The organism is Rhodoglobus sp. G.S.4 (assembly GCF_056619605.1).
The window spans coordinates 1840524-1951010 of sequence record NZ_CM152748.1 but is presented as its reverse complement, the minus strand read 5'-3'; the positions used below and the strand labels follow the sequence as shown (position 1 = coordinate 1951010).

The 110487-nt window shown below is 58.8% G+C and carries 130 protein-coding genes and 1 tRNA gene (2 of these 131 running past the window's edge); 101 read left to right on the top strand and 30 right to left on the bottom strand.

Annotation, left to right across the window (positions count from 1 at the left end; translation table 11 throughout):
• Positions 1–709 carry the 5' portion of a PLP-dependent cysteine synthase family protein gene (locus AC061P_RS09580; RefSeq protein WP_480391070.1) on the bottom strand. The gene continues 245 nt to the left of window position 1, outside the view, so only the first 709 of its 954 coding nucleotides appear in the window; it begins with the start codon at positions 707–709; its stop codon lies off the left edge, out of view.
• 210 nt (positions 710–919) lie between these two features.
• Here AC061P_RS09580 and smc point away from each other — a divergent pair, with 210 nt between their 5' ends.
• The gene (gene smc / locus AC061P_RS09575; RefSeq protein WP_480391069.1) at positions 920–4528 is read left to right on the top strand and encodes a chromosome segregation protein SMC; all 3609 of its coding nucleotides are present in this window, start codon (positions 920–922) and stop codon (positions 4526–4528) included.
• Between the two features lie 29 nt (positions 4529–4557).
• Here smc and AC061P_RS09570 read toward each other — a convergent pair whose 3' ends face one another.
• Positions 4558–5121 carry a histidine phosphatase family protein gene (locus tag AC061P_RS09570; protein WP_449647090.1) on the bottom strand — a complete coding sequence of 188 codons (564 nt, stop codon included), beginning with the start codon at positions 5119–5121 and terminating at the stop codon, positions 4558–4560.
• Between the two features lie 55 nt (positions 5122–5176).
• On the opposite strand from AC061P_RS09570, the gene ftsY reads away from it, so the two are divergent.
• The gene (gene ftsY / locus AC061P_RS09565) at positions 5177–6046 is read left to right on the top strand and encodes a signal recognition particle-docking protein FtsY (RefSeq protein ID WP_449647089.1); all 870 of its coding nucleotides are present in this window, start codon (positions 5177–5179) and stop codon (positions 6044–6046) included.
• Here ftsY and AC061P_RS09560 read toward each other — a convergent pair.
• Entirely contained in the window at positions 6043–6564 is a 522-nt protein-coding gene (locus AC061P_RS09560; protein WP_480391068.1) for a gamma carbonic anhydrase family protein, read from the bottom strand. The genes ftsY and AC061P_RS09560 overlap by 4 nt on opposite strands.
• A 30-nt stretch (positions 6565–6594) precedes the next feature.
• Positions 6595–7476, bottom strand: coding sequence for an LLM class flavin-dependent oxidoreductase (locus tag AC061P_RS09555; RefSeq protein ID WP_480391067.1), 882 nt, complete (start codon positions 7474–7476; stop codon positions 6595–6597).
• Positions 7477–7553: 77 nt separating this feature from the next.
• Between AC061P_RS09555 and ffh the strand changes: the two genes are divergently transcribed.
• The 6 genes from ffh (at position 7554) to trmD (ending at position 12174) form a co-directional block, all read left to right on the top strand.
• Entirely contained in the window at positions 7554–9122 is a 1569-nt protein-coding gene (gene ffh / locus AC061P_RS09550; protein ID WP_449647086.1) for a signal recognition particle protein, read from the top strand.
• A 90-nt stretch (positions 9123–9212) separates the two neighbouring features.
• On the top strand, positions 9213–9995 hold the full coding sequence (locus AC061P_RS09545; RefSeq protein WP_449647085.1) for an LLM class F420-dependent oxidoreductase: 783 nt from the start codon (positions 9213–9215) through the stop codon (positions 9993–9995).
• Between the two features lie 192 nt (positions 9996–10187).
• A complete protein-coding gene (gene rpsP, locus AC061P_RS09540) occupies positions 10188–10637 on the top strand; it encodes a 30S ribosomal protein S16 (RefSeq protein ID WP_449647084.1) in 450 nt (149 codons plus the stop codon).
• Positions 10638–10640: 3 nt separating this feature from the next.
• Complete coding sequence (locus tag AC061P_RS09535; protein ID WP_009772699.1) at positions 10641–10877, top strand: RNA-binding protein; 237 nt, start codon at positions 10641–10643, stop codon at positions 10875–10877.
• A gap of 3 nt (positions 10878–10880) precedes the next feature.
• Complete coding sequence (gene rimM / locus AC061P_RS09530) at positions 10881–11471, top strand: ribosome maturation factor RimM (protein WP_480391066.1); 591 nt, start codon at positions 10881–10883, stop codon at positions 11469–11471.
• Positions 11472–11487: 16 nt separating this feature from the next.
• On the top strand, positions 11488–12174 hold the full coding sequence (gene trmD / locus AC061P_RS09525; protein WP_449647082.1) for a tRNA (guanosine(37)-N1)-methyltransferase TrmD: 687 nt from the start codon (positions 11488–11490) through the stop codon (positions 12172–12174).
• A gap of 43 nt (positions 12175–12217) precedes the next feature.
• On the opposite strand, the gene map is transcribed toward trmD, so the two are convergent.
• Together map and AC061P_RS09515 are read right to left on the bottom strand one after the other, a co-directional pair.
• A complete protein-coding gene (gene map / locus AC061P_RS09520) occupies positions 12218–12985 on the bottom strand; it encodes a type I methionyl aminopeptidase (protein WP_480391065.1) in 768 nt (255 codons plus the stop codon).
• Positions 12982–13608: a TetR/AcrR family transcriptional regulator gene (locus AC061P_RS09515; protein ID WP_449647080.1), complete on the bottom strand. Its 627-nt coding sequence runs from the start codon at positions 13606–13608 to the stop codon at positions 12982–12984. The genes map and AC061P_RS09515 overlap by 4 nt, the downstream gene beginning before the upstream one ends.
• 71 nt (positions 13609–13679) lie before the next feature.
• On the opposite strand from AC061P_RS09515, the gene AC061P_RS09510 reads away from it, so the two are divergent.
• From AC061P_RS09510 to AC061P_RS09490, 5 genes are all read left to right on the top strand, one after another.
• A complete protein-coding gene (locus AC061P_RS09510) occupies positions 13680–14165 on the top strand; it encodes an MFS transporter (protein ID WP_449647079.1) in 486 nt (161 codons plus the stop codon).
• A 130-nt stretch (positions 14166–14295) separates the two neighbouring features.
• Positions 14296–14643, top strand: a complete 348-nt coding sequence (gene rplS / locus AC061P_RS09505) for a 50S ribosomal protein L19 (RefSeq protein ID WP_449625862.1) — start codon at positions 14296–14298, stop codon at positions 14641–14643.
• Between the two features lie 65 nt (positions 14644–14708).
• Positions 14709–15464 (top strand): signal peptidase I, encoded by a 756-nt coding sequence (lepB, locus tag AC061P_RS09500; protein ID WP_449647078.1) that lies wholly within the window; start codon positions 14709–14711, stop codon positions 15462–15464.
• 3 nt (positions 15465–15467) lie between these two features.
• Positions 15468–16103 carry a ribonuclease HII gene (locus AC061P_RS09495; protein WP_480391064.1) on the top strand — a complete coding sequence of 212 codons (636 nt, stop codon included), beginning with the start codon at positions 15468–15470 and terminating at the stop codon, positions 16101–16103.
• A 22-nt stretch (positions 16104–16125) separates the two neighbouring features.
• Positions 16126–16449 carry a DUF2469 domain-containing protein gene (locus AC061P_RS09490; protein ID WP_009772690.1) on the top strand — a complete coding sequence of 108 codons (324 nt, stop codon included), beginning with the start codon at positions 16126–16128 and terminating at the stop codon, positions 16447–16449.
• Between the two features lie 11 nt (positions 16450–16460).
• Here the strand turns inward: AC061P_RS09490 and AC061P_RS09485 are convergent, their stop codons facing one another.
• Positions 16461–19364 (bottom strand): FAD-binding and (Fe-S)-binding domain-containing protein, encoded by a 2904-nt coding sequence (locus AC061P_RS09485; protein ID WP_480391063.1) that lies wholly within the window; start codon positions 19362–19364, stop codon positions 16461–16463.
• 28 nt (positions 19365–19392) lie between these two features.
• Between AC061P_RS09485 and AC061P_RS09480 the strand changes: the two genes are divergently transcribed.
• Positions 19393–20013: a LysE/ArgO family amino acid transporter gene (locus AC061P_RS09480; RefSeq protein ID WP_480391062.1), complete on the top strand. Its 621-nt coding sequence runs from the start codon at positions 19393–19395 to the stop codon at positions 20011–20013.
• A 21-nt stretch (positions 20014–20034) separates the two neighbouring features.
• Here the strand turns inward: AC061P_RS09480 and AC061P_RS09475 are convergent, their stop codons facing one another.
• Positions 20035–20559, bottom strand: coding sequence for a GNAT family N-acetyltransferase (locus AC061P_RS09475; RefSeq protein ID WP_449647074.1), 525 nt, complete (start codon positions 20557–20559; stop codon positions 20035–20037).
• Positions 20560–20710: 151 nt separating this feature from the next.
• Between AC061P_RS09475 and AC061P_RS09470 the strand changes: the two genes are divergently transcribed.
• From AC061P_RS09470 to AC061P_RS09445, 6 genes are all read left to right on the top strand, one after another.
• Complete coding sequence (locus AC061P_RS09470) at positions 20711–21067, top strand: YraN family protein (RefSeq protein ID WP_480391061.1); 357 nt, start codon at positions 20711–20713, stop codon at positions 21065–21067.
• Between the two features lie 10 nt (positions 21068–21077).
• Complete coding sequence (locus AC061P_RS09465) at positions 21078–22613, top strand: YifB family Mg chelatase-like AAA ATPase (RefSeq protein WP_480391060.1); 1536 nt, start codon at positions 21078–21080, stop codon at positions 22611–22613.
• A complete protein-coding gene (dprA, locus tag AC061P_RS09460; RefSeq protein ID WP_480391059.1) occupies positions 22610–23926 on the top strand; it encodes a DNA-processing protein DprA in 1317 nt (438 codons plus the stop codon). The genes AC061P_RS09465 and dprA overlap by 4 nt, the downstream gene beginning before the upstream one ends.
• Before the next feature lie 355 nt (positions 23927–24281).
• Positions 24282–25802: a sodium/proline symporter PutP gene (putP, locus tag AC061P_RS09455; RefSeq protein ID WP_449647070.1), complete on the top strand. Its 1521-nt coding sequence runs from the start codon at positions 24282–24284 to the stop codon at positions 25800–25802.
• A gap of 186 nt (positions 25803–25988) precedes the next feature.
• A complete protein-coding gene (locus AC061P_RS09450) occupies positions 25989–26918 on the top strand; it encodes a phosphodiesterase (RefSeq protein ID WP_449647069.1) in 930 nt (309 codons plus the stop codon).
• A gap of 53 nt (positions 26919–26971) precedes the next feature.
• The gene (locus tag AC061P_RS09445; RefSeq protein ID WP_449647068.1) at positions 26972–27841 is read left to right on the top strand and encodes an NADPH-dependent oxidoreductase; all 870 of its coding nucleotides are present in this window, start codon (positions 26972–26974) and stop codon (positions 27839–27841) included.
• On the opposite strand, the gene AC061P_RS09440 is transcribed toward AC061P_RS09445, so the two are convergent.
• Complete coding sequence (locus tag AC061P_RS09440) at positions 27838–28644, bottom strand: SDR family NAD(P)-dependent oxidoreductase (protein WP_449647067.1); 807 nt, start codon at positions 28642–28644, stop codon at positions 27838–27840. The two genes, AC061P_RS09445 and AC061P_RS09440, sit on opposite strands and share 4 nt — an antisense overlap.
• Before the next feature lie 56 nt (positions 28645–28700).
• On the opposite strand from AC061P_RS09440, the gene AC061P_RS09435 reads away from it, so the two are divergent.
• Entirely contained in the window at positions 28701–29609 is a 909-nt protein-coding gene (locus tag AC061P_RS09435) for a tyrosine recombinase XerC (protein WP_449647066.1), read from the top strand.
• A 27-nt stretch (positions 29610–29636) separates the two neighbouring features.
• Here the strand turns inward: AC061P_RS09435 and AC061P_RS09430 are convergent, their stop codons facing one another.
• On the bottom strand, positions 29637–30257 hold the full coding sequence (locus tag AC061P_RS09430) for a MarR family winged helix-turn-helix transcriptional regulator (protein WP_480391058.1): 621 nt from the start codon (positions 30255–30257) through the stop codon (positions 29637–29639).
• Between the two features lie 75 nt (positions 30258–30332).
• On the opposite strand from AC061P_RS09430, the gene AC061P_RS09425 reads away from it, so the two are divergent.
• Entirely contained in the window at positions 30333–32531 is a 2199-nt protein-coding gene (locus tag AC061P_RS09425; protein WP_480391057.1) for an MMPL family transporter, read from the top strand.
• 29 nt (positions 32532–32560) lie between these two features.
• Here AC061P_RS09425 and AC061P_RS09420 read toward each other — a convergent pair whose 3' ends face one another.
• A complete protein-coding gene (locus AC061P_RS09420) occupies positions 32561–33103 on the bottom strand; it encodes a M23 family metallopeptidase (protein ID WP_480391056.1) in 543 nt (180 codons plus the stop codon).
• Positions 33104–33424: 321 nt separating this feature from the next.
• Between AC061P_RS09420 and rpsB the strand changes: the two genes are divergently transcribed.
• The 9 genes from rpsB to AC061P_RS09375 all read left to right on the top strand — a co-directional run bounded on the left by rpsB (position 33425) and on the right by AC061P_RS09375 (position 40095).
• Positions 33425–34435, top strand: a complete 1011-nt coding sequence (gene rpsB / locus AC061P_RS09415; RefSeq protein WP_449647062.1) for a 30S ribosomal protein S2 — start codon at positions 33425–33427, stop codon at positions 34433–34435.
• Between the two features lie 12 nt (positions 34436–34447).
• Complete coding sequence (gene tsf, locus AC061P_RS09410) at positions 34448–35275, top strand: translation elongation factor Ts (RefSeq protein ID WP_449647061.1); 828 nt, start codon at positions 34448–34450, stop codon at positions 35273–35275.
• A 165-nt stretch (positions 35276–35440) separates the two neighbouring features.
• Entirely contained in the window at positions 35441–36154 is a 714-nt protein-coding gene (pyrH, locus tag AC061P_RS09405; protein ID WP_449647060.1) for a UMP kinase, read from the top strand.
• Positions 36155–36335: 181 nt separating this feature from the next.
• Positions 36336–36887: a ribosome recycling factor gene (gene frr, locus AC061P_RS09400; protein ID WP_449647059.1), complete on the top strand. Its 552-nt coding sequence runs from the start codon at positions 36336–36338 to the stop codon at positions 36885–36887.
• A complete protein-coding gene (locus AC061P_RS09395; RefSeq protein WP_480391055.1) occupies positions 36887–37762 on the top strand; it encodes a phosphatidate cytidylyltransferase in 876 nt (291 codons plus the stop codon). Before frr ends, AC061P_RS09395 begins: the two co-directional genes overlap by 1 nt.
• Before the next feature lie 14 nt (positions 37763–37776).
• The gene (locus AC061P_RS09390; protein WP_449647057.1) at positions 37777–38328 is read left to right on the top strand and encodes a DivIVA domain-containing protein; all 552 of its coding nucleotides are present in this window, start codon (positions 37777–37779) and stop codon (positions 38326–38328) included.
• A 188-nt stretch (positions 38329–38516) separates the two neighbouring features.
• Positions 38517–39020: an aggregation-promoting factor C-terminal-like domain-containing protein gene (locus AC061P_RS09385; RefSeq protein WP_480391054.1), complete on the top strand. Its 504-nt coding sequence runs from the start codon at positions 38517–38519 to the stop codon at positions 39018–39020.
• A gap of 31 nt (positions 39021–39051) precedes the next feature.
• A complete protein-coding gene (locus AC061P_RS09380) occupies positions 39052–39351 on the top strand; it encodes a hypothetical protein (protein WP_480391053.1) in 300 nt (99 codons plus the stop codon).
• A gap of 9 nt (positions 39352–39360) precedes the next feature.
• The gene (locus tag AC061P_RS09375) at positions 39361–40095 is read left to right on the top strand and encodes an alpha/beta hydrolase (RefSeq protein ID WP_480391052.1); all 735 of its coding nucleotides are present in this window, start codon (positions 39361–39363) and stop codon (positions 40093–40095) included.
• Between the two features lie 23 nt (positions 40096–40118).
• On the opposite strand, the gene AC061P_RS09370 is transcribed toward AC061P_RS09375, so the two are convergent.
• Positions 40119–41180: an AI-2E family transporter gene (locus AC061P_RS09370; protein ID WP_449647053.1), complete on the bottom strand. Its 1062-nt coding sequence runs from the start codon at positions 41178–41180 to the stop codon at positions 40119–40121.
• Between the two features lie 70 nt (positions 41181–41250).
• Positions 41251–43593: a hypothetical protein gene (locus AC061P_RS09365; protein WP_480391051.1), complete on the bottom strand. Its 2343-nt coding sequence runs from the start codon at positions 43591–43593 to the stop codon at positions 41251–41253.
• Between the two features lie 282 nt (positions 43594–43875).
• On the opposite strand from AC061P_RS09365, the gene AC061P_RS09360 reads away from it, so the two are divergent.
• Together AC061P_RS09360 and AC061P_RS09355 are read left to right on the top strand one after the other, a co-directional pair.
• The gene (locus tag AC061P_RS09360) at positions 43876–45624 is read left to right on the top strand and encodes a DUF8094 domain-containing protein (RefSeq protein WP_480391050.1); all 1749 of its coding nucleotides are present in this window, start codon (positions 43876–43878) and stop codon (positions 45622–45624) included.
• Positions 45621–46544: a tetratricopeptide repeat protein gene (locus tag AC061P_RS09355; protein ID WP_449647050.1), complete on the top strand. Its 924-nt coding sequence runs from the start codon at positions 45621–45623 to the stop codon at positions 46542–46544. The genes AC061P_RS09360 and AC061P_RS09355 overlap by 4 nt, the downstream gene beginning before the upstream one ends.
• Positions 46545–46559: 15 nt before the next feature.
• Here AC061P_RS09355 and ybaK read toward each other — a convergent pair whose 3' ends face one another.
• Positions 46560–47039 (bottom strand): Cys-tRNA(Pro) deacylase, encoded by a 480-nt coding sequence (ybaK, locus tag AC061P_RS09350; RefSeq protein ID WP_480391049.1) that lies wholly within the window; start codon positions 47037–47039, stop codon positions 46560–46562.
• Positions 47040–47155: 116 nt separating this feature from the next.
• Between ybaK and AC061P_RS09345 the strand changes: the two genes are divergently transcribed.
• The 8 genes from AC061P_RS09345 (at position 47156) to gatA (ending at position 56045) form a co-directional block, all read left to right on the top strand.
• Entirely contained in the window at positions 47156–48346 is a 1191-nt protein-coding gene (locus AC061P_RS09345; RefSeq protein WP_449647048.1) for a cysteine desulfurase family protein, read from the top strand.
• An 86-nt stretch (positions 48347–48432) separates the two neighbouring features.
• Positions 48433–48801, top strand: coding sequence for an ArsR/SmtB family transcription factor (locus tag AC061P_RS09340; RefSeq protein ID WP_480391048.1), 369 nt, complete (start codon positions 48433–48435; stop codon positions 48799–48801).
• Positions 48801–49055, top strand: coding sequence for a hypothetical protein (locus AC061P_RS09335; protein ID WP_449647046.1), 255 nt, complete (start codon positions 48801–48803; stop codon positions 49053–49055). The genes AC061P_RS09340 and AC061P_RS09335 overlap by 1 nt, the downstream gene beginning before the upstream one ends.
• Before the next feature lie 36 nt (positions 49056–49091).
• Positions 49092–50249: a tRNA 2-thiouridine(34) synthase MnmA gene (gene mnmA, locus AC061P_RS09330; protein ID WP_449647045.1), complete on the top strand. Its 1158-nt coding sequence runs from the start codon at positions 49092–49094 to the stop codon at positions 50247–50249.
• A gap of 67 nt (positions 50250–50316) precedes the next feature.
• A complete protein-coding gene (ligA, locus tag AC061P_RS09325) occupies positions 50317–52644 on the top strand; it encodes an NAD-dependent DNA ligase LigA (RefSeq protein WP_480391047.1) in 2328 nt (775 codons plus the stop codon).
• Between the two features lie 192 nt (positions 52645–52836).
• Complete coding sequence (locus tag AC061P_RS09320) at positions 52837–54126, top strand: alpha/beta hydrolase (protein WP_449647043.1); 1290 nt, start codon at positions 52837–52839, stop codon at positions 54124–54126.
• Positions 54127–54216: 90 nt separating this feature from the next.
• Positions 54217–54531 carry an Asp-tRNA(Asn)/Glu-tRNA(Gln) amidotransferase subunit GatC gene (gene gatC / locus AC061P_RS09315; RefSeq protein ID WP_480391046.1) on the top strand — a complete coding sequence of 105 codons (315 nt, stop codon included), beginning with the start codon at positions 54217–54219 and terminating at the stop codon, positions 54529–54531.
• An 8-nt stretch (positions 54532–54539) separates the two neighbouring features.
• Complete coding sequence (gene gatA / locus AC061P_RS09310; protein WP_449648186.1) at positions 54540–56045, top strand: Asp-tRNA(Asn)/Glu-tRNA(Gln) amidotransferase subunit GatA; 1506 nt, start codon at positions 54540–54542, stop codon at positions 56043–56045.
• An 84-nt stretch (positions 56046–56129) separates the two neighbouring features.
• Here gatA and AC061P_RS09305 read toward each other — a convergent pair whose 3' ends face one another.
• Positions 56130–56687 carry a CGNR zinc finger domain-containing protein gene (locus AC061P_RS09305; protein WP_449647041.1) on the bottom strand — a complete coding sequence of 186 codons (558 nt, stop codon included), beginning with the start codon at positions 56685–56687 and terminating at the stop codon, positions 56130–56132.
• Positions 56688–56758: 71 nt separating this feature from the next.
• Here AC061P_RS09305 and AC061P_RS09300 point away from each other — a divergent pair, with 71 nt between their 5' ends.
• The 6 genes from AC061P_RS09300 (at position 56759) to AC061P_RS09275 (ending at position 62107) form a co-directional block, all read left to right on the top strand.
• On the top strand, positions 56759–57802 hold the full coding sequence (locus AC061P_RS09300) for an EamA family transporter (RefSeq protein WP_480391045.1): 1044 nt from the start codon (positions 56759–56761) through the stop codon (positions 57800–57802).
• Positions 57795–59312 carry an Asp-tRNA(Asn)/Glu-tRNA(Gln) amidotransferase subunit GatB gene (gatB, locus tag AC061P_RS09295; RefSeq protein ID WP_480391044.1) on the top strand — a complete coding sequence of 506 codons (1518 nt, stop codon included), beginning with the start codon at positions 57795–57797 and terminating at the stop codon, positions 59310–59312. Before AC061P_RS09300 ends, gatB begins: the two co-directional genes overlap by 8 nt.
• A gap of 50 nt (positions 59313–59362) precedes the next feature.
• The gene (locus AC061P_RS09290) at positions 59363–59695 is read left to right on the top strand and encodes a glutamyl-tRNA amidotransferase (RefSeq protein WP_449647038.1); all 333 of its coding nucleotides are present in this window, start codon (positions 59363–59365) and stop codon (positions 59693–59695) included.
• 26 nt (positions 59696–59721) lie between these two features.
• Entirely contained in the window at positions 59722–61116 is a 1395-nt protein-coding gene (locus AC061P_RS09285) for an MFS transporter (protein WP_480391043.1), read from the top strand.
• A gap of 80 nt (positions 61117–61196) precedes the next feature.
• On the top strand, positions 61197–61748 hold the full coding sequence (locus AC061P_RS09280; protein WP_480391042.1) for an OsmC family protein: 552 nt from the start codon (positions 61197–61199) through the stop codon (positions 61746–61748).
• 65 nt (positions 61749–61813) lie between these two features.
• The gene (locus AC061P_RS09275; protein WP_480391041.1) at positions 61814–62107 is read left to right on the top strand and encodes a DUF1905 domain-containing protein; all 294 of its coding nucleotides are present in this window, start codon (positions 61814–61816) and stop codon (positions 62105–62107) included.
• Between the two features lie 46 nt (positions 62108–62153).
• Here the strand turns inward: AC061P_RS09275 and AC061P_RS09270 are convergent, their stop codons facing one another.
• Genes AC061P_RS09270 through AC061P_RS09255 form a run of 4 tightly spaced genes read right to left on the bottom strand, consistent with a single transcriptional unit; the run spans position 62154 to position 64351 of the window.
• Positions 62154–62573, bottom strand: a complete 420-nt coding sequence (locus AC061P_RS09270) for a DUF1761 domain-containing protein (protein WP_480391040.1) — start codon at positions 62571–62573, stop codon at positions 62154–62156.
• Between the two features lie 47 nt (positions 62574–62620).
• Entirely contained in the window at positions 62621–63370 is a 750-nt protein-coding gene (locus AC061P_RS09265; RefSeq protein WP_480391039.1) for a cytochrome c biogenesis CcdA family protein, read from the bottom strand.
• 6 nt (positions 63371–63376) lie between these two features.
• Complete coding sequence (locus AC061P_RS09260; protein ID WP_449647032.1) at positions 63377–63853, bottom strand: thioredoxin family protein; 477 nt, start codon at positions 63851–63853, stop codon at positions 63377–63379.
• Between the two features lie 57 nt (positions 63854–63910).
• Positions 63911–64351, bottom strand: coding sequence for a hypothetical protein (locus AC061P_RS09255; protein WP_449647031.1), 441 nt, complete (start codon positions 64349–64351; stop codon positions 63911–63913).
• Between the two features lie 144 nt (positions 64352–64495).
• On the opposite strand from AC061P_RS09255, the gene AC061P_RS09250 reads away from it, so the two are divergent.
• The 5 genes from AC061P_RS09250 to AC061P_RS09230 all read left to right on the top strand — a co-directional run bounded on the left by AC061P_RS09250 (position 64496) and on the right by AC061P_RS09230 (position 68423).
• On the top strand, positions 64496–65104 hold the full coding sequence (locus tag AC061P_RS09250) for a hypothetical protein (protein ID WP_480391038.1): 609 nt from the start codon (positions 64496–64498) through the stop codon (positions 65102–65104).
• Positions 65105–65147: 43 nt separating this feature from the next.
• Complete coding sequence (locus AC061P_RS09245) at positions 65148–66518, top strand: glucose-6-phosphate dehydrogenase (RefSeq protein ID WP_480391037.1); 1371 nt, start codon at positions 65148–65150, stop codon at positions 66516–66518.
• Positions 66515–67009 carry an SRPBCC family protein gene (locus AC061P_RS09240; protein WP_480391036.1) on the top strand — a complete coding sequence of 165 codons (495 nt, stop codon included), beginning with the start codon at positions 66515–66517 and terminating at the stop codon, positions 67007–67009. Before AC061P_RS09245 ends, AC061P_RS09240 begins: the two co-directional genes overlap by 4 nt.
• A 125-nt stretch (positions 67010–67134) precedes the next feature.
• Positions 67135–67581, top strand: a complete 447-nt coding sequence (locus AC061P_RS09235; protein ID WP_480391035.1) for a VanZ family protein — start codon at positions 67135–67137, stop codon at positions 67579–67581.
• A complete protein-coding gene (locus AC061P_RS09230) occupies positions 67578–68423 on the top strand; it encodes a DUF3097 domain-containing protein (protein WP_480391034.1) in 846 nt (281 codons plus the stop codon). The genes AC061P_RS09235 and AC061P_RS09230 overlap by 4 nt, the downstream gene beginning before the upstream one ends.
• Positions 68424–68432: 9 nt before the next feature.
• Here the strand turns inward: AC061P_RS09230 and AC061P_RS09225 are convergent, their stop codons facing one another.
• Entirely contained in the window at positions 68433–69359 is a 927-nt protein-coding gene (locus tag AC061P_RS09225; RefSeq protein ID WP_480391033.1) for an LLM class F420-dependent oxidoreductase, read from the bottom strand.
• A 154-nt stretch (positions 69360–69513) separates the two neighbouring features.
• On the opposite strand from AC061P_RS09225, the gene AC061P_RS09220 reads away from it, so the two are divergent.
• From AC061P_RS09220 to AC061P_RS09205, 4 genes are all read left to right on the top strand, one after another.
• Positions 69514–70155, top strand: coding sequence for an ECF transporter S component (locus tag AC061P_RS09220; protein WP_449647024.1), 642 nt, complete (start codon positions 69514–69516; stop codon positions 70153–70155).
• A gap of 71 nt (positions 70156–70226) precedes the next feature.
• Entirely contained in the window at positions 70227–71591 is a 1365-nt protein-coding gene (locus tag AC061P_RS09215; protein ID WP_480391032.1) for an ABC transporter ATP-binding protein, read from the top strand.
• Entirely contained in the window at positions 71588–72343 is a 756-nt protein-coding gene (locus AC061P_RS09210) for an energy-coupling factor transporter transmembrane component T family protein (RefSeq protein WP_480391031.1), read from the top strand. Before AC061P_RS09215 ends, AC061P_RS09210 begins: the two co-directional genes overlap by 4 nt.
• A complete protein-coding gene (locus tag AC061P_RS09205) occupies positions 72333–72869 on the top strand; it encodes a nucleoside/nucleotide kinase family protein (RefSeq protein WP_480391030.1) in 537 nt (178 codons plus the stop codon). The genes AC061P_RS09210 and AC061P_RS09205 overlap by 11 nt, the downstream gene beginning before the upstream one ends.
• Here the strand turns inward: AC061P_RS09205 and AC061P_RS09200 are convergent.
• From AC061P_RS09200 to orn, 4 genes are all read right to left on the bottom strand, one after another.
• A complete protein-coding gene (locus AC061P_RS09200; RefSeq protein ID WP_480391029.1) occupies positions 72856–73446 on the bottom strand; it encodes a hypothetical protein in 591 nt (196 codons plus the stop codon). The two genes, AC061P_RS09205 and AC061P_RS09200, sit on opposite strands and share 14 nt — an antisense overlap.
• 70 nt (positions 73447–73516) lie before the next feature.
• The gene (locus AC061P_RS09195) at positions 73517–73867 is read right to left on the bottom strand and encodes a metallopeptidase family protein (RefSeq protein ID WP_449647019.1); all 351 of its coding nucleotides are present in this window, start codon (positions 73865–73867) and stop codon (positions 73517–73519) included.
• A 140-nt stretch (positions 73868–74007) separates the two neighbouring features.
• Positions 74008–74083 (bottom strand) — tRNA-His (locus AC061P_RS09190).
• 46 nt (positions 74084–74129) lie between these two features.
• Positions 74130–74750: an oligoribonuclease gene (orn, locus tag AC061P_RS09185; protein ID WP_449647018.1), complete on the bottom strand. Its 621-nt coding sequence runs from the start codon at positions 74748–74750 to the stop codon at positions 74130–74132.
• A 66-nt stretch (positions 74751–74816) separates the two neighbouring features.
• Here orn and AC061P_RS09180 point away from each other — a divergent pair, with 66 nt between their 5' ends.
• Complete coding sequence (locus AC061P_RS09180; protein ID WP_449647017.1) at positions 74817–75095, top strand: oligoribonuclease; 279 nt, start codon at positions 74817–74819, stop codon at positions 75093–75095.
• The gene (locus tag AC061P_RS09175) at positions 75073–75378 is read left to right on the top strand and encodes a thioredoxin family protein (RefSeq protein ID WP_449647016.1); all 306 of its coding nucleotides are present in this window, start codon (positions 75073–75075) and stop codon (positions 75376–75378) included. Before AC061P_RS09180 ends, AC061P_RS09175 begins: the two co-directional genes overlap by 23 nt.
• Before the next feature lie 83 nt (positions 75379–75461).
• Here the strand turns inward: AC061P_RS09175 and AC061P_RS09170 are convergent, their stop codons facing one another.
• Positions 75462–75707: a helix-turn-helix domain-containing protein gene (locus AC061P_RS09170; protein WP_480391028.1), complete on the bottom strand. Its 246-nt coding sequence runs from the start codon at positions 75705–75707 to the stop codon at positions 75462–75464.
• A gap of 88 nt (positions 75708–75795) precedes the next feature.
• On the opposite strand from AC061P_RS09170, the gene AC061P_RS09165 reads away from it, so the two are divergent.
• A complete protein-coding gene (locus tag AC061P_RS09165) occupies positions 75796–76047 on the top strand; it encodes a helix-turn-helix transcriptional regulator (RefSeq protein WP_480391027.1) in 252 nt (83 codons plus the stop codon).
• Between the two features lie 41 nt (positions 76048–76088).
• Here the strand turns inward: AC061P_RS09165 and AC061P_RS09160 are convergent, their stop codons facing one another.
• Positions 76089–76301 carry a hypothetical protein gene (locus AC061P_RS09160; RefSeq protein WP_480391026.1) on the bottom strand — a complete coding sequence of 71 codons (213 nt, stop codon included), beginning with the start codon at positions 76299–76301 and terminating at the stop codon, positions 76089–76091.
• A gap of 686 nt (positions 76302–76987) precedes the next feature.
• Between AC061P_RS09160 and AC061P_RS09155 the strand changes: the two genes are divergently transcribed.
• The 21 genes from AC061P_RS09155 to AC061P_RS09055 all read left to right on the top strand — a co-directional run bounded on the left by AC061P_RS09155 (position 76988) and on the right by AC061P_RS09055 (position 89515).
• Positions 76988–77797 (top strand): phage antirepressor KilAC domain-containing protein, encoded by an 810-nt coding sequence (locus AC061P_RS09155; RefSeq protein WP_480391025.1) that lies wholly within the window; start codon positions 76988–76990, stop codon positions 77795–77797.
• A complete protein-coding gene (locus AC061P_RS09150; RefSeq protein ID WP_480391024.1) occupies positions 77794–78273 on the top strand; it encodes a hypothetical protein in 480 nt (159 codons plus the stop codon). The genes AC061P_RS09155 and AC061P_RS09150 overlap by 4 nt, the downstream gene beginning before the upstream one ends.
• Positions 78270–78407, top strand: coding sequence for a hypothetical protein (locus AC061P_RS09145; RefSeq protein ID WP_480391023.1), 138 nt, complete (start codon positions 78270–78272; stop codon positions 78405–78407). The genes AC061P_RS09150 and AC061P_RS09145 overlap by 4 nt, the downstream gene beginning before the upstream one ends.
• Before the next feature lie 404 nt (positions 78408–78811).
• Positions 78812–79639, top strand: coding sequence for a DNA adenine methylase (locus AC061P_RS09140; protein WP_480391022.1), 828 nt, complete (start codon positions 78812–78814; stop codon positions 79637–79639).
• 433 nt (positions 79640–80072) lie between these two features.
• A complete protein-coding gene (locus AC061P_RS09135) occupies positions 80073–80813 on the top strand; it encodes a hypothetical protein (protein WP_480391021.1) in 741 nt (246 codons plus the stop codon).
• A gap of 24 nt (positions 80814–80837) precedes the next feature.
• Positions 80838–82214: a ParB/RepB/Spo0J family partition protein gene (locus AC061P_RS09130; protein WP_480391020.1), complete on the top strand. Its 1377-nt coding sequence runs from the start codon at positions 80838–80840 to the stop codon at positions 82212–82214.
• Positions 82211–82627, top strand: a complete 417-nt coding sequence (locus tag AC061P_RS09125; RefSeq protein ID WP_480391019.1) for a hypothetical protein — start codon at positions 82211–82213, stop codon at positions 82625–82627. Before AC061P_RS09130 ends, AC061P_RS09125 begins: the two co-directional genes overlap by 4 nt.
• A gap of 318 nt (positions 82628–82945) precedes the next feature.
• Positions 82946–83587, top strand: a complete 642-nt coding sequence (locus tag AC061P_RS09120) for a hypothetical protein (RefSeq protein ID WP_480391018.1) — start codon at positions 82946–82948, stop codon at positions 83585–83587.
• A 25-nt stretch (positions 83588–83612) separates the two neighbouring features.
• Entirely contained in the window at positions 83613–83819 is a 207-nt protein-coding gene (locus AC061P_RS09115; protein ID WP_480391017.1) for a hypothetical protein, read from the top strand.
• Entirely contained in the window at positions 83816–84055 is a 240-nt protein-coding gene (locus AC061P_RS09110) for a hypothetical protein (RefSeq protein WP_480391016.1), read from the top strand. The genes AC061P_RS09115 and AC061P_RS09110 overlap by 4 nt, the downstream gene beginning before the upstream one ends.
• Positions 84055–84249: a hypothetical protein gene (locus tag AC061P_RS09105; RefSeq protein WP_480391015.1), complete on the top strand. Its 195-nt coding sequence runs from the start codon at positions 84055–84057 to the stop codon at positions 84247–84249. The genes AC061P_RS09110 and AC061P_RS09105 overlap by 1 nt, the downstream gene beginning before the upstream one ends.
• Positions 84250–84325: 76 nt before the next feature.
• Positions 84326–84832, top strand: a complete 507-nt coding sequence (locus AC061P_RS09100) for a hypothetical protein (RefSeq protein WP_480391014.1) — start codon at positions 84326–84328, stop codon at positions 84830–84832.
• The gene (locus AC061P_RS09095) at positions 84829–85254 is read left to right on the top strand and encodes a hypothetical protein (RefSeq protein WP_480391013.1); all 426 of its coding nucleotides are present in this window, start codon (positions 84829–84831) and stop codon (positions 85252–85254) included. Before AC061P_RS09100 ends, AC061P_RS09095 begins: the two co-directional genes overlap by 4 nt.
• Positions 85251–85601 carry a hypothetical protein gene (locus AC061P_RS09090; protein ID WP_480391012.1) on the top strand — a complete coding sequence of 117 codons (351 nt, stop codon included), beginning with the start codon at positions 85251–85253 and terminating at the stop codon, positions 85599–85601. Before AC061P_RS09095 ends, AC061P_RS09090 begins: the two co-directional genes overlap by 4 nt.
• Before the next feature lie 603 nt (positions 85602–86204).
• On the top strand, positions 86205–86645 hold the full coding sequence (locus AC061P_RS09085) for a hypothetical protein (protein ID WP_480391011.1): 441 nt from the start codon (positions 86205–86207) through the stop codon (positions 86643–86645).
• 61 nt (positions 86646–86706) lie between these two features.
• Positions 86707–87018 carry a hypothetical protein gene (locus AC061P_RS09080; protein ID WP_480391010.1) on the top strand — a complete coding sequence of 104 codons (312 nt, stop codon included), beginning with the start codon at positions 86707–86709 and terminating at the stop codon, positions 87016–87018.
• The gene (locus AC061P_RS09075) at positions 87015–87440 is read left to right on the top strand and encodes a hypothetical protein (RefSeq protein WP_480391009.1); all 426 of its coding nucleotides are present in this window, start codon (positions 87015–87017) and stop codon (positions 87438–87440) included. The genes AC061P_RS09080 and AC061P_RS09075 overlap by 4 nt, the downstream gene beginning before the upstream one ends.
• A complete protein-coding gene (locus AC061P_RS09070) occupies positions 87440–87916 on the top strand; it encodes a single-stranded DNA-binding protein (RefSeq protein WP_480391008.1) in 477 nt (158 codons plus the stop codon). The genes AC061P_RS09075 and AC061P_RS09070 overlap by 1 nt, the downstream gene beginning before the upstream one ends.
• A gap of 187 nt (positions 87917–88103) precedes the next feature.
• Entirely contained in the window at positions 88104–88721 is a 618-nt protein-coding gene (locus AC061P_RS09065) for a hypothetical protein (RefSeq protein WP_480391007.1), read from the top strand.
• The gene (locus tag AC061P_RS09060; RefSeq protein WP_480391006.1) at positions 88718–88993 is read left to right on the top strand and encodes a hypothetical protein; all 276 of its coding nucleotides are present in this window, start codon (positions 88718–88720) and stop codon (positions 88991–88993) included. Before AC061P_RS09065 ends, AC061P_RS09060 begins: the two co-directional genes overlap by 4 nt.
• A gap of 276 nt (positions 88994–89269) precedes the next feature.
• Positions 89270–89515, top strand: coding sequence for a hypothetical protein (locus AC061P_RS09055; protein ID WP_480391005.1), 246 nt, complete (start codon positions 89270–89272; stop codon positions 89513–89515).
• Between the two features lie 223 nt (positions 89516–89738).
• On the opposite strand, the gene AC061P_RS09050 is transcribed toward AC061P_RS09055, so the two are convergent.
• Positions 89739–90251 carry a hypothetical protein gene (locus AC061P_RS09050; protein ID WP_480391004.1) on the bottom strand — a complete coding sequence of 171 codons (513 nt, stop codon included), beginning with the start codon at positions 90249–90251 and terminating at the stop codon, positions 89739–89741.
• Between the two features lie 165 nt (positions 90252–90416).
• Between AC061P_RS09050 and AC061P_RS09045 the strand changes: the two genes are divergently transcribed.
• Positions 90417–90755, top strand: a complete 339-nt coding sequence (locus tag AC061P_RS09045) for a hypothetical protein (RefSeq protein ID WP_480391003.1) — start codon at positions 90417–90419, stop codon at positions 90753–90755.
• Positions 90752–91387: a hypothetical protein gene (locus AC061P_RS09040; RefSeq protein WP_480391002.1), complete on the top strand. Its 636-nt coding sequence runs from the start codon at positions 90752–90754 to the stop codon at positions 91385–91387. Before AC061P_RS09045 ends, AC061P_RS09040 begins: the two co-directional genes overlap by 4 nt.
• A gap of 343 nt (positions 91388–91730) precedes the next feature.
• On the opposite strand, the gene AC061P_RS09035 is transcribed toward AC061P_RS09040, so the two are convergent.
• On the bottom strand, positions 91731–91961 hold the full coding sequence (locus AC061P_RS09035; RefSeq protein ID WP_480391001.1) for a hypothetical protein: 231 nt from the start codon (positions 91959–91961) through the stop codon (positions 91731–91733).
• Here AC061P_RS09035 and AC061P_RS09030 point away from each other — a divergent pair.
• Complete coding sequence (locus tag AC061P_RS09030) at positions 91960–92091, top strand: hypothetical protein (RefSeq protein ID WP_480391000.1); 132 nt, start codon at positions 91960–91962, stop codon at positions 92089–92091. The two genes, AC061P_RS09035 and AC061P_RS09030, sit on opposite strands and share 2 nt — an antisense overlap.
• A gap of 20 nt (positions 92092–92111) precedes the next feature.
• On the opposite strand, the gene AC061P_RS09025 is transcribed toward AC061P_RS09030, so the two are convergent.
• Positions 92112–92444 (bottom strand): hypothetical protein, encoded by a 333-nt coding sequence (locus AC061P_RS09025; protein ID WP_480390999.1) that lies wholly within the window; start codon positions 92442–92444, stop codon positions 92112–92114.
• Between the two features lie 404 nt (positions 92445–92848).
• Entirely contained in the window at positions 92849–93238 is a 390-nt protein-coding gene (locus AC061P_RS09020) for a hypothetical protein (RefSeq protein ID WP_480390998.1), read from the bottom strand.
• 758 nt (positions 93239–93996) lie between these two features.
• On the opposite strand from AC061P_RS09020, the gene AC061P_RS09015 reads away from it, so the two are divergent.
• From AC061P_RS09015 to AC061P_RS08930, 18 genes are all read left to right on the top strand, one after another.
• Entirely contained in the window at positions 93997–95679 is a 1683-nt protein-coding gene (locus AC061P_RS09015) for a hypothetical protein (RefSeq protein ID WP_480390997.1), read from the top strand.
• A gap of 33 nt (positions 95680–95712) precedes the next feature.
• The gene (locus AC061P_RS09010; protein WP_480390996.1) at positions 95713–97002 is read left to right on the top strand and encodes a phage portal protein family protein; all 1290 of its coding nucleotides are present in this window, start codon (positions 95713–95715) and stop codon (positions 97000–97002) included.
• 490 nt (positions 97003–97492) lie between these two features.
• Positions 97493–98758 (top strand): head maturation protease, ClpP-related, encoded by a 1266-nt coding sequence (locus AC061P_RS09005; RefSeq protein ID WP_480390995.1) that lies wholly within the window; start codon positions 97493–97495, stop codon positions 98756–98758.
• Position 98759: 1 nt separating this feature from the next.
• Positions 98760–99122, top strand: a complete 363-nt coding sequence (locus tag AC061P_RS09000; RefSeq protein ID WP_480390994.1) for a DUF2190 family protein — start codon at positions 98760–98762, stop codon at positions 99120–99122.
• Positions 99123–99159: 37 nt separating this feature from the next.
• Positions 99160–100059, top strand: coding sequence for a phage major capsid protein (locus tag AC061P_RS08995; protein WP_480390993.1), 900 nt, complete (start codon positions 99160–99162; stop codon positions 100057–100059).
• A complete protein-coding gene (locus AC061P_RS08990) occupies positions 100059–100406 on the top strand; it encodes a hypothetical protein (protein ID WP_480390992.1) in 348 nt (115 codons plus the stop codon). Before AC061P_RS08995 ends, AC061P_RS08990 begins: the two co-directional genes overlap by 1 nt.
• Before the next feature lie 19 nt (positions 100407–100425).
• Complete coding sequence (locus AC061P_RS08985; RefSeq protein WP_480390991.1) at positions 100426–100785, top strand: hypothetical protein; 360 nt, start codon at positions 100426–100428, stop codon at positions 100783–100785.
• 88 nt (positions 100786–100873) lie between these two features.
• A complete protein-coding gene (locus AC061P_RS08980; RefSeq protein ID WP_480390990.1) occupies positions 100874–101197 on the top strand; it encodes a hypothetical protein in 324 nt (107 codons plus the stop codon).
• A gap of 346 nt (positions 101198–101543) precedes the next feature.
• Positions 101544–101813 (top strand): HK97 gp10 family phage protein, encoded by a 270-nt coding sequence (locus AC061P_RS08975; protein WP_480390989.1) that lies wholly within the window; start codon positions 101544–101546, stop codon positions 101811–101813.
• A complete protein-coding gene (locus AC061P_RS08970) occupies positions 101806–102237 on the top strand; it encodes a hypothetical protein (RefSeq protein ID WP_480390988.1) in 432 nt (143 codons plus the stop codon). The genes AC061P_RS08975 and AC061P_RS08970 overlap by 8 nt, the downstream gene beginning before the upstream one ends.
• Positions 102238–102297: 60 nt before the next feature.
• Positions 102298–102864 (top strand): phage tail tube protein, encoded by a 567-nt coding sequence (locus AC061P_RS08965; protein WP_480390987.1) that lies wholly within the window; start codon positions 102298–102300, stop codon positions 102862–102864.
• Positions 102865–102950: 86 nt separating this feature from the next.
• Entirely contained in the window at positions 102951–103352 is a 402-nt protein-coding gene (locus AC061P_RS08960) for a hypothetical protein (protein ID WP_480390986.1), read from the top strand.
• A 44-nt stretch (positions 103353–103396) separates the two neighbouring features.
• Positions 103397–103657: a hypothetical protein gene (locus AC061P_RS08955; RefSeq protein ID WP_480390985.1), complete on the top strand. Its 261-nt coding sequence runs from the start codon at positions 103397–103399 to the stop codon at positions 103655–103657.
• Between the two features lie 18 nt (positions 103658–103675).
• Positions 103676–106060 (top strand): tape measure protein, encoded by a 2385-nt coding sequence (locus AC061P_RS08950; protein WP_480390984.1) that lies wholly within the window; start codon positions 103676–103678, stop codon positions 106058–106060.
• Positions 106060–108306: a phage tail protein gene (locus AC061P_RS08945; protein ID WP_480390983.1), complete on the top strand. Its 2247-nt coding sequence runs from the start codon at positions 106060–106062 to the stop codon at positions 108304–108306. The genes AC061P_RS08950 and AC061P_RS08945 overlap by 1 nt, the downstream gene beginning before the upstream one ends.
• Positions 108307–108419: 113 nt before the next feature.
• Positions 108420–109490: a hypothetical protein gene (locus AC061P_RS08940; protein ID WP_480390982.1), complete on the top strand. Its 1071-nt coding sequence runs from the start codon at positions 108420–108422 to the stop codon at positions 109488–109490.
• Positions 109487–110077 carry a hypothetical protein gene (locus AC061P_RS08935; RefSeq protein WP_480390981.1) on the top strand — a complete coding sequence of 197 codons (591 nt, stop codon included), beginning with the start codon at positions 109487–109489 and terminating at the stop codon, positions 110075–110077. The genes AC061P_RS08940 and AC061P_RS08935 overlap by 4 nt, the downstream gene beginning before the upstream one ends.
• A gap of 302 nt (positions 110078–110379) precedes the next feature.
• A protein-coding gene (locus tag AC061P_RS08930; protein WP_480390980.1) for a M23 family metallopeptidase crosses the window boundary here: on the top strand, positions 110380–110487 show its 5' end (the start). 720 nt of this gene lie beyond the right edge of the window; only the first 108 of its 828 coding nucleotides appear in the window; it begins with the start codon at positions 110380–110382; its stop codon lies off the right edge, out of view.

Sequence of the window (110487 nt, the reverse complement as noted above, 5' to 3'; positions counted from 1 at the left end):
GAGGGAGGAAACCTACCCCGATGCCCTCAACGTGGTATTGTCCGGGGTGCCCGAGGGTAAGCAGGGGCGCCGACGCGGGTTCGAGCGCAACTACTCGAGTGCTTGAGGAGTTGTCCTTGAGTACCCCCGCGACCCCCATCAGCATCCCAGCGGTACCGACAGCACCACAGAAAGCGTCGATTCCTTCCGGGAATTGGGAGAGGAGCTCGTGCCCGATCCCGGCATACCCGATGAGGGAGTCGGCGTTGTTGAACTGGTCGGTCTGGTAATAGCCACCCTGAGCTGCGATGGTGGCGGCAACCGAAATCATCTCCGGGATGAGTTCGGGAGTAATTTCCCCACTGGGACTATGAACGACCGTGAGCTGAGCCCCGAATGCCCGCATGGTGTTGAGCTTGGCAACAGCAAAGGCGTCTGAAGAGACGGCGTGAAAACTGTAACCTTTTGCCGCGCAAATAAAGGCAAGCGACGATCCGGTACTACCGCCGGTGTATTCGATCACCGTCAGGTCCCGGGTAAGCGCACCGCGTTCCTCAGCCTCTTCGATCATGGCGAGTGCCATTCGGTCCTTATAGGAGCCGGTGGGATTGAAACCTTCGAGCTTGACAAATACCGCAGCAGAATCTGGCGAAACAAGGCGCCGAAGCTGAACAACCGGCGTGTTTCCGATGGCGTCGAGAGCTGTACTTGCTGGCAGTGGGGGACGCATTGGATCTCCAAATCCTTACCCCCAGCGGCACGAGGACGCGCACGCGACTGGGACCAGTTGACTCCTCGGGTGTGCCGATGTCAATGGTCATTAGTTGCGCGTGGCTTCCTGCGCGGCAGAACGGCGGAACCCCGCGCATCCGGTACCGTATACCAAGGTTCTGACCAGCAACTTGGCCAGAGACTCGGCCAGCAGAGACAGGGCGGTGACGTGTACCTCAAGAGTTTGACCCTCAAGGGGTTCAAGTCGTTCGCTCAACCAACCACTTTTGCTTTCGAGCAGGGTGTGACGTGTGTCGTCGGCCCCAATGGTTCTGGCAAGTCGAATGTCGTGGATGCTCTCGCCTGGGTTATGGGCGAGCAGGGTGCCAAAACTTTGCGCGGCGGCAAGATGGAAGACGTCATCTTCGCTGGAACCGCCACGAAGGGTCCCCTCGGTCGTGCCGAGGTAGTTCTCACTATCGACAATGCGGATGGCGCGCTACCGATTGAATACAGCGAAGTCACCATCAGCCGCACCCTGTTCCGCAATGGCGGCAGCGAATATGCGATCAATGGCAGCCAGTGCCGCCTCCTCGACGTTCAAGAACTCCTGAGCGATTCCGGTCTCGGCCGCGAAATGCACGTCATCGTTGGCCAAGGCCAGCTCGATGCGGTGTTGCACGCGAGCCCCGAAGACCGTCGCGGATTCATCGAAGAAGCGGCCGGCATCCTCAAGCACCGTCGTCGCAAAGAGAAGACTCTGCGCAAGCTCGACGCGATGCAGGCGAACCTCACGCGGCTCTCTGACCTGGCGGGGGAGATCCGTCGCCAGCTCAAGCCGCTCGGACAGCAGGCCGAGATTGCCAAAGAGGCAGCATCGATTGCCTCCATTGTGCGGGATGCTCGCGCCCGCCTCCTCGCCGACGAGGTCGTAGAACTGCGCTCAAGCATCAACGATTTCAGCCGCAACGAAAGCGAACGCAAAACTCAGCGCATCGTGCTGCAGGAACAACTCGACCAGAACAAGCTTCGTGAAGCTCGCCTCGAGCAAGCACAGGTTGGTGACGCCGTTGATGAGGCCCGTCGGGTGTCATTTGGTCTCGAGTCTGTGCAAGAACGCCTGCGTAGTTTGTACACGCTCGCCAACCAGCGGCTATCGCTACTCGGTCAACAGAGTGATGCTCCCACCTCAGGCAACACCGTAAGCCAGATGCTCGTCGATGAAGTGAAAGCTGAAGCTGACGCACTTGCCGCCGGAGTTGAGGACGCCGAAAAGGCTGTCGGCGCTGCCGCAGCTGCAACGGCAACGGCCAAAGCGGCTCTCGATTCGCTCGACGAAGAAATTGCCGCCCAGAGCGCCCTAGTCTCGCGCCATGAGTTGGAGAGTGCAGGCCTCACCGCGCGCGTAGAAGTCGCAACGTCAACCCTGACTGCCGCGCAGGGTGAACTTGTTCGCCAACAGCAGGCTCTCGCTGAAGCGCAGTCTCGTCGTGAAGCAGCTCAGGCCGAGTTCGAGGCCCTCGAGGGTGAAGCAAACAATTCGACCACCGAATCTGACGGGTCGCTCGATAAGGCCTACGAGGCTGCTGAGGCGAAAGTCGCGAGCATCCAAGTAGACATCGAGTCCCTTCGTGATGCCCTTCACGCGTCCGAACGTGAACGGGAGGCTCTCGCCGCGCGAAACTCGGCGCTGTCTCTCGCGGTCGATCAGAAAGATGGCTCGAGCGCGCTCGTTGCTGCCAAACTTTCGGGCATCCGTGGGCTCGTCGCCGAGCATGTGAAGATCACCCCCGGTTATGAGGCGGCAATTGCTGCAGCCCTCGGAACACTGGCGGATGCCGTACTGGCCGACGATCGTGATTCCGCGATCGACGCGCTCGCCGAATCTTCCCGTCGTGATTTTGGTCGAGTTGAAGTTGTCGTAGCCAACGCCGCGACGTCAGCAGTATCGCTTGGCACAGCCGCCGGAACGTTACCGGCATCTGAGGTTGCTACGGCACCCGATGGCGTGCACGGGCTCTTGGCTCACGTGCTCATTGCCGATGACCTCGAGGCTGCCCGCGCCGCCTACAGCTCACTCTCCAATGCCGCCGACATCACTTTTGTCACACTCCAAGGTGACGTGCTCACTCAATTCGTGTTGCGCGGTGGCTCTGGTGCCAAGCGTTCACGACTCGAACTTGTTGCCGAACGGGATTCCGCAGCCGAGAAACTCGGTGTCGTCACGACACAAATCGAGCGCACCAGTTTCGAACTCGATGAGAAGCGCCGCGAGCTGGTCTCAGCCAAGACGGATGCCGAAGCCGCTCTCGTAGAACTGCGCGAATACGACGCTCAGTTGGCCGCGCAATCAGAGCTCCTCGGCCGACACCGTATCCAGGCGGATGCCGCCCAGGCGGAATGCGACCGCCTTGCCCGTGCCGTCGATATCGCGTCTCAATCGGTGGCCGATGCCACTGCCGAAGTGGGGCGAGCTCAGACCGCCGCCGACGAGTACCAGTCGGCACCTCGGCCCATGCTCGATGTCTCGCAGCGTGATCCGATGCTCGACGAAGTGGAGACCGCTCGGGCTCACGAGGTTGAGCAACGCATCCAGCTTGAGACTATCCGGGAGCGGGTGCGTGCTGAGCGTGCCCGGGCTGAGCAGCTTGCTGCCCAGCTGGTGCGCGAGCGCGAAGCCGCCGCAGAGCAAGCCAGGCTTGCCGTCATCCGTCAACGGCAGATCGCCTCAGCGACGCGCGTCGGAGAAATGCTGCCGGCGGTGCTCGACTCTGTCGACCGCTCGCTGTCAGAAGCGCGAGTCGTTCTCGCGGCGAAAGAATCAGAACGCTCAGCCCAAAACCAAGAACTTTCTGGGCTTCGTCGCGAAGAATCAGCGTTGCGTGAACGACTATCGGCCGTGAGCGAAAGTGTGCACGGCCTAGAGATGCAGATCTACGAAAAGAAGCTGCACCTCTCCAGTTTGCTTGAACGCTCTGGTGAAGAACTCGGCCTAGTCGAAGATGTGCTCGTTGCGGAATATGGCCCGCAGGTCGCGGTGCCTAACGACATCGCGATCAACGCAGACGCAGACGCAGACGCAGACGCAGAGGCAGACGCAGAGGCAGACGCTGACGCCGGCACTCACGTCGACGTTGAGCCCGCGGCATCCGGTCGCCCGTTTGTTCGTGCTGAGCAAGAACTTCGTCTGCAGAAGGCTGAACGCAAGCTCGCGCGTCTGGGGCGGGTCAACCCTCTCGCGCTTGAGGAGTTCGAAGCCCTTGAGCAGCGCCACAAGTTCTTGACCGAGCAACTCACTGACCTCACGAACACGCGCAAGGATTTGTTGACGATCATCGATGAGCTCGACGAGAAGATGCAGGCCATCTTCTCGAGCGCTTTCGAAGACACCAAGAACGCGTTCAACGATGTCTTCCCCATCCTGTTCCCGGGGGGCACGGGGAGCATCTTCTTGACGAACCCGGATGAGCTACTCACGACGGGTATCGAAGTCACGGTAAAGCCTGCGGGTAAGAAGATCGAACGCCTCTCGCTGCTGAGCGGTGGAGAACGGTCGCTCGCTGCGGTTGCTCTGCTGATCGCGATCTTCAAAGCCCGCCCGAGCCCGTTCTACATCATGGACGAGGTTGAGGCAGCCCTCGACGACGCGAACCTTGGCCGTCTGCTCGCGATCTTTGAAGATCTCCGTCAGACCAGCCAGCTGATTGTGATCACGCACCAGAAACGCACGATGGAAATCGCCGATGCGCTGTATGGCGTGAGCATGCGTTCAGACGGAATCAGTGCGGTTGTCGGTCAGCGGGTCGCTAAAGAGACTGTGTCTGCCGAAACAAGCTAGGGCGCGGACCTCCTGATGAGCGTTGTTGGTTAGTCGACGCCCTCGAGCGGTTCGCCGTTGACGGTGTGCACGCACCATCCACTGCGCAGTTTTTCGATGGTCGAGATTGACCCGTTGAGGATGTGGTCGAAGTCGCGGCCAGCGAGCTCGGACAGTGTGTAGCGGATGATTGTGCCGTGGCAGACGACAATAACCTTCTTGCCCGGGTAATCGAGGGAGACCTCGTTGAGGGCTGCGATGCCGCGTTCGACGACGTTGTGCAGAGACTCGAGCCCGGGATAGCCGCTGTGGTTAGGCCAGCGCTCGTTGATCTGCGCGGTTGTGAGTCCTTCGCCTTCACCGTAGTTGCGCTCGATGAGGAGGTCATAGCTGCGACCCAACTCAAGCCCGAGACCGTCGGCGATGATCTGCGCGGTCTCACGGGCGCGCTGCAGGGGAGAACTGACGATTACATCCCACTCGGTGCCGCGCAGCAACTCGACAGCCTCGCGGGCTTGTTCGCGACCGATGTCGTTCAGCGGAATGTCGCTGGAACCTTGCATGCGTCCGGCAGCGTTCCAGTCAGTTTGGCCATGGCGAATCAATGAGAGCATCCAAAAACCCTAGCGCGGTTAGGGCATGTCACTTCACCTGCCTTAACCTGTAGCTATGGCAGCATCTTGGTCGCTTTCGGGCGCACTCAAATCTATGTTCGCGCGCGACACGATCGACGCTGAGACGTGGAGCGATCTCGAAGACGCAATGATCTCCGCTGACTTCGGCCCAGACATCACCGAGTCGGTCATCGATGAGTTGCGGGCGAGCGTCGCCAAATTCAAAACTGACGACCCGGCAGACCTGAAGCGGATGCTGCGCGAAACCCTCGAGGAACGCTTGGCTCGCCTCGACCCCACCCTCACTCTCAGCGCCCGCCCAGCGGTCGTGCTGGTTGTTGGGGTCAATGGCGTGGGAAAGACCACCACGATTGGCAAGTTTGCCAAGTTCTTGGTTGGCCACGGCCGCACTGTTGTTGTTGGTGCTGCTGACACGTTCCGTGCCGCAGCGGTTGAGCAGTTGGCGACGTGGGCTGAGCGCGGGGGAGCCGAGATTGTGCGCCCGCAGCAGCAGGGTCAAGATCCGGCATCCGTTGCTTTTCAGACGGTTGAGCGTGCCCAGCGCGAGGGTATCGACATCGCCATTATCGATACGGCTGGTCGTTTGCAGACGAAGAGCGGTCTGATGGATGAGTTGGGCAAGATCCGTCGTGTCGTCGAAAAGCAGACCGAGATCGCAGAAGTGTTGCTCGTGCTTGACGCGACAACCGGCCAAAACGGTGTCGCTCAGGCAGAAGCCTTCATCCAGCACGCGGGAGTCACGGGTCTGGTGATCACGAAGTTGGATGGTTCGGCTAAGGCTGGCTTTGTGCTTGCTGTGCAGGAGCGCACCGGCATCCCGATCAAACTTGTTGGGCAGGGTGAGGGCATCAACGACCTCACCGGTTTTACCCCGCACGTGTTTGTTCAGGGCCTTGTCGGCTAGCTGCTGACTGCTTTGTGCGCGGCCGCGATGTCGAGGTAGTGGGTCGCGTTTTGGCGCACGCCAGCGATTTCGTCATCACTGAGCTCCCGCCGCACTTTCGCGGGAACGCCTGCAACAAGTGATCGGGGCGGAACAATGGTGCCTTCGAGCACAACAGCGCCGGCGGCGACGAGCGATCCGGTGCCGATGACGGCTCCGTTGAGCACTGTTGCACTCATCCCAATGAGGCAGTCGTCTTCGACGGTGCAGCCGTGGAGAACGGCGCCGTGGCCCACGCTCACGCCAGAACCTACGGTGGTGGGAATGCCTTCATCGCAGTGCACGGTCACGTTGTCTTGAAGGTTTGAGCCTTCACCGATGGTTATTGAGTCGGTGTCTCCGCGCAGGACGGCACCGTAGAAGATGCTCGCGCGTTCGCCGAGGGTGACCTGCCCGATGAGTGTTGCGTTTGGTGCGACGAATGCGCTGTCGGCAATCTGAGGCGTCTGTCCGGCGAGAGTCACGATGAGTGCAGTCATTCCTCCACGCTAGCGCGATATCGCGTCACCCTACCGAGAGAAGCGGGAAGCAATCTCGATCAGCACACTTTCCTTACCGACGTAGATGCCCTCTTTGCGTGGCCAGTGGCCAATCACATCGGTGAAGCCAAGGGCTTCGGCGCGACCAACGGCGTCATCCCAGGCGCCGACGCTGTCGAGGCTGAATACGGGTGCGCCATCGAGGTTGAGATAGCGATCGAGACTTGCGGATGCCCGGCCGGCCTTTTCGAGGCTGGCATCCATTCGCGCGGATGACTCACCGACTACCTGCCACCACTCATCGAGCGTGTCAGCGGTGCGCCCGAGGGTGAGCCAGCCGTCGGCGAGTTCCGCAGCAAGCCTCAGACCCTTTGGCCCTTCCGCCGCGACCACGAATGGCAAGCGTGGTGCCCGGGCTGGAACCCCGACCATCCGCGCATTCACTGCGGTGAACCAGTCGCCGCTAAAGCTGATTCCGCCGCTGCCCGGTGTCTCGAAGCGAAGCAGTTCGTCGAGGCCGCGAACGAACTCTTCGAAACGGGCGTGACGTTCGCGCGGGCTGAGTTCAGGAATTCCGAGCACTGTGGAGTCAAAACCGGTGCCGCCAGAACCGACGCCGAGGAGAAAGCGGCCACCGCTCACATCGTCAAGCGTTGCCAATTCTTTGGCGAAGGTTACGGGATGCCGAAAGTTGGGGGAGGCGACGAAAGTGCCGAGCCCGATGCGACTAGTGACGCTCGCAGCCGCCGTCAGGGTGGGAACTGTGGCGTGCCACGTCTCGTCTGCGAGCGAACGCCACGACAAATGGTCGTAGGTCCACGCGTGATCGAAGCCGAGTTCTTCAGCTCGAATCCACTGGTTTTTGGCTTCAGCCCACGGCTGTTGGGGGAGGATTACGATGCCATATCTCACGTTCACACCCTACTCGGGCACGCTGTCAGCGCATTGCGTTCGCTCCCAGTGCCAAGACACCTTAAACTGGTGTGATCATGGCCACTTTTGGAAATCTCACCGACCGCCTCGCGGATACGTTCAAAAACCTGCGAGGCAAGGGCAAGCTCAGCGAAGCGGATGTCGACGGCACCGTTCGCGAGATTCGCCGTGCTTTGCTGGATGCTGACGTTGCGCTCGAGGTAGTCAAGGAGTTCACGGGCCGCGTTCGTGAACGTGCCCTTGGTCACGAGGTTTCTGGCGCTCTGAATCCTGCCCAGCAGGTGGTACAGATCGTAAACGACGAACTCATCACGATTCTGGGTGGCGAAGCTCGTCGCATTGAATTCGCGAAGAAGCCACCGACGGTCATCATGCTCGCCGGACTTCAGGGTGCAGGTAAGACGACGCTTGCCGGAAAGCTGTCGAAGTGGCTTGCCGCAGATGGTCACACGCCGCTGCTGGTCGCTGCCGACCTTCAACGCCCCAACGCAGTAACGCAACTCCAGGTTGTTGGTGAGCAGGCTGGTGTTGCCGTGTTTGCTCCCGAGCCTGGCAACGGCAAGGGTGACCCGGTCAAGGTTGCCAAGCAGGCTCTCAAGTTTGCGAAAGACAAGCAGCATGATGTGGTCATCATTGACACCGCTGGTCGTTTGGGTGTGGATGCCGAACTCATGAAGCAGGCAGCAAACATCCGCAAGGCTGTCGATCCCGACGAAGTGCTCTTCGTTATTGACGCGATGATCGGTCAAGACGCGGTCAAGACTGCCCGAGCCTTCCAAGATGGCGTGGACTTCACGGGTGTCGTGCTCTCAAAGCTCGATGGTGATGCCCGTGGTGGTGCTGCTCTCTCGGTTGCTTCGATCACCGGTCGCCCCATCATGTTCGCGTCAACGGGTGAGGGGCTCGACGACTTTGAGCCGTTCCACCCCGACCGCATGGCGAGCCGCATCCTTGACCTTGGTGACATCCTCACTCTCATTGAGCAGGCTCAGAAGACCTTCAATGAAGAAGAGTCCCGCAAGGTTGCCGAGAAATTTGCGACTGACAGCTTTACCCTCGATGACTTCCTGCAGCAGATGCAGCAACTCAAGAACATGGGCTCCATCAAGAGCATGTTGGGCATGCTGCCCGGTGCCAAGGGGATGCGTGAGCAGCTCGAGAATTTCGACGAGTCAGAAATTACGCGCACTGAAGCCATCATCCAGTCGATGACGAAGCAAGAGCGCACCGTGCCGAAGCTGCTCAATGGCTCGCGACGGGTGCGCATTGCTCGCGGTTCGGGAACGACCGTCACTGAGGTAAACGCCCTCGTGAACCGATTTGAGCAGGCCGCCAAAATGATGAAGACCGTTGCCAAGGGCGGAACGCCGCAGATTCCTGGCATGGGCCCGATTCCTGGTGGTCATGGCGGAAAATCAGCGCAGGCGAAAAAGGGTCAGAAGAAGAAAAGCTCCAAGTCTGGCAACCCTGCCAAGCGCGCTGCAGAAGAGGCAGCCCGCGCCCAGGGCGCTGTCGCGCCGGCAGCGGCAGCAGGCTCAGGCTTTGGTCTTGGTGGGTCGAAACCTGCTGCTGGCGGCCCATCGGCAGAAGAGTTAGAGAGTCTGCAAAAGTTCCTCGGGCGCTAGGCTGCTGCGCTTCTCGCGCATCCTGAGCAGTCAGTGTGGCGGGCGCTACTGCATCGTCGCGGTGTCGCTCCGACCGGATACTGTGGAGTTATGACTCAAAGCCGTCCCGTTCGCATTGCCGTCCAGCTTCAACCGCAACATGCCGAGTATTCGGTCATTCGAGACCGGGTTCGTGAACTCGAACAGCTTGGTGTTGATGTGCTTTTCAATTGGGACCACTTCTTCCCACTGTATGGAGAGCCGGATGGACTGCACTTTGAGGCGTGGACGGAACTGGCCTCCTGGGCTGAGCTGACGAGCCGGGTCGAGTTCGGCACCCTCGTTAACTGCAACAGCTACCGCAATCCTGACCTTCAGGCCGATATGGCTCGCACGCTCGATCACATCAGTGGGGGCCGTTTCATTTTCGGCACCGGCTCCGGTTGGTTCGAGCGTGACTACGACGAGTACGGTTACGAGTTCGGCACGGCCGGCTCACGATTGGATGCTCTCGCCGAGGCACTTCCTCGCATCGAGTCGCGCTGGGGCAAACTGAACCCGGCACCCACTCGCAAGATTCCCGTGCTGATCGGTGGCGGCGGAGAGAAGAAAACTCTCAAGCTCGTCGCGAAGCACGCTGACATTTGGCACAGCTTTGCCACCGGAGATGCGCTCGTTCACAAGTTGAGCGTGTTGGCAGGTCACTGCGAGGTCGTCGGTCGCGATATTAATGAGATTGAGCTGTCGAACGAACTTCGCGACAAGAGTGTCGAAGATGCCGACAGCATGCGCGAGCAGGGCATCACGCTCTTTACTTTGGGTATTACGGGCCCCGACTATGACCTCACGAGCACCAAGCAGTGGCTTTCTTGGCGGGATTCTCAGAACGACTAAGGTCACCTCTTTGGGGCTTTCTTCGCTATCGGTTCCCGAAGCGCTCAAAACTCTGGCAGAATAGGCGGTTGAGTCCTTCGTAGCCCGACCCTCTAATCGGCCCGAATGGAATCCACTAGAGCTTTTGTGCCGAGTGTGCCCCCACGCTCACGGCTAGCGGTTCGCCACCAAAACATTTAAATCAGGAGAATTGTGGCTGTAAAGATTCGTTTGAAGCGCATGGGCAAGATCCGTGCACCCTACTACCGCATCGTCATTGCCGACTCGCGCAAAAAGCGCGATGGTCGTGTCATTGAAGAAATCGGAAAGTACCACCCCACCGAGGAGCCCTCGTTCATCGAGGTCGAGTCCGAGCGTGCCCAGTACTGGTTGAGCGTTGGCGCGCAGCCTAGCCCGCAGGTTGAGGCAATCCTCAAGCTGACCGGCGACTGGGGCATCTTCAAGGGTGACAAGAACGCTGTTAGCACCGTCAAGGTCAAGGAAGCTAAGCCAGAGTTCCAAGCCGACGAGAAGAAGAAGCCAGTTCTCAAGCCCAAGGTTGAGAAGGCTGAACCTAAGGCTGAAGAGGCACCTGCTGCAGAAGCTCCCGTCGCTGACGAGGCTGCTGCTGAAGCACCAGCCGCTGACGCAGACAAGGCTTAGCAATTGCTCGCTCCCGCCCTCGAACACCTCGTCAAAGGTATCGTCGACCACCCCGAAGAGGTTCAGGTCGTTGCGAAGAACACGCAACGCGGTGAGCTTCTTGAGGTTCGCGTGCACCCAGAAGATCTCGGCCGTGTAATCGGTCGTGCTGGTCGCACCGCGAAAGCACTGCGTACGCTGATCACGGCTTTGGCCGATGGTCGCAAGGTACGTGTCGACGTAGTCGACACTGACTTCTAACCAGTGGGCGAAGTAAAGACACCCCGCGAAGGTCGCACACAGCTGCGAGTGGGGCGTCTGACGAAGGCTCATGGGCTCAAGGGAGCCGTCAAAGTAGAGATGTACACGGATGCCCCGGAACGACGTTTCGTTCCGGGCGCCGTGTTCTCTCTGCAAGTGCCAACAAGTTCTGCGTGGCATGGCAAGACACTTGAACTCATTGAGCTCAAGTGGTTTAACGCGCAGCCGGTCGCCTTCTTCAAAGGAGTGCTTGACCGCAGCGAGGCCGAAACTTTAGTGAAGGCCATCCTCTGGATCGATCACGATCCCAACGAAGAGCCAGAAGAAGATGCGTGGTTTGATCATCAACTCATCGGCCTCAAGGTCATCCGCGACGGCATCCAAGTTGGTACTCTCGCGCAGGTTGATCATTTTCCTGCGCAAGATCTGCTGACGGTTGATACAGAAAACGGCAACGTACTTGTCCCGTTCGTTAAGTCGATCGTTGCCAGTGTCGATCTCGAGACCGGCGAAATGGTTGTTACTCCTCCGCCTGGTCTGTTCGAAAATCTCGAAGACCTCGCAGACGACACTGAGACACCAGAAACCACATAGCCGTTAGGGTGACTGCGTGCGCATCGACATCGTGACGATCTTCCCCGACTTCTTCGGGGTGCTCGACATCTCTCTGCTTGGCAAAGCGCGCGAGCGTGGAATCATCGAACTCGGCGTTCACGACCTGCGCGACTTTACCTACGATCGTCATCGCACCGTCGACGACACCCCTTATGGCGGTGGCGCAGGCATGGTGATGCGCCCAGAACCGTGGGGCGAAGCTCTGGATGCCGTTCTTACGCCAGAAACAGTAGTGATCGTTCCGACTCCTGCCGGAGTGCCTTTCACGCAGGCTGCCGCCCGTGAGCTCGCGCTGGAGAAGCATCTCGTCTTTACGTGTGGGCGCTATGAGGGAATCGATCAGCGAGTGATCGACTACGCGGCATCCACCGTTCGAGTTCGTGAAATCAGCCTCGGCGATTACGTGCTCAATGGCGGCGAAGTTGCGACGATGGCGATGATTGAGGCCATCGGTCGACTCGTGCCCGGCGTAATTGGCAATCCTGAAAGTTTGACTGAAGAGAGCCACGAGCAGGGGCTACTTGAATACCCCAGCTACACGAAGCCGTCAACGTGGCGCGAGCGATCAGTGCCCGCTGTTTTACTCAGCGGTAACCACAAAGCAATTGCCGACTGGCGTCTTGAGCAGCAACGGGAACGCACTCGACGAGTGCGCCCCGATCTGCTTCCCGACGACCAGTAGCTTTCAGCGCCAGCGAACTTCGGGGCCGGCAGTTCTTCTGCGGCTAATTGCGCGCCGTAAGGACCAATGGTCCCTCTGGGGTGATGGCGACGGTGTGCTCGAAGTGAGCGGCTCGGGAGCCATCAATGCTGCGCAGCGTCCAGCCGTCATCATCGGTGTAGATCTCGTCTGTGCCGATCATGAGCCAGGGCTCGATCGCGAAAACGAGGCCCGGCTTCAACGGCATTCCGCGACGCGCTTTGCCATCGTTAGGGATGTGGGGGTCGCCGTGCATTTCGCGACCAACCCCGTGTCCACCAAAATCGAGGTTCACTTCGTAGCCAGCGCCGTAGGCGACGTCACCGATCGCGGCCGAGATGCCGCCGATGCGGTTGCCAACAACGGCAGCGGCAATGCCGGCGTCGAGGGCGCGAGAGGTGGCATCCATCAGTTTGAGATCTTCGTCGCGGGGCGTTCCCACGGCAAAGGTGATTGCAGAGTCAGCGACCCAACCGTCGACGGCGACGGCAAAGTCGAGACTCAGTAGGTCACCATCTTTGAGGGTGTAGTCGTGGGGGAGTCCATGCAGCGCAGCATCGTTTACCGAGGTGCAAATTACTTTGCCGAACGGCGATGCTCCAAACGACGGGTGGTAGTCGATGTAGCAACTTTCGGCGCCGCGCTCACGGATCATGCTGTGTGCGAGGGCATCGATCTGCAGCAAATTGACACCAACCTTTGATGCCGCTTGGGTCGCTGTGAGCACGCTGGCGACGAATTCTCCCGCAGCTTTCATCTCATTGATTTCGGCTGGCGTTCTCAACTCGATCATTCGGTGGTTGCCTCTTTCATGTGCGGTGCCAAGAGTTGCGCAATGAACTCTCGAAGTTTGTCGATAAACGGCTCTTCACCGCGCGGGTCATACAAGAATGCACGCTCGAGCAGTGAATCCGCTATTTGTACGGTGACTTCGATGTCGAAAGTGAGTTCGTCAGACCTCGGAACCCCATAGGTGGTGACAAGAAGTTCGGTCAAGATCTCGGCAAGAGCAGTGTTGTTGCTCTTGCGATCGACGTTGAATCTGCGGTCAATGATGTTCCCGAAGGAGAGAATGCGAAACCCAGGTTCGGTGCGACTGAGTTCGATATACACGTCGATCGCAACATTGAGCGCGTCGAGCGCATTGGTTGCTCTCTTATTGAGCGTGGCCGAGAGTCCGGCGCGGTATTTGTCGAAGTTGCGGGTCGCTAGACCGCGCAGAAGCGATTGGATGTTGGGAAAGTAGCGATAGATAACGCCAACTGAGGAGTGTGCCCGTTTGGCAACATCGCTCGTGGTGATCGCATCGATCCCCACTTCATCTAGCAACACTGCTGCAGCATCGAGTAGCACGGTCAGTCGTTCGGCGCTTCGTTGCTGCACTGGTTCGGTGCGTACGATGGCGGGTTTTGGCACGGGGGGCCACCACGGTCTTTCGGATCGAGATTTTCAGCATTCCTAATCAGTTCGAAGATACCCTGAGAAGCATGATGATCAGGCGTGCGTTCTATTACTGGCAATTCATCGCTGTGATCGTATTGCCGCTGTGGGTGTTGATCGGCCGCGGAGTCTTCGGGTCGAGCGTTGGTTGGGACTTTGTCCTCTTCCTTCTGCTGTGCCCGATATTGGCTTTCGCGCAGCTTGCTGTCGCCGGTCTAACCACCGCACGCAAGAGCGTTCGATCTCAGCGGACCGTCTCGTGGATTGATGCTGGAGTACTCGCCGCCTGGCATGCCGTGATCATCGCCTACGGATTTGTGGATGCTCCACTGCTGGCAGCGCTCATCGTTATTGTTGCCGTTGCTGGCTTCTGGATCGCTCTCTGGCAGCTGGTCACGGAGACTCGCAATCGCTTTACAACACTTGTTGAGGGCTTTGAGCGCGATGCGCAGCGCCCCGCGAATTCGGGGGAGCGCCTCGATAACGGCAACGTGATCATCCTCGACGCCGATGAGAATCGCACTTCTGACTAAATCTGTGGCAGAATTGCTGATTGTGCTCGCGCACGACTCTGCCATGAGGGCGTCGTAACCGCTTGAAGCACAATCTTTCTTTTCTAACTATGTGTGTTCGACTCATGGCGGGCGCAGAGAGCGATTAATAATGCATATCCTCGACGACGTCGACAAGGCGTCCCTCAAAGACAACATTCCTGATTTCCGTGCCGGCGATAACGTCAAGGTTCACGTAAACATCATCGAAGGTACGCGCTCGCGTATCCAGGTGTTCCAAGGTGTTGTAATCGGTCGTTCAGGCCACGGCGTTCGCGAGACCTTCACGGTTCGCAAGGTCAGCTTCCAGGTCGGCGTAGAGCGTACCTTCCCGGTTCACTCCCCAGTCATCGACCACATTGAAGTTGTTTCGCGTGGACTCGTTCGTCGCGCCAAGCTGTACTACTTGCGCGAGCTTCGCGGCAAGAAGGCAAAGATCAAAGAGAAGCGCGACAACTAACACTCTCGCAATTCACAAACCAATGGCTCCCAGCGGCATATGCTTGCTGGGAGCTTTGGGGTTAAATGACAAACGAAACTGCTGAAAACACGATGCCGAGTGGCCGTGGTGACCGTCGCGATGCTGCCAAAAAGGGCGGCGGGTGGAAACTTTTCCTGCGCGATCTGCTGATCATCTTCGTTGCAGCAATTCTGATCTCTTTCCTCATCAAGACGTATTTGGTGCGTTCCTTCTACATTCCGTCATCGTCGATGGAGAACACGCTCCAGATCGATGACCGAATTTTGGTCAATCAGCTCGAGCCGAGATTTTTCCCCATCTCTCACGGAGATGTCGTGGTGTTCACCGATCCGGGTGGCTGGCTTCCCGCGATCTCGAGCCAACCCGAGAACTGGTTTGTCGGTGCCGTCGATGGCGTTCTCGCGTTTGTCGGACTCAGCGCGCCGGACAGCAGCAATCACCTCATCAAGCGGGTAATCGGTTTGCCCGGCGACACCATCGAATGCTGCAACGAATTCGGGCAACTCATCGTCAACGGCATCCCTCTGGAAGAGCCATACATTGTGCTTCCCGATGCCGTCACCAAGGCAACACCGGATGATTTCTCCGTGACGGTTCCCGAAGACTCCATCTGGGTCATGGGAGACAACCGCTACAACTCTGCAGACTCTGCCGCCCACCGCGACGACCCCACCGGCGGTTTCGTCAAAGTTGGCTCAGTCGTCGGGCGCGCATTTCTCATCAGCTGGCCAACCGAGCGCTGGAGTGTTCTCGACAACTACCCCACCACTTTTCAGCGGGTAACCCCGAGCTCAGAGTAGTCAGTGGCTGTAGCAGACCCGCATAGCGAGATTGAGCTCGAACTCTTTGCGACCGGTGCGCGTGCCGTAATCGGCTGCGATGAAGTCGGCAGGGGAGCGATCGCTGGCCCAGTCGGCGTCGGGATGACCGCAATCATGCCCACGCAGGGCGCATGGCCAGTAGGCCTCCGTGATTCCAAAATGTTGAGCCAAAAACGCCGCGAACTTCTCGAACCACTCACGCTCGAATGGGCACCGCTCTCCGCTGTCGGCTATGCGGAGGCCACCGAAGTTGACTCCATCGGAATCACTGCCGCCCTCGGGCTGGCAGGCAAACGTGCCCTCATCCAACTTCATGAAGCTGGGCTCGACATCATGTCCAGTGTGGTGCTACTCGACGGCAGCACCGACTGGCTCAGTGGCGCCCTGAGCGTTGCGCCGCGAGTGCACACCAGGGTAAAAGCTGACCGGGATTGTGTTTCAGTAGCTGCGGCATCCGTTGTGGCAAAAGTACAACGTGACCGGATCATGATTGCGGCAGACGAGGAGTACCCCGGCTATCACTGGCCCAGCAACAAAGGGTACGGTTCAGCAGCCCACTTTGAGGGGATTCGCAGCCTCGGCGCCACCGAACTTCATCGACACACATGGTTGCGCTAGCGCGGCCTACAATGAAGACAGCATGGATGAAGACGAGTTTGAAGACTACGACCGCGAGGTCGAGCTAGCGCTGTACCGCGAATACCGCGATGTGGTGAGCCAGTTCCGTTTTGTGATCGAAACGGAGCGACGCTTCTACCTCGCCAACGAGGTCGATTTGGTGCGCCGCGACACGGAACACGACTTCTATTTCGAGTTGTCGATGACGGATGTCTGGGTGTGGGATGTTTACCGTTCCGACCGCTTCGTGAAGAGTGTGCGCGTCCTTACCTTCAAAGACGTGAACATTGAGGAACTCAGCGCTAAAGATCTCGAACTTCCCAAGGAACTCGCGCTCGACGAATAGAGGACTGTTTCCTAGAGCTCGGGCAAGGCTGCGGCGAGAACCTCGGCGAGGTGCTTGCCCTCGGTGTTCGCGAGCTGTGATGCCTGAGTCCGGCACGAGAAGCCGTCCGCGATCAGAGTGCTGCCGGTTTCCGCGTTTCTGAGGGTGGGCAGGATGCCATTCTCGGCCACCGCGACAGAAACGTCATAGTGACCTTTCTCCATGCCGAAGTTTCCGGCGAGACCACAGCATCCGCTGATCTCTGTAATTGTTGCCCCGGCGTTCCTGAGTAACGTGCGATCGGCATCGAAGCCCATCACGGCGTGCTGGTGGCAGTGCGGCTGGACGACAAAAGTTTCGCCGCTGAGGCTCGGCAATTGCCAGTTGGGCGGACCCATCGGCGCCGGTGCTATCAGCAGCTCGGCGAGAGTGAAAGTCGAGCGAGCGACCGCTGCTGCTGGTGCGCTGTCGGGCAGCAACTCTGTGAGGTCTGACCGCAGGACCGCCGTGCACGACGGTTCGATACCAATGATCGGGATGCCGCGGTCGACATAGCGCGAAAACTCGTCGACCAGCGCGGTCAGTCGCTTTCGCGCACCATCCAACTGCCCGGTAGTGATCCACGTGAGGCCACAACAGACATCGCGCTGGGGGAGCAGCACTTCGTACCCGGCAGCATCGAGCACGCGGATAGTGGCTCGCGCGATGTCTGGCGAAAAGTTGTCGGTGAAAGAGTCGGCCCAGAGGAGTACTTGAGGGCGCTGGGGCGAGGGAGCGGAGTTGCGTATCGGGTCCTGGCCGGGTGAGTGGCGGCTGGTGGAAGGACGGCTGTTGGGGGCTCGTAGGGCGCGAGCCTCGGAGCTTGAGCGGAACGCGCGGGGAGCGAATGCGGGCAGCGGGCGCCGAGCGTCCACTCCGCCAACCCAGCGAGTGAGGTGCGCAACGGCGGGCACCCTGAGCATGGCGTTAACGAGGGGCGCCATCGGAGCCAGGAGCCGTGCCCAGCGAGGGAGTTGCCCGAGGAAGTAGTGGCTGCGGGGGCGCAGCTTTCCGTCGAAACGGCGGTGCAGCACTTCGGCTTTGAGAGTAGCCATGTCGACGCCAGCAGGGCAGTCGCTTGCGCAAGCCTTGCACGAGAGGCACAGGTCGAGGGCATCGTGCACCTCTGGCGAATTGACACCTCCCGCCACGAGTGTGCCGTTGGCCATTTCTTGCAGAACTCGGGCGCGACCACGAGTGGAATCTTTCTCGTCACCGGTCGCCAAATACGACGGGCACATCACACCGTGACTCGCTGAATTGTCGGCGCGACACTTGCCGACCCCAACGCAACGGTGGGCTGCCATCGTGAAGTCGCCGTCATCGTCGCTGAAAGCGAAACCATTCACCGCAACAATCGGCAACGCTGCCGGGCGGCGCAGATCGGCATCGACGGGCACTGGATCAACAACGATGCCCGGATTCATCACATTGTTCGGGTCGAAGAGTCGCTTGAACTGCCCGAACAGATCAATAGCTGCCGACGAATACATGTGGGGCAACAGTTCGCTACGTGCCCGACCGTCGCCGTGCTCGCCAGACAGCGAGCCGCCATGGGATGCCACCAGTTTGGCGGCATCATCCACAAAGGCTCGCAGAACTGCGCCATCCGTCGCGAGAGGAATATCAAGCCGAACATGAACGCAACCGTCCCCGAAATGGCCGTACGGCATCCCCTCTATTGCGTACTCGGCCAGCAGGGCGTCAAAGTCGCGCAGGTAGGCGCCGAGGCGCTCGGGAGGAACCGCAGCATCTTCGAAGCCAGGCCACGCTTGTTTGCCGGATGACGTGCGCCCGGCCAGGCCCGCACCGTCTTCCCTGATGCGCCACAGTTGTTTCGCGGCTACCGCATCGGTGATGACTCGAGCTTCGATTGCCGCAGAGTCGGCGGCTAGTAGCCGAGCGCGTTGCACGGTCTCGGCGCGGTCGACTCCGGTTACCTCGACGAGGAGCCACCCCGCGCCCTCGGGGAGGGCGGCGACAGCGCGTGCGCCTCGCTGGCGGCTGACCGCATCCACAATGCGGGCGTCGAGGCCCTCGATCGCGCTCGGGTGGTGCGGGAGCAGGGCCGGCACGGCGTCGGCTGCGGTCGCCATGTCGGGGTAGCCAAGCGCGACGAGAAGCGGATGTTGCGGTGCGGCGACCAGATCGACGGTCGCCTCGAGAACCGTCACGAGGCTGCCTTCGGTGCCAACGAGACTGCGGGCCAGATTATGGCCATTTTCGGGCAGGAGGTGCTCGAGGCTGTAGCCCGAAACCTGACGGCCGAAGCGCCCGAGTTCGGTGCGCAGCGTCGCGAGGTTGCCGCTGACGAGAGGTGCGAGGCCGGCAATCGTCGCGAGGTCGTTGGCGGCAATGAATCGTCGCCCCAAGCCGTCGACGACATCGAGACTCTGCACGTTGTCAGCTGTCTTGCCGAACTGCAGGGAGTGGGCTCCGCAGGCGTTGTTGCCGATCATGCCTCCCACGGTGCAGCGGGACCAGGTAGAAGGATCGGGACCGAAGCGCAGTCCGTGCGGCTGCGCGGCGGTTTGGAGAGTTGCCAAGACGGTGCCAGGCTGCACGCGTGCGGTTCGAGCATCCGGATCAATCTCGATCACGCGGTGAAGATGGCGCGCGAAATCGAGAACGATTCCTGTGCCGATGGCATTGCCAGCGATGGAGGTGCCGCCGCCACGGGACGTGATGGGCGTGCTGCTTTCACGGCTCACTGCCAACGCTTCCAGCACATCGTCGGTGTCGCGCGGGAACACGACCACTTGCGGCACGACCCGATAGTTGGAGGCATCGCTCGAGTACTCAGCGCGGCGACGCGTGCTGTCGTCGACCTCGCCGCCAATAACGGAACGCAGGGCGTGAACGACTTCGCTGCGATCGTGCAGAGAAGTGTCTGGCATCTTCCTATTGTGCCTCTAGAGTCAATTCATGCCCCTGATTGCCACCATCGTGCTTGCCGGCTTCGGGTTCGGACTTTCGCTGATCATCGCGATCGGTGCGCAGAATGCCTTCGTTCTGCGGCAAGGTCTACGCCGCGAACACGTCACCGCTGTGGTGTTGGTGTGCACGCTCTCCGACATCGTCCTGATCGTAGCTGGCATTGCCGGGCTTGGTGCCCTGATCCAGCAGGCGGGTTGGCTCTTGGTTGTCGCCCGCGTCGGCGGTGCACTCTTCTTGCTGGTCTACGCGTTCTTATCGGTGCGACGGGCGACGCGACCTCAAGCCCTCACGGCAACGGCAGCAGGAACGGGGATGACGCTCGCCGCCGCCCTCTCGACAGTGCTCGCGCTCACCTGGCTCAACCCGCACGTGTACATCGACACCGTTTTGCTCCTGGGTTCTATTGGCGGAACGTATGGTGACGACCGCTGGTGGTTTGCACTCGGAGCGTGCCTAGGTAGTGTCGTCTGGTTTGCAGCCATTGGTTACGGCAGCCGGTATCTGCGCCCACTATTCGCTAAGCCGATGGCGTGGCGGGTGCTCGACATTGTGATCGCCGTGATCATGGTCGTACTGGCGGCGAGTCTTGTGGCAGGGCTCTTCGAATAGTTGAGAGCGTTCGACCTTGGCTCAGCGCAGTGTCGATAGCTCAAACATCCATTCATTGACTCGGATCGGGTGGCCCTTCGGATATTCGAAGTCGGCTTCCCCCACGAGGTTGAAGCCCGTGCGTTGGCAGAGGGCGTTGGATGCCGTGTTGTCGGTGCGAGGGAACGCAAACACCTGATCTCGGTCGCCATTGTCTGCCGCGTACCGGAGGCATTCGGAGAGCGCACGAGCGGCAATTCCGCGGCCCTGATGGGCGGTGTGCACGCTCCACCCGGTTTCGTAGACGTCGTTGCCTCGCCAGCTCTTCTTCCAGTATCCCACCGAGCCCACGGGGCTGTTTGCGGAGGCCGATCGGATGCGAAACATGCGCGCTTCGCCCGTCTCCCACAGGTGCAAAAACTTGGCGTGCCTAGTGACAATCTGTTTATCGCTTTCAGGCCCGCCAAGAAACAGTGTCATTTCGGGGGTGTTGCTGCGTTCAAGCACGGGAAGATCGTCAACCTGCCACTGCTCAAGCCATACTCGCCCGTCGTCACTGCGCGTCATACGGGCACGATACCGCGAGTAGTCGGTTCTCAAAAGAGCGGGTTGAGATGGTGTTTCGGTCTACTCCTCACCACCGCCGCGTTGGATCCTTGTCTGCGCCAACATGCGGGCGGTAATGAAGGGTGGTGCTCGCAAACCGCACTCTTGAGGCATGGCAGCAAAAGACATATTGGGTGCGCGGGGCGAAGACCTCGCGGTCGACCATCTGATCAGCGCAGGGCTCGAAATTCTCGACCGCAATTGGCGGTGTTCGCAGGGCGAGCTAGACATTGTGGCGCGAGACCGCGATGAGATTGTCTTTGTCGAGGTGAAGACGCGCTCAAGCGTGCTGTTTGGGCATCCCTTCGAATCGATCACGGCAACGAAGGTTGCTCGATTGCGCCGACTGGCGGCCGCCTGGTGTGAGGCTCACGATGGTTCAATTTCGGCAATCCGTATTGACGCAGTCGCTGTGATCGCGCCGACTCAGGGTTCCGTAGAGATCGAACACTTGAAGCGTGTTTCGTGAGTGCTCTCTGATGGCGATCGGCAGAACCTACGCTGTTTCACTTCTCGGCCTCGAGGGCGCAATCGTCGAGATTGAGGCCGACCTCTCCAACAATCTTCCCGGTTTCGTACTGATTGGCCTGCCCGATACCGCTCTGGGCGAAGCGAAAGACCGCGTGCGGGCCGCAGCGACCAACTCCGGGTGTGGGTTGCCAAACCGCAAAATCACCGTAAACCTGTCGCCTGCCGCTCTCCCCAAACACGGCTCGGGCTTCGATCTCGGAATAGCGCTCGCGGCGCTCGCAGCCTCCGGCACAATCTCGGCTGAATCTATTGATCGAGTGTTGCACATTGGTGAGCTCGGGCTCGACGGCCGCCTTCGCCCCGTCAACGGTGTGCTGCCCGCCGTGCTCGCAGCATCCCGTGCGGGGTTCAGTACCGTGATGGTGCCAAGCGGCAACGCTGATGAAGCGTCGCTCGTTCCCGACATACGGGTCGTTGCGGTTCCCTCATTGCGGGATGCCGCGATTTGGCACGGAGGAGAGTTTGAACCCGAGCCAGTCGAGGTCATTACGCGGCCGGTTGCCACGACGGCGCCAACAGACAGTGGCGACCTCAGCGACATGATCGGCGGCAGTGATGCGATTGATGCAATGCTCGTCGCTGCAGCAGGTGGCCACCACGTGTTCCTGCTCGGACCTCCCGGCGCAGGCAAAACCATGCTCGCCGCTCGACTTCCCGGGCTCCTTCCCGACCTTGATCCTCAGGCTGCGCTCGAAGTTTCATCGATCCGCTCACTCGCCGGACTCCCCGTCGGCAGCAGCCTCACGACCCGACCACCGCTCGAAGCGCCACACCACACGGCGACGGCCGCGGCGCTCGTAGGAGGCGGCAGCTCGCAGATTCGTCCGGGTGCTGCCGCCCGTGCCTCCGACGGAGTGCTCTTTCTTGACGAAGCACCGGAGTTCGCGCCAGCAGCCTTGGACGCGCTTCGGCAACCGCTCGAATCGGGCGTCATTAGCATCCATCGGGCAAATGCTGTCGCTCACTTCCCGGGACGATTTCAACTCGTAATGGCCGCCAACCCCTGCCCCTGTGGTCAATGGGGCGCCCGAGACAGCGAATGCACGTGTCCGCCCAATAGCCGTCGTCGCTACCTGGCGAGACTCTCAGGCCCACTACTCGACCGCATCGACATTCAGTTTCGAGTCGAAAGAATCACGAGCGCCCAATTGCGACTTGCAGGGGAGCGACCAACGCTCTCCACGACGGATGCTCGAGCGAGAGTCACCGCGGCCCGCAAGCGCACCCGTGCTCGCCTCGCGGCAACGCCCTGGCGGCTCAACTCCCACGTGCCGGGATCGTATCTTCGCGGTCGCGAATTGCGGCTCGCCCCCAAGGTCACGGCAGGCCTTGATCGCGCCCTCGAACGCGGCGGAATCACCATGCGCGGGTACGACCGCGTACTTCGCGTTGCCTGGTCACTCGCTGATCTCGCCGACGACGCACGACCCGACGAAACCCACGTCGGTCAAGCACTGTATTTACGAAAGGCAATGTCACAGTGAGCATGTTTGGACTCAAAGAATCAGAAATCGCCACCCTCGTCAGAGCGGTCAGCGTTGACAGCGGTGAGGGCCTCGATCGGGCCGCGATCGAAAACCGATTCGCGCGAGCGACCTGGAGCGGTCTCGCCGAGCCCGGTGACCGCCTCGCGGGCCGTGCTCTGCAACAACTCGGCCCGGCACGCGCGCTCTCTGCCGTTGTTGAGCACTGGGACGCTGAACGGTTCGCCATCGAGCTGGAGGCAGACGGCGACCCTGTATCTGGAGATGACATGCGTCAGGCGATCGACCGCTGGATGCCGCGGCTCAAGTCAGACACAGCACTCATCGCACTGCGTCAAGCCGCCCGATTTGGCGCTCGACTGCTCACGCCAGACGACACACTGTGGCCCGGCCGCCTCAATGACCTCGACTGGCATGCGCCATCCGCGTTGTGGGTGCGCGGCACCGACACGGCGCTCGCCGGAATTGTCGACGGCATCGCCCTCGTCGGAGCCAGAGCCGCTACCGGTTATGGCGAGCACATCACGATGGAAGCATCCGCCGGGCTCGTCGATCGTGGCTACACGATTGTTTCGGGCGCCGCCTACGGAATTGATGGAATGGCGCACCGTGCAGCGCTTGCCAGCCAAGGCCTCACCGTCGCATTTCTCGCCGGGGGAGTAGACCGCTTCTACCCGAGCGGCCACGACAGCCTCCTTACCCGCATTGTCGAAAACGGTGCCGTGATCTCCGAACTCCCGTGCGGGTCTCCACCAACCAAATGGAGATTCTTGCAGCGCAACAGACTAATCGCTGCGGCGAGTCTTGCGACCATAGTGCTCGAAGCGGGCTGGCGTTCTGGCTCCCTCAACACCGCCGGGCACGCTGCGGCCCTTGGCCGACCGCTCGGTGCGGTACCCGGCCCGGTCACAAGCGCGGCCTCCGCCGGGTGTCACCGCCTCATCCGCGACTACGACGCCGTGTGCGTCACCAACCCCGACCAAATGGCCGAACTCGCCCCGCTCGCTGAGAAAGCGACTAAGACTCCCGGCGCAAACGCAGGCGCAGATTCGAGAGCCCTTTCTTCGAACTCTGACCCTGTGGCGTCGCCGGAAAACTCGGATTCCGAGAGCCAACAGAGCAGCGAAGCGACCCGCCTGTTCGACGCCCTCAGCGCTCGCAGCGCGCGCACCACCGATGACATTGCCGCGCGCAGTGGACTCGCCCTCACGACAGTGCGTGCACAACTCGGACTCCTCGAACTAGACGGACGCGTTACAGAAACGGAGCGCGGCTGGAAGAGCGTGCCGAAAGGTGCAGCTCAGCACGACTGAAGCTCCGTTTCGCAAATCGCGCAAGGCCTGAACTCGACGATTATGCGCTAAAGCCCGAAGCGCGAGAGGTCGCGTGCAAATGAAGTCGACGACGAAATGCGGTGCGATAGACGCATCGCCAGCAAAAACATCGACACATTTTACCCACCGGCAACACCCTGAAATGCTGACAATGTGCTGCGCGCCTCGCAATAAAGCTGCGGCACTAGAAGAAATATGCGGCATTCCTGCCCAAACGGGCGTACTGTTTAGTAAAACTAATGCTTCGAGCGGGTCCATCGAGATTGTTACTAATTCTTATGTCTGTCAAAGTAGACAGGCTTAGCCCACGGACGTGCAGAAGAAAGGCGACAAAGTGAACGATCAGTTCTTCCAAATTATCGCAATGGTCATTTATCTGGCCGCAATGCTCGGCATCGGTTGGTGGGCCTACAAGCGCACAACCAACCTAGATGACTACATGCTCGCAGGCCGCAAGCTCAGCCCCGGAGTAGCAGCGCTCAGTGCAGGAGCATCCGACATGTCGGGTTGGCTCCTCCTCGGCCTCCCCGGAGCCTTCTACCTTGGCGGCCTCTTCCAAGGCTGGATCGCCATTGGCCTCACCATTGGTGCATGGCTCAACTGGAAGTTTGTCGCACCGCGACTGCGTGCATACACCGAGGTCTCCAAGAACTCGATCACACTGCCGAGCTTCTTCGAGAACCGTCTCCGCGACAAGTCGCGCGTACTGCGCATTACTGCCGGAATCATCATCCTCGTCTTCTTCACCTTCTACGTATCCTCCGGAATGGTCGCCGGTGGCGTTTTCTTCCAGAGTGCATTCGGCTCCGAATACTGGATCGGAATGCTCGTTGTCGGTGGAGTAACCGTTCTCTACACCCTCTTCGGTGGATTCATCGGCGCAACCTACACCGACGTCGTGCAGGGCATCATGATCTTCCTCGCCCTCATCGCAGTGCCCATCGTCGGCATCTCGCAGACCGGTGGCGTTGCGAACACGATCGAATCGATCCGCGCAGCGAACACCGAAATCGACATGTTCAGCCTCTTCACCGGCGGAACAGTGCTCGCCGCAATCTCCGCAGCAGCGTGGGGCCTTGGCTACTTCGGCCAGCCTCACATCCTCGTGCGCTTCATGGCCCTTCGCTCACCAGGGGATGCCGTAGCCGGTCGCCGCATCGGAATCAGCTGGATGATCATCTCCGTACTCGGAGCCATGGCATCCGCCCTCATCGGTGTTGCGTACTTCCAGCAGCACCCCGAGCTTTCGCTCGAGAACCCTGAGCGCGTGTTCCTCGAACTCGCACAGATCTTCTTCCACCCGCTGATCGCTGGCCTCGTTCTCGCAGCAGTACTCGCCGCCGTCATGAGCACGATTTCCTCGCAGCTCATCGTTTCGTCGTCGGCACTCGTCGAAGACCTCTTCAAGATCGTTGCGAAGAAGGAAGCAACTCCTAAGGCTCAGGTAATCCTCGGTCGTATGGGTGTTCTTATCGTTTCCGTCATCGCGATCATCCTCGCGTGGGACCCCAACTCGTCGATCCTCAGCCTCGTCGCATACGCCTGGGCCGGCTTCGGTGCCGCATTCGGACCGATCGTGATCCTGTCGCTGTTCTGGCGCAAGCTGACCAGCATGGGTGCGATCGCCGGAATGATCGCCGGTGCTGTCACCGTCGTTATCTGGGGCAACGTGCCCGCACTCACCGGTGCGATGTACGAAATCGTTCCCGGATTCGCGATCAACGTTGTCGTTGCCATTGTGGTGAGCCTGCTCACCTTCAAGAACAGCGACGGAATCACCGAAGAGTTCGATACCGCAGTCGAAAGCGTGCGCACCGGAACAGTTCAGCTTCCGGTAGTCACCAAGAACGACTAACTTCGCCGAATTCGTTCCTGTCGATTTAGACAGGGAAGGTAAGGATGCCCACCCCACACCTCTGGGGTGGGCATCCTTCGTTAACGACACTGCGCAACCGTCAACGACACTGTGCAACGAGGTAGCCTTCGGGGCAAGTTCCGCGCCATCCTGTCGAATGACACTCGACACACCTAGGCTGTTTATGTGATCCAACTCGGCCAGTACCCCGCCCCCAGCCATGTCATCGCCCACGTCAGCGATACTCACCTTCTTGCGGGCGGCAGGCCGCTCTACGGCGCCGTCAATACGATCGATCACCTTGAGCAAGCCCTCGCCCAGCTCGAACGATCAACCGCCAACCCGCAAGCGATCGTCTTCACCGGTGACCTCGCCGATCTCGGAGAACCCGACGCGTATGTTCGCTTGCGTGCAATCGTTGAGCCGGCAGCCACACGCATGAACGCCGAAATCATTTGGGTGATGGGCAACCACGACGAACGAGACCAGTACTCCAAACTGCTTTTTGATGACGAATCGGATGCCCCACAAGACCGTGTCTACATGGTCGACGGGCTGCGAATCATTTCCTTCGATACCACGGTGCCCGGATATCACCACGGTGATATCAGTGATGAACAGTTGGAATGGCTGCGCAACGAACTAGCGACCCCGGCACCGCACGGCACACTTCTCGCGGTGCACCATCCACCCATCCCGACCCCCATGCTTGAAGCGATGGGAATGCTCGAACTCCAGCGCCAAGAACGCCTCGCTGAAGTGCTTCAGGGCAGTGATGTGCGGGCGATCCTTGCCGGGCACTTGCACTACTCAACTCACTCAACGTTCGCTGGAATTCCCGTTTCTGTTGCGTCAGCAACCTGTTACACCCTCGACCTCAGTGCCGAGGATCGTCTGTTGTCTGGCGTTGACTATGGTCAAGCCGTCAATGTGGTTCACGTGTATGAGAAGCAGACCGTGCACTCGATCATCCCGGTCGGGGATACCGCAGAAATCACCGGTCATTCGGCCGAGGCTTGGGCCCAGATCGAGGCGATGACACCAGAGCAGCGGAGGGAAACCTTCTCGGCCAAGAACTCAACATTCAATTCGGCTGAAGTAGCCGCGTCAGATTAGCGCTCGACAGGGGGTTGCATTAGGCATGCAGCCGAGCGTGAAAGCATTGAGGTATGGCTCAGGGCGAAAACATCACACCACCACACACCCGAATTGAACTCGAAGAGAAGCTGATTTCAGCCGAATTCATCACCGACACCATTCGGGTGCTCACCGGGCACGAGTCGATTCGCAGCTTCGATCCCAGTCCCATCGCAACTGAAGTGTTGGATGCGATACTGCTCTCCGCGCGCAGCGCCCCCACATCCTCTAACCTGCAGGCCTACAGCGTCGTCGTGGTCGAAGATGAGCAACGTCGAGCTCGCTTGGCTCATTTGGTGGGGGACCAAAGTTACGTGGCAACAGCACCGGTGATGCTCATTTTTTGTGCTGACGTTTCTCGGCTGCACTACCTTGCCGAACGACAGGGCCACACTTTCGCCGCCAACAACCTGGAGATGTTCCTCACGGCATCGATCGATGCCAGCCTTGCCTTGCAAAACGCTCTCGTTGCAGCAGAATCACTCGGGCTTGGGGCTGTGCCCATCGGCTCCGTGCGCAACGAACCCAGCTTGATCGCCGCCGAGCTCGCGCTACCGAGAGGCGTCTTCGCCGTTGCGGGACTCACGATCGGCTACCCGAATCCCGGAGTGCGCCGAGGTGCCAAACCGCGGCTTCCCAGCGAAACCGTTGTGCACCGCGAACAGTACTCGACTGAAGACCTCGAGCAGCAGGTCAGTGACTACGACGCTGTCATGATCGCGAACGGACTCTATGCCGGTCGCCAGGTGGCCAGCGATCCCCAGATTCCGGATGCCGAATACGGTTGGGCCGAACATACGGCACGCCGCACGAGCAAACCAGAAACTCTCGCTGGACCATCAGCGGCACTTCGAGACCACCTCAAAGACGAAGTTGAGGCGCGCGGGTTCTCAATTCGTTAGCTGGTCGCCTTGTGTGATGCGCGGCTCGCTCGAGCTACAAATACCAAGATGAGCGGCTGGGCGACCTTCATCGCAGCCCAAGTCAGCTTGTAACGCACGCTCGGGATGGAGACGGCGCGACCGCGGGCGGCACTGCGAAGGGCAGAGCGAGCCACGAATTCAGCGTCGAGCCACATCCATTTCGGCGCCATGGATGAGCGTTCAATGCCGAGCCGTGAGTGGAACTCCGTGCGCACGAATCCTGGTGCAAGTGCCGTGAAGGTGACCCCACGACCGCGGTAGTGCGCGTTCGCCCAGCGACTGAAACTCAGTGGCCACGCTTTCGCAGCGGCATAAAGCCCCAGTGGCGCTTCACCGGCAAGGCTCGCCACGGTCAGAATGGTGCCAGAACGACGGGCGAGCATCCCGCCAAGAACCGCATGGCTGAGGCGCAGCGGGACCGTTGCCAGCAATTCAAGCATCCGCTCTTCGTCATCGATGGAATTCTGATCAAATTCTTGGGGAAGCCCGTACCCGGCATTGTTCACGAGGTACATAATGGGATTCTTGGCCGATTTCAGTCGGCTTTCGACTGTGTCGCGCTCGGCCGCGATCGTGAGATCTGCAGAGATCACTTCGACGGCAATGTTGGCTTTCTCGCGAAGTTCGATCGCCATGCGGTCGAGGCGGGCAGTGTCGCGGGCAACGAGCACAAGGTCATAACCGGAACGAGCTAGCTGGTGCGAGAGCTCGGCTCCAATGCCTGAAGTCGCTCCGGTGACGAGTGCCGTGCCCAGTGTGGAGTGTGAAGATCGTGTGGCCATCCCGAAACGCTATCGCGGCGAACCCGAATGCCGCGTGCATGTTGCACGATAGAGGCGTGAACCTTCACCGCCTCGTGGATACGTTTGCCGCCTATCTTGCGGCCGATCGGGGATTCAGTGTGCACACGGTGAGGTCATACCGCTCTGATCTCACCAATCTGGTCGAATTCGCTACTGAGCGCGCGGCCAACGAACCAGATGATCTTGACCTTGAACTGTTACGCGACTGGTTGTGGCATGCATCTCAGGCGGGGCTCGCTAAGTCGACTCTTGCTCGTCGGGCTGCTGCCGCGCGAGGGTTCAGCGCTTGGTTAAAAAGAACTCATCAGGCGTCGACGGATGCCGCGGCACGGCTCAAAGCGCCGAAAGCTGAGCGCCACCTTCCTCGGGTGCTTAATCGCGACCAAATGTCTGACATGCTGCAGAGCGTTTCGGAGCGCGCATCTTCGGCAGATCCGGTCGCGTTGCGGGATCAGGCGATTGTCGAGCTTTTGTACGCCTCGGCTTTGCGGGTGAGCGAACTTACAGGCCTCTGTCTGAACGATGTCGATGATTCGCGGTTGACGGTGCGGGTCCTCGGCAAGGGGTCGAAAGAGCGCGTTGTTCCCTTTGGAATTCCGGCGCAGCGCGCTATTTCTGCGTACTTAAAGATTGGTCGTCCGCAACTTACTGAGGAGGCCGGGGGAGCGGCCGCGCTCTTTGTCGGTGCGCGAGGAAAGCGACTGACAACTCGAACCGTGTACGACGTGATTGCGCACTTGCTGGCTGACGTTCCGGGTTCTGGTGGTTCTGGTCCCCACACCCTGCGCCACACTGCGGCAACTCATCTGCTGGATGGTGGTGCCGATTTGCGTGCTGTGCAGGAGATGCTTGGCCATGCGAGTCTCGGCACCACACAGTTATATACGCATGTGTCTACGGAACGATTGCGCGAGAGCTATCGCACCGCGCATCCTCGGGCGTAGCGCAGCCGATCCTGCGTTCTTCGTCTTTCACTCGTGAGGCTGTTGCTCGTTGCCGTTGTTATTGAGTGAGGGCGGCAAGACCGAAATGCCGTCGGCGTGAGTTTCTGGTTTCCACGAACTTTGTCGCGGGCCGGGGACCTCAGCCAGTGGTCGCGGAACGGCGGGTTTCGGGGCCGGGACGTCGCCGGGCTCTGGCAGTCGCGCGCGATAGATCGTGACCACACTGTCGAGGTAGCGCTCGATGACCTGCTTTTCGGCGTCATCAAAATCGTCGAGTACGCGATCGATGCCCATGATCATTGGCATCAGGGTCGCCATTGCTGTTTCAACTGAGCGAGGGTTCGGCACAACGACAACGCTGCGGCGGTCAGTCGGATGTTGCTGTCTGGTGACATGCCCGACGCCGATGAGGCGGTCAATCACTCCGGTGACTGCTGCGGTTGAAATGTTGAGTCGACGCGACAGTTCGGTTGGGGGAAGCGGGCCGTGCATGATCAGGTGTTCCATCGCTTCGAGATCGGTGGAGTTGACGGAAAGCGTGCGCCCGACATGCTGCTCGAACTCATCGCTGGAATCGAGAATGTCGCGCAGCAGCTGAGTGGGCCGCCGCGCTGCTGGGCGCTCCATTGCTGCTTGAGGAGGTTGCATGTCCACTACTTTACCGGTAGGTTCCTAAGTTGTCTAATAACTAAGCAACCGAAACATATTTTCAGGAGGAGCGCGATGTATCGCCTCAGGACCTTCATCACCTCACGACGCACCTCCTGGATCGTTTTGGTCGGAGCACTCGTCGCCGCCGGCGCCATTTTCGCCGCCGGAACCGGCAACGAAGAAGGCACACTTCCGGGAGCTGGGCTTCCAGAATCGGCCGAATCCGCACAGGCCGCCGCGGCCGCTGAAGCGCTGCCAGGCGCAGACTCTACCGTCGCGCTGTTGGTCTTCAGCCGCGACGGAGAGACTCTCACCGACGCTGACACGCAGGCCGTCGCATCCGCCGCCGGATCGCTCAGCGACTACTCGGCTGAGGGCTTCGTTCCGCCGCCCACATTTTCTGATGATGGAACCACCGCGCTGGTAACAGTCCCCTTGGACAAGCTCTCTGAAGCGGGGGAGCAGGCTGAACGCGCTGACGAGATTCGCGCAACAGCGAACGCTGATCTGCCCAGCGGCCTCACTGCGCTCCTCAGCGGCCCAGAAGGTTTCGCGGTTGACATCGCGGCCGTCTTTGAAGGCGCCGACTTTACGCTGCTGCTCACAACAGTGATCGTGGTTGCTGTTCTTCTCTTGATCACGTACCGAAGCCCGTGGTTGTGGCTTGTTCCACTCGTCGTCGTCGGAACCGCTGACGGCCTCGCCGGAATAGTAGCCGCCAGAGTCGCGGCACTCGCGGGCATCCAACTGGACGCGTCAGTCACCGGCATTCTCTCGGTACTCGTCTTCGGTGCCGGCACCAACTATGCACTGCTGCTAATCGCTCGTTACCGCGACGAATTGCGGCTCGTTGAGGATCGCCGTGAAGCAATGTCCCGTGCGCTGCGCGGCGCTGGCCCCGCCATCATCGCCAGCGGAAGCACGGTCGTTCTCGCCCTCCTCACGCTTGTCTTCGCGGAGCTACAGGGCAACCGTGCGCTCGGAATCGCGTGTGCGACGGGCGTTGTGATCGCGATGATCTTCGCTCTCGTAGTGCTTCCGGCCGCACTGGTCCTCTTCGGTCGTGGCTTGTTCTGGCCGTACATCCCCAGATTCGGATCCGAGGGCAGCGCTGAGCGCGGTGTCTGGCACAAGCTCGGCGTTCTGGTCTCCAAGAAGCCCGTTGCCGTCGCGATTCTTGGTGCGGTTGTTCTTGGTGCACTCTCGCTTGGTGTTCCCCAGATCAAGATTGGGCTCTCGCAGACCGAGAGTTTCACCCAGGTTCCTGAAGCAGTTCAGGGGCAAAATATCATCGCGGATGCTTTCCCGGCAGGAAGCGGTTCGCCAGCATCCGTCATTGTGAACTCTGATTATGCTGAGGAAGTTGCTCAGGCAGCCGAGGGCGTCAACGGCGTCGATTCGGTGCGCATCGGCGAAAGCACCGACACCATTACCCAGCTCACTGTGGTGTTGGATGACGCCGCCGAGACCGAAGAATCCTTCGCCGCTATTGAGGCCCTTCGCTCGGAGCTGTCGACTATCGAGGGCGCCAACGCGCTCGTTGGCGGTCTGGATGCTCAAGCTCTTGATGTCGAACGCGCTCAACAGTCAGATCAGGATCTAGTAATCCCGCTCATCTTGGGCCTCGTGTTCATTGTGCTTGTGCTCCTGCTGCGGTCGCTGCTCGCGCCTATCCTGTTGTTGCTGACGGTTGTGGCGTCGTTCTTTGCCAGCTTGGGAGCCAGTTGGTTGCTTTTTGAGTCGGTATTCGGCTTCCCTGCGATCGACACGAACGTGGTCTTGTTCGCGTTCCTCTTCCTCGTGGCACTCGGTGTTGACTACAACATCTTCCTGGTGACTCGAGCTCGGGAAGAAGCGGTCGAGCACGGTACGCGAGCGGGAATGATCCGCGCACTGTCGTCTACCGGCGGCGTCATCACAAGCGCCGGTATTTTGCTTGCCGCCGTGTTTGCGGTACTGGGCGTTCTGCCACTCATCACCCTCACCCAAATCGGAATTATTGTCTGCATCGGTGTGCTGCTTGACACGCTTCTCGTTCGCACGGTTATTGTGCCGTCGCTCGCGTTTATTGCTGGTGAGAAGTTCTGGTGGCCGGGTCGCGTGATCTCGATCGGCGCCGAGGTTCGCACGCCGCAGCATGCCGCATCTCCACGTGCTGCTGCACAGCGCGCAGCTTCGAGCGGCGCAGAGGCGCCCCGCGCGGAGACCCTGCCGGAGGGCGAACTGCCATCGGACGAACCACACACTGCCAAGCACAGCGTTAGCCGTTAGCCGTTAGCCGTTAGCGCGGTGCTGGGTGATCAGGGACCGCGCGTCGGCAACAAGATGGCTCGAGGTGTGCCGCTCAGATAGTTGAGCGGCGAGACATATTCGCCATCCAGTCGGACTCCGAAGTGCAGGCAGGGCCTAAGGCAGTGGCCCTCCTGCACTTCGCCAATTATTTCACCTTGAGAAACAAGATCTCCGCGGGTCAGAGCTGTGGTTACCGGTTCATAGCTGGTGATCAGCCCTCCCGGATGCCGAATCGACAGCACGGGACGATCGACCACGATGCCAGCGAAGTGCACGATCCCCGCTGTGGGCGCTCGAAGTTCGACGTCAAAGCTCGCACCAACATCGATGCCACGGTGGCCGGCAGAGTATGGAGTTTCGGGCGAAATGTATGGCCGAACGATGGGATGAGGTTCGGAAATCGGCCAACTCCACGGTGTCGAGGCTGATCCATTCGCAATGTCATCTAGTGGGACGGCGTCAGGCTCACCTCCCCAGGCGACCCCTGCAGAAGTGGTGCTCCCCGAAAGCACGAGTGTCGCAAGAAGGAGAACGGTGGAGGCTCGAAGCATCCCCTCACTCTCGAAGAAAACCCGGTCGTGTGGCCCCAAAAACGCAGAGCCGGGGAAAGTCGCTACCGGTGATGAAGTTGTGGGGGAGCGATGGTATGATTTTTGCAGCACCGCGTGTATTCGCGGTGACTACGCGTGCCCCGCTGCGGTAAAACTACTGCAGCACACGGCCGCTATCTCCACTCAGTCCCCACTCGCACACCGTTGCGGCTGGGGCGGGGGTATGCCCGGGCACCAGGATTCGCGCCAACCGGCCGCGAGTATTAACTGAGAAGGCCGCTATTGCCACGCGCACTAGTGAGCCAGAAAAGGAGAACGGCCATGGCCGTCGTAACCATCCGCCAGCTGCTCGACAGCGGCGTACACTTCGGACACCAGACTCGTCGTTGGAACCCGAAAATGAAGCGCTTTATTCTGACCGAGCGCTCGGGCAGCCACATCATCGACTTGCAACAGTCGCTCGCTCACATCGACGCTGTCTACGACTACGTCAAGGAGACGGTCGCCCACGGCGGAACCATCCTCTTCGTCGGTACCAAGAAGCAGGCACAGGGAACCATCGCTGAGCAGGCACTGCGCGTAGGCCAGCCCTACGTTAACCAGCGCTGGCTCGGTGGACTCCTCACCAACTTCCAGACGGTTTCCAAGCGTCTTGCACGCATGAAGGAACTCGAAGAGGTTGACTTCGATGACACCACTCGTGGTTTCACCAAGAAGGAACTGCTCATTCAGAAGCGCGAGCTTGTGAAACTGCAGAAGAGCCTCGGCGGTATCCGTAACCTCACAAAGACCCCATCGGCCATCTGGATCGTCGACACCAAGAAGGAGCACCTCGCCATTGACGAGGCTCACAAGCTTGGTATCCCCGTTATCGCGATCCTCGACACCAACTGCGACCCCGACGACGTTGCGTACCCGATCCCCGGTAACGACGACGCTATCCGCTCGGTAGGTCTCCTCACACGCATCGTTGCAGACGCTGCCGCTGAGGGTCTCATCCAGCGTCACCAGAAGCCAGAAGAGGGCAAAGAAGTAGAGCCCATGGCTGCATGGGAAGCTGAGCTTCTCGGCCAGGCTGACGCCGATGCTGCTGCAAAGTCAGAAGAGCCTGCCAAGGCTGAGAAGGCTGAAGCGCCCGCGAAGGCTGAAAAGGCTGAAGAGCCTGCCAAGGCTGAGAAGGCTGAAGAGCCCGCCAAGGCCGAAAAGGCTGAGAAGGCTGAAGCACCTGCCAAGGCAGACAAAGACGAGGCAAAGGCAGCAAAGCCTGCTGCCAAGCCCGCAGCAAAGAAGCCCGCCGCGAAGGCCGCTGACGCAGCCGACGACAAGAAGTAAGGATTCGAAACAATGGCAGATTTTAGCCTCGAAGACCTCAAGACCCTGCGCGAGCGCCTCGGCACCGGCATGGTCGAAACGAAGAACGCACTCGTTGAAGCTGGCGGAGACCTCGAAAAGGCCACCGAGCTGCTGCGTCTGCGCGGTGCCAAGAGCAACGCCAAGCGTTCAGACCGTTCCACTAGCGAAGGCCTCATCGCCGCGAAGTCGTCCGGTGCAACGACCACGATCATCGAACTCGCTTGCGAGACCGACTTTGTTGCCAAGGGTGACAAGTTCGTCGCGCTCGGTGAGGCCGTTGCTGAAGCGGTTGCTGCTGCTGGCGCCTCGACTGTAGAAGAAGGCCTTGCGGCATCCGCAGGTTCGAAGACCGTCGAAGAGCTCATCAACGATGAAGCTGCGATTCTGGGCGAGAAGTTTGAGCTCCGTCGCCTTGCCAAGCTCGAGGGCGACTCGTTCGAGGTCTACATGCACCGCACCAACAAGGACCTGCCGCCGCAGGTTGGCGTTGTCGTTGCGTACACCGGCGACGATGCAGAGACTGCTCGCGGAATCGCGCAGCACATCTCATTCGCTGCACCGTCGTACCTCTCGCGCGAAGACGTTCCGGCAGCTGATGTCGAGAACGAGCGTCGTATCGTTGAGGAAATCAGCCGTGGCGAGGGCAAGCCTGACGCTGCTCTCCCGAAGATCGTCGAAGGTCGTCTCGGTGCGTTCTTCAAGCAGGTTGCACTGCTTGACCAGGACTACGCTCGTGACAACAAGGTATCGATCGCTAAGGTTTCTGCTGATGCTGGCATCACCATCACTGGTTTTGCACGCTTCAAGGTAGGCGCCTAACACGCACACTCATAGGGCCCGGGGCATTTTTGCCTCGGGCCTTTAGTGTGCCGGAAGCCACAGTGGACGTTGAGCAAATCGCTTGCACCGAATTTGCTGTGCGGCGCTGCTGAACGCTAGTCAAACCAATAGCCTGTATATGTCGACCACGAAGGAAAGAAGACGATGACAACTCAACGCAAACGCCGGGTGCTGCTGAAACTGTCGGGAGAATCCTTCGGTGGTGGCCAACTGGGGGTTAACCCCGATGTCGTTTCGTCATTGGCCAAAGAGATCGCCGCAGCCTCCGCCGATGTTGAAATTGCCATCGTCGTTGGTGGCGGAAACTTCTTCCGTGGTGCTGAACTCAGCCAGCGCGGTATGGACCGCGGCCGCGCCGACTACATGGGCATGCTCGGCACCGTCATGAATGCCCTCGCCCTCCAAGACTTCCTTGAGCAAGCCGGCGTCGCTACGCGAGTGCAGTCCGCGATCGCGATGACCCAGGTTGCTGAGCCCTACATTCCTCTTCGCGCAGAACGTCACCTTGAAAAGGGGCGCATTGTGATCTTTGGTGCTGGCGCAGGCTTGCCCTACTTCTCCACTGACACCGTGGCTGCGCAGCGCGCCCTCGAGATCGGTGCTGAAGAGGTGCTCGTGGCTAAGAACGGAGTCGATGGAGTTTACGATGCCGATCCTCGAAGCAACCCGGATGCTCGAAAGCTCGACTCCATCAGTTTCCAAGACGCGCTTGTTCAAGGTCTCAAGGTCGTCGACTCGACCGCCTTTAGCCTGTGCATGGACAATGCAATGCCGATGCTAGTTTTCGGTATGGAACCCGCCGGAAACCTTACTCGTGCCATCGTGGGGGAGCAGATCGGAACCCGCGTGCACGGCTAACGTGCTCAGAGGCTCTGCTCGCGGCCAACCCAGACCAACCAACGCAGACCAACCAACCCAGATCGACCCAACTGCGCATAGCAAAGCAAGTGCTGAGCGAAGCCAGAAAGACTCCGAGCGCGCTGCAGCCGTCGTTGCGACGACTGCACGCTAAACTCGGGTGAGACTAAGAGGAGCGCTCGTGATTAGTGATGTTCTAGCGGAAGCTAGCGAAAAGATGAACAAGGCACTGGAAGCTGCCAAAGACGACTTCGGTACAGTGCGCACTGGCCGCGCCAACCCTGCGCTGTTCCAGAAGGTGCTCGTTGACTACTACGGCACTCCTACTCCCTTGCAGCAGCTCGCGTCGATGGTCAACCAGGAAGCCCGCACGCTCCTTATTACCCCGTTCGACAAATCTGCGCTCAAAGACATTGAGAAGGCAATCGCTGGTGCACACCACTTGGGTGCCAGCGTTGGTAACGATGGAAGCGTCATCCGCGCGACCCTTCCCGAACTGACCGAGGATCGCCGCAAGGAGTTCGTCAAGATTGTTCGCGACAAGGCCGAGCAGGCTCGCGTGTCGCTTCGCAATATTCGTCGCAAGGCAAAAGACGACCTCGATGCACTTACTGAGGTTGGCGAAGATGATGTAGCGCGTGCCGAGAAGGAGCTCGAAGCGAGCACCAAGGCTCACGTAGACGCGATCGACGACGCTCTCAAGCGCAAAGAGTCCGAGCTACTCGAGGTCTAATGGTTTCCGAATTCGAAGCTCAGGTTCGGGCAACTAACGACAAGATCAACGCCCGCACAGGGCGTCCATTGGCGATGGCTCTCACAGTGGGTCTTGCGTTGGGGCTTTCGTTATTGTTCAGCCTGATCTTTGTCAAAGAGCTCTACATGCTCTTTGCCGGAGTTCTGGTTGCATTCACGGCTTTTGAGCTCGCCAGTGCGCTTCGATTTGCAGGGCTGAATATTCCGAGGCTGCCGACGGTCATTGGTGCCGTCGCTGTCGTGCCGGCATCGTTCTACTGGCTCGCTGAGGGTCAGTGGTACGTCACACTCGCAGGTATTGCCTTCGTCGGAGTGTGGCGACTCGTGTGGCTGTTCTGGCCCAAGCACCGCGCCCCAGTGCGCGCTGTTCTCAGAGATCTCGGTGCTGGCGTTTTCGTCATGCTTTATGTCGCATTCTTGGCGAGCTTCACCGTTTTGCTGACGACTCAAGATGGTGGCCAGTGGTGGACGCTGGCAATGCTGATCGTCGTTGTTGTCAGCGATATTGGGGCGTATGCGAGTGGTCTTTCCTTTGGCAAGCATCCGATGGCACCGACGATTAGTCCCAATAAGACGTGGGAGGGATTCGCCGGAGCTGCGCTCGCTTCGGTGACCGCCGGAGTGCTGCTGGCGCTCTTCATGATTGACCAGCCTGTGTGGGTGGGAATAATCTTTGGACTCGTTATTCTCGGCACGGCAACTATGGGTGACCTAGCCGAGTCGCTGATCAAGCGTGACTTGGGAATCAAAGACATCAGCACGTGGCTTCCCGGACACGGTGGCTTCCTCGACCGGGTCGATTCATCGCTGCTGTCGGCCGCAGCTGGCTACGCGCTGTTTCTTATCTTCGCGTAAGGCACAATAGAACCGTGAGCACCACTTTCCCCCGCACCCGAAAGTCAAAGTTGGGCTACAACGTTGACCAAGTCGAGGACTTCCTCGAGGAGGCTCGCAGCGCCTACACTTCCGATCGAACCGATAGTGCCGTGGTCTCTTCGCGCACTATCCGAAAGCTTGCTTTCGCAATGCAGAAGGGCGGCTACTCGCCCGTGCATGTTGACTCTGCACTTGAGCGTCTCGAAGACGCTTTCGCCGCTCGTGAACGTGATCGCTCCATTGCCGAGCTCGGTGAGTCGGCATGGTACGCAAATGCTCGTTCAGAAGCGCAAGAGATTCTCAATCGCCTGGCACGTCACAAGGGCAAGAAGTTTTCGCGAGTTAGCTCGTTTACTCGCGGCTACGCGATAAAAGATGTCGATGCGTTCGCGGAAGAACTGGCCAACTACTTTCAGAACGGTGCACCGCTCACAATCGAACGAGTGCGCACTGTTGCTTTCCGCAGCACTAAAGGCGGATATCGTGAGGCGCAAGTGGACTATCTGCTCGACAGCGTGATTGATGTAATGCTGGCGGTTCGCTAGTTCCCTCTGTTTTTTCAGGTGAGTGGGCTAATATCGCACTTATTGTGGTCAAAAATTCGCGAACAGCAATCCTCCGCGCCCAGGCTAAAAGCCAGAGCGCGGATCTTTCTGGACGCCACACACGTTCGTCGTTGAGTCTTCGACTCTTCGCATCGATAGTGAGTCTCGGGTTTGTCGCTACCTTCGTCATGGCTGCGCCAAATCCCGTGAGCACAGTGTCTGCTTCGAGCGTTCCGCTCGCCGCCGTCGAGCGCGCTGAAGTTCAGTCAATAACCGTCGCGGAAGGTTTCGTCAATGAAATCGCGCGCGACAAGCTTGCGGTTAAAGAAATTGTCGTCGAGCCCGTAATTCCGGCCGCCCCTGTTGCCCCTGCCGCGGGAGTTCCTGATCCGGGAACAGCTCAAGCAATCGCGCTGTCGATCCTCACGTCACGAGGTATGGGCGCAAATCAGTACAACTGTTTGGTAAGCCTGTGGAATCGCGAATCAGGTTGGAATGTTTACGCGATGAACTCGTCGAGTGGCGCGTACGGCATCCCACAAGCGCTCCCTGGTAGCAAGATGGCCACTGCTGGCGCCGACTGGGCAACGAACCCGGCAACCCAGATCAACTGGGGTCTTAGCTACATTTCGGGCCGTTACGGCACTCCGTGCGACGCCTGGGCCCATTCTGAAAGCCACGGCTGGTACTAGCCGTTCCCGATCGAACGCATAAGCTTGAACTATGCCTCGTTCGAATCGCCCCCGCGGACGGCGTCGCCCCGATGATGATGACCGCGGTGACTTGAATCAGGTACTTTTTGGTTCTCGACGCACTGAGCAGAAATCTGACGGCGAATGGAATGTTCAGCCTGTTTCCTCAGGCAGCGCGGTCAAAACTTATACCTGTCCAGGATGCTCTCAACCTGTTTCGGTGGGAGTCGCCCACACCGTCACTTGGCGCGCCGACGGCATCATGGGCGCAGCAGACGATCTTGCAGCACGGCGTCATTGGCACCAGCACTGCTGGAAAATCAGATTGTGAGAACCCTACGTGAGTGAAACCATCCGAGGCGCTAGCGAACTTCCTGCTACACGCGAAGATATCGAGCTGCACACTAGCGACGGTTTCACGTTGGTTGGGGAACTCTCTCTGCCCGAGTCTGGTCATATCGCTGCGACGCTTGTCACCTTGCACCCGCTGCCAACTGCCGGTGGTTTCATGGATTCCCACATCATTCGCAAGGCTGCGGCACGCCTGCCAGCGCTGGCGGATGTCGCGGTCTTGCGTTTCAACTTTCGCGGGGTTACTTCGCCACGCGGTACGTCGGAGGGGTCATTCGGCGAAGGCGAACAAGAACAGTTCGATCTTGCTGCTGCCATGAACTTTGTGCGCGAGCGAGGCTTGCCGAATGTGTGGCTGTTGGGCTGGTCATTCGGCACTGAGGTGACTCTCAAATTTGGTCGCGAACATCCCGTTGACGGCGCGATTTTGCTCTCGCCGCCACTCCACCGTGCCAGTGCTGCCGAGGTTGCCGCGTGGGCAGGGGATGAACGTCGCTTGGTCGCGATTATTCCGGAACTTGACGACTACTTGCGGCCAGAGGAGGCGGCAAAACGTTTCGCATCGGTGCCTGAAATAGAGCTCGTCGTTGTAGAGGCCGGAAAGCACCTGTGGGTGGGAGAAGCGCAGACGTACCGTGTGCTCAGTGAGATCGTTGCCCGACTGAACCCGATGGTGTTGCCATTGCCCCGCACGTGGCCTCCGGAGGCCGCTCAACCGCTCTAAACGGCCTGTTGACCGCCGTCCGCTTAGAGATCGGCCTGGCGGGGAACAATCACTTGCTGAACGACGAGCAGGATTGCTGCCGCAACAGGAATTGCAATGAGAGCGCCAAGGATCCCGAGGAGCGTTCCTCCGGCGAGAGCTGCGATCACGACGAGGGCTCCGGGAAGTTTCACAGCTTTGCTCATGATTCGTGGGTTGAGTAGGTAGGCCTCAATCTGCATATAGATCAGATAGTAGATTCCCACGGCGATGACGCTTGGTGGACCGTTGAAGAGCAGAACCAGCAGGGTGATCACTACCGAACCGCTTAGCGTTCCCACGAGCGGAATCAGCGAGCCCAAGAAGGCGATAAAAGCGAGCAGCGCCGAGTACTTGACCGGCAGGTCGAATGCCGGGAACACCCACGTGAGCACAATGAAGGAGAGCACGCCGTTGACGAGGGCGAGTGAACCTTGGCCAATGACATATCGACCGACTGCTGTGCTTACTTGCTCAGCAAGGTCGATGAACTTGGCACGCTTTGTGGCGGGAACGAGTTGGTAGATTCCCGACTTGATGTTGTTGATGGACGACACAAAGTAGATCGTCAAAATGAGCACGATAATCGCCCCGGTAATGCCGGTAGCGATTCCGATTCCGACAGCAAAGACGCCGCCGCCGATGGTCGTGAAGTCGAGCTCGGTTAGCCACGTGGTGAAACCGTCGAGGAGGTCCTCAACCTTGAGCCAAGGAAGTGCAGTTTCAACGTTTTCCTTGATCGTTCCGTCGAAGAACGCTGTTACGAGCCGGGGGATTGCTCGAGTGGCATTACGCACTTGCTCAGCGATCACGGGAACGATCGCAAAAACCAGGCCAGCGAACACGCCAAGAACGCCAGCGAGGACAGTGAGGATGGCGGTCCAGCGGGGAAACTTCTTCGTTTCAAGCCACGTCACTACCGGGTCGAGACCGAGTGCAAGGAAGAGTGCTGCCCCGACGTAGGTGAGAATCGTCGCCAAGGAGATGATCGTCTGGCCGATTCCCACGGCGACGAGCACACCAAGACCGCCAAGAAGACCGAGGCGAAAGGGGTTAAGAATCTTCATAGCGAGGCTCCGTCCAGCCTGAGGCGACGAGGTGTCAGGCTGGACGTAATTCTAGATGCCAGCGGGCAACTTACCGGTCAACATCCTCGGCTTGGTTCAGAACTCCACGAAGGTTCTCGAAGTAACCAGCAACTGTCTCGCGCTCTGCCTTGATCTTGGACAGGCGCTCTTCGGCATCGCTAATGAGTTCATTCGAACGCTTCTCGGCATCGTCGACAAGCGACTTTGCGCGCTGTTCCGCATCCGCGATTTCATTGGCCGCGCGCTCGGCTGCGTCAGCCAGAACTGACTTCGCTTCTGCCCGAGAACTGGTGCTGAGCTCCTCGGCCTCGTGACGTTTGGCGTTCGCTTCGCGCACAGCCTCGCCCAACTGGGCTTGAGCCTCTTCGAGGTAGTTCTGGGTCTGAGCTGATGCCTCTTTATGCTGGGCCAAGAACTCCTTCTCCGCCTCATCGCGTCGCACAGCGAGCTCTTGTTCTAGAGCGATGCGTGCGGCTTCGGCTTCGCGCTCGATTGCGGTTCGGGTCTCTTCACGCTGGTGCTGAATGGATGCTCGAGTCGACTCGACTTCGTTCGCCAGTTCGGCGCGCTGGCGAGCGATGTCCCGTTCGAGGTCTGCAGTCTGTTTCTGCACATCATGGGCAAGGGCGGTGCGAGTTTCGGCGTCCTCGGTCTCAAGAGCAGTGCGCTTGTTGTCGATTTCAGCGTCAAGGTCAGCGTGACGGCGAGCCATCTCTTCTTCGAGACCAGCAGTTCCCGTTGCGATTTCTGCTTCAAGTTCGTTGCGGCGTTCAGTCATCTCGGCTTCGAATTGGGCACGAGCTGTTGCGCTTTCGTTTTCGAAGGCGCTGCGCGCGGTGCTGATTTCTTCTTCAAGTCCCGAGCGGGTGGTCTCGACATCGTTCTCGAGAGCGGCACGGGTTGTGCTGACTTCCTTGGCGAGTGCCTTCTTGGTAGAGGTAACTTCGCGGTCTAGCGCCTTCTTCAGTGCTGCTTGCTCAGCAGCAAGCTCACTTCGTGATGTTTTGACGTGGGCTTCGAGCTCAGCGCGAGTCGTTGTCACTTCATCGTTGAGGGCTGCCTTCGCAGTCGCGACTTCCTGCTCAAGGTTCGAGCGAGTGGTCGTGACTTCTTGCTCAAGCGCAGCCTTGGTGACTTTAACTTCCTGGTCGAGCGCCGTCTTGGTGGTGGTGACTTCCTGTTCGAGCGCAGCTTTCGTGCTCGTCACTTCGTGTTCGAGGGCCGCCTGGGTCGTTGAGACCTCGTCGTCGAGGGCAGCGCGGGTGGTGACAATGTCGCTCTCGAGTTGCGTTCTCGCTTCTCGTTCTTCCTGTTCCCACTGCTCGCGGGCCTCTGAAAGTTCTGCGTCAAGCGCTGTTCGCGCCGCAAGCACGTCTTTTTCGAGCTCGTTGCGGATGCTCGCGGCCTCTGCCTCGACAGCGGCTCGAGCGGTGCTGGTCTCGGTTTCGAGCGCAGCGTATGCCGCATCAAGTTCGGCCTTGAGCTTCGCCTGAGCGGCGTTGGTTTCGTTCGCCAGCTTCGCGTGGGCGGATGTGGTTTCGTTCGCTAGCTTGGTGTGGGCAGCTTTGGTCTCGTTGGCAAGAGTGTCGCGGGCGGCGGTTGTTTCGGCTTCCAGCTCTGCACGCGCTGTCTCGATCTCTCGAGCCAGATCGGTGCGTGCTTGCTCGACATCGTGTTCGAGGTCTTCGCGTTGCTTCGTGTTCTCAGCCTCGAATGTAGCCCGGCCGAGTTCGGCATCTCGTGCGAGTGCTTCGGCAGCTTCGCGTGCCTCAGCAACTTCAGTTGCTGTGCTCGCGCGGAGTTCGGTCATTGCCCGCTCGGTCTCGGCGCGAAGGGCTGCAGCCTCACGCTTAGCGGAGGTGCGAGCATCCGCAGCTTCGGTAGCAACAGCGCCACGAATAGTTGCTGCTTCGCGTGCCGCGTCAGAGGTGAGCTGCGCTGCTTCGTCACGTGCATGGGCAATGAGAGCGTCTGCCTCGTCGCGGGATGAATGTGCAAGAGCATCCGCTTCGCGACTAGCGTCCGCCAGAATGCGCTCTGACTCGGTCGCAGTTTCATTGCGCAGATTCGTCGTCTCAGCCTGGACGGCTTTACGCATCTTTTCGGCGTCGATATCTGCTTGGCTGATGAGTTGCGTTGAATGTTCTTCTGCGACGCGAAGCATGCTCTCAAGCTTCGAGCCGAGACCGCTATAGGTCGGACTCCCTGTTTCGTCGAGCTCGGCCTGCAGATCCTCATTAACGGCAAGGAGTCGCTTTACCTCTTTGGTGGAAGCGGTGCGGTCAGCTTTGGCGGCAACAAGTTCACGACGGAGTTCGCCAATAAGCTTGTCGACGTCGTCCTTCTTGTAGCCGCGCATTTCGGTGCCGAAATCAGTATCGTTCGCGGCCAAGATGTCTCCTCGGAGTCAGCGGAAAGGACTTCTAGAGTTTAGTGGTGCGGAGCGGCTAACTGTCATTTTGGTCTCGATGGGCAATCGGCACTCAACGTTCTCTCAGACAGTTCCCAGACGCAGGACTAGGTGCGCACACGCCCATCCGCTATTCTTGAACGTCTTTGTTGTTGCCTACCCGCCTAAATCGGGCCCTTGACCTGCAGACCGTACTGGGGTTCCGCCAACGTGGCGAAGGGTTTTGTGACGTAAGTCACTGTAGGCAGCGCGAAAGGAGAGATAGTGAGATTCGTTCTCGCCATAGTTAGCTTTATGCTCGCAGCCGTGATGATCGGCTACGGCATTGCGCAGCAAACCATTCTTGCGACCCCAGATGAGGTCAGCGTGTCGGCCGAGTTCGATGGCACTGCCCCCTTGACGGTGATCGATGGAGCAGCTTTGAACGCCTATGAGGGCAAGCAGACTATTAGCGTTACTGGTCCAGGTCGCATCGTTGCCGCTTACGGCAGCACATCAGACGTACTCGCGTGGGTGGGTGACGCCAGCTACAACAAGGTGAGTATCGACCCTGGTACGGGTGAACTCATCACCGAAGAAGTCAGCGGTACCGAGCAGGAAGTTCCCGATCCCTACGATTCTGACCTGTGGCTCGAAAGCTACACGGCCGATCTCGAACTCGCGCTGACGGTCAAGATCCCCTCTGATGTGTCGTTTATCTTGGCGGCGGATGGGGTGGAGCCTGCTCCGAGCGGAGTTGCGCTTTCGTGGCCACTAGACAACACCACTCCGTGGGCAGCCCATCTCATCACTGGCGGTGCGGCCATCCTTCTTCTTGGCCTGATCTTCCTCATGTGGGCCGTACACCACATGCGTCGTGCTGGCGGTCCCCGTCGCACTCCGCAAAAAATGCCTAAGGTTCCGAAGAAGCCGCGATACAAGCCGGCGAGGCGGTCGACAAAGACCGGCGAGACCGCGACGATCACATCGCCTCAGCGCATTGCTGTTCCTGCTGTCTTGCTGAGCGCTCTGATCTTGAGCGGATGCACCATTGCGTCACCGTCAGGCTCCGCCGACGACGCTAGTGCCCCGGTTCCGACCCCCACTTCGACCTCTGCGGGCAGTGAGTCCCCGATGCCGGCCGTTACCGTGCGTCAGGTGGAGAAAATCGTTGCGCGGGTCAGCGCTGTTTCGCTCGAAGCAGACGAATCTCGCGACACCGATCTCATCAAGACTCGCTTTGCCGAAGCTGCCCTTGAATATCGTCTAGCGAACTACAAAATGCGCAAGGCAGATAGTTCCATTGCCGCACCCATTGCTGTTCCTGACGGACCGGTGCAGCTGACGCTTCCACAGCAGACAGATTCGTGGCCGCGCACCGTATTTACGATCATCCTGGATGAGTCAGACAGTGCTGTGGCCCCGATTGCGCTCTTCCTCGAGCAGGCGTCACCTCGCGAGAATTACAAAGTGAGCTACTCGATCAACCTCGAGCCCTCAATCGTGTTCCCGGATGTCGTAGCCGCCAGCGTAGGAACGTCACGCTTGGCAGCAGACAGTGGCTTGCTTCGCTCGTCACCGACCGAAGTGGCACTCGACTACGCCGAAATTCTCGAGCAGGATGTCGACAGTGACTCCTACCTTGACTTTGAAGCCGAGGGCGACAGCCTGCGGGTCAACGTCGGTCTTGCCGTGAAGCAAGCCGAGAAAGCCGAGCTATCGACTACGGCCACGCTCACCTATGGTCACGAACTCGGCTCAACCGATCCCATAGCAATGGCGACCATTGACGCTGGTGCGATCGTTGCCGTGCATCTCTACGAGACCAAGGTTGCGAAGCCAAAAGAAGAAGGCTCCGCAGTAACTTTTAGTGGTCAGACGAAGGCGCTTTCGGGGATTTCGATCACCGAAACCGGAATCAAATCTACCTACGGAGATCAGCTACTCTTCTATGTTCCGGCAGCCGGTAGTGGAGAAAAGATCGTACTGCTCGGATACACCCAAGGACTTGTTGCAGCATCGGAGTTGAATTGACAAACGCCCCACTGAACGCCGCTAGCTTGCGCGGTGCAGTCGACCTCTCATCATTGGTTCGCCAGCACAATGCGCCCCCCGCACCTGCGGGAACGGGAGAAACCCCGCAGCCGTCGGGGTTCGCCACAAATGTAAACGATGCGTCGTTCACTCAAGTGCTTGAACTTTCGAACACCGTTCCGGTGATCGTGGAGTTCTATGGCCAAGGCATTGAGCCAACGTTGGAGCCGACGATCGCTGCCTATTCTGGCAAGTTTGCCTTGGTGACAGTCGATGCTACGAGCAATCCCCAACTCGTGCAGGCATTTCAGGTGCAGCAGGTTCCCACCGTTGCCGCCGTTATCGGTGGACGACCAGTGCAGCTCTTCGCTGGAGTGATGGCGGCGAACGATCTCACAGAGGTTCTCGACCAAGTGTTGACGCTCGCTGCCGAGAGCAATGTGACAGGAACGCTTCCCGCACCGGACCCCTCGGGGGAAAGCGCCGACGAGCCTGTCGAAGAGCCGCTACCACCGCTGCACCAAGAGGCCTTTGATGCAATCTCCGCTGGAGACTTTGCGACCGCAATCTCGAAGTACGAAACGGCGATCGCGCAGAACCCTCGCGATCAGCAGGCAGTCGCTGGACTCGCCCAGGTGTCGCTACTCGCTCGTCTCGAGAACAAGACAGCCGAATCTGTGCGCAGCGCGGCAGCTCAAGATCTCACCGACGTTGACGCACAACTCGCGGTCGCCGATCTTGACGTTTCTGGCGGGCACCTCGGTGATGCGTTTGGTCGCTTGCTCGAGCTCTATCCTGCCGCTGATGCAGAAGGCAAGAACAGCATCCGCACTCGATTGCTCGACTATTTTGAAATCGCTGGCGCCGAAGACCCTCGAGTTGTTGACGCGCGTCGCCGATTGACTCTGCTTCTTTACTAGCATTGCTGGCTGTTGCTAGCTGTCGCGTGCGATTGCCGCGATTGTTGCGTCGGTAGCTCGAACTAAGTCGCTTGGTGTGAGCTCGATGTCGAATCCGCGCCTTCCGCCGCTGACATACACGGTCTCAAATAGCTCAACGGTTTCGTCGATAACGGTTCTGTTGGCGGTTTTTTGACCGATGGGGCTGATGCCCCCAACAACGTAACCGGTGCGACGTTGAGCTACGACAGGATCGGCCATCGCCGCGCGCTTGCCGTTGACAGCACTCGCGAGCGCTTTGAGATCGAGCTTTCCTGAGACAGGGACAACGGCAACGATGAGTTCGTCGTCGACCACCGCCATGAGCGTTTTAAATACTCTCTCGGGTTCGATTCCCAATTCGGTGGCGGCTTCACGACCAAATTCGACGGCGCGTGAGCTGTGCTCATAGGGGTGCGGCGTGAAGGGGATCCCCGTGGTGTCGAGCGCAACCGTCGCGGGGGTGCCGAGTGCCATCAGCGCTCACAACTCTCGGTTGGGCCGGTGGCGGAGTCGAAGCGTTGGCGCATGCGATCTAGAGTAATGACACGCGAGCATCCATGGGGAGTGCACGCGAGAGTAGCGGAGAAACAGTGACTATCTATCTGGATCATGCGGCCACGACGCCGATGCGTCCTTCCGTTGTTGACGCGTTCGCTGCGGCACTGCCGGTAGTGGGCAATCCATCGTCAATACATTCCCAAGGGCAGTCGGCAAAACGGATGCTCGAAGAAGCGCGAGAGACGGTCGCTGCCAGTCTTGGTGCGGATTCCGTTGAGGTGACTTTCACCTCAGGGGGCACGGAATCAATCAACTTGGCTATCAAGGGGTTGTTTTGGGCCCGAAACTCGACTGAGGTTTCCCGCCCACGTATTTTGGTTGCGCGAGCCGAACATCACGCGACGATTGATGCCGTTGAGTGGATGCGCGAGCACGATGGAGCGGTGCTGGATTGGATTCCTGTTGACGCTTTCGGTCGCATAGACGTTGATTACGTTCGCGATGCGCTCGCGGATGATGTCGCCCTTGTCACGATGCTCTTGGCTAACAACGAAGTCGGTACCCTTCAGCCGGTTTCGGAGATTTCGACGCTTGCGCATGGTCACGGTGTTCCGGTGCACGTAGATGCTGTCTCTGCTTTTGGCTATGTCCCGATCGACTTTCATGCGGCTGGCGTTGCAGCCCTGAGCGTGTCGGCTCACAAGATTGGGGGACCGGTCGGGGTTGGCGCTCTGGTCATTGCGCGTTCGGCGACAGTGACGCCGCTGATTCATGGTGGTAGCCAGCAGCGAGCTCGATCAGGAACGCTGGATGCTCCTGGTGCTGTGGCTTTTGCTGCCGCAGCGCGGGAGGCAACTGGTGACTTGGCTGACACCGGACGACGGCTGAGTGAATTGCGCGATGAGCTGATCTCTGGGGTGCGAAACGCGGTTCCTGCTGCGGTCCTTCGTGGCGATCCCGAGCACAGGCTGCCGGGAAACGTTCACTTCACTTTCCCTGGTTGCGAGGGTGACTCTTTGCTGTTTCTGCTCGATGTCGCCGGGTTTAGCGTCTCCACAGGATCGGCATGTCAGGCCGGAGTCCCTGAGGCTAGTCATGTGCTGCTTGCGATGGGGCTCGATGAGCCAACCGCGAGGGGCGCACTGCGAATTTCGCTGGGGGAGACGACGACGGCTGCTGAGATTGCGCAGTTCGTTGATGCTCTGCCGCGTGCGGTCGAACAGGCGACGGCTGCCGGGTATTCGAGCCGGGACACGATTCTTGGCCACTATCCAGAAGCCTAGGGTGGCCTCGGGGCGCATTCAGGACGCGCGCGTTGACAGAATTTACCTTCACCTGTAAGTTTTTTATTACAGATGAAGGGATGCGCGTGAACTCTGATGAGCTCGGTGCCTGGTTGGCTGCCGTTGCCAACCCGCAACGCATGCGCATTCTCGCGGAACTCGCTGGCGGACAAGCCCACGTCAGCGATCTCGCCAGACGAGTGGGAATGTCGCGGCCACTTCTCTACATGCACCTCGCAAAGCTCGAAGAATCTGGCTTCGTCGCCGGCCATCACGAGCTCAGCGACGACGGCAAAGCACTCAAGTTCTTTGAAGTTGTGCCCTTTCGCATCACCGTGACTCCAGCATTACTTGCTCGAGCGGTAGCTCAGTCAGCGCAAGAACGACACAACCTAGACACCACCGAAGTAATCGACAAACAACCCGCCAGCACAAACTCTCACAAAGGAAAGTAATGGAAATCTTCTTTAGTCTCTGGTTCTGGATCGGCGTAATCGCCATCACCGGCATCATCGCCGGTGTCATTACCAACGCAGTGAACAAGAAAGCGGAGACAGCAAAACACGTGGCTGACGCCCAAGCCGGCGGCGACTATCGAGCACTCGTCGAGCAAACTCTCGAAACCAACCGATCCCTCCTTGAGCGACTGGATGCCGTAGAAAGCCGACTGGCCGGGGTCGAGAAGACCCTCACCGACATCCCGCAGTAAGAACTTGCCCAGCAACGCGTCTCGTACACTGGTTTTATGAAGGTTTTAGCGGCGATGAGTGGCGGAGTGGACTCCGCGGTTGCTGCCGCGCGGGCAGTCGAGGCAGGGCACGAGGTTGTTGGGGTGCATCTGGCGCTGAGCCGGCAACCAGGAACCCTGCGCACGGGAGCACGTGGCTGCTGCACAATCGAAGATTCGATGGACGCGCAGCGGGCGGCCAACATCATTGGCATCCCGTACTACGTGTGGGATTTCTCCGAGCGTTTCAAGCTCGACGTTGTCGATGATTTCATCGCTGAATACTCGGCGGGCCGCACTCCGAACCCCTGCATGCGCTGTAATGAGCGCATCAAGTTCGCTGCTCTATTGGAGAAGGCTGTCGCTCTAGGTTTCGACGCCGTTGCAACTGGCCACTACGCCAATATCGTTGACGACGAGCATGGCAATCGCGAGCTTCACCGCGCAGCGGCCTGGGCCAAGGATCAGTCTTACGTACTAGGCGTTCTCACGACAGAACAACTGGCTCACAGCATGTTCCCGCTTGGGGCGACCCCATCCAAGGCTGAAATTCGCGCTGAGGCAGCGGAACGCGGGTTCTCCGTAGCCAACAAACCTGATTCGCATGACATTTGCTTCATTCCTGACGGCAACACTCGTGGTTGGCTTGCCGACAAAGTGGGAGCTGAGCAGGGCGAAATTTTGGGCCGCGATGGTGAAGTCCTTGGCAAGCATGAGGGCGCCCTCGCTTTCACGATCGGTCAGCGCAAGGGCCTGAACGTGGGTTATCCCACCGACGATGGCAAGCCGCGATTCGTTTTGGAGATTCGACCGAAGACCAACCAGGTTGTTGTCGGACCACGCGAAGCGCTCGCATTGGCTGAAATTGCCGGCTCTAAGTTTTCTTGGGCAGGACTCGACCCGCTTGAGTCGGGATACATTTCTGAGCCAGGCGAAAGTTTTGAGTGCCACGTCCAGGTGCGCGCTCACTCTGACCCGATGCCTGCTGTTGCCAGACTCGATCCTGCCGCCGTTGACGCAGAGGGCAATGAGATTGGCCCAGAACTTGTCGTCACCCCTCACGAGCCTCTCAATGGCGTCGCGCCAGGGCAAACAGCTGTGCTCTACGTCGGTACTCGCGTTTTGGGTCAGTGCACAATTGCACGGTCTGTGTCTGCGGTTCCTGCTCAGGTCTAGTCTGCATAACTGCCGCCGATTTCCTCCGTGCGCAGGTTTCGTCGTAGGCCCTGTTTAGACTTGACCTGTGGCCAACAACACCGAAAAATCCGGTTCAGCGAGCGAATCTGACGATCAGGTCGCCGAGACGACTGACCCGGCTCTCGCAGCCGCGCGTGACGAAGTTTCCGCGCTTACGACCCGCATTCTCGAACTGCGAGACGCCTACTACGTTCGCGATGAAGTCCTCGTTGACGATGCCGAATACGACGACCTGATCAAGCAGCTCGAACAACTCGAGCTCGATCATCCAGAACTTCAGAGTCAAGATAGCCCGACTCAGCGAGTTGGTGGCCGAGCCGCCACGCTGTTCGACCCTGTCGAGCACGTGGAACGCATGCTGAGTCTTGACAATGTGTTCTCGGTGGAAGAGTTCGCGGAGTGGGCAGCGAAGGTCGAGCGATCTTCCGCTCGCCATATTGATTTCTTGTGTGAGCTCAAGATCGATGGTCTTGCGATCAATCTTCGGTACATCGATGGTGTGCTGGTGAGCGCTGCCACTCGCGGAGATGGTCGAGTCGGTGAAGACGTAACCCAGAATGTTGTTCGAGTTGAGGGAATTCCCCAGCGTCTGGCAGGAACAGGGCATCCGCCGATCGTTGAGGTGCGAGGAGAAGTCTTTATTCCTCTCGAATTGTTCCGCGAACTCAATGCGGAACAGACTCGCATCGGTGAGAAAGTTTTTGCGAACCCTCGCAATGCGGCCGCTGGCTCGCTTCGGCAGAAGTCTGAGGGCAAGTCAGAAGAGAAGCTCGCGCACATGCGACGCAGGTTGTCTTCGCTACGGATGCTCGTGCACGGCATTGGAGCGTGGGACGGCACGCGCGCCCACCACGAGCCTATCCGCAGCCAGAGTGAAATCTACGGAGTGCTCGCCACGTGGGGATTGCCAACAAGCACCCATTTTCGCGTTGTTGATTCCGGAGAGAAAGCGGCAGAGTTCATCCGCTATTACGGAGAACACCGCGACAGTGTCGAACATGAGATCGACGGGATCGTCATCAAAGTTGATGAACTTGCCCTCCATGATGAGTTGGGGGCCACGTCACGTGCTCCGCGCTGGGCAATTGCCTATAAGTACCCGCCAGAGCAGGTAAACACCAAGCTTCTCGACATTGTGGTCGGTATTGGTCGCACGGGTCGGGCCACTCCGTATGCGGTAATGGAGCCCGCTCATGTTGCCGGTTCAGTAGTACGGCAAGCCACCCTCCACAATCAGGATGTAGTGAAGCGCAAGGGTGTCCTCATCGGAGACACTGTTGTCTTGCGAAAAGCCGGAGATGTGATTCCGGAAATCCTCGGCCCGGTCGAAGAGCTTCGCGATGGCACTGAGCGTGCGTTCGTCATGCCCAAACTCTGCCCAGAATGCAATACACCGTTGCGCCCGATGAAAGAGGGCGACATTGATTTGCGCTGCCCGAACGCTCGCAGTTGTCCGGCGCAAGTGCGGGGGCGGGTCGAACACGCTGGCAGCAGAGGCGGACTCGACATCGAAGTGCTTGGAGAAGTAGTGGCGCGAGCTCTGACTCAGCCGAAGTATCCCGAGATTCCGCCGCTCATCAATGAAGCCGGCCTGTTCGATCTCACGGTCGAAGACCTATTTCCGATCGTTGTCGCCGTGCGTGATTCCGAGACCGGGGAAGTTGTCACTGATGACGACGGCGCTGAACGGACGATCACGCCGTTTAGCCGGTTGCGAAAAGTAGCGGGTGCTGGTGCCGATCCCTCGTACGATCCTGCTGCTACCGAATTTGCTGGCGACGAGCACGCCGTACCTTCGAGCAACGCGCTCAAGCTCATCGCCAATCTGAGTGAGGCGAAAACTAAGCCACTGTGGCGCCTCTTGGTGAGCCTCAGCATCCGTCATGTTGGCCCTGTAGCGGCACGAGCCCTCGCCGACTACTTCGGTTCGCTTGATGCGATTCGTTCGGCAACCCGAGAGCAGCTTGCGGCTGTTGACGGAGTTGGCCAAATTATTGCTGACTCGGTCGCCGACTGGTTCGAAGTTGATTGGCATCAAGAGATCGTTTCTCGGTGGGCTGCCGCCGGCGTTCAGTGGACAGCTCCCGGGCATCCTGGCCCCGGGGCCGCCCAGTCGAATGACGGCGTTCTCGCTGGACTCACGATCGTCGCAACAGGCAGTCTCGACGGCTTTACTCGTGAAGGAGCCCAAGAGGCAATCATCGCGGCTGGGGCAAAAGCGGCATCCAGCGTGAGCAAAAAAACCGACTATGTCGCTGCGGGCCCCGGCGCGGGCTCTAAACTGACCAAAGCAGAAGAATTGGGGATCCGGATTCTTGATGCGGCGCAGTTTGCGAGGCTCCTCAACGAGGGGCCTTCAGCTCTTGGTGACTAGTTGCTCACCAGCTAAAAACAAGCATTCGACCCCCGAACGGGGTATTTTGCCCTAAGGTTATACAAAACGTGTTCGCGTGCGGGGATGGCACGCGGCAATCGTTCTTGAGGGGAATACCCGGCGTTGCTATTCGAAATTGCAGTTGTTATAGCCACCTCGGTTGTCGGCTTACCCGCCACCGAGGCGTCTGCTATGCCCTCAGTAACTTTCGAGTCCATAGTGACGAGCGATGCCCCACCCGCTTTTGTGGGCCCCGTCGTTGACCGTGGTACTGGAGTGTTCTCCGCTTCAGCATCTTTTGGTGCGCAAACGCTGTCCACGCTTGCGCGCATTCCGGCCGGAAATATTTCTCAGTATTTTGAGTCTCGACCCGCGGCCGTCGACCAATTGCTTGGTGAGCAACCTCCGGCCCAAGAAGTTGCACTGTGGTGGGGCGACCTCGATGCCGATCGCCGAACGGCCCTAGAAATCGCTTCTCCTCAGCTGGTTGGCAACCTTGAAGGTGTTCCGTACACAATTCGCGACACTAGCAATCGCACAATGCTTACGCAGACAATTTCTGAACTCACAACAGTGATGAACTCAGACGCGGGCCGCGCCGTACAGCAGAACGCGCATCAGCAACTGAGTATGCTTTCGTCGATTTCTGAGGCTCTCGTTTATGACAATGATGAGCCAGAACGCACCCTTGTAACGCTCGATGTTTCGGGTCAGGGTCGTGCCGCAATCGTGCTGGGTGACCTCACTACTGCGGACTATGTGAGTTTTCTTGTTCCCGGCATGTTCTTCACCATTGAAGGTCAAATGTCGTACTGGGTAGATGCAGCCAATGAGCTGTATTGCCAGCAGCAGATGTGGCTCGATTACTTCGATGCGCAATCGGTATTCGTGCACAACAATTCAGTTGCCACGGTTGCGTGGATTGGCTACGACACCCCGAACCTGACAAATGTCGGAGCAATCGACAACGCTGATCAAGGTCGAGACAGCCTTGCGGCAGCGATCCTCGGGCTCCAAGCAGAACGTGGCGCCGATCAGCCGTATGTCTCAGTGGTAGCTCATTCGTACGGCACGACCGCCGCGATGATGGCGTTGTCGGAGTACAGCTTTGAGATCGATGCACTTGCCATGGTCGGTTCGCCCGGTAGCCCCGCAGAATCCGTTGACGATCTGCACGTTCGCAACGGTAACGTTTTCGTCGGAGAAGCCGCCTGGGACCCGATCCCCAATAGCTCGTATTTTGGGCCAGATCCTGGAGCGGCGTCGTTCGGCGCCAAGTCATTGGGTGTTGGCGGCGGTTTCGACGTCATTATGAAACGGTCCCTCTCTGGCTCAGTCGGTCACAACGAGTACTTCACCCCCGGTAGCGAAGCGATGCGCAATTTCGCGCTCATCTGCATCGGTCGCAGCGACCTTGTAATCGCCGAAGGGGAACCGGTGGTGCAACGCGCTATCGCGACAACCTCGCATTCGCAGAGCTAGCGTGCCCGCTCTCGCCCTGTCGCTCCTCGCTGCGCGCTAAGCCGAATACACTTAGACGGTTCCCTGTCTGTTTCCCATCTTCGGAGCTCCATGACTGACACCAATCCTGGTGCGATCACCAGCGAGGTCGTTTCGCACCTCGCCTCGCTCGCCCGTATCGCCCTCACCACTGACGAAATCGAGAAGCTCACTGGCGAGCTTGGTGCGATCGTCGATTCTGTGGCCAAAGTCAGCGAAGTCGCTACCGACGATGTTCCGGCGACGAGTCACCCCATTCCGCTCAGCAATGTGTTCCGCCCTGATGTTCCCGGCGTGACGCTCACTACCGAGCAGGCACTGGCAGGAGCACCCGAGCACGATGGTTCACGTTTTGCGGTTAGCGCGATTCTGGGAGAAGAGCAGTAATGGCAGATCTGAACGACCTCACCCGCTTGTCGGCGTCCGAGCTGGCTACCAAGTTGAGTTCCGGCGACGTCTCCTCGGTTGAAGCAACCCAAGCTCACCTCGACCGTATCGCTGCCGTCGATGGCAAGGTTCATGCGTTCTTGCATGTGTCTGCGGATGCTCTGGCCAACGCCAAGCGCATCGATGAGCGTCGTGCGGCAGGGGAGTCACTTGGCGAGCTCGCCGGTGTGCCCGTTGCCGTCAAAGACGTGCTGTGCACGATCGACATGCCGACCACTGCTGGGTCCAAAATCCTTGAGGGTTGGGTTCCTCCCTACGATGCAACACCCGTTGCCAAGCTGCGTGCCGCTGGCCTGATTCCGCTCGGCAAGACCAACATGGACGAGTTCGCCATGGGGTCATCGACCGAGCACTCGGCGTATGGTCCAACTCGCAACCCGTGGGATCTTGACCGGATTCCCGGCGGTTCCGGCGGTGGATCGGCTGCTGCGGTCGCCGCGTTTGAAGCCCCGCTTGCTCTCGGTTCTGACACGGGTGGATCGATTCGTCAGCCAGCATCCGTCACGGGTTCTGTTGGCGTGAAGCCTACCTATGGTGGGGTATCCCGCTACGGCGCGATCGCGTTGGCTTCGTCGCTCGACCAGGTTGGCCCCGTCTCGCGCACCGTTCTTGACTCGGCATTGCTGCACGATGTCATCGGCGGCTGGGACCCGCGCGACTCGACGTCGCTCAATGAGCAGTGGCCGTCATTTGCCGCCGCAGCTCGGGCTGGTGCCGCTGCCGAAAGCCTCAAGGGCGTTCGGGTCGGAGTCATCAAGCAGCTCGACAGCCCCGGTTTCCAAGCTGGAGTCTCGCAGCGCTTCCACGAAGCACTGCAGCTGCTGACCGACTTCGGCGCCGAGATCGTTGAAGTGGATGCTCCCCACTTTGAGTACGCCGTTGAGGCGTACTACCTCATCCTCCCCGCTGAAGCCTCGAGCAACCTCGCCAAATTTGATTCGGTCCGCTTCGGACTTCGGGTCACTCCGCAGGGTGGCGGAACCGTTGAAGACGTCATGGCAGCAACCCGTGAAGCCGGTTTCGGCGACGAGGTCAAACGCCGCATCATCCTCGGCACCTATGCCCTGAGTGCTGGCTACTACGACGCGTACTACGGCAGTGCACAGAAGGTTCGCACGCTCATCCAGCGGGACTTCGCTGCGGCCTTTGAGAAAGCCGATGTGCTCGTCTCGCCCTCAGCGCCGACCACCGCGTTCAAGCTCGGTGAGAAGCTCGAAGACCCGATGGCGATGTACCTCAACGACGTGACGACCATCCCGGCGAACCTTGCAGGCATCCCCGGAATGGGGCTCCCGATGGGCCTTGCTCCCGAGGATGGATTGCCGACTGGCTTCCAAATTATGGCTCCCGCTCGCGGCGACGCCCGGCTTTACGAAGTTGGTGCAACCCTTGAGCGTCTGCTCGAACAGCAGTGGGGTCACACCCTGCCGAGCCAGGTTCCTTCGCTCGGCTAAGGAGCGTCATTTCTGCCAGTCACCCTGTGCTTATCATAAGCACGGGGTGACTGCGCTAACGCGCTCACCTTCTCGAGTGTGTGGCTACGCGTTGTCAGCTGCTTGTCGCTCGCGGTGCGCAATCTGACTCATCCGGTTGCCACAACGGATGCTGCAGAAGCGGCGTGAGCCGTTGCGGGAAAGGTCGGCCATGATTCCCTCGCAGTCGGGGGCTTCGCAGCCGCGGAGTCGCCACATGGAGTCTGTGCGCACAACGTCGACGAGCGCGAGTCCAATTTCGGACTGAATACGTTCGGCTAATGGAGCATCCGGAGAATTAGCGTGCAGATGCCAGTCGAATTCGTCATGGCGGGCGAGAAACGGCAGAGCATTTGCCTCGGCGAGCAGGTCGTTGATTTCTCTAGCGGCATCGTCGCGAGTGAGCTTCCAGATGCTGCGGATGCGCTCGCGGGCGGCGCGCACTTCAGCGAGTTCCGCACGGTCGTTGTCGATGCGGCCGGTGTAGCGATATTTAGTGAAGAATCCGTGAACGTGTTCGATGGTCGCGAGTTCGTCGATGCCGCTTTTGGTGGCGGATCGGTGGGTATTTCCAATGGCAACGGCGAAGTCTAGCGACGCGATTGTGTCAGGTGCAAACTGCAATTTGACTCCTTATCTCTTCACAGACTAGCGTCATCAGAAATACCAGTCAATGCGATCTCAAGGCGGCAATCATGACGCGCTCCTCCACAACTTTCGGCATGTTCATCGCGCTCATCGCTGCCGCCAGTTTTGGACTATCCGGAGCACTCGTGAAGCCCGTTCTCGAAGCCGGGTGGAGCCCGGCCGCTGCCGTGACACTTCGGGTGCTCATCGGGGGAGCGGTGTTGGCGCCGTTCGCGATTCTTGCTCTCAAGGGCCGCTGGATCGCGCTCTGGTACGCGCGCAGTCGAATCCTCCTGATGGCGATCATCGGCGTCTCGGGAACCCAGCTGGTCTACTTCTCGGCGATCGAGCGTATTCCGGTTGGTATCGCGATTCTTCTCGAGTACATGGCACCGTTGCTGCTGGTTGCTTTCGCGTGGGTTACTTCGCGACGCACGCCCAAGGCTGTTGTTCTTATTGGCTCGGTCGTTGCCCTTGGCGGGCTGATTTTGGTGGTCTCGCCAGAGGGATCCGGAGCTCTCGATCCGCTCGGAATCATCTTTGGCGCTTGTGCCGCTGTTGGCGCGGCCGTTTACTACGTCATTGCGGCGCGCACGAGCGAAGGGCTTCCCGCGGTTGCTCTGGCAGCGGCTGGACTGTTGATCGGTGGCGTCATCCTCGGACTCGTTGGCCTTGTCGGTATCGTTCCGTTCGAGATGCCAATGGTGGATGTCACGATGCTCGGTATTGTCGCTCCGTGGTGGGTTCCGCTGCTCATCGTGGGTATTGTCGCGACCGGTATCGCCTACTCGACGAGCATTATGGCGAGCGAGATGCTCGGTTCCCGACTCGCGTCGTTCGTCGGATTGCTTGAGGTTGTCACGGCGGCGATTTACGCCTGGCTGCTGATTGGCGAGAACTTGTCGCTCATGCAGTTCATCGGTGGAGCACTCATCCTTGCCGGGATTGCCTTCGTTCGTTCTGAGAAGTCTGAGAAGTTCAGCGACTTCACGATCGAGGCTGAAGCGATCCCGAGTGATGATGACGAACCACTTTTGGCGCCAGCTTCCGCGCCGCTCGAACCGGGTACCGATACGGTGCCGCTGCGCCACGTACAATCGTCTGGTGGCTAAAGCTGAATTGATGGACTACGACAAAGCACTCGAACTATTTGAGCCGACGCTCGGTTTCGAGGTGCACGTCGAGTTGAATACCCAGACCAAGATGTTTTCGGATGCGCCGAACCCTGCTGCGGCTGGCGCGGGGGATGCCGAACCGAACACCATGATCACTCCGGTTGATCTCGGTTTGCCCGGCAGTTTGCCTGTCGTCAACGAAGATGCGATCAAGTATTCGATCTCTCTCGGCCTTGCGCTCGGCTGCCAGATTGCGCCGAGTTCGCGCTTTGCTCGCAAGAACTATTTCTATCCTGACCTGGCGAAGAACTACCAGATCAGCCAGTTCGATGAGCCGATCGCGTTCGAGGGTTCTGTCGACATTGAGCTCGAGAGCGGTCGCACGATCACGATTCCGATCGAGCGCGCGCACATGGAAGAAGACGCCGGCAAGCTCACTCACGTGGGTGGCGCTACCGGTCGCATCCAGGGTGCCGAGTATTCGCTCGTCGATTACAACCGTGCTGGGGTTCCGCTTGTCGAGATCGTCACGCACATGATCACGGGAACCGAAGCGGATGCTCCTGAGGTCGGCAAAGCGTACGTTTCGGCTATTCGCGACATCGTCCGTTCGCTCGGCATTTCTGAGGCGCGCATGGAGCGCGGCAACCTGCGCTGTGATGCCAACATTTCGTTGAGCCCTCGTGGTTCCGGAAAGCTCGGCACGCGCACCGAGACGAAGAACGTGAACTCGATGCGCAGCGTCGAGCGTGCCGTTCGTTACGAGATCCAGCGTCAGGCGGCCATTCTTCAGAAGGGTGGAACGATCACTCAGGAGACGCGCCACTGGCACGAAGACACCGGTGTCACGAGCGCCGGTCGCCCCAAGAGCGATGCCGATGACTACCGCTATTTCCCAGAGCCCGACCTTCTGCCGGTTGAGCCGTCGCTCGCGTTGATCGAAGAGTTGCGTGCAGCGCTTCCTGAGCCTCCGGCCGAGCGCCGTCGTCGCCTTCAGGCGGCGTGGGGCTTTACCGATCTTGAATTCCGCGATGTCAATAATGCTGGTCTTTTCAGCGAAATTGAAGCGACTATTGAGGCGGGCACCACTGCGGCTCAGGCTCGCAAGTGGTGGACGGGTGAGATCGCGCGACTCGCCAACATTCAGGGTGCAGACCCGAGTTCATTGATTACCCCGACGGATGTCGCGGCTCTGGTCACTCTTATCAACGACGGTGTTCTCAACGACAGTCTGGCCCGCCAGGTTCTCGAGGGTGTCATTGCCGGTGAGGGGACACCTGCTGAAGTTGTCGAGAGTCGCGGGCTCAAGTTGGTCTCCGACGACGGCCCCCTTATTGCCGCTATCGATGAGGCGCTCGCTGCTCAGCCTGATGTTCTCGCGAAGATTCGTGACGGCAAAGTTCAGGCTGCTGGTGCGGTTATCGGAGCAGTGATGAAGGCGATGAAGGGCCAAGCTGACGCTGCTCGGGTTCGGGAACTTGTGTTGGAGCGAGCCGCAGCCGAATAAGTTGGCTCGGCAGGGGTCGAGGGTCAGTCGTAGGCAGTACCGTTGGTGTCATGTCTGAATCTGCTGAACTTGTTGTTGAAGTCCATGTTCCTCTCACTCCTGACGCCAATGCGGCCGAGGGGGAGACCCGTTTTCCGTGGATTGAGACCCTGGTGGAGTTCACGACGGAACTCGATGAGGCCGGCGAAATTTTCGTTGTTGAAGAGGGCGATGTTTTCAACGATGCCTATGTCATCGTGATTACGGGTGCCGACGAGTCGACCCTGACGGGTATCGCGAATCGGGTAGCCAATCTTCCCGGAATTCCTACTGGCGTTTTCGCCATGGTGACGGATGCTGATGCCGATGAGCTCGGCCAAGGCACCATCGTTGAAATCTCCTAAGCCGAAAGCACTAGAGCATAAACCAGATGACCAGTACGTCTTCGGCAGCGCAACCATCCAGCGCTGAATCCGCTCCGACGAGCATCTTTGCGCCACAGCTGATGTGGACAACAATTGGAGCGTTCGCGCTCATTTTCTTGGGCGCGTTTGAGACGCTTGCGGTGACGACAATCATGCCGACGATTAGTCGCGATCTTGATGGTCAGTCGCTCTATTCTGTTGCTTTTTCGAGCACTCTCGCGGCTAGTGTGATCGGGATGGTCTTGGCAGGTCGATGGTCTGACCGTACCGGGCCCGCTCGTCCACTGATCGCTGCCATGCTCGTGTTCACAGTCGGCCTTCTCGTTGCGGGTTTCGCTGGCACCATGGGTATTTTTATCGTGGGTCGCTTCTTGCAGGGGCTGGGTTCCGGCGCGCTCATTGTCTCGCTTTATGTGGTGGTTGCGCGGTTGTATCCGGCAATGCTGCATCCGAAAATCTTTGGACTTTTTGCCTCTGCGTGGGTCTTGCCTTCATTGATTGGCCCGCCATTGGCCGGGGTTGTTGCTGTTCAAGTGAGCTGGCATTGGGTGTTCTTTGGCGTGGTTGTTCTGGTTGCCGGGGCCGCTGCAGCGATACTTCCCGCGGTGCGCGCATTATTGGAGGAGCCGATTCTTGACGGCAAGCAGACGGCGAGTCGCGGTGCAATTGCGTGGGCGCTGGTAGCCGCGCTTGCGGTCATCGGCATCAGCTTGGGTGGTGAGAGCGGTGGTGTGTTTGCGTGGCCGCTCGCTGTCGGAGCATTGGTGATCGCAATTGTTGCGCTGCGGCCATTGCTCCCTCACGGAGCACTACGTTTCCGTCGCGGTCTTCCGGCAACTATTGTGCTGCGCGGTTTCTTTGCCGCTGCATTCTTTTCGACCGAGGTTTACCTCCCGTACCTTCTCAACGAACGCTATGGCTTGCCGCCATGGCTTGCGGGTCTCATCCTCACGGTCGGGGCGGTTTCGTGGGCCGCAGGTTCTGCGCTACAAGGGCGATTGAACGACACTGTGGCTCATGAAACGGTCGTAGTTGTTGGCGCTCTGCTGCTGAGTGTGGGAATCGCTACCCAGTTCGTGACGGCCTACTTTTCGCTTTCGGTGTGGGTCGCTGCGATCGGTTGGTTAGTGGCTGGCGCGGGAATGGGCATCACTTTTCCTCGCATTTCGACGCTGGTTCTTGCCCACTCGACCGCCAGCAATCAAGGATTCAATAGCGCTGCGCTGTCAATTTCGGATGCTGCGGGTGGGGCGATCGCCATCGCTTTCGGTGGTCTCGTCTTTAGTGCGGTTGGCGGGCTCGCGAACGGGGCAGGGTTTGTTGCTGCTCTTGCGCTTGCCACTGTTTTCGCTCTTGCGGGGATCGTGGTCGCTGGGCGTGTGCGGGTGAAGAGCATCTAGGGCGGCGAATTGTTAAGGAGTGTGTCGGGCTGTTACGTCACACTCGAACGTCGAATACGCATTGCGATTACCTTCGCCACATGACACTTCTCGCTAACGAAACTTCGACCACTGATCTTGCCGCTGACCGGGCCGCTCGACTCACTGCGGCTGGCCAAGCCTGGAACTCACGGATTGCGGCAAAGCCTGCGTCAGCAGATCTCACCTACACGGTCACGGGGGAGGGCGAAGGTTCAGTGGGCACGGTACTAAAAGCGGGCAAACACGTTTTCCGCATCGACGAGCCTGAGGGACTCGCGGGTGACGATCTAGCGGCAAGCCCCGTCGAAATCGCTCTCGGTGCCCTCATCGCCTGTCAGGTAGTTGTCTTCCGCCTTTATGCCCAAGCGCTCGACATTCGCGTTGATGACATCTCCGTTGTGGCCGAGGGTGACCTCGACGTGCGCGGTCTCTTTGGCATTGATGACACCGTTCGCAATGGTTTCGGTGGTATTCGTTTGCTCACCACGATCACTGGGCCGGAATCCCAAGAACGCTACGACGAACTCCGTGAGGCCGTCGACGCGCACTGCCCCGTTCTGGATCTCTTCGCCAACCCTACCCCCATCACCACTCGGGTGGTCAAAGGCTAGTTAGGAGTGCGGCAGCGGCGATCGACTGGTCGAGCCGCGCGGTGCGCAGTACTACTCTCGGGGCTATGAAGCCGTCGTTTGAGTTCAGTTCAGCGTTGACAGAGTGGGATGCGAAGCCGAACGTCTTCTTTTTACAGGTGCCGCCGGATGTGGGTGCCAACGTTCGCGATGTGCCAACACCTCCGCGAGGTTTCGGGTCGGTGGCGGTAGTCGTCACGATTGGTTCCACAACGTGGAGCACGTCGATTTTTCCCAGCAGCAGTCATGACGGCTTCTCGTTGCCAGTGAAAATCGCTGTGCGTCGCGCAGAGGGCATCGAGCCCGGTGACACAGTCAACGCGACGATCCAGCTTATCTAGGTCGCCCTGAGGGCATCGGAGGCCCAGGTGCGAGGTCGTCGCCCTGCTAGGCGGGCCAGACACCAATAATTATGGCCATGATGACGAGCGTGACGAACTCGTGACTGATGTTCAGCACAGTGAGACCGTTTGGGCGACCATCGAACTGGTCGTGGGTAATGAAGCGGGCGGCGGTAAAACCAGCCCACAGGATGATGCTCGTGAAGAGCGTGTTCCAGAAGAAACTGCCGCCATAGAAGTCGAAGGCGATAAATGCTGCGCCAGCGAGGACCCAGGCCGTGATGAAGCTCACGACGACGGTGACAAGGATGGGGCGCAGGGCATCGGCTGCGTTTCCGGTGGGGGTAATTCCGGCGGCTTTCATCCAGTAGTTGCCGAATACTCGTGGCGAATACCAAACAGTGCCGACAAGCATGCTTGACAGTGTCGCGAGCACAACCGCGATGTAGTTGATTTCGGGAGCCATGGCAACCTCCTGTGATTGTGGTGCCCCGAATCTTACTCCGCCGGATGCTAGCCAGTGATGCTTTCTTCGAACCTTTGAATGGGGTCGTACCAGCCCTGCTCGAGAACGAAACTCTGAAATTGCTTATCGAGACCAAGGATCACGGCAACGCCGACCACGATCAGAATTATGCCGAAGACGCGCTTGAAGGCGCCATGCGGGTTGGCCAACCATCCCAGCTTGCGAGCAAATGCTTGACCGAGGAATGCGATGAGCAGTAGAGCGATTGCAAGACCGATCGCGTACACCACGATGTACAGCAGTCCTTCCCCAAACGACACGGGCAATACCGCGGCCAAGATCAAGGCGTAGGTGGGGGAACAGCTGCTGAATGTCGGCCCTAGCGCTGCTCCGAGCATCACATCGCCGCCAAGTCCGCCTCGTGAGTAGGAGCGGTTCATCATGGCGTTGGCCCGATTTTGGATGCCCGTGGCGAGCATGAAGCGTTCCCAGAGCGAGGGGAACACGAGGGTAAGGCCGAAGATCACTAGGATGCCGCCGGCGATAATCTGCCAGACGAGTTGGGGAACGCCAAGCAATGCTGTGGTTGCTTTGAGCAACAGTGTGAAGACGACGACGGATCCGGCCAAGCTGAGGGCTATTACGACGGGGCGGAACCATTGGCGTTCTGCTACTGCTGCATCGCTGCTTGTGCGGGCGATCGATCCACCCACGATTACGGGAAGTAACGGAAGAACACACGGTGCGGCAACAGTGAGCACTCCCGCAACGAAGGAGAGCAGAACCAGACTGAGCATTGCGGCCTAGAGGAGTGCGTTAAGGACAGTCTGGAGTGTGGGGTCAGAGTAGGCCACGAAGTTTTCTTGAAGCTTTTCGCCGCTCGCATCGACCTCAACGAAAGTCGTTTGCTGGGTCACTCCGTATTGAGCACGCAAGTCTTGGTTCGAGTCGTAGTCGACCTTCACGATAGTGACGCCAGACGGAACGCCTTCGGAGTTGATGTCGCCGTCAATCGAAACGCACTGCGGGCACCACGTGGCGTGGAAGAACAAAAGTACTCGGCCCTCAGCATCAGCAACCGCTGTGGGGCTGTACTCAACGTAGGCGCCACCTCCATCGTTGGCGACGACCTGGCTGGTCTCATCACCCGCGTTTCCTGACGATGAACTCGATTCTGCGGAGTCCGTTGGGTCCTGGGCTGTGCCGATCGAGAGACCTACGAGCGCACCACCGATAACAACGGCGAGGACAACCACAATCGTAAGAATCTGCTTGTTCATGCTGATCAGTAACCCATAGAGCCGCGAATTTATTTCGCTCTCAGCTCAATTCTCGGGCTATACCCAGACTTCGGCTTTGTGAGAAAACAGTTTGAGATCGCCGAAGGTGAGTGCCCCGGTAAATCGGGCCCGGGTGTATGGCAGCAAGACCATGAGCGCCGCACCAGCACGGTGTTCGATCCGCACCTCGATGGCATCCGTCTTCTGGGCTGCGAGGCGCGTGTTCGAAACAATGGCGCTGCAGCGGGAGATGTTCGCCATCTGACGCAACTGCGTGACTGTCTGATTCAAGAGCGCCTGAGCGTTCGGGTGTTTTTTGCGGAGCGCGTCATCCGCTGTCATCTCTAATACTCGACCGCTCCCGTCAGTCATGAGAGCGAAAGTCATGAACTCACTGGCGTGACCAAGATTCGTTCTGGCCACATGAAGAGCGGAGTCGAGAATTCGATCAACGTCGGCTTGTTCGTCGGCGTTGAGCGCGTCCCTCCACGATTGCATATCCAAACCGTAGCGACTCCATACCCTCCTTGTCCCACGAAGCGCCCAAATCACCCGCGTTTTGGTGTCACGGGTGCTCAGGACGTTTCGATCACTTTCGAGCGTTTCTCGACGGGTTTAGTGACGCTGCGCTAACGTCTAATCATGCAAAAAGCGCAGCTCAGCAGTGCACAACGTAGCCATTCTTTGGTCGCGGGAGCGGTGGGACACGTACTGTTCTCATTCGGTTGGCTCCTTGTTGGATTTGTCGTCCTTGGTGGCGGGATAACGCGTGTGCTCGGCGGCACTGCACAAGGAGTTGGCGGACTATTCGGAGATATCCCCGCACTCAGAGAGTTCTTGAGTAGTGCCGGGGGAGTGCTCGGTGTCATCGTCATCGTTCTCAGCGTCGTTGCTCTCATCCTCATTGCGCTCGCAGCGCTCGCTAGTGGATTTATTCTGAAACGTGGCACCGTGCGAAAGCCTTGGCTGGTCACGTTCCAATCCCTCGGGATCGTTGCCATTCTTGATGTGCCGCTATTCGTCGTCTACCTGTCGATCGCGGCCGGTGTTACCGATACCAACGTTGCTGGCCCCGTATTGCTTGGTCCGCTCGTTGGCGTCGTCGGTTCCACCATTGTTGGTGCTCTGGTGTGGTGGTGGATGGCGTGGTCCCGTCGCGGGTCAGCCTCCAAATTTGCCGGAGCGACTGCTACAGCGTCGGCAACGGCAGTCCCTGCTCAAGCGCCTGGTGCCTCCGCGCCTAGCGAGTAGGGCTCGGAGAGCTGATAGCTACAACTGATCAGGAGAGCGTGTCATGGCTGAACTCAAACGTATCGAGACACTAATTATTTTGGGGGCTGGGGGAGACCTGACGTCTCGCTTGCTCTTGCCGGGTCTTGCCTCATTTTTGGCGAGTGATGAGGCGCAGAATTTGACCCTCATCGGTGTTGATCGACAAGAGATGGATGATGCGGCCTGGAAGAGCCGCGTCGCTCAGGCGTTCGCGGCCCAAGAGTCAGCGGCGTCAGCCGAGGTCGTTCGCGGTGCGCGCTACGTGCGCGCGGACGTCACAGACGCTGCACAGTTACGGGATGTCTTTGCCGAAGCGCAGGGAAGAGTGGCGCTGTATTTTGCGCTTCCACCAGCGATAACCCACACGGTGTGCACTGCGCTGGCGAACGAAGAACTCCCCGAAGGGATTGTCTTCGCCTTAGAAAAGCCGTTCGGTACTGACGAGGCGAGCGCTCGCGAACTCAATCGGCTTCTCGAACGAATTCTGCCAGAAGAACAAATTTTTAGAGTCGATCATTTTCTTGGCAAGTCCACCGTCTTGAACCTCTTGGGACTGCGTTTCGCCAACCGTGTCTTTGAACCATTGTTGGGTGCACCGAATGTGGCGAAAGTTGAGCTGATTTTCGATGAGCCGCTGGCTCTCGAAGGGCGAGCAGGCTATTACGACCGTGCCGGCGCTGTCGTCGATATGATCCAGAGCCATCTCTTGCTTGTGCTCGCGTTGACCGCAATGGAGCCGCCGGCGAGTGTTGGATCTGAAGATCTCCGTGGAGCAATGGCCCAGGTGTTGAGGGCGACCAGGGTGCAGACGGCAGACGGAGCGTGCGCTCGGCGTGCTCGATACACGGCGGGGACCATTGGCGATCGGCAGTTGCCTGCCTACGTCGATGAAGACGGTGTCGACACGGCGCTCGGCACGGAAACCCTTGCCGAAGTGACCTTTGAGATCGACAACTGGCGGTGGGCAGGGGTGCCATTCATCTTGCGGTCGGGGAAGGCTATGGGAGAGGCCCGTCAGGACATTGTCATCACTTTCGCGCCCGTTCCCCACTTGCCGAGGGGGCTGACGGGGATGGCTGATCCCGCTCAACTGACTATTTCGATTAAGCCCGCGACTCTTGAATTAGATCTCATCGTCAATGGCGAGGGTGATCCGTTCACTCTTGACCGCACCAAGCTTTCGACGACGCTCGGAGACCCTGCCATGAGCGCTTACGGTGAAGTAATCGCCTCGCTTATCGATGGCGATCCCGTGTTATCTGTGCGCGGAGATGTTGCTGAACAGTGCTGGAGAATCGTCACTCCGGTGATTGATGCTTTTCGGGAGAATCGTGTTCCTCTCGACGAATATCCGGCAGGTTCACAGGGCCCGACAGCGTGGAGCACAACGTGAGCGGGCAGCGAGGGCGTGGCATCAGTGCATCCGCCGATGCTCTCGTGCGGACCACGGCGAAGCAAGCCTACGAACTCTCTTGCCCCCTTGATCCCACCCAGTTTTATCCTCGCTTTGGCCCGTTGCCGGCGGTTGTCGACGTGCGCGATCAGTCTGGCGAGTGGAACACGGTGGGGCGTACACGCACTCTGTTGCTCTCTGATGGTGGTCATGTCATCGAAACGATTACCGACACGGAGGTGTCAACGCTCTTCGCCTATGAGCTGACGGAGTTCCAGAAACTGTTCGGCACTCTCGTCTCGGGCGCGCGTGCGGAGTGGCGATTTGAGCCTCGATCAAGCGGTTCGATTATCCGCTGGAAATATACCTTTTTTGCTCGTCCCGCTCGCGGCTGGATCGTTCAATTGATCGTGCGTCTGTGGTGGGCTCGCTACATGCGGCGAGTGCTTCCTCCGATCGCTCGAGAGATCGAGCGCCTCGCAGCGCGCTAGAAACTCAGGAGCGGCGCGCGTTACAGCGACTCGGTTACCGAATCGTTGTCATTTTCGGGGTTGTTCACACCGGGCATGCACCCTTCTCACAACTCGCACAAAGACGCGGTTGTCACAATGTCAGTATGTTCCGATCGAGATTCGTAGTTGCGCTGTGCGCCGCGCTCTACTTTGCCGTGCTGGCGAGTCTCGCATTCGTGAACGCTCCCGGCGCTAATGGCCGTTATTGGCTGTGGCCGATCCTCGCCTTTATCCCCGTCGGAGCATTTCTCGAGTGCCTGTTTGGGCGCCGTCGGTGGTGGGCAGCGCTCGCGTTTAGTGTGGTAGCTGCCGCCTGGCTTGAAGCCGCTCAGACCGTATGGATGCCCGCGGGCTACGCGAATGTGACCGACATCCTGCTGGCCGCTCTCGGCGCCGGGCTTGGTGTTTCATCCGCAGCCGGAGTCGCACTGTGGTGGGAACACTCGCAGCGCGCCAACAGCTCTGCGGTCGCAAAACCCGTGCGCAACCTTTCGTCGAACCGACGCGCCTCCGCCAGCAACTCGGCGACACCGCTTAACCTCGATCGGTGACCGACGACCGCTACTCGAATGATGTGCTCGCTGACTTTCGGCGCGAACGCACGCCAACTATTCTCCCCAAAGTCCCCATCGAGTCCGGGATGCTTATCGAAGTCATCGCCGACGGTTACGTTGGTGCGCTCGTGCGGCATGCCAACGGCCTCATCGAGCTCGAAGACCGCCACGGTCGCTCCCGCGCTTTTCCGCTCGGACGCGGCTACCTCATCGACGGTGTTTCTGTTGAGCTGACCAAGCCGGTTGCCCAAGCCTCGGCCCCCCGCACGACGGCGTCAGGCTCGCGCGCAGCACCAGAACAGCGTGCGCGCACCGCGCTGGCGAGTCGCATCTATGTCGAAGGCCGTCACGATGCAGAACTCGTCGAACGGGTGTGGGGCGATGACCTACGAGCCGAGGGCATTGTCGTGGAGTTCCTCGGTGGCATTGATGACCTCGAAGCGATCGTGGCAGACTTCGCCCCGACCTCCGAACGCAAGCTGGGAATCCTTGTCGATCACCTCGTCGCTGGCTCAAAGGAGAGTCGAATTGCGGATGCCGTTGGCCGCGGAAAGTACGGAAAGTACGCTCTCGTGGTCGGGCATCCATTTGTGGATGTTTGGCAAGCAGTTAAGCCTCAGAGTCTCGGAATTGCCGCCTGGCCCACCATCGCTAGAGGCACCGAGTGGAAGCACGGAATCTGCGAAGCGTTCGGCTGGCCCCACAACGATCAAGCCGACATCGCGCGAGCGTGGCAGCACATTCTGTCGAAAGTTACGAGCTACTCTGACCTCGAGCCTGCGCTCTTGGGGCGGGTAGAACAGCTGATCGACTTCGTTACGGTTGATCAGGAATCGTAGCGGGCGACCCTAGTCGAGCTGGGGTAGTACTTCGCGGGCGAGGAAATCGAGCTGGTCGAGGTCGTGGAAGTCCATGAGTTGGAAGTACACGCGCGTGAAGCCCAACCTCTGAAGCTCCGAGATCTTGTCAACGACCTCGCTCGCTGTACCGGCGAATCCTCCGGCGCGCAGCGCGGTCGGGGTGCTGTTCGCGGCCGTGGCACGCGTGTCGATTTGGGTTTCTGTTGCGCCGACAGCGGTCGTGCCAGCGATCGACAGCACGAGTGTTTCGGGATCACGGTCGAAGTGCTCGCAGGCGGCGCGCACACGATCGATTCGTTCTTTCAGGGGTGCTATGGTCGCGAACCCAGCGTTGTATTCGCTGGCAAATTTTGCGGTGAGCGCTGGCGTGCGGCTCGGGCCGCTGCCGCCGATGATGATAGGCAGTGGGCTCTGCACAGGCTTGGGAAGCGCGGGGGACTGGTTCAACCGGTAGTGCTTTCCGTCATACGAGAAGGTTTTTCCCGGGTCGGTGCCCCAGATGCCGGTGATCACGTCAAGCTGTTCTTCGAGCATCCCGAATCGCTTCGCAGGAAAAGGAATGCCGTAAGCGTCATGTTCGCGCTCGAACCAGCCAGTGCCAAGCCCTAGCTCGATTCGTCCGCCAGACATGTCGTCGACCTGCGCTACCTGAATCGCCAGGATTCCCGGATGCCGAAAAGTGGCCGACGACACCAGCGTGCCCAATCTGATCGTGGAAGTTTCGCGCGCGAGCCCTGCCAACGTCGTCCAGGAATCGGTGGGTCCGGGCATCCCACCATTGCGGTCATCCATCGTCAGGTAGTGATCAGAGCGGAAGTAGCCGGTGAAACCAAGCTTCTCTGCCGCCTGCGCGAGAGCGAGCTGGTCGGTGTAGGTAGCGCCATTTTGCGGTTCGGTGAAAATGCGGAAATCCATATCCTGAGCCTATTGATGATTAGACTGGGTGGCGAACACGGGAGTCCGGTGAGCCGGGCTGAGAGGGAGCTTCTCCAAGCTTCGACCGTCGAACCTGATCTGGATCATGCCAGCGCAGGGAGCAGACACTCTTAGAACCCGTGCCATTCATCAAATGAAAGGCACGAAAGTGACCACAACAGCACCATCTTCTTCCCCATCCACCACGACTGGATCGCGTTTTCAGTGGCGCGTTATCGATATCGTCGTTGCGAGCGTTATTGGCGTCGCAAGCGGCCTCGTCTTTGTTGTCTGGAACATTGTCTCTTCGCCGGTTACGGCACCACTTGAGGCGCTTCTTCCTGGACTGCAGTCGCTCGGTTACGGTTTCTGGCTTTTCGCCGGCGTCTTGACCGCACTCGTTATTCGCAAACCGGGCGCCGCGATCTACGGCGAAATGGTTGCCGCATCAGTCTCCGCGCTCATCGGAAACCAGTGGGGTGCGCTGACGCTTGTCAGCGGTCTAACGCAGGGCCTTGGCGCCGAGCTTGTGTTTGCGGCGTTCCTCTACGCTAACTGGCGTGCTAGCGGCGCTGTGCTTGCTGGTGGAGGCGCAGGTCTCGCCCTAGCGATTACGGACCTCACCCTCTGGTACCCGGGCGCAGAAACGATTTTTGCCATCATTTATACGATCTCAGCGATCATCGGCGGCATGTTGGTCGCTGGTCTCCTGTCGTGGCTTGCCACTCGAGGTCTCGCCGCGACCGGAGCGCTTAGCCGCTTCGGCGCTGGTCGTGAGATTGCGAAGCGGGTCTGACCTCGATAAAGCCTGCCGGCGTCACCGTCCAGGGATGGGGGTGGCGCCACTCCAGCAGGCTCGCTTGGGCCGTGCGTGGTCTTGACTTGCGCATTGACCCCGGCGAACGAGTGCTGCTCCTTGGTGAGTCTGGGGCGGGAAAGTCAACCTTCCTCCATGCCCTTGCCGGAGTAGTTGGAGACGACGAGGGGGAGTCGGAAGGCTTCCTTCGTGTTGATGGCGAGCATCCGGCAGCGCACCGTGGCCGAACGGGCCTCGTCATTCAGGACCCTGACAGCCAAGTGATTTTGGAGCGCGTCGGTGACGACGTTGCCTTCGGTTGCGAGAACCTCGGTGTGCCTCGTGATGAGATTTGGCGGCGCGTTCACGACAGTCTCGCGGCTGTAGGGCTTGACCTTTCCCTTGATCGCAACACCAGTGCACTATCCGGGGGCCAGAAGCAACGACTCGCCCTCGCTGGGGTTCTGGCTATGCAACCTGGTCTTATCGTTCTCGATGAGCCAACAGCCAATCTCGATCCCGCAGGGGTAATCGAGGTTCGGGATGCGGTGATCCGAGTTGCCGAAGCAACAGGGGCCACGATTGTGGTTGTCGAACACCGTGTTGCCGTGTGGAGTGACGTCGTCGACCGCGTTGTTGTTCTTGCTGCTGGTGGGGGTGTCATCGCCGACGGTGTTCCCGCTGAGGTGTTGTCGCGTCAGGGGCGCGAGCTTGCGGCGCGGGGCGTCTGGGTTCCCCAGTTTCCTCCCGAGCACCCTCACCGTGCCGAACGTGGAGTTCCACAGTCACTTCTGACAGCTGAACAGCTAGCATTTGGTCGCGGCAAAAGTGCGCTTGGTGACCCTCGTGAATTTGACGTGATGAGCAGTCGGGCTCTCGCGATCACTGGACCTAACGGTGCTGGCAAATCAACGCTGGCAATGACTTTGGGCGGCTTGCTTCCCCCCGTCAGTGGTGCCGTGGTGGCGAGTGCTGCTCTCGCGAGCGGTGCCGGCGAGCATCCGATCCGCTGGAAGTCGCGCGAACTGCTCACCCGCATCGGTACCGTGTTTCAAGACCCAGAACACCAGTTACTCACAAATACTGTGCGCGCTGAACTTGAAGTTGGCCCCCGGGCGCTCAAGCTTTCCGACATCGAAGTGGATGCTCGGGTTGACGAGTTGCTCACACGGTTGCGGCTTGATCGGCTCGCCGAAGCCAACCCCTTCACACTCTCGGGAGGCGAGAAGCGTCGGTTGAGCGTCGCCACGTCGCTCGCTACGCGCCCGAAAGTGCTCGTGCTCGACGAACCCACGTTTGGTCAAGACTCACGAACCTGGAGCGAATTGCTCGCGCTACTGGCTCGACTCGTGGATGACGGCAGCAGCGTGATTGCTGTCAGTCACGATCTGGAGTTTGTCGATGCGCTCGCGGACGACACGGTGGTGCTGAAGTGATCCCGATATCCTCGGTAAACCCTGTGGCAAAACTTGGTGCCGGCCTTATCGTGAGCCTGTTTTTGATCGTCACCATTGACTGGGTGTCTGCCAGCACGGCACTCGTGCTGGAACTCGCAATCATTGTCTTTCTGGGAATCGAGCCTCGCCGTTTCTGGTTGCGCACTCTGCCAGTGTGGATCGCCGCCCCGCTGACTGCAGTCACGATCCTGCTCTACGGCCGATATGACGGTGACGTGTATTTTGAGTTTCTCCTCATCAGGATCAGTGACGGATCCATCGAGCTCGCGCTGGCAACGTTCCTGCGTGTTCTCGCAATCGGACTTCCCGCGGTGGTGCTGTTCATCTCGATTGATCCAACCGACTTCGCTGACGGACTTTCTCAGCGGCTGAGGCTTCCTGACCGTTTTGTGCTCGGAGCCCTTGCCGCCGTTCGGATGGTTGGCCTCTTTCTGGAAGATTGGCGTTCCCTCGAGCTAGCGCGGCGTGCGCGCGGTGTTGCTGACCGCGGGCGCATCCGTCGGCTTGCCGGTCAAGGTTTTGCTCTTTTGGTGCTCTCGATTCGCCGGGGAAGCAAGCTGTCGATCGCGATGGAAGCCCGAGGTTTCGGCGGCGATACCCCGCGAACGTGGGCGCGAGAATCTCGCTGGGGCGCGGCCGAGTGGGTAACTTTAGGGGTCGGTGCCGTTATTGGGTTGATTGCTACTGCGGTGGCCGTAATTTCAGGGAGCTGGAACTTCATTGTCGGTTAGCGATGACACCAGAGCGTGGTTCCCCGCGGATCGTGCCCCTAGCGCGCACTGGCGTTGCCTCATCGACGGCCGTTCCGGCTCCGGAAAGACCGAACTGGGGCGAGCCATCGCACTGGCCTGGCCTGAGGTGCAATTGATCAAGCTCGACGACTTCTACCCCGGGTGGGATGGGCTCGACGAGGCGAGCGCAATGGTTCCCGAAATTCTGAGTTCGCTGCGCTGGCGAGAGTGGAACTGGCAGAGGAACACGGCAGGACAGTGGCACGAGCTCGACCCCAATCGCCCGATCGTCATTGAAGGCGTTGGGGCGCTAAGCCGCGCCTCGCAGCCACTCGCAGATCACACAATCTGGGTAGAACTCGACGACTCACGCCGCAAGAAACGTGCACTGGAACGGGATGGTGAAGCGTACGCTCCGCACTGGGAACGTTGGGCGAAACAAGAGCTTCGATTCATCGCCAGAGAAAACCCGAAAGGTCTCGCCAAGGAGATCCGTGATGGAGCTCGTGCTGCTAGCTGGCCTTAGTCCAGCGCTGAATAAGATCCGTTCCGCGGGGGTTGACTGTCAGAACGTCTGATTCGCACGTCACGATCAAGCCGAGCATGTCATCGAAGTCACTGCGCGGAATCGTGTACGGAACCTCTTCAACTGGCTCGTCATTCAACACCGCCGAAGTCGTGATCTCGTAATTTGAGACATCCCAGTCACGGGGGATTGCGACATCCACGTTGATGAGGGCCTTGCCCGTGACAGTGCCGGTGTACGCCTGTGTGATGATCATGACCTGATCTTTCTTGGGCGCCGCCGTAATCGTGAAGGTGAGATCGGAATCGATCGTCAGATCGCCGTTCGCCTTCCACGTCCACGTTTGCCCACCGCTTGGCTCAACAGCGCTAGCCGGAACGCCCTCAATGGGCAATTCAACGAGGAGCTTTTCGGAAAGGTCAGTGGTGTCGAGTTCCCACGTGTGACCGAGAGCACACACCTGCATTGCTGTGGGAGGCTCGCTGGTGTCTGCAGGTTCGATCAGGGCACAACCTGACACCACCAGGAGTACTGCGGGCGCCAACAATAACGCACGGGAGCGCTTGCTCGAAATCATCAATCCTCCTGAAAACCGGGACACTCACGAAATCCTACGCGGTCGTGACCGCAAGACAGCCTAACGGGCGCTACGCCCATCCGAGTTCATGCAACTCTTCATCATCGATGCCGTAATAGTGCGCGATTTCGTGCACCAGAGTGACGTGAATTTGCGCTCTCAGCTCGTCAAGTGATTCGCAGATCGCCAGAAGCGGTTCTCGAAACAGGATGATGCGATCGGGCAGCTCACCAAACCCGTACTGACCTCTCTCGGTTAGGGCAACTCCGTCATACAGTCCGAGAACGTTGAGAGACCCATCCTCTGGACGGCTCTCGGTGACAAAGACAACATTTTCTAAACCATCGACAATTTCATCATCAAGAGCGTCGAGGCCTTCTACGACGAGGGCCTCAAACTGTTTCTCGTCGAGAGTTTCCATGGGTATAGCTTGTCAGTTGAGGCTGGGGACGAATCGCACACAACATCGCGTTAAACAAAACAGTGACTTGGCACTGAAAGAAATCACACCGGGTGAAATCTACACCGGGTGAATTCTCGCGTGCCAAGCCACTATTTTCTTGGGGTGAACGACGGGGCTCGAACCCGCGACTTCCGGCTCCACAAGCCAGCGCTCTACCAACTGAGCTACGCCCACCAAGGTTGTTTTTCACCTTTCGGCGATAAGCAACTCTACAAGTGTATTACAGTCGCGAGGCAAATCCGTCCACTACGTCAGCAGAAATTATCTTGACCTGATCTGTAGTGGGGCCCGGCTCTCCAACAAAGACTGCTTTGCGGTAGTACTCGAGCTCGCGAATCGACTCGAGGATGTCTGCCAGGGCGCGATGTCCGCCATCTTTCGCCGGAGCGTTGAAGTACACGCGAGGAAACCAGCGGCGTGAGAGTTCCTTGATCGATGAGACATCGATGCTGCGGTAGTGCAAGTGCGAATCGACGCGCGGCATGTACTTGGCCAAGAAAGTGCGGTCGGTGCCGATGGTGTTGCCGGCGAGCGGCGCCGAGCGAGGATTGGGAACGTAGCGCACGATGTATTCGTTAACGGCGAATTCCGCGTCCGCAAGCGAAACGCCATGAGGCATTTCATCGATAAGGCCGCTAGAGGTGTGCATTTGCGTGACAAATTCACCCATATTGGCGAGAGCTGCCGCACTAGGTTTGATGACGATTGTCATTCCCTCATCGACGGGAACGAGATCGTAATCGGTAATGACCACCGCAACTTCGACTAGTTCGTCGATTGCGACATCCAGTCCCGTCATTTCGCAGTCGATCCAGACCAGATATTCAGCTTGTGATGCCATGGGCCGATTCTACCGTTGATGCGGTGTCGCCAGCGTTCGTTCAAGCTTGTCTGGTAAAACTGGGGCATGACCGAATCAACTCCCACGCTCGCGCACGGCGACGAGTACATCGTGTTCTACGTCGGCGGCCCCTACGACGGCCAGAACGACAAGCGCATTGCAACCGAAGCAGGGTGGGATGATTATGTGACCCTGATTGCGGCAGACGCTGAAGGGTCAGAAACTCAGCTGCGTTATGACGCCCCTGTTGCCAAACAGGTCGGCGAACAAGTTCACGTTACCTACACGTGGGATAAAGCAGACAGCGACCCCTTGGAAGACCTTGACGAACGAAACGACCTCTAAGCCCGACGCCGAAGAAACACGGCCGACAGTTCTCTTCTTTTCGTCGGCTTTCTGCGACCCGTGCACAACGGCCCGCAACACCCTTGATCAGGTGTCGAAGCTCGTGACGAAGGTCGATTACGCAGAGTTGGATGTCGCCCGCCACCCTGACGAGGCGGAGCGCGCAGGTATTGTCTCAACGCCGACGATCGTCATTGTTGCCGCCAACGGTGACGAAGTTTTTCGGGCGCAGGGCGCACCGACGGTGAATCAGATGCTGGTTGCGCTCGCGAAAGCGATGTAGCGCGCCGACACGCTATCGCCGACACGCTATCGTTTAAGCCGTATACCCCGCCCTCGTAGCTCAGGGGATAGAGCAGGAGCCTTCTAATCTGAAGTGCGCTCTTCTGATAGCAATGCATCGACTGTCGTGTCGAGCAGGCGAGCCGTGATTACTAGCTCATACGGGCTGAATTCGGTTTTACCGTGGATGCGCCGCGACATTCCCGACTGATCGGTTCCGATTCTTGCTGCGAGATCCAGCTGAGTGATCTTGCCAAACATGAGGTTCCGCACGCGGCGTCCGAGGCGGTTGTTTACCTCCGCGGCCTGCGTGGTTGTTGTCATTGTCATAACTGCCACTATATGCCATTGCATGTCACCACGCCAGCAATATGCATAAATTGACACATCATGGCCAAAACCATGCTACGTTCACGACATGTCAAAATCACATGAAGTTGTTTCAGATGATTCTCTGATCAGCTCCGAAGTTCTTGAGCTTGCGAAGATCAGCCGTCGCACACTCGAACGCTGGGTAGCGGAAGGCATCCTCCCATCCGTGAAAATCGGCGGCATTGGCGCTCGCCGATACAAACGATCCGACGTCGAAGCACTACTCCGCGGAGAGAGCGCTCGCAGTACTCCTTCCACTCCCGTCGAAGTCGGCGCTCGCGGTGGTGATGCAGCGTGATCATCATGAAACTGTCTGACGCCACCATCAAAGAATTGGCGTTACAGATTGTCGCGTTTCAGAGGATCGGCAGTGTCCAAAGCAATAGAGACGCCAGCCTCAAACGGGATCCGAGCATAGATGCTGGGGTTAACGGGGTCATTCTCCCAGACGACGACCTCGCCGGGCTTGAGCGTTCGCAAGCGCGCGATAAGTGCGGTTGCAGTTTCGTCGGTGCAGTCGATCTGGGCTCCGCTGATGTTGATAACAGCCATAATTCTTCTCCTTCAGTTGCTGGCTCAGATGCGCTTACATCTGATGCCGATAAGAGCACTGTAGGAGACGCCACCGACGTGCGTTCTCCTTTGGGTACGTCGGTGGCACCTTCGGGTGGTGATTCCGCGTGAGGCTCGTGTGGGCGAATGTAGCCTTTTGCACTCTTGGGTTACTCCTGATCGCTGTGGGTGCGTCGGTGGCAGGTTTCACTGCGGTTGCGATTCTGACACCGTTCCTTGCGATCATCTGGATCTCAAACGTTTGGCAAGCACGTCACATCGGGCGTGCTGAGGGAGCTGACTCTCAGTGACCCTCTCTAATTCTTCTCCCGCAGTGCTGACCCGAGTTGGTGCTGTTTCCGGGGGATTGTCGGCCGTCGGGCTTCCCCCGAAGCTGGCCGCACCGGGCGGGGAGCGTGCGGCGGCATGTTCTCAAACACTGCGGAGTACCCGCCCGGCTTCACCTATTTAGAGGGCTTGCGCGGTTTGGCGGGTGGTTCCCTTCTGCCAGGTCGTGGTCGCCGAAGCCCATCGGTGCAAGAGGAACGGGCACACAACTGAATAGTCAGGCGGCGGCTTGTTGATGGGATCGACTTTCGTCGCCGCCTGATCCCCAGATTTGTTCCAGAGAAAGCGAAAGACCCCGCTGTAGACGGGGCCTTTTCAACACAGGAAGTTGAGTTCCGATGTCAGAGCTAAGTGTAGCGGGTGAGTACCGCACTCGACTAGATGATTTGAAGGTTGTCACTCTTACTGATGGTGAGGTGTGGTCGGCGCGTGACTTGATGGAGCTCGCGGGTTACTCCGAGTGGCGGAAGTTCAGTGCGGCTATCGATCGTGCTATTGCGTCGGTGAATGCGTCAGGTTTGGACGCTTCTGACCATTTTGTCGGAGGGGCCAAAATGGTTCGCCTCGGTTCCGGCGCCAATCGTCAGATCGAAGATGTCGAGTTGACCCGCTATGGCTGCTACATCCTGTTTCAGAACGCGGATGCGCGTAAGCCGGAGATCGCGGCGGCGCAGCAGTATTTTGCAGTCCAGGTGCGTAGGCAGGAGATGGTGCCGGCCGCTGACCTCGATCCCACGAGCATCGATGGCATCACTCTTATTCTGGCTGCCGCGCAGAACGCGTTGGCAAAGGTGAAGGAGTTGGAGCCGAAGGCGGATGCGTGGGATGCGATCGTGTCTGCAGAGGGCGATTATTCGGTGGGTGATGCGGCGAAGATCCTAGCGCGCGCAGGCATCCCGACGGGGCCCACTCGTTTGTTCGCTCAGCTGGGCGAGCTCAAGTGGACGTTCCGGGGCAGTGATAGGGCATGGCGCGCGTATGCGGAGCGTGTGGAGAAGGGCTATCTGACGGAGAAGCCGTCGTTTCATTATCATCCGGGCACTGGTGAGCGTGTTGTTGATCCGCCGCAGGTTCGGGTGACGGTGAAGGGTTTGGAGCGGTTGCGTTTGCGGTTGCATGTGGGTTCGTTGAAAGCGGTGAATGCATGAATATCACGCGTTTCGACCCGAAGGATGGCGTTCCTTACGCGCGGTGCCTCACCGAGGGGTGCGGATTCGTAGCCGATACCAAAGAGCAGATGTCTGCACACTCGGCTGAGAGCATGACACCAACCGGCGAAACGACGGGCGTCACAGCTCGCGGACATTCGTACCGGGTGGAGAACCCGTCCCGTGCGGACGCGCTCAGATCAGCAGTCATGAGAGAAGCAGACGACGCGCTCGAATCTGCATTGACCGAGTTTGTGGATGCGGTGTACCGCCTTCACCGCAACGATGGCGTTCCGCTCGCTGACTTGACCGAAGCGGTGAAGCCAGCCTCTCCATCACATGAGTGGGGCGCGGCTTGGGCTGAGTACATCGAGGACGAGTTGGAAGAGGACGACGAAGCAGAGTCCGGCGACGGGCTCGGCCAGCAACTCCACCAAGAGACAGCACTCTTCGGCCCTGAAACGGTGTCCGCATGAGCCCGATGGAGATTGCTGCGCCTGGTGTTGTGGTGTTTGTGCTGATCGTTGGTGTTCCGTCGTTTGCGGCGTGGGTGGGGCTTCGTAGAGAGTCGGTTCGTCGGGCTCGTGCTGAGCGTGGGGTGCGGTCGTGAGTCGCCGTATGTATACGTGTGAGCATGGCGAGTTTGTGCCGGCGCCGCGGGGTTATTACCGCTTGGCGGTGGTGTTGTTGGTTGGCACGGTGTTGCTGGGGTTGAACGTGATTGTCTCTGCGGGGTTCGCACTGGTGACTGCGGGGGTGACCTGGTGACTGATCTTTCTGCTCCTGATTTGTCGCGTGCTGAGTTCGCGGAGGTGTGTCGTTTCGGTATCCATGACATGGATGTTGAGGCTGATCGTTTCGAGCGTCGCGGTGGTGTCTCGTGAGGCGCCCGGGTTGTGTTCTGCCGTTGTTGATCGTGGCTGCTCTTGTTTTGGTGGTCGTGATTTGGCGACTGGTCTACGTGTCCGTTCCGGTGTTCGTGCCGGTTGAACTGCTGACGTTGTGAGGGATCACGTGAAGCCACCTATCCAATACTTTGGCGCGAAAACCAACATCGCCGAGCAGCTCGTAGCGCTAATGCCGGAACATCGCGGCTACATCGAACCTTTCGCAGGCTCCCTCTCAGTGCTCCTAGCGAAGACGCCCGCGAAGATCGAAGTCGTTAACGACCTAGACCACCACCTCCTCACCTTCTGGCGCGTGCTCCGCGACCAAGGTGAAGAACTCATCCGCCGCGCCGACCTCACCCCACACTCCCGCGAAGCACTCCGCGAAGCAGCCGAACTCGACGGGGGCGAAGACATCGCTATTGCCCTGCAAGTCTGGGTACTACTCACACAAGGGCGCTCGCGGACGATGAAGCGCACAGGATGGCGTTTTTATGCTGACCCTAATGGGACGAACGCTTCTTTTCAGACGTACATGGATGCTTATCGGAGAAGGCTAGGTCCGACGATGGATCGTATTAGGTCGGTGTCGTTGGAGTGCCGGCCTGCATTGGATGTCATCGCTCAGTACGGCGCGTTCGAAGAGAATCTGCTGTACGTCGATCCGCCGTATCTTGCGTCGACGCGTCGTGCGGGTCGTTACACCCACGAGATGGGTGGCGAGGATGCGCACGTTGAGCTCGCAGAGTCCTTGGAATCGTGCCAGGCGAAGGTGATGTTGTCGGGTTATCCGTCGCAGCTGTATGACGCGCTTTATTCCGATTGGAACAGGGTGGATATTGGCGCGCGGTCAGATAACGCGATCACTCGAAGTGTTGCCGAGTCCGTGTGGATGAATTACGAGCCGAGCGGACGTCTTGATTTCTCGATGCTCGAGGAAGTGGTGGCGTCGTGATGAGTCGAGCAGAGCTAACTGCAGCGCTGGAATCACTGCGGCGTGTGGGTGGTATTTATGACTTGATCGCTGCGTGCGTTGAGCGTGATGGTGCTGAGCGGGTGAGCGACTGATGGCTACTCGGGAGTGTTCCGGAGCCGGTTGTTCAAAGAAGATCACCGCGCGCGGTCTGTGCCGGCAGCATTACCTTGCTGCGTGGCGTGCTGGTGGTGAGTTGCCACCGTCGAGCCGTGAGGCGAAACAGCAGAAGTTGTGTCCGCCCGAGCATCCCCACGACGCTGACACATGCTGGCTCGAGCACGGGTGCAGATGTGCACCTTGTGTTCATGCCCGCCACATGGAACGCCAACGACGTCGCAATCGTCTCCGAGCTTACGGCCGCGAGAATCAAATACTTGGGGATCGCGCGGACGCGACCGTAGTCCGTGATCGTTTGATTGAACTGCGAGACGCCGGCTTCGGTCTGGAACGTGTAGCCGATGCGTCCGACGTCCCTCGCGGTTCTGTCATGGACATCATGTATGGGCGCCGTGGCGCAGCGAAGCAACACGAGCCGGCGACGCGTGGTGCACGCACAACCAAAGCCGAATTCGCCGAACGCATCTTGGCATTAGATCCCGAAGACATCGAGCCGGCACTGCTGCCGAGCACGGGAACAGTCCGCCGCGTGCAGGCACTAATAGCAATGGGCCACACCCAAACAGAACTCGCGCACCGCTTCAACATGCACCCCGGCAACTTCCACAAACTCGTCTTCGGCAAAAACCCTCGAGTATCCGCAAACACCGCGGCGCTCGCGGTGACCGCGTTTTCTGAGTTGTGGGCGGTGCGTCCGGAGGGTGCGTGGGCAGATAACGCTCGTGCGTTGGCAGCGAAGTATCGGTGGCTGTCGCCGTTGGCGTGGGACGACATCGACACGGACCATGAGCCGCGCTATGTGGGCCGCTCCGACGAGATTGACGACGTCGCTGTTGAGCTCGCTATTTCGGGTGAGCGCATTCGGCTCTCACATGGGGAGAGGCAGGCGGCGATACGTCGTCTTCACTCGTTGCACTGGTCCGATTCTCGGATCGCGGGGCAGCTACATCTCGCTGACCGCACGGTGTGGCGCAACCGCCAGGAACTTGAACTTGCCGCTGTTGCAGGCGCGGATAACGAACTGATTGTGGCCTAGGCCATCCGAGACAAGGAGTAAGCAATGACTGTAGGTACGAGTATCGAGATGGTCGACCCGAAGACGCTGTTGGTGAGCGCGAACGTTCGTAAGGATGTTTTGTTGCTGCCGTCGTTTCTGGATTCCATCAAGGAGCACGGGGTTCTAGTTCCGATCGTTGTCGATCGCACTGCGGCGGGCCTCGAGGTGGTTGATGGGCAGCGTCGCACTCTTGCTGCGGTCGAGGTGGAGCTTGCGGATGTGCCGGTGTGGGTGACTGCGCCGCTTGAGAATGATCAGGAGCGCATCATTGAGCAGCTCGTGGTGAATATGCACCGCGAGGATGTGTCGGAGAAGGACACTCGGGATGCGATTACGGATCTCGCGTTGTTCGATATGAAGGTTCCGGCGATCGCAAAGAAGTTGGGCGTCGATAGCGAGTTCGTTCAGCAGTCCGTTGTGGTGGGCAAGTCGGCGGCCGCGAAGGAACTGTTCGCATCGGAGAAGGTCAGATTCGATATGGCTCTGACGGTTGCTGAGTTCGAGGATAAGCCTGAGCAGCAGAAGTCGTTGCTTGAGCTGATCGCGAATGGTCGCCAGTGGGATGTTCGTGCTCGCGCGCAGGAGTTCCACGATGCTGCTGAGGCGGCACCGTTGGTCACTGCTCTTGAAGAGAACGGACTGACCGTAATCCAGGAACCGGATTACAACCAGTCGGATCCTCAGAGTGTGTCTTTCCTATACACGGACGAGAAGCTAACGAAGAAGGTGTCCGACTTGCTGCACGAGGAGCTCGTGACGCTCGCGGGTGATGGTCTTTGTGCGTTCGTGTCGTTCACGTGGGAGGGCCAGAACCGGGTGCCCAAGATCGGGTACGCGATCAAGGGATGGGAAGCTTTGGGGTTGTTCTCTCGCTATTCCGGTGGTGTGTCGAGGGCGACGACGCCGGCAGAGGTGGAGGCAGAGAAGGTTGCTCGTCGTGTTGCACGCGAGACCACGAAGTCGTGGGTTGCAGCTTCTGCGTTGCGGATGGAGTTCTTGCAGGATCTGGTGAAGCGGAAGGCGCTGCCGAAGGGCTGGGAGCCGTTGGTGATTGCGCGTTTGTTGGATAGCAACGTGGGTGGTGCGGGTCCGTGGCGGATGACGTTGGCGATTCTGGGTTTGAAGGAACCGGCGGATTCGTATTCGCAGCGCAGCACTGTCGAGAAGCACTTAGCGAAGGCGCCGACTAGAGCCCTGCACATTGGCCTAGCTGCGTACCTCGGCAATGTTGAGGGCGGGTATGAGTTTGACCGTAAGGGCTGGGATCAGGCGTCGACGAAGCCGTATTTGTTGCAGCTTGAGAAGTGGGGTTACGTCCTCTCGGATGTTGAGCGCACTGCTGCCGGCTACACCATCGAGACTGTTGAGGGTGCAGCGTGACTGTTACGGCGTTGACCCGGGCGACGGTCTATAACCGCGACGGGAACATGTGTGTTCTGACGCAGGTCGATCACCGTTTCGACAAGTGTTCGGGCCCTCTCACGCTGCAGCACACGGTGGGCCGTGGCATGGGTGGCTCTCACTTGTTCGATACTCCTGATCTGTTGGTGTCGATGTGCAATGGCCATAACACGTTGGCGACGTCGGATGCAGGTTTTGCCCGTTTCTGCACGGGCCGGGGGTTGGTGCGTTCGAGGAACTCTTCTCGCGATCCGCGCCTTGTTCCTGTGGAGTACGCGGACGGGTGGTTTCGTCTCGAAGGCGATCAGCGTGTGCCCGTTGATGAGCTGACGGCGCTCGAGTTCATGTATTTGATTGGTGCTCTGTCGAACGAGTTGGAGGTGCGGTCATGATTTCGGATTCTGCGATGTTGTATGCGATCCATTGGCCGGAGACGGGGGTGTTGAAGGTGGGGCGGGCTCATTCGATGCGCCGTGTGTGGTCGTTGACGGCGATGGGCGGCCGGGTTGTATCGCTGTTGCGCGATACTCCGTCGTCGTGGGAGCAGGGCGCCCTGGCTGAGATGGATGCCACGTTTGAGCGTGCTTTTCAGTCGTGGGGTGATGCGTTGCATCATTTGCCGCGGGGTTCGGGTTTCACGGAATGTTTCCGTGTCACGACCGAGCAGCTCCATTTTGCTGTGAGGACTATTTGTAGAGGGATAAAGCGTTATGGCTATCAGTCGGATCCGGTCGGTGCGACCGAAGTTCTTTCAGGAGGAGGACTTCCTTCTGTTGCCGTTGCCGGTTCGAATGACGTTTCTGGGGTTGATGATGTTCGCGGACGACTTCGGGAACGAGTCGTGCAACGCAGCCCTGTTGAAGTCGGCGCTGTGGCCGTTGGAGGAGGCGGTGTCGTCGGAGTCGATCGAGGATCACTTGGTGCTTTTGGCCGACGCGGAGTATCTGCGGCTGTACACGGTGGGTTCTCGAACGTATTACGCGATCGCGGATTGGTTGGGGTGGCAGCGTGTGGACAAGCCGACGGAGTCGAAGGTCCCGAAACCTCCTCGCGACCCGCTCGCGAATGGCTCGCGAATGGCTCGCGACCCGCTCGCGGTAGAGGGGAGAGGAGAGAGCGAGGGTGTGGGCGAGTACGAGAGAGTGCGCGCCGAGCGCGACGAGAGTGGCGAGGGGAGCACCTCGCGACCCGCTCCGGAGGATATGTCTCCGTTCTGTCCGAAACATCCAGACGGTACTGCGAAACCGTGCCGCGCGTGCGGTACTGCACGCCTCCGGTACAGCAATTACATGCGGGGGATGATCGAGCAGGACGATTTAGCGGACGAGCTCGACCCGGCCGATATGCAGTAGCCGGCCTCGTTGGTGAGGTGCTCTGATGGGCGCCAAGTGGAGGATCAAGTCGGAACTGCTCATTGTCAACGGCCATAAGCACTTCTTGTGGGTTGCGAAAAGGTATCCGAAGAGTCCTGCGATCTGTTATTACCGCGATGAGGCTCTGATGTTCTTCGATAATCAGCCGTCGGCTCTTGCTTACGTTCTCGAGCAGATCGATGCCGGCGTGCTCGCGGAGGCCACAGCATGAGCTCCCTACTGGCCAAGAGTTATGACCCGAGCTTTGTGGAGTCGTCGTCTGATCGTGATTTCGAAGATTTCCTCCGTGATGTTCCTTTGTCGGTGACGTGGAGGGAACGTGACCGTGCGGTTCCGGTTCAGGTTCACGCTGCAGTCCAGTATCAGCGGGTGTCTGACGCCCTGGTTGAGGCGATGCGTGTGGGATCTCCAGTGTTGCTGACTTTGGCTCTTGAGGGGGCTGTGTGATGACTGTTGCTGAGTGGTTGGTTGCGCAGCAACGGGCCCACAATTTGGCCACTTTCCGGTTCCCTTTCATCGCACCGTTGCCGGTGAAGAAGAAGCGTGGCCCAAATTTCAAGTTCACCGATGAACAGGTGAATCTCACGATCAATGTTCGAAACAAGCAGATGGAAGAAGGCGCTCGCAGTGGACGTTCATGAGCATGATTTTTGGCGGAAGCCTGGGGGCACGTTGGAGTGTTCTTGTGGTCATTCGAAGCGGCCGTTAGCGAAAGCGGTGGTCGAGATTCCTCAGGCGTGGGTGTTTGAGGACACGGCGTTGTTCGTAGTCGCGCCAATCTTCAGGCTCGTTCATTTCCTGATTGAAGACGGGAACGCGGCGCTCGCGGCGGCTGGGTTGGATGTGCGTCTTGAGCCTGATGTTGTGCGTTCGTCTGCGGCGTCGACGGTGTGGGTTGATCCTGCGTTTGTCGCTGGTGACCACTGGCCGCATTGGGCTGTGGCGGATGTTGCGGTTGATGGTTGGGTGCGGTTGTTGCGTATCGAGCTTGAGGGCCTTGAGCCGCCAGTTGCCGAGTACGCAGTTCGAGATGTCCAGGGGAATCTTCTCGCCGAGAACGATGAGGATCGGTGCACGGTCTGCATCGGGCCGGTGGGTGACGATAGCCGGCGGTGTGAGCGTTTGGCGTTGCCTTTGCACAACACTCACCTTGTTGGGGATCTGTATTACCTTCCGACGAATGCTGCGCAGCTCAGCGCGGTCATTGGCGGTGAGCTCGCATGACTAACGGTGCAGTTGAGCAGTGGTTGATCACGGCTCCGCAGACGGTGTTCGAGGCGTTGATGGAGGTTGCGCAGGAGCGTGCTCGTCAGGATGCGCGGTGGGGTGAGCAGAATCATCCGGATGGTACGGGGCCGGAGACGATGCCTTTGTATGCGTCGACGGCTACTGGGTTCGCTGATGACGATGAGGCTCACTTCATTCGGGATGTGATGTGTGGTCGCACTGATTGGCGATTCAAGATGTTGGCGGATCGACCAGGTACTTGGGCGGACATCTTGCTTGAGGAAGTGTTCGAGGCGATGGCTGAGGATGATCCGGCGAAGTTGGTGCAGGAGCTGACTCAGGTCGCTGCGGTTGCGGTGGCGTGGGCTGAAGCGATCGAGCGTAGGTTGCGGGAGTCCGGGACGGGGCAAAGCGCATGAGCGTTCACAAACTACAGATCATCGAGGAGTCGGGTGAGGTGAGTCTCAAGTTGGTTTGCTCGGCGGTTCCGGGGGCTGACTGCCGCAAGCGACCAACAGACGATCGTGAAACGTGGTCGGTAGGTGACCCTGACCTAGTCCTAGTCGATAGCGATTGTTGGGCTGTTGAGTGGGTATCTGCTATCGGCTGGGAAGATGCGGTGCGCATGGATGACGGTACGGGAGTAGTGGTTAGCATCCCCGTTGACGTTGGTTATGAGGAGGGCGTGCTGCTTTCAGTGGCTTCTGCCCATCCTGAGCTTGAGGGTATGGAATTGCACGATTCAGGGGAGGCCGACCGTGGCTAGCAGAAAGAATGCGGTTTATATCTGCGGTGGCGACGACCGCCCCGGTTCACGTGAGGGCTGCCCAAATGCCTTGCACGACTGGCCCCTGCCTGTTGGCTACGGAGACGCGGCAGCAGCGGCAGGCTCTCGCCTCAGTCGTGGATGGGTAAATAAGCGTTGTCCCGATTGTCATTTGTTCGGGTGGGTTCCGGGTCGATTCAAGGGTGAAGTACCTACCCGCATGGGACCGCATGATTCACAGGCTGCTGATGCGCGGTTGCTGGCGATCGCAGCAAAGAACCCGATTGATGCTGACTTGCTGGATAGGGCAAGGCGTCACAACGGCGGGTATCTCCCGCTTGGTCATTTGTTCATTGGAGTCGCTGGGCATCCTGACGACGACGAATGCACGTACAGGGCAAACGGCACGGACGAGACCTATTGCGGTGAGCCAGAAGCCAACCACGACCCGCACGATTCAAACACCGACGGCCTAGATGACTGCCCTGCTTGTGATGCGTCCTTGGCTTCCTGCAGTAGGTCGAATCCGTGCTGTGCCGATTGCACTCACGCAGCGAATTGGCCACCCCGTAAATCGAATGTTTCAGCATCGGAGCAAAGCGCATGAGTCACATACTCGAAATCAAGATCGATAAGAAGTTTGGCGAGAGCCATTCAGTCACGTGCACAGAGCCAGATGCTGCTGACTGTCGGCGTTGGTGTGAAGAGCCACAATGCGACCGCATGATGGGCGCAGGCCATGACGAGCACAACCTCGTGGTTGTCCCTTGCAGTATTTCGGAGTGGTTCAACTGGGATATCACGGCTTCGATCGAGGGGTATACGGGCGAACCGACAGTTCTCAGAACGGCGCCTATCGAGGTGACGGCTTGCGGCGAGGAAGGTTTCGAGTGGCACTATGCCGAAGAGGTAGTTGCTGTTCCGGGCAAGGCGCAAGTGATGAACCGGGCGTGGGAAAAGTTCCCGCAGGTTGATGCTGAGGTAGTGGCGGACATCGTGTCGGCCGTGTGGGACGCAGCGCTCGCGGAGGTGTCTGATGCCTGAGTTGTTGAAGCGTTTGACGCCGGTGGCTCGTAAGCCTCATCGGTGCAGCTGCTGTGGGGGTATGGCTGTTCATGCTGGTGATCGTTATGACCGGTCGACGTATCTGTTCGATGGTCGGGTTTATGACTGGGTGTCGTGCCTGCCGTGTAAGGCCGTGACGGATCTCGTTTTCGAGTGGGCGCCCTATGGCGATGACGGCATCAGTCCCGACGATTACCGCGACTGGGCTACCGAGATGTCCAACGATGTCGTGCATGGCGAAGCGGCTCGCGCATGGCTTCTCCGTGCCGGCATCACCCTCGCAGTTCCACTAACAAGCAACACCACAAAACCCGCGGCGCTCGCGGAATCGATCAAGGAGAATCAGCGATGAGTTCGACATTGACGCATCAGTACACAGGAACACTCACGATTGTCGAGTGCGCCCACTGCCATATGGATTGCGGGATGACACCTGAGTTTGTCCAGCAGCGCCGTAATGATCACAAGACGTTCTACTGCCCTCAAGGTCACAGTCTCAGCTATGAAGGCAAATCAGAGGCCGAAAAGCTGGCCGAGCAACTCGCTCGGGAGAAGAAGCTTCGCGGATGGTCAGAGACCCGGCTGACCGCGACGCGTGACCAGTTGCAGGCGACGGAATACTCGCTGCGCTCACACAAGGCGGCAAAGACGCGCATCAAGAACCGGATCGCTGCAGGCGTGTGTCCGTGCTGCAATCGCACCTTCCAGAACGTGGCTGCCCATATGGCTGGCCAGCATCCTGACTTCGGTCACAACACAGAAGAGAGCAACTAATGGCCGGCGAGACAGTTGTTTGCGTGATTGGGAACCTGACCAGCGATCCAGAACTTCGATACACGCAGGGTGGTTTGGCGGTAGCGAACTTCACCATTGCCAGTACTCCGAGGAACTTTGATCGTGCGTCGAATGAGTGGAAGGACGGCGAGGCGTTGTTCTTGCGTGCGTCGTGCTGGCGTGAGTTCGCGGAGCATGTTGCGAGCTCACTGACCAAGGGAACGCGTGTTGTTGCGCAGGGTCGACTTCGTCAGCGGTCGTATGAGACAGCTGAGGGGGAGAAGCGTACGAGTTTGGAGCTCGAGGTGGATGAGATTGGTCCGAGCTTGCGGTATGCGACTGCGCAGGTGGTGCGTGCGCCTAGGGATGGTTCGCGGACGCAGCAGCAGTCTGAGCCTCAGTCGGCACCGTCGACGAGTGGGCAGGAGCCGTGGGCGCCGCCTGCTGGTGATTATTCAGACGAGACCCCTTTCTAGCCATGGCGATCTTCAATGGCACCGGTCGGGTGCATGGGAATGGCAGAAGGTCTGATGTCTCTGTTGGGCAGTGCAAGCGAAGTTGTTGTTGGACTCAGTTTGGGCATTCGACTGTGCGTGACCAGATTCCGGTGTGGCATCGCGACGCGTGCCGGTGCCATTCCCCAGAAAAGAAAGAGGTTGCTTGATGTCTGATGTATCTATAACCGAACTGATCGCGGAGCTAAAAGTTCAGTTACGTGGCGAGGGTCAGCCCGGACACCCCGGCGAACATATCAGCGTGAACGAAGCGCAAGAAATCGTTGATGAAGTGTTCGCGGATGCTTTGGAGCGTGTGACCGTACCGAGCGAGAACGAACGGGAAACCATCGCTAACCTGATATTGGCACTCAGGGGCAGTCCAGCCAATGCAATGGGTCACTGGCCGAGCATCGAAGATTGTGGCTCTGCGGCTGACTTTCTGGAACGGATCACTGCTGACTTTCCCCTCACCGCCCAGCAGATAGCCGCCGACGACGACAACGAACCAGTTTCACTTCACGTTGCGTACGAAGACCTCAAAGCCGAGTATGCCGAGTACCGCAGTGCTATGCGCACGCGGCTAGTCCGTCTCCCTGTCCCGGTAGAGCCTGAATGGGAGTACGGGGTGGATGCGACCGAATTGCATGGGTTCTACACGGTGGAAGAAGGTTTCGATACCGCATCTGAGGCGCAGGAAACGCTACTGACCGGATCACACGTTGTCAAGCGAACCCCTGCCGGCTCATGGCTTCCCGTACCGCACGAGACAGGAGAGAGCGCATGAGTGAGACGTACCGCACGACAACCAACTCAGTCCGGGCGCTCAAGAACGCCATGGCTTTCAATAGCCGCGACTGGGCCGCAACCAAGGTGGACGCATGGCTGTACGGGATCGTTCTCGGATGGGACAAAGACTCAATTGATGAAGTCGCCAAACGCCACGGGTGGGATGAGTTTGACGTGTCGATCCTGTGGAAATTGCACGAGCATTTTCAGTCCATGTCAGAGACGGAATCAGAAGAATATCCGCGCATAAAGGCGAGAAGGGAAAGCTGATGGGTGTCAATGATGCTGCGGAGATGCTTGCGGTGGCTATTGAGGAGTGCATCCGTTTGGAGCGGGAGGTTGCGGCGTTGTATGCGCAGGCTTCTCGTGAGTTGGCTCGGTCGACTACTGCTGATGGTGAGTTGCGGGGTATTCATCAGATGGAGTTGTTCGGTGATTGTGTGGAGTGCGGGCAGCGGTTTCCGTGTCGGACGGTTCAGGTTTTGAATGTGGTGCAGGGGCGAGGTCGTTTGGGTGGGCCGGCGTCCGCGGCGGAAGGTGCGAGTCATGAGTGACAGCCAGTGGGGGAGGCCGGGTGCTTCGGCGTTCGATGGGTTGCAGGAGTCTGCGGATCCGGCGACTGATCCGCACATGTTCATGGCGGCGAACAACATTGGTGAGTCTGATTTCCGGTCGGCGTTGACGGAGTATCGGAGTTTAGACACTGGTTATGTGGGCTCTCCGTGGGCGATGGATGAGATTGGTGTTTTGGCTGCTGATTTCATCAATTGGTATCGGTGGGAGCGGTTATGAGCGGCACGATTACTCCGCCTCCGCCGCCTGCTCATCGTTGCTCGGGTCGTCCTTTGGCTGATGGCTTTCCTGCGGGCACGGTGTGGACGTGTGATGACTGTGGGAGGAAGTTTGTTGTTGTTCAGGGTGCTCAGTACAACGAGGCATATTCGGCGTGGCGTGTGCTGACTGAAGCAAACTCGAACGGGGTGGATCGATGAGAGCGGTGCTGGTGGAGCGCAAGTCACACCATGCGGATCGTTTTCTCGCGAGACGCGTTCGTGTCTTCGTCGCGCCATGTGACGTTCGCACGTGGTGCGGGGCCTCCGAAGCCCATGATCGCGCTAAAGATGACGTACTCGTTCACGTCCAGGCGTGCACTGAAGCTATCGCTGGTGACGTGCATTCTCTCGAGTGGTTCCATGACTACATCGAGCGCTGCGATTGTTCCAACGTTGACGAGTCGCCAGAGATCACCGCGATGCCGAACGACTTGCCATTTCACATGTCGTGGTGGGATCTTCGCTTCCTCGATGGCGTTCGCTCGTTCTTGAGCTTCGGCTTGTCGGATGAAAGCAGCGTTGGCTTGTTTAGTGAGAGTTTCGGCTGCGTCGCGCGCGTCTCGCGATTCGTCGCGCGCGGTCTCTGCGGCGATTTGCGAGGCTCGGGCAGATTTCGCTTGAACGATAGCGGCAACAGCCGCTACGCCTGCGATAACAACGCCACCAAACGTGACAATCAGTGCAGCGATTTCCATGGTGGGCACTCTATCGATAATCGGCAGCTCGCTGCAGTGCGTGTAGCTCGCCGTCAAGGACTGGGTAACGAGATGATCGGAATGGGCGAATGAATCCTGGGTTGAATGAGTTCTTGGCGGCGGTTGGTGCAATCCGCGCTGCGGACATCGAAGGAGGAGTCCACGATGCTGACTAGCGAAGAGCGTGCCGGCATCCGTGCCCGTATCGACAACTGCCGCACCTACAACTTCGGGATGCGTGATGCTGACCGTCTGGCACACGAGGACGCAGACACCCTCTCGGCGCCGCTCGCCGCTGTGGAGGCTCAACTCGCAGCTATCGAGAAGGTACTCCAAACGCCCGTATTCCTCCGCACACGACACAACGGGTACACCGTCGAGGACTACTCCCGACCACTGGTCGAAGCAAACAAAATACGAGACGCACTCACACCAACAAACGAAACAACAAAGGACACGGCGCTCGCGGCAGCCAACGCTGCTAAGAAGGGAACTGAACGATGAGCGTAGACACCACGGAGTTGACTCCTCGCATGAAGCAGCTGCGGGCGCGTAAGCACCTCGAGCAAGCACCTACCCTCATCGGGCACATACTCACCCTTGTTATGCCGGCAGGGGGAAGCGGAGGAGACAAGGTATCGGGCACACGGGATCCTCAGATGCCGTTGAACGCTCAGGCGCTAGAGGATGCGAACGACCTCTACGCTCAGCTCGTGAACTTCGCGGTGAGTCATGCGCGTGCCCTGGGGCTGAACCCACCGGGCAGTACTCTCGGTTGGTCGCGTCGAGATCAGGACTGTGACGGGTTACCGTCGTGGGCTACGGCAGGGGACGCGGCGGCGCTCACGAATGATGTTACTCAGTGGCTGATTGCTGGTGGAGACCGGATCGCGAAGCTCAAGGCTGCGGGAAACTATTTCGATGACGTCCGCGACCTCATTACGCCGCTGTATGGTCGCTATCCACAGGCAGAGAGGGTTCCTGCATTCGCGTCGCGGGAGTGTTTGGTGTGTGGCCGACGCACTGTGATCGTGAACTTTGCTGACGATAGTGATTCAGTGTCTGTGGCCTGCGCGTTCTGCGGGTGGGCTGTGCCCGATGCTGGCATCGAACGCTATATCGAGGAAGCAAAGTAGGGGTTTCGTTGCCGAGCGGACAAGAAGGCGCACCTGCAAGGCAGAAGGTGCCGTTTCGGGACTTGGAGGATAAGACCGATATTTGGTGGTCAATCGACATCGCTGCAGATCATCTAGAGGTGAGTCGAGCAACGATTCTTCGTTACGTTCGTGCTGGGCTGAAGTTGTGGCCGGGAAAGCTATTGCGGCGGGATCAGGTGCTTGCGGTGTATCGACAGCGCTCAGTCAACTCGCGCGCGACACGCTACAAGAAAACTTCCGCATGATCTCAGGCATGTAATCGAAAATGCTACGCTAGCGCTACGCGACAAGTGACACCCTGAGGAATCAGGGTGTCTGTCATTTAACGCATCGTCACCTGCTGGCTATCGGCAGTGACCAGATCGAGCATCATCGATCTCACTATCTTCCCGCTCGCGTCGAGCCTCAACTGAACACCTGTTCCTGCACAACACGAGCCGACCACTTGGCGTTCGTCGTGTGGATGCCAAGGTGACACCTCTAGGTGATTGTCAAACGCGGCGACGAGCGGGAACCCTTGAATTTCGCCGTCAGCATTCGCGGGAGGCATCATGGCGGACTACATCGGACCCAACGGCGAGATCTACTCCACCAACTCAATCCGTGCCCGTATGAGCAGAGCTGCGCAAGAAGCGGCAGACCGCATCATTGCTCAGAATCAGGAGGATCCAGAGCAGGGTTGATCTTGCTGGATGACGACTAGCTAAAGCAGCCCACGCTTCTTCAATCGCTTCTTAGCCCGCATACGTTTTACTGCATCCACAACAACGAACGGCGCAGCAGTCGGGTTGAGAGCACCCACCTCAGCCAGCATGGACGGGCCAGAAACACGCTCAGCATCTTTCAGGTCACGCTGTGCTGCATGGGCTTGCAGTTTTTGGGCAAGGTCAGCAGACAATGCTGCACGTTGCGCACGGATCGTCGCCGTATTTTCGGCGTTCTTCTCTTTGCGCAATATTTCGCTCAGACGGTACTTTTCCTTTCGGATAGCCTCACGTCGTTGAAACTCTGCTTTCCGCTCATCTCGTGATTTCATACCGCCACACTAACCACTTTTCGTTGGCGGCCCCTGGCGGATAAATGTCGGGGAGTAGGCACTCACGTTCTTGGAGGATCCGATGGCTGGCGAACGAAAAACCACGCGAGCATTCGTGAAGGGTCGCGACAGCTTCCGAGATCGCTGTGCGGCAGAGAACGCGTGCTGCTGGTTGTGTGGCATGCGCCACATTGACTATGAGGCACCTCATGACGACTATAAGAACGACGACAGGTTCCAGCTAGACCACGTCTATCCTGTGTCCACGCATCCTGAGATGCAACATGATGCGACTAACTGGCGTGCGAGCGCAGCCGGGTGCAACAGGGAACGCGGCAACGGAGATCCTCACCCACCTTTAGGGCTTCTCAGCCGTCAATGGTCCTGACCGATAGAGTGACGCGCTAGCGAAGCAGGGTCACTGGAAGTTCAGTCTGATTGTCCACACCGTTGACGTGGCTGAAGGCATTGATAGCACCGATCTGTTCTAGGCCAAGCCCAGCGTCGCGGTATGTGACCACAATCGATGATCCCGCAATCGCGACGGCGTCGGCGGTGTAGTTGGCTTGGGTAACACTGGCGTTGTCCCAGACGTGTGCGGTGGTCTCAGTGTGGAACCGAACGCCGAATCGTTTGCCGCCGTTGCCATCGGGCCCGTAGTAGTAGACCTCATACCCGAAGTACTCGAAAGCTCCCGGTACCGGGTCGCCTAGACCCCACGTGATGATGACGCTGTCGGCTAGTTCTTCGACGAGAACGGATGTGACGATTCGGGGCAGCGGGTCGTTGGTCATGACCAACAACTTAGAGCAAGTAGGGTGACCACCGCACCAACTACGCTCAAGCTTGTCGCTTGGTGCTCGACAGCTTTCAATGCCATTTACTCGTGTAAACGCCGTGTGGCGCAACCTCGCCCTCTATATACCGCGTCTACTTCTACGCCTCGGTCGAGCAGCTGAAAAATCCAGCATCGGCCGAGCCACGGGACACCTCCCTCACTGGCTGTTCCTCTCCCCCCGCGTTTTTTTGTCATTTTCCCCACGCTTTCTGGTTTGACCGGCGCTCATTTATTTTGGGGGACAGCGGTATTCGATTTCGCGGGCTGAGACTGCCTGCCGTGAATTTCCGGGGGACATTGGATAGAAGCTCGCCGCCGTGAGCGACTTTGAGTGCTGTATCGCGGAGGTGATTTCGTTGGCTGGTCGCAAACACCTAATGGCGGTGAACCGTGCGATTCGTGCGGCGAACTTAGACGAGTCGGGCATTGATGCGCCTCTGGCTGAGCTGTTGCGTGACTTAGCTCGGCAGATGGATCGTGCGAGGGATGATGGGCCGCCGACGAGATTGTTGGCCGCGTATCTGTCGGCAACGAAGGATTTACGGCGGGCGACGTCACCCCGCAGTTCACGAGCTCGTTCAGTAGCCGAGGCCGCGGGGCCGGACGGTGACTCTGATTCGCCTCCCCCTTTGAAACTTGTGGAGGAGTCACCACTTGACCAGGTCAGGAAGAACAAAATCCGCGCTACCGGATAAATCGATCTACGAAGAGACTGTGTACGCCAGCGCGAAAAGGTACGGCAAGCATGTCGGCGCCACAGAGCCGCGCCTGTTCACTAAACCGTTGCGTGAGCTGACACCTGAGACATCGCATGGCTTCTCGGTGATCTCATTCGCGTTGACTGTCCTCGGGGTTGTTCTATATCCCTGGCAGCGCGCATTACTGATTCGTGCGCTCGAGCTCAATGAGGATGGAACTTACCGGTTCCGGAAAATCTTTGTGATCGTGGGTCGTCAAAACGGGAAGACAACGTTGCTGACGGTGTTGGCGCTCTGGTGGTTGTTCGTCGATGCGGATAGCTTCCCTGAGCATCTTCCGGCGAATGAGTTCTTGATCTTGGGCACTGCCCAAAACTTGGACATCGCTGAGGAAGCATGGGATGCGGCACTAAGACGCTGTGATCCAACTGCTGAAGAAGATGATCAGGAGTTCGTCGTCGATTGGCTTGCCAACGAGACGCGTAAGCCGGTGAAGACAAACGGGAAGAAATCTCTCCGTTTGCGCAACAACGCGAAGTATGAGCCGCGTGCGGCATCGCGAATGGGCGGTCGAGGTAAGTCAGCAGCGCGCGTGATCATGGACGAGATGCGTGAGCAGCAGACATGGGACGTGTGGGGCTCGGTTTCGAAGACCAAGAATGCAATCTTCAACTCTCAGCTCTGGGGTATTTCTTCGGCCGGTGATGTGAAGTCGATTGTGCTGCAGACCCTTCGCAACGGTGCGATTCGCACTATCCGTGAATTCGATGCCTATGTCGAGACTGGTATTCAGACGATCGAGGAGTTCGCCAATAGCCACGATCTAGCGACGGCCCTTTTCGAGTGGTCCGCGCCAGAGAAGTGCAAACTGCTCGACCTCGATGCAATCCTGCAGGCGAATCCTTCCGTCGGCTACAAGCCGATGTTCTTTGACTCGATCTGGTCGGACCTGTTGGGTGATGAGCCAGAACACACGAAGCGCACGGAGATCCTCTGCGACTGGGTCACGTCTCGAGAAGAACCTTTCTTGGATGGTGAGGCGTGGGCAGCGTGCGCCGATGCTCCTGTGCTCGACGATGCGGGAAACGTGATCGAGGTGGGTTCGCAGATAACTGATGGCGCACGTTCTGTGCTGGGTATTGCTGTGTCGGGAAACCGCTCGATGTCATTCATTGGTGTCGCCGGGGAACGCGAAGATGGTCTTGGCCATGTTGAACTGATCGCGCAACGTGCCGGCGATCGTTGGGTGGAAGCACACATGGTGCAGATCCGCGAAGTTACCGGCATCAACGAAGTTGCGATTCAGGCTTCTGGTTGTCCCGCTGCCGATTTGGTGGATCCGTTGAAGAAGCTCGGATTTGTGGTGCACGAGATCCGACAGACAAGTCTTTTGAACTCTGCGGGTCGTTTTAAGACTCGTGTCGAGGATCGTCACCTTCGCCACCGTTCGCAGCCGGCACTGAATATGCCGGCCGAGAACGGCACGACGAAAGACATCGCGAACATGCCGGTCTGGGACTTGTTCAAGTCGCCGGTGGACAACGCTCCGATAAATGCGGTGACGAATGCGCTGTATGCGCTTGAACAGTTGCCGCCGGAGGAGAAGAAGCCAGTACCGTCGCCGCCTCCAACGGCAGAGACGATCACACGCGACGATGTCGCCCAAGATGAAGTGAATTTTGCGGGGGTTGCCTTTTAGGCACTCCTGCTCAATTTCAATGAGGAGGCCGCTTTGCCCGAGATCGGATACCAGGCGGATGCCGGACTCATCGGTTGGGGGAGTCTTGTTTCAGAAACGCACGAGACGAACCCTGATCTGCAGTGGCCTAACTCGATCGATGTTTTTGACCGGATGCGGCGCGAGGATCCTCAGGTCAAGTCGGTGCTGCGTGCGGTGACTTTACCGATCATGCGCACCAGCTGGGTGATCGATGGTTCCGGATGCAAGCCCGAAGTGGTGGCTCTTGTTGCTGGCGATCTTGGTTTGCCGGTCAAGGGCGAACCGTTTGTGGCACCGCTGCGCACGAAGGGTCGTTTCTCGTGGGAGGAGCACCTGCGTTTGTCGTTGTTGGAGCTGGTTTATGGGCACTCGTTCTTTGAGCAGGTCTATGACCAGAGTGCCGGCCGCGCCCACATTGCGAAGTTGGCGTGGCGGCCGCCGCGCACGATCTCCGATGTGGACGTCGCAAAAGATGGTGGTCTGGAAGCGATCAAGCAGCACGGGTATTCCGGTAGCAGTGTCGAGGTCAAGATTCCTGTCGATCGTCTCGTTGCGTATGTGAACGAACGTGAAGGTGCGAACTGGCTAGGTGAGTCACTGTTGCGCTCGGCATACAAGATGTGGTTGCTGAAGGATCGCGTTTTGCGCATCCAGGCACTCGCTGCTGAGCGCAACGGTCTCGGTATCCCGGTCTACACCGGTGCAGATCTTCCCGAGAATGCGTCGGCAGAGGAACGTGATGCGTGGCTGAAGTCGGAGAAGGATTCCGGTTTGAAACTCACGAAGAACTTCCGTGCGGGTGAGGCTGCGGGTGCGTCACTGCCGCCGGGGTCGAAGCTCGAGCTGATGGGTGTGTCAGGCAAGCTGCCGGACACGGACAAACCGATTCGGTATTACGACGAGCAGATTGCGCGTGCGGTGCTGGCGCACTTCCTGAACCTCGGTACTGAGACTGGGTCGTGGGCTCTGGGGTCGACGTTTGCGAACTTCTTCACGGATTCGCTGAATGCTGTCGCGCAGCACATTGCGGATATCACTCAGCAGCACGTGATTGAGGATCTTGTCGATCTGAACTGGGGCTCAACGGAGCCCGCGCCGCGTCTGGTGGCGTCAGCGATTGGTGAAGATCAACCGGCTACGGCTGAGGCCATCAAGGCTCTCATCGACTGCGGTGCACTGACCGTCGATCCTGCTCTGGAAGCGTTCCTGCGTGCGAAGTATGGCATGCCCGTGAAAACAGCCACTACGAGCGACTCTGACGCGAGCCGCAATAAATCAACTGTGCCCAAGGAGGCTGCATGACACTCCTAGGAGCAGAATTCGGCAGGCTAAGAGTCGTCGAGGTGGCACCTCCACAAGGCACCCGCCGTCGTTTGATGTGGGGATGCGTGTGCGCATGTGGGCGCCGCGTCGTTGTCCGACAAGACCATCTGCGGTCTGGAGCAAGTGAGAGCTGCGGATGCCTGCAAGTTGAGCGCATCAAAATGTCCAACACCACACATGGCCACGCACGTGCATCGACTGTTGGCCAGACGCCAACCTATCGCACATGGGCAGACATGTTGAAGCGCACGACCAATCCGAACGCGAGCCGATGGGTCGACTACGGCGGGCGCGGCATCAGCGTCTGTGAGCGGTGGCGCAGGTTCGAGAACTTCCTAGCAGACATGGGCGAGCGGCCCGAAGGCAAGACGATCGACCGTATTGACAATGACGGAAATTACGAGCCCGGTAACTGCCGTTGGGCCACGCCGTCCCAACAGGCATTAAACCGCCGACCCAGGAGGACTGCATGACCGATAAAACGAAGCTACCGAACCGCTATTGGGGCAAGCTCACCCCGCCTGCCGCGAAGGCCGAGTTCTTCAACGCTGTGACCGCACCTGCACCTGCTGGTGCCGGCACCGTTGCAACGATCCGAATGTACGGCCCGATAGATTCGTACGGCGGCTACTGGGGTATCTCAACGAAGGACGTCGGCCAGGTCCTTGATGCTCTCCCCGAAGAGGTGACCCAGATCATCCTGCGCATCAACTCTCCTGGCGGCGAGGTATTCGAGGGTGTCTCCATCCTCAATATGCTGCGCGCTCACAAGGCGAGTGTGACGGCCGTTGTGGACGGTCTAGCGGCTTCAGCTGCTTCTGTCATCGCTGCAGGGTGTGATGACGTCGTCATGTCGCCCGGTACCCAGATGATGATCCACTCACCGTCAGCGATCGTCTGGGGTGACGCTGCCGACATGCGAAAGACAGCAGATGTCCTCGACAATGTCGAAGCTTCGCTGATCGAGATCTACTCGTCGAAGGCCGGTGAGAAGGACTGGTCGGCACTTCTTGCCGCTGAAACGTGGCTCACCGCTGCGGCTGCTGTGGAGATGGGTCTCGCTGACCGTGTCGCAGTAATTCCCGACGCGGGCGAATCGGAGACGGTCGGCGTTGACGGCATCGACGACCCGCTCGATGACGGCGATGAAATCGAGGACTGGACTGCGCGACTCCCGGGCGCCCAGACCTCTGTGCGGGTCGCTGCCCGTACCCCTAATCTCCCGAGCTCGTCCGAGCCGGGTAACCCCAACCGAAAGGAGAACGCTGTGGCTTACAGCGATCTACAGGCTGGAATCCGCGAACGGCTCGGCATGACCGACGCCAATGCTTCCGACGAGACGCTGTTCGCAGCCCTCGACGAAGCACTCGAGGAACAGGCCGAACCCGCGACCCCGGTCGCAGCAATCCCAGAGGGTGCCGTTGTCATGGACGCCGACACTCTCGCTGATCTGCGCGCACAAGCCGCACTCGGCGCTCAAGCACGCGAACAGCAGCAGAGCGACCGACGCGACACCATCATCGCAACGGCGCTCGCGGAAGGGCGCGTCGCGGCGAGTTCGAAGGACAGCTGGCGTGCGCAGCTCGACAAAGACGAGGAAGGCATCGCTACGTTGCTGGGTTCGTTCCCGAAGAACACGGTGCCTGTGGCTGAGGTCGGTCATTCCGACACGGTGAACAGCGCCGAAGATGCCCTTTACGCGAACGCGTGGGGCTCGACTGAGAAGGAGGCCTGATATGGCTGACTACCTGCCCAAGTTCAAGCCGGGCCAGGCGGTGACGTTCAAGGCTTCTGCTGATGTGATTGGCGGTCGTCTGGTCGTTGTCACTGGCAGTCGCACTGTCGGTCCTGCCGGTGCGGATGCCAACGCTGTTGGTGTTGCTGGGTTCGACGCGGTGACGGCTGAGGACGTTACGGTCTTCACTCGTGCTGGTGGAGTGCACCCGCTGACGGCTTCAGGTGCGATCGCTGCTGGTGCGGAGGTCATTTCGGCTGTTGCTGGAAAGGTCGCGACTATCGGAGCCGGCACAAACCCCATCGGCACAGCACTTACCGCTGCGGCCGCCGACAACGACGTCATCGACGTCCTGTTCAACTGAGAGGAGTGACGAGACTATGGGTTCGTACACTTACCCGGTGAAGCACCCCGAGGGGACACTCACCAACGATCAACTGCACGCTCTGCTCGGCAATCCTCGTGTGATTGCCAAGCGTCTGCACAACCTCACACAGATGAAGTTCATTGCGGACTTCTTGCTGCAGGGGCGTTTCGATGCTTCTGGCGGTGGCGTGTTCTACGAGTCCGGCGAGGAAGGGTTTGCCTCGAGCGATCCTGAGTCTGTCGCACCTCTGGGCGAATACCCGAAGGTGGTCCTCGAGTCGGGCGAGATTGTCTCGGCGAGGGTCGTGAAGTGGGGTCTTGACACGGTCATCTCGGATGAGAAGATCAAGCGCCAGGGAATCACTTTCGTCAACAAGGGGCTCGTTCGCCTCAGCAACACGATCGTGCGTCACGTTGACTCGGTCGCGATGGCTGTCATCGCATCGAAGGTGACGAGCACGTTCGCGTCGCCATCGACGTGGACCACGGCTGGTAAGGCTGTTGAGGCTGTGATGTCGATTCAAGCTGCCCGTGCGGAGCTTGGTCTCGGTATCGACTTGTCGACGATCGTTCTGAAGCCGACGCAGTACGCCAAGCTCATTGGTCTTCTGATTGATGACAAGGCGCTTCCGCGTGAGTCTGGTGATACTGCGGTGCAGGGAAACCTTCCGGTGGATGCTCTAGGCCTCACGTGGGCGACCACACCGCATTACTCGGGCACCAACCCGCTGTTGGTGGACCGTGAGCAGCTTGGCGGCATGGCCGACGAGCCTCTGGGGGGTCCGGGTTATGTGGGCGCCGGCAATGTTGGTATTGAGGCGAAGTCGATTCGCAACGATGATGACGACAGCTACACGTTGCGCGGTCGCCGCGTGACGGTGCCTGTTGTCACCGAGCCGAATGCTGGTGTGACGATCACGGGCACGAGTCTCTGATGGCTGGCGCGCAGAACGGTCCTCAGGCTGGTCAGAAGCCAGCTGAGCAGGCGACAGCTGACGAGAAGGCTGCAGCTGAGCTGAAGGCTGCGGAGGAGAAAGCCGAAGCCGAGAAAGCCGAAGCCGAGAAAGCTGAAGCCGAGAAAGCTGCTGCTGAGAAGGCTGCAGCAGAGAAGCCTGAGACCAAGCCCAAGGGCTACCTGGTCACAGGTGCTGCGGTGATTCTCCGCACTGAAGACGGCGGGGAGCGGTACCTGTACCGCGGTGCCCCGGTTGATTCGGGCGCATTCGCCAAAGAAAGCATCAAGCATGCCCTCTCGATCGGTTTGATCGAGAAGGCAAAGTAACGAGATAGGGGGCGGTGGAGTGATTACACCTGAAGACATTCCTGATGTTGTGGAGGATGTGGCGCGACGGATCATTGTTGCGGCACGCTCCATCGCCCCCTGCATCGACTCATTCCTTGACGAGAGTGAGGAGAAGAAGAACGCGATCGCGATTCTGCGTGGTGTGGCCGCTGAGGTGCCTGCGCCAGGGTCGCGTCGTGTCCGCGCACAACGTATCGGGCCCGCTTCGGTGGATTACTGGGATGCGGGAACGTGGCTGCCGGAGGATCAACGTCTTCTGCGATCGCTGTGTTCGGCAGCATCTACTGCGGGTAACCCGGTGGGAAGCTTCCCGCAGGAGCGCCCTCTGGCCCGGTTGTGGCCGGAGAAGTACGAATAGTTTTCCCTTCACGGTCCTCCGTGTACAGATTTTGCGCAGTTGGCGCTGTCATTCCGGCTGTGCCGGCTGAAGTCGAGGAGTAGTAGCAATGTCACCAACAATGAGAAGCCCCCAAGGCAACACAATCACTGTCCCGAGAGCAGCGGTCGAGTTCTACACAGATAAGGGCTGGCTCGTTGCCGGACCCACGCCTCAACCCGACAGTGCACCCAACGTTCCGGAAAAGACCCTTCCAAGGATCCCAGCAGGAGTTCCTGAGGATTCGTGGACGGTGAAGCAACTCACCGATCACGCAGAACGTGAATCGATCGATCTAGGAACCGCCACCAAGAAAGCTGACGTTCTGGCCGCGATCGCTGCGAGCAAAGAACTGGCCGAACCCGAAGATGCTGTTGGTGAGGACGAGGTCTAATGGACCTCCCTCACGCACAAGCAGTGACACGCGCACGCCGAAAGCTGATCGCGGATCCTTACAACCCAACCAAAACCATACCGGGGCCGTGGGCCGACCCAGACACGATCCCCCTCAAAGGGTTTGTAGCATCGTCGTCGAGCTCCGCACTCAGAGACGCCACTCGCACGCAAATCTTGACTGCGAAGAGCCTCTACCTCTCAGACCCGACCGCGGACGTAGTTGTGGGCGATCGGATCCTCGTAGGAACAAACAAATACAAAATCGAAGCGATACCCGTCGCCGACATCAACCCATTCACCGGATGGCAACCATCCGTCGAAATACCACTAACGGGGGCCGAAGGATGAAATTCAACGAAGCCTACATTCCCGAACTGGGGAAGTCTGCAGCAGTGGAAAACATTGTGCGTGCCAAGGCAGAAGGCGTCGCAGCCGCAGCACGCACCAGCGCCCCCATCGACACCGGAGAATACCGCAACAGCATCGGCGTACAAATCGTGCGCACACCATTCCGAGTCGTCGCAAAAGTCATCGCAGACTCCGACCACTCCATGCTCGTCGAATCCCAACACGGAACCCTCGCACGCGCCCTCAACACGGTAAACCGTGACTGACCCCCTCGTCATCCAAGCCGACCTCGAGCTCTTCCTCACCCAGTGGTACCGAACCGCGCTCGCGGCACGTCCTGAAGCGGTGTGTCAGGACGTGGAAGTGGTGAATCGTGAACCGGGTCCTGGTGACGATTTTCCGGAGAAGCTGTTGGTGATTCGTGATGATGGCGGTCCAGATACGTCGGTCATCTCTGCCGAACGGGATGTGGGGCTCTCGGTTCTTGCGGGCACGAAGGAGAACCCGAAGGATGCGAACGATCTTGCGCGCATTGTTCATGCTCTCCGTACTCAGATACCTGCGGTCGCCGCCGGCAACCCTGTTGCTGCAGTGCTCGCATCAAACGGCCCGTTCCCTGTGGCGGAGTCGCAACCGCGAGCTCGTCGGTATATCACCGTCAGGTTCGCCATAGCAGGATCGCTGCTGTAATCCTTCATCCAATCAACTCGGCTCCCACCTGTGGGAGCTTTTCGCTTTTAAGGAGCAACCATGCCTGCCGATGCTTTTGGCAATGACGTTACCGCTGTAGGGATCCCGGTTACCGGGTTCCTCGGCTTCGCCCCCGCAGAAACTGCGTTCCCGACTCCAATCGAGGGCGCTGCCCCGGAGTTTGTGCTGCCCGTCGCTTTCAAAAAGGCGGGCTTACTCACTGAAGACGGCGGTTTCGAATGGAGCCTCGAAGCTGATGGCGACCCGATCAAGTTTTGGCAGGAGGGTTACTCGATTCCGTCTGGTCTTGCGAAGGTGACTGTCGTTGCCAAGCTCGCGCAGTATGACGCGATCGTTCGTGAGCTTGCCTACGGCAAGACTGCCGACGCCAATGGCTACATCACCATCGATGGTGGTGGCCATGCGACCGAATTTGTCGCGTTCACGGAAGAGATCTTCAAGAACGGGGTCATTCGTCGCCGAATCGCTGAGGTAACCGTCACCGCGATTGCGATCGACAAGTCCGAACGTGGATCAGTCAACGGTACACAGATCACTTTTTCGGCACGGCGTTCGGCGGATCTGGACAACGAGCACATTGGTGAGTGGCTCATTCTCCCGGCGTAACTGACTGCTGGCCGGGGAAGCGGATGGGATTCCCCGGCCAGCACCTTCCCCATTCACCCATCATCGCCCATCACGAAAGGCCCATCATGACAACCACAAAGAAACCAGCTCCGACTCCCGGCCCCAAGCCAGACTTCTTCGTCGTCGAAAACCATTTGAAGTGTCAGACCGACGAGGGGGAGAAGTCGATCGATCTCCGCATTCCTTTTGATCGAATCGAAATGCTGATGGAGATGAACGAAGGCACGATCGAGGACAAAAAGATGCCTCGATATGTGCTCGACAACATCCTCTGGCCGGAAGACAAGGCCACCCTCGAGGAGATGCGCGACGGGGCAAAAGTCATCCAGATCATTATGGAAGTCGCCAATCGCATCGGTGACCGGATGGGGGCCACCATGGGGGAATCCTCGGGCTCGCACGAACCGTCCGAGCCCACCGAGCAGCCCTCCGATTCGACTTCCGCCGCTACTTCGGACTCGCCCTAACTGACATAGGCGCCTCTATCCCCGTACGCGAGGCGATTGATCTGGTGGCTGAGCTTCGGCGCGAGACGGGTTCGCATTTGAATGCGTCGGAACTCGGTTGGGATATCGCCGCATCTTACGGGGAGGTGTACGCGTTTTTGCAGGCAAGTTCTGTCATCAACACCAACCGTGACACCAAAAAACACCCAGAGCGCATTGAGTTGCCAGCCCCGTGGCCATCGAAGCCGAATGCCGAGCAAGTCACGCCCGAGGAGCATGCCGCTTTGCGTGCGCGCTTGTTGAAACATTCAGCGTTCGCGCACTAACTATGATCGGAGTCCCGAATGTCACAGGTCGGATCTGCAGATGTTGCAATCTTCCCCACTTTCAAAGGGTTCCGTTCAACCGTTGTCAACGAGGTTGACGCTACTGCCTCCACATCGGGGAGTAAGTTCTCGTCGACGTTTGGTAAAGCTGTCAAGGGCGTCGGGGCTGGCATTGCTGTCGGTCTCGGCGCCGCTCTTGCGGGTGCTGCAGCTATTGCAAAGAAGGGGCTCGATCGAGCACTCAACCTTCAAGATGCGAAAGCTCAACTCACTGGTCTAGGCCATTCGGCGGAGTCTGTCGCGACGATCATGGGTTCAGCGTTGGACTCGGTGAAGGGTACTGCGTTTGGTCTTGACGCGGCAGCCACGATTGCGGCTTCTTCGGTAGCGGCCGGCATCAAGCCTGGTGAAGCGCTGACCCGCACACTGAAGCTCACTGCTGATGCGGCGACTATTGGAAAGTCATCTCTGTCTGAGATGGGCGACATGGTCAACAAGGTTGCCACTAACGGCAAGCTGACTACGGAAGTGTTGCAGCAGTTCCAGGGGCGCGGTATTCCACTGCTGCAGCTTGTTGCAGATCAGTACGGTGTGACTGCGGAAGCAGCTGCGGAGATGGTTACGAAGGGCGAAGTAGATTTTGCCACGTTCCAGCTCGCGCTCGAGAAGGGTGTTGGGGGTGCTGCGCTTTCCTCTGGGGCTACGGCGCGTGGAGCGTTCGCGAACATCGGTGCATCGTTTGGACGTCTTGGAGCGATGTTCACGGGTTCTGCCGTCGATGGTGCTCCCGCATTGTTTGTGGCGATCTCGAGTGCAGTTGATCGTCTGGCGGAGTCTTTGGAGCCGCTCGCGGAGAAGTTCTCGGGCAAAGTAACGCCGGCTTTGGAGAGACTCACGGAGTGGATTGAGGGAATCGACTTCGAGAAGGTCGGTGGTTCGATCTCCACAGTTTTCTCGATTATCAGCGACTCGGTAAAAGGCGTTATTGATGCGTTCAAGACTGGCGACTTCTCGAATCTGGGGGATACATTCGGCAAGATCGGCTCTGTTGTTCAGCCGTTGTTCCCGCTGTTCGTTTCGCTAGCTCAGGGAATTGGGGGTATCGCTGGATCTATCGGCGATGTCATCTCCGCAGGGTTGCCGTTGCTGGTGCCGTTGCTTGAGGGATTTGCTGCCGCACTGGGGTTCTTAGGCGATAACCCACAGCTGCTTGCTGCCGCTCTGGTGGCAATTGCTGCGGGGATGCTCGCATCTAAGGCTGCGATTATTGGCAACAACATTGCGATGGCTGCGTCAATTCCACTGCGGTATGCGGAGGTTGTGACGCGCTTTCAACTAACAACGGCGTTGAACGCGAACACGGCTGCAATGGCCGGGAACACTGCTGTTGAGAAGACCAGTCTCGCGACGAAAGCGGCAGGTATCGCCGCAAACGTGCGCCAGGTGGCTTCCACGGTCGCATCTCGCGTGGCAATGGTTGCCGGTACTGTCGCTACGGGGGTTGCTACCGCCGCGCAGTGGGCGATGAATGCGGCCCTGTCGGCTAACCCGATCGGTCTGGTTGTGCTGGCGATCGCGGCACTGGTTGCCGGCTTGGTCTACTTCTTCACCCAGACGGAGCTTGGGCAGGAGATATGGGCAAACTTCACCCAGTTCCTCACTGAGGCATGGGCGAACATCAGCGCGGTGTTCTCGACGGTCTGGAACGGCATAGTCGAGGTGTTCACGAACGTGTGGAACACGATTGTGGCAGTGTTCCAAACGGTCTGGTCAGTGATTGTGCTTCTAGTGACTACGTACATCAATACTGTTCTGAAGATCATCACAACAGTGGTCAATGTCATCTCGACTGTGTGGAACGCAATTTGGACCGGCATTAGTTCATTCTTCTCCGGGATATGGGAAAAGATCATTGGCGTCGTAAAGACGGTGCAGAACACGTTCAGGACCGTCTTTGGTGCGATCAAGGGCATCATCACGGGTGCGTTTGAGGGTGCGGTGAGTGCTGCGAAGGGTGCGATCAACGGCATTATCAACGCGGTCAATGGTGCGATTAGTGGAATAAACCGGGTGATCGGTGCCGTGGGTGGCGCCTTGGGTATTGAGGTATCGATCCCCAAGATTCCCCGTCTAGCGGCCGGCGCTACCGTGTTGCCGCGGGCGGGCGGCACGTTGGCGCTGCTGGCGGAGGCCGGTCGTGCGGAATCTGTTGTTGACACGGGAAAACTCAACGCGCTCATCGACAGCATTCTTCGGAATGCAAACGACTCAGATTCTTCTGCAGACGTTCAGGACCGTGCTCTTACGCAGCAGCCGATGGATCTTTCCGATTCGACGATTGAAAGGCTTGCACGCACGATGACGGGCTATTTGCGGGTACAGACAAGGCAAGGGGTGAGCTGATGACGAGCCCAAACACAACTTTCACGAAGTCGCTCGGTAGTCAGTATCAGCTTCGCTTGGCCCTTGATGAGATCTCGTACGATGCTGTGGCGAATACGTCCGTGGTGGCATGGGATTTGCGGCTTCGGAAGCTGGCGGGTTCCGGTTATGCGACAGGGAACTCGTGCCCGTGGTCGGTTGTGTTTGGAAGCACGACTATTGCGTCAAGCTCTATTGCTGGCTATAACTTTGTTGGTGTCACTGATGTTCTTTTGGGTTCTGGAACTCGGACGGTCGGACACAGTGCGGACGGGGCCCTCACCTTAGGTGCGGCTGGCGTCTTCACGGATGGTGGAAATAATTCGCCGGCCATAGAAGACGGAACGGTTACCGCGTCGTATCCGTTGACAACGCTCACTCAAGTTCCGGGGACCCCCACGTCGATCACGTGCGCGTACGTTTCTGACACTCAGGTGTCCGTGGGTTGGGCGCACAACAATGCGTCGAACGGTCAACCGGCGAGCGTTCAGATTCGCACGTCGGTGAATGGTGCTGCTTTCACTCAGGTGGCGTCTATTTCTCCTGCAACGTCGGTGACTATTGCGGCGGCGGTGAATCAGAAAGTGGTGGCGCAGGTTCGGGAGACGAACAGCGCTGGATCGTCAGCATGGTCGGTCGCCTCGCCTGCGGTGTACACGACACCAGCGCCGCCGACAAGTGCTGTCGCTGCGAAAGATGCATCGCTGAATGTTGTTGTCAGTTGGTCGCCACAAGTGGCATTTATCGAGCACCAACACATTGTGGAGCACGGAACTGTCACGGGTGGGGTGACGACCTGGGACGGTTCTGTTCTTGCGACGGTTGCGGCTGGGACTTCCGCCTTCACGCATACCGCCCCCGACGCGGGTAGCCAGCATGTTTACCGGATTTTCGCGAAGAACACCGGGACGGGCACGCTTACCTCTGTCAAGGTCACTTCGAACACAGTTCAATTGTTGGCTGCACCGAACAAGCCAACGATGCCCGCATTGGGTCCGTTCGTGGATAAAGCGAAAGCGTTTGTCGTTCCGTGGAATCACAACCCTGTGGATACGACGCCGCAAACCGCCTACGAGCTCGGTTATTCCACTGACGGGGGAGCCACCTGGTCGACAACCGGAAAGGTGACTTCGACCACGCCGAGCAAGACGTTCTCGGCGTCTACCTACGCGGCGGATGTGGCGTTGACCGTGCGGGTGCGGACGTGGGGTCAAGCGACCTCGGGAGGCTCCGAAGGTACAGGTGCGTCTCCGTGGTCTGATCTTTCCACGGTGACGTTCAAAACTCGGCCTGTGGTGACGATCATCTCGCCAGCGAATGCGAGTACTTACACGAAGTCTGCGCTAACCGTGCAGTTGGGATTCAACCAGGCTGAGTTGGCGACGTTCGTGAACGCGACGATCAGTCTCTATGATGTCACCCCGACTTTGTTGGAAACACTGGTGTCTAGCACGCAGGCATCCACGGTTTTGGGCAGCTCTGTAGCCAACGGGGCGTCTTACGCAGTCAAGGTGACAGTGATCGACTCGAACGGGTTGGTTTCGGATGAAGTCACCTCCACATTCGATGTTGCCTACACACTCCCGGTTCAAGCGGTGGTCACAGCGACCTACCTACCGGATTCGGGGATTGGGCAGCTCGACATCACGATTGCTGCTCCCGGGGCTGAGCAGGTTGCCGCCACGCTGGTGACGATCACGAGAACCATCGACGGGGTTGTGGAGACTGTTGTGGCTGAGTATCCGAAGGATGCGTCATTCACTATTCTCGATATGACCCCCACGATCAATGGCACCAACGATTACACGGTGACTACCATTTCGGTTGACGGTGCCACTGCGGACACGCTGGTGTCGATGGTGACGGCGGAACCGTTCTGGGCTTTCCTTTCGTCCGGTAGCGGGTTTTCAACAATCATCAGTTTCAAGGCAAACCTGCAATTTGGTTCCAATCCCACACGTTCATTTGGTTTGATGGAAGCCTCCGGTAGATCGCGCCCGATCGCCTTATTTGGTGAGTCAGGAACATTGGAGGTTTCCGGATCGGTGCAGTTGTTGGACAACATGGGGTCCACGCCGCAAGAAGTTGAGGTATTCATCCTGACCTCACGGATTGTCTGTTATCGGGATCCTTCCGGCCGGCGCATGTTTGGTGCGCTTACTGGCGCCTTGGACTCGCCGTCGTCTCATGCATCTGGGTTCCAGTTCAAAGTGAGTGAGGCATCGTGACGGTCGTTATCCCCAGCGGGGTTATACCGGTTCGATCTCTGACGACGAATGAAATTCTGTACGGGAATCGAGTTACTTCGTACCGGTGGGAAGTCCTTACTCATTCTGGTGGGGTGGATACGTTGGCGGGGTATTTGGATGGTGTCGTGCGTGGATCGGCGTCACTTTCGGAGCAGCTCTATGCCTCAGTAAAAGGTGGGGGAAATCTGAAAGTTGCCGATCTTGAGAAGGCGCAGCCTGGCTTTACTCGAGTTCGCGATCTGACTCTAACTTCGGCCCGGCTGCGGCCAGTGTTGGTCATTGAGGGGTTACCGGAGATCCCGTTAGGAGTCTTTCTGATTTCCGCTGCCCCGGAGGTATGGTCTGATACTGGACGCGTTCTGAGTTTGGAGCTGCTAGATCGCTCCACTGTTCTCGATCAGGATTCAGTGGAGTCCACATTCACGGTGGATGCGGGTACGGGAGTTCTTGCCGCTGTAGCGGCGGTGATTACTTCGGCTGGTGAGGCGATCACGGTGGATGCGACCGTGATTGACACGCTCTCGTCGCCGATGGTGTGGCCGGTCGGAACATCTAAGTTGCAGATTGTAAATGATCTTCTGGGCGTGCTGAATTACAACTCGTTGTGGGTTGACGGCAATGGAAGTTATCGGGCGACTCCGTATGTTCTCCCTGCCGACCGATCGTTGACATATGAGTTGTTGAATGTTGCCCGCGAGCTGGTGGATGGTGAAAAAGGGATCTATGGCAAGGATTGGTCTCGCGATCAGGACATGTTTGCTGTGCCTAACAAAGTGATCGCGATTCAATCCGGGAGCGGTGATGATGCTGCGCTGACGGGAACCTATACGAACACGGATCCTTCATCACCTTTTTCATATTCTGCTCGGGGTGGCCGGTGGATCACTCGGGCTCTGGAGGGCGTCGAAACCCCGGATGGCACCGATCTGGAGGTGATCGCATTTCTGGAGGCAAAAGCGCAGCGCTCGTTGATTGCTTCGTCGTCGGTGCAGGCCACTGTCGAAGTGAGTTGTTTGCCGATTCCGGTGAGTGTGGGTGATGTTCTCCGTTTCGCGAATGTTCCTGCGGATATTGATGCGAGGCATGTTGTGACATCGAGGGATTTGAATGCTAATCCGTTGGGCTTGATGAAGTTGAGATTGCAGGAGTTGGTGTCGTTATGACCTTCAAGTGGGCGACTGTGACGGGGGTGCTGCCACTCCGAATCAAACTAGATGGCGACACCGCCGCGCTCCCATTTGACCCGGACTCGCTGGTTGATCCGGTTGGGCTTTCGGTGGATGATCGGGTGCGCTGTGAGCTATCAGGGCGCCGTGTGATCATCGTGGGGCGGTCGCACGGGCTCGTGCTCGCACTCTCGGCCGACGTCATCACAAGTGGAACGTTGCCTACTACGCGTGGCGGCACCGGCGTGGCGGCGGCCAGTCTTTCGGCGCTCAAGGCCGCGCTCGGAATCCCGTTCGCTGAGACGGGTGGTGTCACCCCTTCATCGGGAGCTGCGGGAGGTAGCCAAGCGCCGGTCTACTGGGATGGAGGGACCACGATTGTTTTACCTGTCGGCATGTTTAGTGTCGCGCCGAACGTCAGAAGTGATGTTGCGGCAGGAGGTTCCGTGATGTGGTCATCGGTCTCTAATGTCAGCGCTACGTCGTTTAGCGTTCGGCTGCATCGAATCAACGCAGCACCGCCCTCTGCAATGAGTATCAATTGGACGGCACGACAGGGAACAGCGGGCGGGGTGACAGGATGATGCAACTAATGGACTTTGCCGATGGTATAGATATGCCGCCGATGGGCGAGTACGACATCGAGTGTCACACCGAGGGGTGCGGGAATCTGGGGTATGTCATTCGGGTATGGGCGACTGAGTCCAACCCGAACGTAATGTGCGGGCCTTGTGGTCAGTTCATCGCTGACGTTGTGCCAGTGCCGTCATGATGCCGGTTGAGTAACCGCCTGTGGTTTGGACCGTTGTTTTGCCCTGCACTTGTGTGGGGCTTTCGTAGTTAAAGGAGCAACCATGACTAGACGACCGATGTGTGGTGGTAGCTAGTGGCAGTCTGGCCGAACGGTTTACGCACACCGCCTAAGTTCTCGTCACTCTGGAAAGAGTATGACGGGGTTCCTGACAGCACCCACTGGGGGCTTGACTCCTACGGT

Excerpts from the sequence above, each read along its gene's own strand:
- AC061P_RS09465 (WP_480391060.1), top strand. The coding sequence starts at position 21,078 with ATGGCGATCGGCAGAACCTACGCTGTTTCACTTCTCGGCCTCGAGGGC.
- AC061P_RS09160 (WP_480391026.1), bottom strand. The coding sequence starts at position 76,301 with ATGGCTGTTATCAACATCAGCGGAGCCCAGATCGACTGCACCGACGAA.
- ffh (WP_449647086.1), top strand. The coding sequence starts at position 7,554 with ATGGCCACTTTTGGAAATCTCACCGACCGCCTCGCGGATACGTTCAAA.
- rplS (WP_449625862.1), top strand. The coding sequence starts at position 14,296 with ATGCATATCCTCGACGACGTCGACAAGGCGTCCCTCAAAGACAACATT.
- AC061P_RS09470 (WP_480391061.1), top strand. The coding sequence starts at position 20,711 with ATGGCAGCAAAAGACATATTGGGTGCGCGGGGCGAAGACCTCGCGGTC.
- AC061P_RS08975 (WP_480390989.1), top strand. The coding sequence starts at position 101,544 with ATGAAATTCAACGAAGCCTACATTCCCGAACTGGGGAAGTCTGCAGCA.
- AC061P_RS09440 (WP_449647067.1), bottom strand. The coding sequence starts at position 28,644 with ATGGCCACACGATCTTCACACTCCACACTGGGCACGGCACTCGTCACC.
- AC061P_RS09025 (WP_480390999.1), bottom strand. The coding sequence starts at position 92,444 with ATGAAATCACGAGATGAGCGGAAAGCAGAGTTTCAACGACGTGAGGCT.
- AC061P_RS09035 (WP_480391001.1), bottom strand. The coding sequence starts at position 91,961 with ATGATGCCTCCCGCGAATGCTGACGGCGAAATTCAAGGGTTCCCGCTC.
- AC061P_RS09335 (WP_449647046.1), top strand. The coding sequence starts at position 48,801 with ATGGAAATCTTCTTTAGTCTCTGGTTCTGGATCGGCGTAATCGCCATC.
- AC061P_RS09200 (WP_480391029.1), bottom strand. The coding sequence starts at position 73,446 with ATGATTTCGAGCAAGCGCTCCCGTGCGTTATTGTTGGCGCCCGCAGTA.
- AC061P_RS09320 (WP_449647043.1), top strand. The coding sequence starts at position 52,837 with ATGCCCTCAGTAACTTTCGAGTCCATAGTGACGAGCGATGCCCCACCC.
- AC061P_RS08950 (WP_480390984.1), top strand. The coding sequence starts at position 103,676 with ATGTCACAGGTCGGATCTGCAGATGTTGCAATCTTCCCCACTTTCAAA.
- AC061P_RS09060 (WP_480391006.1), top strand. The coding sequence starts at position 88,718 with ATGAGTGAGACGTACCGCACGACAACCAACTCAGTCCGGGCGCTCAAG.
- tsf (WP_449647061.1), top strand. The coding sequence starts at position 34,448 with ATGGCAGATTTTAGCCTCGAAGACCTCAAGACCCTGCGCGAGCGCCTC.
- AC061P_RS09560 (WP_480391068.1), bottom strand. The coding sequence starts at position 6,564 with ATGACTGCACTCATCGTGACTCTCGCCGGACAGACGCCTCAGATTGCC.
- AC061P_RS09040 (WP_480391002.1), top strand. The coding sequence starts at position 90,752 with ATGAGCGTAGACACCACGGAGTTGACTCCTCGCATGAAGCAGCTGCGG.
- AC061P_RS09290 (WP_449647038.1), top strand. The coding sequence starts at position 59,363 with ATGTCTGAATCTGCTGAACTTGTTGTTGAAGTCCATGTTCCTCTCACT.
- AC061P_RS09095 (WP_480391013.1), top strand. The coding sequence starts at position 84,829 with ATGACTAACGGTGCAGTTGAGCAGTGGTTGATCACGGCTCCGCAGACG.
- AC061P_RS09385 (WP_480391054.1), top strand. The coding sequence starts at position 38,517 with ATGGCTGCGCCAAATCCCGTGAGCACAGTGTCTGCTTCGAGCGTTCCG.
- AC061P_RS09490 (WP_009772690.1), top strand. The coding sequence starts at position 16,126 with ATGGATGAAGACGAGTTTGAAGACTACGACCGCGAGGTCGAGCTAGCG.
- AC061P_RS08935 (WP_480390981.1), top strand. The coding sequence starts at position 109,487 with ATGACCTTCAAGTGGGCGACTGTGACGGGGGTGCTGCCACTCCGAATC.
- ybaK (WP_480391049.1), bottom strand. The coding sequence starts at position 47,039 with ATGGCACTCGGCACCCCCGCGACGGTTGCGCTCGACACCACGGGGATC.
- AC061P_RS09055 (WP_480391005.1), top strand. The coding sequence starts at position 89,270 with ATGAGTGACAGCCAGTGGGGGAGGCCGGGTGCTTCGGCGTTCGATGGG.
- AC061P_RS09170 (WP_480391028.1), bottom strand. The coding sequence starts at position 75,707 with ATGACAATGACAACAACCACGCAGGCCGCGGAGGTAAACAACCGCCTC.
- AC061P_RS08945 (WP_480390983.1), top strand. The coding sequence starts at position 106,060 with ATGACGAGCCCAAACACAACTTTCACGAAGTCGCTCGGTAGTCAGTAT.
- AC061P_RS09250 (WP_480391038.1), top strand. The coding sequence starts at position 64,496 with ATGCAAAAAGCGCAGCTCAGCAGTGCACAACGTAGCCATTCTTTGGTC.
- AC061P_RS09000 (WP_480390994.1), top strand. The coding sequence starts at position 98,760 with ATGGCTGACTACCTGCCCAAGTTCAAGCCGGGCCAGGCGGTGACGTTC.
- AC061P_RS09430 (WP_480391058.1), bottom strand. The coding sequence starts at position 30,257 with ATGCAACCTCCTCAAGCAGCAATGGAGCGCCCAGCAGCGCGGCGGCCC.
- AC061P_RS09300 (WP_480391045.1), top strand. The coding sequence starts at position 56,759 with ATGACGCGCTCCTCCACAACTTTCGGCATGTTCATCGCGCTCATCGCT.
- gatC (WP_480391046.1), top strand. The coding sequence starts at position 54,217 with ATGACTGACACCAATCCTGGTGCGATCACCAGCGAGGTCGTTTCGCAC.
- AC061P_RS08990 (WP_480390992.1), top strand. The coding sequence starts at position 100,059 with ATGGCTGGCGCGCAGAACGGTCCTCAGGCTGGTCAGAAGCCAGCTGAG.
- AC061P_RS09485 (WP_480391063.1), bottom strand. The coding sequence starts at position 19,364 with ATGCCAGACACTTCTCTGCACGATCGCAGCGAAGTCGTTCACGCCCTG.
- AC061P_RS09120 (WP_480391018.1), top strand. The coding sequence starts at position 82,946 with ATGGCTATCAGTCGGATCCGGTCGGTGCGACCGAAGTTCTTTCAGGAG.
- AC061P_RS09220 (WP_449647024.1), top strand. The coding sequence starts at position 69,514 with ATGAAAGGCACGAAAGTGACCACAACAGCACCATCTTCTTCCCCATCC.
- AC061P_RS09045 (WP_480391003.1), top strand. The coding sequence starts at position 90,417 with ATGCTGACTAGCGAAGAGCGTGCCGGCATCCGTGCCCGTATCGACAAC.
- AC061P_RS09150 (WP_480391024.1), top strand. The coding sequence starts at position 77,794 with ATGAATATCACGCGTTTCGACCCGAAGGATGGCGTTCCTTACGCGCGG.
- AC061P_RS08980 (WP_480390990.1), top strand. The coding sequence starts at position 100,874 with ATGTCACCAACAATGAGAAGCCCCCAAGGCAACACAATCACTGTCCCG.
- AC061P_RS09445 (WP_449647068.1), top strand. The coding sequence starts at position 26,972 with ATGGCTCAGGGCGAAAACATCACACCACCACACACCCGAATTGAACTC.
- AC061P_RS09260 (WP_449647032.1), bottom strand. The coding sequence starts at position 63,853 with ATGAACAAGCAGATTCTTACGATTGTGGTTGTCCTCGCCGTTGTTATC.
- AC061P_RS09480 (WP_480391062.1), top strand. The coding sequence starts at position 19,393 with ATGCCCCTGATTGCCACCATCGTGCTTGCCGGCTTCGGGTTCGGACTT.
- AC061P_RS09195 (WP_449647019.1), bottom strand. The coding sequence starts at position 73,867 with ATGGAAACTCTCGACGAGAAACAGTTTGAGGCCCTCGTCGTAGAAGGC.
- AC061P_RS09395 (WP_480391055.1), top strand. The coding sequence starts at position 36,887 with ATGGTTTCCGAATTCGAAGCTCAGGTTCGGGCAACTAACGACAAGATC.
- AC061P_RS09080 (WP_480391010.1), top strand. The coding sequence starts at position 86,707 with ATGGCTGTTCATGCTGGTGATCGTTATGACCGGTCGACGTATCTGTTC.
- AC061P_RS09235 (WP_480391035.1), top strand. The coding sequence starts at position 67,135 with ATGTTCCGATCGAGATTCGTAGTTGCGCTGTGCGCCGCGCTCTACTTT.
- pyrH (WP_449647060.1), top strand. The coding sequence starts at position 35,441 with ATGACAACTCAACGCAAACGCCGGGTGCTGCTGAAACTGTCGGGAGAA.
- orn (WP_449647018.1), bottom strand. The coding sequence starts at position 74,750 with ATGGCATCACAAGCTGAATATCTGGTCTGGATCGACTGCGAAATGACG.
- AC061P_RS09285 (WP_480391043.1), top strand. The coding sequence starts at position 59,722 with ATGACCAGTACGTCTTCGGCAGCGCAACCATCCAGCGCTGAATCCGCT.
- AC061P_RS08960 (WP_480390986.1), top strand. The coding sequence starts at position 102,951 with ATGACAACCACAAAGAAACCAGCTCCGACTCCCGGCCCCAAGCCAGAC.
- AC061P_RS09545 (WP_449647085.1), top strand. The coding sequence starts at position 9,213 with ATGACTCAAAGCCGTCCCGTTCGCATTGCCGTCCAGCTTCAACCGCAA.
- AC061P_RS09510 (WP_449647079.1), top strand. The coding sequence starts at position 13,680 with ATGATGATCAGGCGTGCGTTCTATTACTGGCAATTCATCGCTGTGATC.
- AC061P_RS09265 (WP_480391039.1), bottom strand. The coding sequence starts at position 63,370 with ATGCTCAGTCTGGTTCTGCTCTCCTTCGTTGCGGGAGTGCTCACTGTT.
- AC061P_RS09370 (WP_449647053.1), bottom strand. The coding sequence starts at position 41,180 with ATGAAGATTCTTAACCCCTTTCGCCTCGGTCTTCTTGGCGGTCTTGGT.
- mnmA (WP_449647045.1), top strand. The coding sequence starts at position 49,092 with ATGAAGGTTTTAGCGGCGATGAGTGGCGGAGTGGACTCCGCGGTTGCT.
- rpsB (WP_449647062.1), top strand. The coding sequence starts at position 33,425 with ATGGCCGTCGTAACCATCCGCCAGCTGCTCGACAGCGGCGTACACTTC.
- map (WP_480391065.1), bottom strand. The coding sequence starts at position 12,985 with ATGATCGAGTTGAGAACGCCAGCCGAAATCAATGAGATGAAAGCTGCG.
- AC061P_RS09425 (WP_480391057.1), top strand. The coding sequence starts at position 30,333 with ATGTATCGCCTCAGGACCTTCATCACCTCACGACGCACCTCCTGGATC.
- AC061P_RS09020 (WP_480390998.1), bottom strand. The coding sequence starts at position 93,238 with ATGACCAACGACCCGCTGCCCCGAATCGTCACATCCGTTCTCGTCGAA.
- AC061P_RS09130 (WP_480391020.1), top strand. The coding sequence starts at position 80,838 with ATGACTGTAGGTACGAGTATCGAGATGGTCGACCCGAAGACGCTGTTG.
- AC061P_RS09050 (WP_480391004.1), bottom strand. The coding sequence starts at position 90,251 with ATGGAAATCGCTGCACTGATTGTCACGTTTGGTGGCGTTGTTATCGCA.
- AC061P_RS09090 (WP_480391012.1), top strand. The coding sequence starts at position 85,251 with ATGAGCGTTCACAAACTACAGATCATCGAGGAGTCGGGTGAGGTGAGT.
- AC061P_RS09570 (WP_449647090.1), bottom strand. The coding sequence starts at position 5,121 with ATGCTCTCATTGATTCGCCATGGCCAAACTGACTGGAACGCTGCCGGA.
- AC061P_RS09105 (WP_480391015.1), top strand. The coding sequence starts at position 84,055 with ATGACTGTTGCTGAGTGGTTGGTTGCGCAGCAACGGGCCCACAATTTG.
- AC061P_RS09225 (WP_480391033.1), bottom strand. The coding sequence starts at position 69,359 with ATGGATTTCCGCATTTTCACCGAACCGCAAAATGGCGCTACCTACACC.
- AC061P_RS09075 (WP_480391009.1), top strand. The coding sequence starts at position 87,015 with ATGAGTTCGACATTGACGCATCAGTACACAGGAACACTCACGATTGTC.
- AC061P_RS09245 (WP_480391037.1), top strand. The coding sequence starts at position 65,148 with ATGGCTGAACTCAAACGTATCGAGACACTAATTATTTTGGGGGCTGGG.
- AC061P_RS09270 (WP_480391040.1), bottom strand. The coding sequence starts at position 62,573 with ATGGCTCCCGAAATCAACTACATCGCGGTTGTGCTCGCGACACTGTCA.
- AC061P_RS09145 (WP_480391023.1), top strand. The coding sequence starts at position 78,270 with ATGAGCCCGATGGAGATTGCTGCGCCTGGTGTTGTGGTGTTTGTGCTG.
- lepB (WP_449647078.1), top strand. The coding sequence starts at position 14,709 with ATGACAAACGAAACTGCTGAAAACACGATGCCGAGTGGCCGTGGTGAC.
- AC061P_RS09180 (WP_449647017.1), top strand. The coding sequence starts at position 74,817 with ATGACCGAATCAACTCCCACGCTCGCGCACGGCGACGAGTACATCGTG.
- AC061P_RS09070 (WP_480391008.1), top strand. The coding sequence starts at position 87,440 with ATGGCCGGCGAGACAGTTGTTTGCGTGATTGGGAACCTGACCAGCGAT.
- AC061P_RS09275 (WP_480391041.1), top strand. The coding sequence starts at position 61,814 with ATGAAGCCGTCGTTTGAGTTCAGTTCAGCGTTGACAGAGTGGGATGCG.
- AC061P_RS09030 (WP_480391000.1), top strand. The coding sequence starts at position 91,960 with ATGGCGGACTACATCGGACCCAACGGCGAGATCTACTCCACCAACTCA.
- AC061P_RS09085 (WP_480391011.1), top strand. The coding sequence starts at position 86,205 with ATGAGTCACATACTCGAAATCAAGATCGATAAGAAGTTTGGCGAGAGC.
- AC061P_RS09165 (WP_480391027.1), top strand. The coding sequence starts at position 75,796 with ATGTCAAAATCACATGAAGTTGTTTCAGATGATTCTCTGATCAGCTCC.
- AC061P_RS09475 (WP_449647074.1), bottom strand. The coding sequence starts at position 20,559 with ATGACGCGCAGTGACGACGGGCGAGTATGGCTTGAGCAGTGGCAGGTT.
- AC061P_RS09115 (WP_480391017.1), top strand. The coding sequence starts at position 83,613 with ATGGGCGCCAAGTGGAGGATCAAGTCGGAACTGCTCATTGTCAACGGC.
- AC061P_RS09255 (WP_449647031.1), bottom strand. The coding sequence starts at position 64,351 with ATGCAATCGTGGAGGGACGCGCTCAACGCCGACGAACAAGCCGACGTT.
- AC061P_RS09380 (WP_480391053.1), top strand. The coding sequence starts at position 39,052 with ATGCCTCGTTCGAATCGCCCCCGCGGACGGCGTCGCCCCGATGATGAT.
- ftsY (WP_449647089.1), top strand. The coding sequence starts at position 5,177 with ATGGCAGCATCTTGGTCGCTTTCGGGCGCACTCAAATCTATGTTCGCG.
- AC061P_RS09065 (WP_480391007.1), top strand. The coding sequence starts at position 88,104 with ATGTCTGATGTATCTATAACCGAACTGATCGCGGAGCTAAAAGTTCAG.
- AC061P_RS08965 (WP_480390987.1), top strand. The coding sequence starts at position 102,298 with ATGCCTGCCGATGCTTTTGGCAATGACGTTACCGCTGTAGGGATCCCG.
- AC061P_RS09155 (WP_480391025.1), top strand. The coding sequence starts at position 76,988 with ATGTCAGAGCTAAGTGTAGCGGGTGAGTACCGCACTCGACTAGATGAT.
- AC061P_RS09280 (WP_480391042.1), top strand. The coding sequence starts at position 61,197 with ATGACACTTCTCGCTAACGAAACTTCGACCACTGATCTTGCCGCTGAC.
- AC061P_RS09420 (WP_480391056.1), bottom strand. The coding sequence starts at position 33,103 with ATGCTTCGAGCCTCCACCGTTCTCCTTCTTGCGACACTCGTGCTTTCG.
- AC061P_RS09110 (WP_480391016.1), top strand. The coding sequence starts at position 83,816 with ATGAGCTCCCTACTGGCCAAGAGTTATGACCCGAGCTTTGTGGAGTCG.
- AC061P_RS09005 (WP_480390995.1), top strand. The coding sequence starts at position 97,493 with ATGACCGATAAAACGAAGCTACCGAACCGCTATTGGGGCAAGCTCACC.